We start from the raw sequence: 115,343 nt of genomic DNA on the forward strand, positions 1-115,343 counted from the left end.
TTGCCGATGGCTGTGGTGTCGGAGGTTCCGATCAGCAGCAGGGTCGGCATTTTCAGGTCCTTGAACTCGTAGTACACCGGCTGGGTGAAGATCATGTCGTAGATCAGCGCCGAGTTCCAGGCGACCTGAGTCTTGCCCGGACCGTTGCTCAGGCCGGCGAGCATGTCCACCCAACGGTCGAATTCGGGTTTCCAGCGACCGTCGTAATAAGTGCTGCGCTCGTAGTCGCGAATACCCTGGGCGGTGACCTTCAGTTCACGCTGGTACCACTGATCGACGCTGCGCCAAGGTACGCCGAGGGCTTTCCAGTCCTCCAGGCCGATCGGGTTGACCAGCGCCAGTTGCTCGACCTGATCCGGGTATTGCAGCGCATATCGGGTGGCGAGCATGCCGCCTGTGGAATGGCCGAGCAGGGTGGATTTCTGGATGCCCAGCGCCTTCAGCAATTGCTGGGTGTTGGCTGCCAGTTGCTGAAACGTGTACTGGTAATGATCGGGTTTGCTGGAGGTACAGAAACCGATCTGATCCGGGGCGATCACCCGGTAACCGGCCTCGCTCAGGGCCTTGATCGAACTGTCCCAGGTGGCGCCGCAGAAATTCTTGCCGTGCATCAGCACCACCGTGCGCCCGTTGGCCTTGCCGTGGGCGGCGACGTCCATGTAACCCATCTGCAGAGACTGGCCCTGGGACTGAAAGGCAAAGTGCTTGAGGGTGAAGGGATAATCGAAGCCTTGCAGTTCCGGGCCGTATTGCGGGCCTTCGGCATGGGCGAACAGGGGCAGGGCAGCGGTCAGCAGCAGGCCGGGCAGCCAGCGGGTCAGCGACACAGACATGGGGCAACTCCACGGGAAATGGGCCGATGGTGGAACGGCCGGATTAGGGCGAGGTTAAACATGGGCACCGCCCGCGCCTGATGGTTCAACCGAGCCAGCCGAGCGTGAGCATCGCCAGCACCCCATAGCGGGCACCCTTGGCAAACGTCACGATCAACAGAAAGCGCCCGATCGGTTCACGCATGACGCCGGCGAGCAGCGTCAGAGGGTCACCGATCACCGGTAACCAGCTGAGCATCAGCGACCAATGCCCATAACGCTCATAGTGAGCGCGGGCGCGGGCCATATGTTTGGGGGCTACCGGAAACCAGCGCCGGTCTCGAAACCGTTCCAGTCCGCGCCCCAGCCACCAGTTCACCAGCGAGCCGAGGACATTGCCCAGCGTCGCCACGGCCAGCAGGCCCCAAAGCCAATAGTGATCACTGACCAGCAGCCCGACCAGCACGGCTTCCGATTGCAGCGGCAACAGCGTTGCCGCACCAAACGCGGCAAGGAACAGCCCGAGATAACCCACCGTCATCAATGGGCCGGGTAGTCCGCCACCACCACATCGGCACCGTCCTTCTTCAGCCCGATCACTTGATAGGCATCGCTCATGCCATCCATTTCCATGCCCGGCGAGCCCATCGGCATTCCGGGAGCCGCCACGCCGAGCAGGTCATCACGCTTGCTCAGGGCCAGCACCTGTTCCGCCGGCACGTGACCCTCGACGAATTTGCCGTTGATGATCGCCGTGTGACAGGACGCCAGGCGCGGCGGCACACCGTGTTGTCGCTTGAAGCTGCTCATATCGGCTTCGACATGATCCTCGACCTTGAAGCCGTTGGCCTCCAGGTGGCTGATCCATTTTTTGCAGCAGCCGCAGTTGGCGTCGCGGTGGACTTCGATCGGAATGAGGTCGGCGGCTTGCGCCAGGGATGAGATGAACAGCACGCTCAGGGCAGTCAGACGCAGAGACGTTTTCATGAAGGGTTCTCGACTCGGATGACAGTCAAAAAGAACGCATTTTGACCGGTTTTTCCTGCCGGGCATCAACGGAGTGTTTCCAGTTGATACAAGACAGGCCGTCAGCATGATCGTAGATCAAGGCTGACGGCATCCTGAGCGCAAGATGACAATGCTGTCAGCTGACTTTGAAGCGCCCCATGATCGCACTCACCCGACTGTTGGCTTCCAGCAGCTGACGGGTATTGGTTTCACTGGCCTGGCCGCTTTGCACCAGCTCATCGACCATGTGGCGGATCTGCACCATGCTGCGGTTGATTTCTTCGGTGACGGCGCTCTGCTGCTCGGCGGCGGTGGCAATCTGGGCACTGAGGCTGTTGATGTGGCTGACGGAACCGGCCATTTCATCGAGCCCGCTGGTGACCCGTGCAGTGGCATCGGCGGCCGACTGGCAACTGGCCTGGGTGTTTTCCATGGCGCTGACCGATGAACTCACACCCTGAGTCAGACGGGTCAGCATTTCATTGATCTCCGACGTGCTGGCCTGGGTCCGGGCGGCGAGGGCGCGGACCTCGTCGGCCACCACGGCGAACCCGCGTCCCTGCTCGCCGGCACGGGCGGCTTCGATGGCGGCGTTGAGTGCCAGCAGGTTGGTCTGGCCGGCAATCGCCCCGATCACGCCCAGGATCTCGGTAATGCGCTGGGCGTCCTGTTGCATGTTTTCGACTTTGTGCGTGGCACTGGCCACTTCGTCGATCAATGCCACGACGCTGCTCGTCGCTTCACCGACCACGACGCGTGAACGGTCGGCGTTCTCGTTGGCCCGCTGGGTGAACGCGGCGGTTTCGGCGGCGTTCTGCGCAACGCTTTCGGCGGTGGAGCTCATCTCGTTGATGGCGGTGACGGTCTGGTCGGTTTCCGAGGCGTGGCGCAACAGGATCTGGCTGGTGTGTGCCGATGTGCGTTGCAGGTTGTCGAGACTGGAGGCCATGGCGCCGGTGGCCTGGGTGACCTCGCCGATCATGTTTTGCAGATACGCGATGAAGGTGTTGACTGAATGGCCAATGGCTCCAAGCTCGTCTTCGGCGCGGATGGTGATGCGGCGGGTCAGGTCGGCATCGCCGCTGGACAGCGAATCGATGTTGGCCTTCAGCGCCTTCATGCGCGCAACCAGTTGGCGAATCGCATAGACCTGCAACAGGACCAGCAGGATCACCAGCGGAATCTGCAACAGGCTCAGGCTGCTGAGCACATCGTCACGCTGGGCCGTGAGCATTCGGGTCGGCAGGGCAGTGGCGAGAAACCATGGCGTCCCTTCGATCGGACGCATGAAAAAGGTGCTGGCTTCACCGTTGTTGTCGAACTCGACGCGCTGTGCCTGATCGGGCTTCTGCAGACCGGCCTTGACCTGGCTGGCGAAGGTGGAGCTGGAGGTCAGTTCGCTGATGTTCTTCAACACAATCGGACCGCTGATGCGCGTGCTGTTGCTGATGATCTTGCCGTCGGCCTCGACGATCAGCATTTCGGCGTTGAGGTCTTTTTCCTTGCGTGCCACCAGCTCGTTGAAGAATCCCAGCGTGACGTCGATGGTCGATACGCCCCACGCGGCGCCGTTTTTCTGAATGGCCATGGCGCAGTTGGTGCGCGGCTCGGCGCTGGCGTCGTCCTTGTAGGCGGCGGCCCAGGCGCACTGGCCGCGTGGCGTCTGCATGCCGCCCTTGTACCAGCTCTGGTCGTAATAGTTGGGTGCCGCGTCGCTGTTCCAGAAAGTGTTCACGGCGAGTTTGCCGGAGCTGTCACGATGCCAGAAAGTGCTGAACTTGTTGCGACCGGCCTCACGCTGACCGGGCAGCGGCCAGATGCCACCGCCAAAGACTTTCAACTCTCCGTACTGGTCCACCAGACCCGGCAGTACGGTGTCGATGGCGGCGCTGTCGAGCAGAGGTATGGTCTGGGTGATGCTGCGTTGCTGCGACTGAACCTTGTTCAGTTCACCCTGAATCTGTTCCGCAACCTCGGCAATGCGGTTCAGCACCACCTGCTCTTCGGTGTGGCGCAATTTCGGGGCAACCAGTTGACTGATGCCGACCACCGTCAGGATCGACAGCAGCAATATGAAAAGAACCAGAAACAGTGTGTAACGAGCCTGAATGGTACGGAGTGCGGGCATGTAAACCGGTCCTTGAGCAGTGTTTCTTATTAGGGGCGAAGAGCAGCGCAGTAGGGGTATCCCTTAGATATCGTCGCGGTGCAGGGAAGCTTTAGGTACTTGCGTGCTAAAAAAACACGACCGGCAAGTATCAGAATCGACACATTCAAACTAACCAGCTCGTTCGTCAGAGTAAAAAATCGGTTTTATCGAGGCTCTGGAGAAGTCTCTGGATCAGTGAATTCGGGGTGGGCGTGGATATGTATCGGAAATGTACATAAATTGTAAAAATGTGAAAAATTCGTTGGTGACATCAGTTACGCGACCGATACTCCGGGCAATTCAAGACGTTTCACAAGGATATTTTTCATGTTCTTTTCGCAAGGAGCACGCTCATGACCGTTGGCTATACCGGAGCCTGGCAATCCAAGGCGGGTTTGCTGGTTCGAGATACCGCCAGTTCGAGCAAGCCGGTTTCTCAAAGCGTTAAGGTCAAGCAGATGCTGGCCCTGGTCGGCAACGACCCCACCGTTCTCAACACGGCGGAAATGGACAAGCAGCGTTTGCACAAAAGCATCAAGGGCTTCGACCCGGAGAACGTGTCGGCCAAGCAATTGGGCAAGCTGAGCGAGTTCTTGCGCAGTCGCGGCCTTATTTCCGAAGTGACGTCGATGACGCTGCTCAATGCCGGTGACAAGTTCGATCGTTTCGGCATCCAGAAAGACCCGGATGCCAAGTTCAACGCGCTGGAGTATTTCGCCACGCAACTGGACACCATCAACAACAACAGCCTCAAGGGCAACAAGTACGCCAATGGGTTGATCCCGGAGTACAAGAAAGCCATTTATGTGCTGCAAAGCCTGAAAACCTATGGGCAGGGCGGTGAGCGTGCGCTACCGACCGACAAAGGCGTCAGTGCCAAGGCGTAAAAGGCAGGGCCCGCTCCGGTAACGGCGCGGGCCCTTGCATTCATGGACCGGTGCCGCAGGCCTGGAGCGTCGCCGGCGAGGCGATCTGTCGCTGCATGTCGTCGTGCAACAACTGCATTCGCGGGCAATGCAGTGTCAGGGATCCGGGCTGGAATCCGCGATGAAACAACGCCAGCCATCCCTCACTTCTGTCATCGGGCGCCAGTCCGGTGAACACGAACCCGGTCTTCGATAACCGGCGCCAGGCATTGTCGAAGCCCTGTGCAAGTCTCAACCTTATCGATATCAGCCAATGAGCGGGCAATTGCTGTAATTGTTTGAGCAGACCGTCGTCGATTTCGCTGAATATCCCGTCATATCGTCCCCATCGCTGTTCCAGCTGCGCGGGCGAGCGGAGCCAGGGCGGAACGTCCGATCGCGTTCCGAATATGTCACACATCCGCTGCATGAACTCACGACACCCGTCCGGCCAGGCCAATGCTGGCAGTGGGCGACGACAACCTGCCACAGGGGCATAACCCAGAACGAGTGATTCCGCCACGCCATCGCCAAAGGGCGACGGTGCATGCTCGGGCAATAATCCGGTGTTGTGAAAACCAAGTCTGGCGGCCATTTTCTGTGTGTACGTGTGATGGGTCATTTGCTTGATCGTGACCCCCTGATAGCCGAGCGCCTGGGCATGGATCAGCAGGCGTCGGCCAAGACGTGTGGCGACATTCCGGCCACGGAACCGTGGATCCACCACGCTCAGCGCCAGTTCGGCGACCGACGCGCCGTGCTCAAGCATCAACGCGGCATGTCCCGCAATCTCGTTGTTCGTCGCCGCCACCCACGAGTGCCAGCGTCCATCGGCATGGTTCTGGCTGATCATGAGCGGCAGGTAAACATGCGGCTGAGCGTAATGGTCGCCATAGATCCTCCTGAACAGCCGACTCACGGCAACGGCGTCACCGCTGCGGTAACCACGCAGGATGATCGACTCCATCAACGATCCTCCAGACGGGAGCCGTTGTAGACACGTCGATCCACCACTCGCTGACGTTTGCCGGAGCGAGGATCACGTGTCAGCTCCTGAACGTTGCAGCAAAGAACCTGCAATGCCAGCAATTGTTCGGCGCACAGTTGTTCGATCAACGGATAGTCCTCGATCAGTGCACGGTAAAGCGCTCGATCGCTTTCAGTCGTCGCCGCTGCCATGGTGTCCGGCGCCCAGAGCAGGCGCAGGATATCCATGACCCCCTCCTGCTCGATCACCAGTTGCCAATCGTCGCTCCCGGTGACGCGCCGCACGGTCTCGCCGATCGATTGCGGCAACAAGGTCAGAATGCCCACTCGTATCCGCTGGCTGTCAGCGCAGCGGCCCATCAGCGCGAACTTGCGTCGGGACGTCCCGCTCGGCTCGCGCCAGCAGGCACGGTCGCCGACCGGGTAACGGATCAACGGCATCAACCGGCGCGTGAGGTTGGTCGTCACCAGGCGTCCGACACGGTCACATGCTTCGATCACTTCACCGGTCTGTTCATCGAGGATCTCCAGCACGGCGTGCCCCTCTGGAACCCGGTGTTCACCCAGGTCGCAGTCACGATGGCTGGCGCCGATGAATCCGGCGTCCACGCTGGCATAGCCGATGGACGCCACTCGGGCATTGGGGAGCACTCGTGCCAGCCGTTGCAACTGTGCGTCGAACAGGCTTTCACCGGCGTAGAGCAGGGTGGTGACCTCCCCAAGGACACGGTCATGCCGTTCGAGCCACGCCGCGAAGGACAGCAGATTGGCGGGCACACCGGCCAGCACGTTGATCCGGTGCCGGACAATTGCATCAGCCAGAGTGTTCGAGTCGACATGACCGGTGAAGGGAAACTCCACGACTTCGGTTTGTACATGCGCCAGCGCATCATGGGTGAAGATGAAACTGGCATACAGGTCCCCGACAAAAAACAGGTTGGCGATCCGGTCCCCGTCGCTCAACTGCGCATCGAGACCGCGCCCGAAGTCGGCCACCAGGGTCTGCCACTCTTCGCGCCTGAACAGTGAAAACCTGCCGGCACTGGTGGTTCCTCCCGTCTTGAAGATCAGGGCGTCATTCAGCGGTGCTGTCAGAACAGGCCATTGGTCAAGGTCCGGGCTGTCTTTCCAGTATTGCGCGGGGTCAATCACCGGCAGTTGTTCCAGTGAGGGCAACTGAAAGGGCAGTCCGGCGAAGTGATTCGCATAAAAGTGCGAATGCTGTCGCGCAAACGTCACCAGTTCTGCCAGTTCAAACCGTGCGTTCATGTTCGGCTCCTTGCTGGTCTGCACAGGGGCGAACCCTACGATTGTCGATCAGCAGCGGCGTCTTGCCGCTGTGTCGGTTGCGGGTGAATCGCTCGCTGCCGCAGGTCTCCGCCTCCAGGCTCAGCAGGCTTGTCTGGATGAGTACCGCCAGCGTCGGATAACCCGACAAGCGATGCCGGACGTCGTCGGCTTGCCGCGGGCTGAGAACTCGCATGCGCTCCAGGCCGTCCGGGGCATGGTCGAGGATCAGCTGGAATTCGCTCTGCAGACGCTCGGCCAGTTGCGTCAGGCAAATGAAGTCCGTGCCGATGCGCACCAGTCTGCCGTGGCGCTGCAACAGTTCGAAGCGTGGAGTGGGCAGGCCGCATTCACACACGCCGGGAATCCAGCGGCCGCTGTCGCCGACGTCGTAGCGCTGGACGTCCTGACCTTCTCGTTCGATGGAGGTGAATACCAGCCGTCCGATTTCACTGCCGGTCACCGGTCGATCGGCGTCGAAATCGACAATTTCCAGATGCTGGATATCGCTCATCAGATGGAACACGCCATCGTCGGTGGCCGGGCAGGCATGGCCGAGCGGCCCCGCATCGACACTGCCGTAGACCGCCGAGCGGATCAGCCGGACGCCGCATTCACGCATCAGCGCGCGGCTTTGCTCACCGGGATGTTCGCCGCCGAGAAAGACCTTTTCGATCCCGCCATAGTCACGCAGCCGTGTCTGTTCGCTGAGGAACAGACGATGCAGGGTGCTCGGCATGCCGACCAGCACGTTGACGCGCTGATCGATGATCAATTGCGCGATTTCGCGATAGTCGTCATCGGCCGGTGCGCCCATCGGCAGGTGTGTGGCACCCAGCAGCTCCAGCACTTTGGAAAAGCTGAAAAAGCCGCCATACAGGCCGCCGCTGAAGAACAGGTTCATCACCCGGTCCCGTTCAGGATCGAGACCTGCTGCAAACAGCCCGTCGGCGGTGGCGCGCATCTGCCGATCGAAGTCGCGATAGCTGAAACCGGACAGCGCCGGAATACCGCTGCTGCCACCGGAGCGGAAGTACAGCCTGGCGGCTGGATGGATCGGGCGAGCAACGAAGGCGTCTTTGCTCATGATCGGCAGGTCGGCCACGTCGAGAGGCTTTGGCACCGGGTCGAGCGTGGCACGGGCTGCCAGAGTGGTGGCCGGCAGGCTGACCGACACGCGACGGCTCAAGCGCTGCAAGGCATAAACGCCGTCGTGGGGTTCACCTTCGTAACCCTCGTGAATCGCCTGCACCGGAGTGATCCGGGTGACACCGGCGGCAATCAGGGTCCGGGCCAGCTCGGCCATGTCGTGTTCAGTACAGATCAACCCGGCGCTTTGCAGCACGTTTCGCCAAGGTAGCAGCGCGTCTGTGAGCTGCCTGCGTGGCAGTGGCTTGAGCAGCAGGCTGCGAAACAGGGGCGAGGGGGCGAGTTGCGGGTCGTGGGACCAGATGATCCGCCAGTCGGCTGCCTGCCAGACCTGACCACGGGCCCCGGCAAAACTGTAAGCCAGGCGTGCCATCGCCATGCGGGTGGTGATTTCCGAAGCTTCCTGGATCGAAGGCAACAAGGCCGGCCAGTGTCGGGAGCGGCGCTCGAACGCCTCGGCGAGGCCCTGGCCGATGGAGTGCAGCGTGCTCTCGTCGTCACTGTCCACCAGCAACCATTGCGGGCTGGAGCAGGCCTGCTGGTCGAGGCGACAGACTTCGTCGGCCACGGCGTCCAGCGCTTGCGGCGAGACGGCCGTCGGTGTCAGGTAGATGAAGCTGATCCGGTGGCCCCAATCGATCCAGCGACATCCCGGTGCCAGTTGTTGACGTATGGCTTGCAGCGCCGCTTCTCCTCCCCACGCCGACACGCCGTTGGCCCATTGGCAGAGTTGGCCGATCTGCGCAGTGGTGGTCGGTATGACGGCGACATGCCCGGCGATCTGGCCAGTCGTGTCACACTGCATCAAGGCGTGGAGCAATCGCGCCGTCAATCCCTGATCGCTGCTGCTGGGGCGCAGCCAGTTGACGTTGCCGGCCAGCAGGCTTTCGATCACGGCGCAAAACGCCAGCAGCGGCGCATTGCCCGGGGTGATGTGAACCACCAGACCCAACGGGCTCCAGCGCTCGAAGCGCGACTGATGATAATCAATGCGGCGAAGGGAGCCTGGTTGTTCACCGAGTTCGCGCTCAAGCTTGCGCCGCAGCGCATCGGGCTGGCAGAACTCGATCAGCGCCTGGCGTTGTCCGGGATCCAGTGGCAATGCCGGATCCGCGATTTGCAAGCGCCTGGCAAAGGTGGCTACGGCACCAAGGACGGTCGATGTGTCCAGCGCCTCGGCCAACCGATGCGGCAAATCCAGGTGAAGCTGTTCCAGTGCGAAGTCGAGGGTGCATTCGTCGTGAAGCTGTCCATTGATCAGGTACATGTCAGAGGGCCCCCAGCAGTTCAGAGGCGGCCATGGCACAGCTTCTGCCGGCGGTGGTCGCGGCGCGGCCATGCAGTTCGAACCAGTCGGCGGACAGACCACAGCCGCAGCTGGCGCCAGGGTGCAGGGTGGCGAGATCGCTCATGACCACCGCGTGGGCGGGGCTTGAGGAAATGTAGGGCGAGACGAAACTCAGCAAGCCCTGGTGACCGTAAGGCAACACCGTGAAGTCGGATGGATGGCGCACGAAGACCTTCGAATAGACCGGAACATGGAAATGATGGTGAGCACACTCGAGATACGGCACCGGGTGTTCGACCGCACCGTAACCGTCGCGGCAGCGGGACGTCTCGATGCCTAACTGCTGATGGATACGCGCGTACAGCTGCTGACGGGGGATCTCTTGTGCCGCATGGGTCTTCCAGCCACCGCCAAACAGTGCCAGTGAGCCCTCGGCCAGTTGCAGGTCAGGCACCCCGGTGGCCCGCATGCGTTGCAGGGTCTGCCAGAGAAAGGCAGGGAAGCCGAAGATCCGCACCGGCAAGCCCTCTTCGGCGAAGGACTGCAAGGCCGCGATCACGCCAAAACCGTCGAACTCATGATTGCCACCCGTGCGACGCAGTGCGTGGACCACGCGATTGACGGGCGCGAACCGGCACAGAAACTGATCGGTGAAAGAGGTTCCCAGGCGCAGGCTGGCCTCGGGCTCGTAGCTCAGCAGCAGGTAATTACACGGTGTCTGCGGGTTGTCCCAGCCGTAGTGGTGGAAAATCCGTTCGACCATGAATTGGGCGGCCCCAAGACTGCGCTTGTCATAGCGCATGCGGCTTTTCTGGCCGCTGGTGCCTGACGACGTCAGCTCCAAAGCGTCTGTACCGGTCGGGCTGAGCAGTTGTTGCTGTTTGAAAAAACTGGCGAAGACCGGAGGCAATTTCGACCAGTCGGCGAGGCTGTCCAGGTCCGCCGCGGTGAGGCCGTTGGCGTTCAACCAATGTTCGTAGCCGGGCGTGTGTTCACAGTGGAACCGGCTGATTTCGGCCATGGCCTGGTCGAATAACGCCGCTGGCATGGACTCCGAACAATAGGGTCGCATCATTGAACAGAGCGCGTCGCTGTGAGGGAAATGGAACATTGGATGTCCTTATGGCTGGGTCGAGGAGAAGGCTTGCGGCGTTGAAGTCCGAAGAAACCGGTACAGCAATGGCAGGCTCAGCAGACCGCCCAGTGCCGCCCACAAGGCGAAGGATTCAAGGCGGGAACCTGCGCCGATCGCGGCGATGATCGAGCCGCCGGCGCCCATTACTGCAATCGAGATCATGCCGATCGCCGCTGAAACCAGGCCTTTGCTGTCATCGCTGGAAAACAGTGCCAGTCGATAGAGCGCGGCATTACTGATGCCCAGACCCACGGCGTACAGCACCAGCCCGCTGATCAACAGGCCGAGGGAGGCACCGGTCAGCGCGCCGGCCAGCAGGATCAGCAGCCCCAGGCAAAACGGCCAGAGCGCCAGGCGGATCAATTGCGGCAGCTCACGCAATGCCAGCAAACGATCAAGGATCAGATTGCCGACGATGACCGCCGCGAATATCGGGACCTGCCACCAGGCGTACTCTCGAGTCGACAGGCCCAGCAACTGAATCAACAACAGCGGTGAGAGGCCGATCCAGACGATCAGTGGCAGCCCCATGAGCCCGAGCGCGAGGCTTGCAGCGAGAAAGCTCCGGTTGCGCAACAGGGCCGCGTACCGAAGACGGGTCTGGCGCCAGGACAGTGGGACCGCAGCCAGCCGGCCGCCATCGCGACGAACGGTCCCGACGGTTTCGGGCATGCAGGCATAGAGCCCGAGCCACGCGATCGCGGCTGTCAGACCCAGGCCCAGAAACAGTTCGCGCCAGCTCAGCCATTCCAGCAGCAGACTGCCCAGTAACGGGCCGAGCAAAGGAGACAGCAATGCGATGTTGCCGAGCAAGGCCATGAGCCGCACGGCATCCGCCTCACAAAATACTTCCGAAAGTGCGGGGTAGCTGACGGCCACCACGAACCCCAGGCCCATGCCTTGCAGAAGCCTTAATGCGTTGAAGATTTCGATATCGGGTGTGGCGACCGCTGCTGCGCAGGTGACGCCGAAGAGGGCGCAGCCGCTTAACAGCAGCGTGCGGCGGCCGAACCGGTCGGACAGGGGCCCGATCAGCCACTGCAGGCAGACGCCTCCGATCAGATACAGATTGAATGCGTTGGGGATATGGCGCGGATGGGCTCCAAGATCGTCGGTGACGGCAAGCATGGCCGGCATGACCATGTCGCTGGCCATATAGGTCAGCCATTCGAACAGCGAGATGGCCAGACAGAAGCCTGATGTTTTCAGTGGAGACAGGTGAATGAGCGTTCGTTGCATGCGTGCTGACAGCCTTCGATTGGAAAGACGAAGGCTAGGAGCGAGCAGGGCGCATTCCTACGATGTTGATGTGGCCAGATGTGTCGGGAATTTACCGAATATTGCGAAGTCCTGTTCTCATACAGTCAGTAGCGAAACGTCCGTCGTCTGATGATAAGGAAACAATAGAAAATGCCCACATCCTCGTGGGCATTTTTCATGTGCATTCAATCAAATGTTGCATTTGAAACGAGCATTTTCGGTGTTCTTCAAATGTCGGATTTACCGATGCTGGTAGTAACCAGGGCCTGCGCCATAGTAGCGATGATCGCCATGCCAGCCGCCGTGGGGGATGATGATGCAGCCGCTCAGTGTGAGCAGTGCCAGAACTGGAATCAGCCAGGTGATTCGACGCAGCATTTCAAAAGTCCTCATGGTTAACGCCGTAAGGAGTCAAAACTCTTCATCGGCTGTAACATGTGACCTCGTTTATGGCGGCGCATCCCCGCGAATGGGTATGCGCATGGCATCAACGCCGATACAAACCCGATACATTTCCAGGTTTCAGGAACCCGCAATGACCCAGTCGCAACGTTTGAAATATTCGATTCTGATCGCCGTCGCCGTGCTGGCGATCATGCTCGGCCTGTCCTGGCTGCAGAACGCCGGGATGCTCAGCGAAAAAATGTTCCAGTACATCGCCATGGGGGTGGCGGTGGTCGTGGTGGTGATCAACGGCGTGATGCGCCGCAAGGTCAAACCCTGACGGCGCTCGGGAAGGGATTCAGTGGCTATTGAGGACAGCGGCGGCCTGTGGATGCAGGCTGTAGCTCTTGTCGGCGTTGAAGGTGATGACACCTTCGGCGCACAGACGCTTCAACACTTCGCGCACACTGAGAAACGACAGCGGAATGCCCAGCTCCAGCAATTGGCTGTGAACACCGCGCACGCCAAGGCTACGGTCGCTCTCGGCGGCGATCAGCAGGGCGTCGATGACTTTCAGGCGAATCAGGCTGGTGCGCAGGCCGAAGCTCTTGAGCAGCAGGCGAATACGTTCATTGCCGTGGCGTTCGGTGCGTTGTCCGAATACGCCGGCGTGCGAACCCATGGAAGCTCCTTGATGTGCCTGGCTACCGTCCGATGGTAGTTGCGGGTTGTACATGGGATTACTCCTTTTCAGAGCCTGATCAGGAAGGATTTCGGGTGCTCTCTTTAAACAAGACGTATCAGCCCGACAAATCATGAAGCGAAAAATGTAGAAAATTTGTCGTTGATTCGTCTTTTTCCCGTGATCAGGGCCTGAATCGCCCGGGTATTTCCCTAAATTTTTTTTCATCGGTTTCGTTTTCCGATCAGGCTCATTGCGCGTGGACGCAAGGGTGTTTTCCGGAGCGGATCCGCTGCAATCTCAAACGGTTCGGTACGACGTGGATCCGCTCCTCGGCATTTCGATCAGGAGCGAGCGTGATTATTTCCAGGCGGTTAACCGGGCTGACCCTTGCCGGCATGTTTCTCGGGCTGAGTCTGTCGGCGCATGCCTTCAGCCCTTCCTCCCAGGCCGAGGCCGACATCCGTCGTACGCAGTTCGGCGTCCCGCACATCCGTGCGCAGAACGAACGCGGTCTCGGCTTCGGCATCGGTTACGCCTATGCGCAGGACAATCTGTGCCTGCTGGCCAACGAGATCGTGACCGTCAACGGCGAGCGTTCACGTTATTTCGGTCCGGAGCAGATGACGGTCGAAGAGCGCGAGAATCGCGTCAGTGATGTGTTCTTCCAGTGGCTCAACACCCCGCAGGCGGTCAGTGGGTTCTGGCAGGCTCAGCCGGTCGAGGTGCGTGATCGGCTGCAAGGTTATGCCGCCGGCTACAACCGCTACCTGGCCGAGCGTCGCCAGCAGGGGCTGCCACAGCAGTGTCAGGGCGAGTGGGTGCGGGAAATTACCGCCGAAGACCTGGTGAAGCTGACGCGCCGGTTGCTGGTAGAGGGCGGCGTCGGCCAGTTCGCCGAGGCGCTGGCGGGGGCCACGCCACCTCAGGCCAGCGCTCGGGTCGAACAGGGTGCCCGGGCCTATCAGTTGGCGGCCACTCGTCTGCAACGCTTTGCACTGGACCGCGGCAGCAACGCGGTGGCAGTGGGCAGCGAACGTTCCTTCAACGGTCGCGGCATGTTGTTGGCAAATCCGCATTTCCCGTGGGTTGGCGGCATGCGTTTCTACCAGATGCACCTGACCATTCCGGGCAAGCTGGATGTGATGGGCGCTGCGTTGCCGGGCCTGCCGATGATCAACATCGGCTTCAACCCGCATCTGGCCTGGACCCATACCGTCGACGCGTCCAAACATTTCACCCTGTATCGCCTGCAACTCGATCCGAAGGATCCGACCCGCTACCTGCTGGACGGAAAATCCCTGCCATTGAACAAACAGACCGTCACCGTTCAGGCCAGACAGGCAGATGGCCAGATCGTGCCGGTGACTCAGGACATCTACAGCTCGCAGTTCGGTCCGATCGTGCAATGGCCCGGTAAGCTGGACTGGGACAACCAGTACGCCTACAGCCTGCGCGACGCCAATCTCGACAACGACCGTGTGCTGACGCAGTGGTACGCCATGAACCAGGCGGCCAGCCTCAAGCAATTGCAGGACTCGGTACACAGGATTCAGGGCATCCCCTGGGTCAATACACTGGCTGTGGATGACAAGGGGCAGACGCTGTACATGAACCTGTCGGTGGTGCCGAACGTCAGCGTCGACAAGCTGGCCAAATGCAGCGATCCACGCATGGGGTTGCAGATGATCGTGCTCGATGGCTCCAACAGTGACTGCGCCTGGGATATCGATCCGAAAGCGGCACAGCAGGGCATTTTCGCTTCCAGCCAGTTGCCGCAACTGTTGCGCAAGGATTTCGTCCAGCACTCCAACGATTCGGCCTGGCTGGCCAACCCTGCGCAACCGCTGACCGGATTTTCGCCGTTGATCAGCCAGCAGGATCAGCCACTGGGCCTGCGCTCGCGCTTTGCACTGGATCGCCTGGCAAGCCTGAGCAAAAGGGGGACGATTTCGGTGCAGGACCTGCAACACATGGTGATGGACGATCAGGTGTATCTGGCCAGTCAGGTACTGCCGGACCTGTTGCAGTTCTGTGGTACACAGGCCGCTGGCGAAGCGGCATTGAAGCCTGTGTGCGCCAGTCTCAAGGCGTGGGATGGTCGAGCCAATCTGGATTCGGGAATCGGCCTGGTGCATTTCCAGACCATCATGCAGGCCCTGCAGGCGTCGCCGGATGCCTGGCGCGTGGCATTCGACCCGAAGGACGCCCAGCACACCCCGCGCGGACTGGCGACTGAAAACCCCGAAGTGATGAAGGCGCTGCGTGAGGCGATGCTGGCGTCAGCGGAATCGGCCGGCAAGATGGGGCTGACCGCGCAAACTCGTTGGGGCGATGTCCAGGTGGCCAGCAGCGGCGGTCAGCAGACGCCGATTCATGGCGGTCCCGGTACCTTGGGCATCTACAACGCGATCCAGAGCGTGCCCCGTGAAGACGGCAGACTGGAAGTGATCAGCGGTACCAGCTATCTGCAAGTGGTGACGTTCGATGAAAACGGGCCGCACGCTCAGGGGCTGCTTGCGTTTTCGCTGTCCAGCGATCCGGCGTCGAAGTACTCGCGGGATCAGACCGAAGCCTTTTCGAAGAAACAGTGGAGCGCATTGCCATTCACCGAACAGCAGATCAAGGCCGATCCCCAGTATCAGGTGCAGAGCGTCAGTGAAGCATTGGATAAATCGGGAAGCGTGGCGGCGCAGTAATCAGTCGTCACACTGTCGCAACACACATTGAAGGCCGCCTCCGTAAAGAGGCGGCCTTCAGCTTTTTGGCGGTTGCTGCGGCATCGGATTGATCACCGGGTTGCCGTCTTTGTTGCGGGTGATGAACACCGGCAGGACTTTGGGCATCGAGCCGGCGAAGCTGTTGAGCTCTTTGATGTTGTAGATACCGCCGACCCGGATCGACCCTGTGGCGCTATCGGCCAGCATCAGCGGTTTGTCCAGATAACGGTTGATCAGAGGCAGGGCTTCGTTCAACGCCAGGTTATCGAGAATCAACTTTCCGCTGCGCCAGGCCAGCGAGGTGTCGCCGGCGTAGGTCTGGCTGATTTGCGGTATGTAATCGCCGTGTCTGTAGCGCGCCTGCATCGAAGGCCCCAGACGCAGCCCATCACCGGACAACCGAGTGTTGCTGGTGACCAGCACGGAACCTTCGACCAGGTTGACCTTCACCTGATCTTCATACATCCAGACATTGAAACGGGTGCCGGTAACGCGAATCCTGCCTTCGGCTGCCTTGACGATGAACGGGTGGCTCAGGTCGTGGCTGACTTCAAAGAACGCTTCGCCCTTTTTCAGGGTGACACGCCGCTCGTCCTTGTAGTTGCTGAAGGTCAGTTCTGAATTGAGGTTCAGCTCGACCTGACTGCCATCGCCCAGGGTGACATGGCGAACGTTGTCAGTGGCTGCAAAGTGCTGATAGCTGTCGGGCAGCCAGCCCAGATTCCAGCCGGTCCAGGCCGCCAGTGGCAGCGCCAGCGCGCAGACCGACGCTGCTACCGCGTATTGACGCCAGGTCCGGGCCGGCCGGCGGATTGGTGCGACCACCGCAGGCACCGGGGGCGGCAAGTGTTCGGCGACCTCCCAGATTTCCAGCATGGCCTCGTACTCGAAGGCATGTAGCGGGTGCGCATTGCGCCATTGCTCGAACGCGAGCCGTTCCTCGGCCGTGCAATCGACGGCATGCAGGCGCATGCACCAGTGCGCGGCGGCATCGGTGATCGCATCGTATTCGGCTTCGGAGAGGGTGTTCTGGGTCATTGACTCGTCCTGATTTGCTGCATTCTAACCTTGACGGGAAGGTGACGAGAACTGCGGTCATGGCTATTTCCCATCAAGGGCGGCATTTTTCCCTCGATAGCTGCAAATCAGGATGCACGGGAACCGGGCTTGGGAACGTTTACGTTCAAGTGGGCTGGACCGGATCCAGCTGGCGGCCGATTTCGCAGATCAGACGGGCGATGGAATCGGCATTGCGCAGAATGACGTCAATCCGTGCGTCGGGCGATTGCGGATCGAGAAAAGCGTTGCGGGCCTCCCGGATGGTCTGGCTTTTCGTCAGTTTGAGAACCTCGGCACTGATGAGCTGAAACTCCGGAATGTTGTCGATGCTGACCCAGGACTTGATTGTCGTGTTCCATTCCGCGAACAGCTGCGCCCTCGGAGTGCTCAATGACAATGCGGATTTCTGATCGAACTCGAGCTCCTGAAACATTGACGCTCCGCGAGCCGTGATGGTCGAAATCAGGTCGCTGAACGGCTCCCGTGCCCTCAACGAGGCAATATCCAGCGCTTTGCTGAACTGGTGGGCAAATTCATGAATCAGTGTCGCGGCCTGCGCATGGCCATCGACATCGAACGGCTCCAGCAAATGGATTTTGAACTGATCCAGCTGCTGGTCGAAGAAGTGCTCAGTGAAATGCACCTGTTTTTTTGCGTCGCCGTCCAGCACGAAGGCAATGACATCGGGCAGGAACCGGTTTGATCCAACAACGAAGCGATCGGTGTCCAGCAGTTCATCGGTCGGGTCCACCAGCGCCTGGCAGATCGGGATAATCGTGGTGTTGATCTTGACCAGCATTGCAGTGGTGATGCGGGGCACATCAAAAAAATCTTCCAGGAAGCGGGATACCCGGGGGTTGTCGGTTCCGCTGCTCAGTGGTGTGAGGTTATGCAGGCAATAGAATGCATAGCGTCGCGCGAGATCGATGGCGTTCACCAGCACCCGGGCTTTTTCCGGGTATTTGAGGCGGATTTCATCCATGCCGCGGGCCTCGATGTTCAACATGATCCGGCGTAGACGGGAGATGGTGTTGCGCTCGGCCAGCTTCCTGAAGGCCTGGCCGTAGTGAACGGTCTGCCAGGCCGGTACCTGAACCATCGCCAGACCGCTTTTTTGAAAGAGCGGGCCGTGTTTTCCCGTGTTTGCCAGTTGCCAGGCCGAGTCACTTTGTTTGATCTGGTAGACCTTGCCATTGATGGCTGTGTAATGGCGATTGGAGTCTGGTTGCCGGTAAGTACCGGTTACCGAGCCATAGATGAGATCCCTCAACGTAACGTCAGTGGCCTCCGAGGATTGCATCCGGGTACGCATCGACGAGGTCGGCTCGATTTCACTGATGTCGAGAGTCGTGGCCTCCTCGGCAACGGTGACGTCGGTCGATATTTCCGGCAGCAGAGCCATTTGAAGTATTTGCACGCCGCCGTCGACAAAGGACTGTAATGCCCGTTTCCAGTGATGGTTCTGCAAGGCGTCGGCCGAGTCCTTGACACCGTCATAAGCACGCCAGAGAAATGGCACAAAGGCCAGTTTGCCCGGCAGGATGGCCGAGACCTGCCTGATGCCCCGGCTGAACAGGGTCTTGGCGACTTCCCAATCGGACTGTGCTTCGCGGTCGGTCTGCGACTCAAGCTGTCGTTGCAATAACTCCAGATTATCTTCGTACAACTGGTCCAGCAGGTTGCCTTCGACAGGACGGCTGGCCAGGGTCATTTCGCTGCTCTCATCCACGGTAGCTGCCAGCAGGCTGCGAAAGACCGCCTGCCTTCCGGGGGGCAAGCGCCGAATCAACAGGTTTTGCAGAGTACCCGGCGTATTCATTGCCGCGATCAACGCCTTTTCGTCCCCGAACTCGTGGAACACGTGTTCGGTGTAGGGCGCGTAAAGCACCAGCGGTCCTTCGTGCCTCTGACCCGGAGAAAAGACGTAAAGGCCTGGTACGGTCTCTGGATTGGCGCCGGGTGTCTTGACCAGCGTCAGCGGGCTGACGACTGCATGAGCGCCGGGCACCGTGGCTCGGGCATAGCCATCGGGCATGTCCAGTCCCTGAATGATTTGCTCGTAAGCCTTCGCAGACAGATGCTGCTGCAGTTTCAATGCATGGGCGTGCTGCATCAGTTGCCAGGGCATCTGTCGGAAAAAACGCTGTTTGCGTTCACGACCTTCAACCGTGGTCGTGGACAGTGCCGCAGCCACCTTTTGGCCATAGGTATCCGGGAGCTCCAGCGACAGCAACAATTGATCGACGGTTGCGCGGTCCAGTCCGGCAGGCAAGGGGCTGGAGGTCTTCGATGAAACTCTGTAACCCGTGCCCTGAAGTACATTGACGTGATTCAGGGCGAAGTCCACGAGGTCGCGAGACGGTCCGGCCAACGCCAGATCGGGAATGATCTCGATCTGGCGGGGATCGGGTCGTTCGTTCGGAAAACGGAGGGCGAGCGAAGTTTTCAATGCTTGTTCGACATGCTCGGCCAGCGGTGTCACGCCAGTCAGGTAATCCTGATCGTCGATGACACTCTGATTCCACCGCTCAAGCAGTTCGATGTGCCTTTTCTGATCCTTGACCGGAGCCATGCTCAGCCAGGCAGGGTACGTCTGCTGGTTTTCGATGGCCCTGGCGTGCTCGCATGCCAGGCGCAGATTGGTCTGGAGCGGCGTCTTGCGCAGCATTGACAATGCCTGGTCCCGCCTTGTCAGTTCAGTCACACGCTGACGCACCTGTTCACAACCTGCCAGATAGTGCTCGATGCAAGATTGCATGCGCTCGTGGAGCACGTTGCGAAGGATGATGCGAAACCGTCCGAGGGTGTAGCGCTGGTGGGGGCGGTACTGATCGGGAACGATATTTTCCAGCAGCGACAGACATTGAACATTGTCGAGCAAGCGTCGGTCCAGCGCGCGGCGGGCGATGGCGATGTTTTCGAAAACCTCCAGACCCAGCGCGGGCGTCCATAACACAGTGCGCCCCGAGTGTTGGCTGTCGAGCCCTCCGCGCTCGGTCATGAGCACGCAATGGGCCAGCGGCCAGACTGTCCTGCCGTCGGGAGAGTCAAGGGAGAGGGCATAGGCGTCGGGTCGGAAACCGTTGAGGCTGCGGCGTTCCAGAGGGCCAGGCCGATCGGCATCGATGACGGTTTCGACGAGCGCCCGGGCCCAGTCGGGCAGGCTGCCGCTCGATACCCTGAGCCTGGCTTCGCCGTTTATGCCGACAAACCAGGCGTGGGCCAGATCCGCTTTCATGTTTTCAAGCCATTCGCGCTGGGTGTCGCGGGTTGTCATGGGCTGCCTGTGGAGATTCTCCCGAAGCGAAAACTCGACGGCCCGGAAGGTCTTGATGGCCGCGCGGGCCTTGTCGGCCAGAAGGATTGAGGGTTGCTGGCTGCCGGACCAGGCCGGTTGTGTGCTCCAGCGTCCTTGTGCATCAAGTTGTTGCAATCGCTCGTGAATCATCGAGCGGATGTCCAGGCTCTTGTCGAACAACGCGTGGAGGTTCACCGCTCCGTCGCTGAGGCGGAACACCTGCAGGGCGTATTCGATGTTCTGGCGCTGCTTGGTGATGATCGATTCGCCGAGGAACCGGAAGACCTCGCCGGCTACCCGCTCTCCCGAAACCCGGGGCTGATCGAAACCCAGGAAGCGGTTGCGCTCATCCAGACTCAGGTGCCCATAGAGCTCGTCTTCGTGACCTTCGGCGAGAAATTTTTCCTGCAGGGTGGCGTTCAGGTCCTGATAATCCTTGAGCTGCTGCAGACCCTGAGAGGGCGTGTAAAGAAACGAGCCGGCACCGCTGATCATCAGCGATCCGGCCAGCTCCACATAATTGGCCGGGTTTTCCCAGAGGCGTACGGTCTCGGCGATGGGGGCGGGGGGCCCCTCGGCAGCGGGGCGAATCAACTGAAGCAACTTGCTGAACTGGTTGGCATCGAGTATTCCCGCCTCGCGCTTGAGCAGCCAGTCGACGCGGGCCTGGTCTTCCAGGACCCGGGCGAGCAATGTGCGACGGGTCGATCCCAGGGCCGCCGCACCGTTCCAGTAATGTTCCAGTTGGCGGAACAGCAGGGCCGGCAACATGCCGGATGCCTGGGTGACGGCATTTTTCCACTGTTCCTGATCGTGCGTGCCCGGTGGCCTGTCGGGGTGGGAAAACCCGGGCAGACGATTACCTGGCCAGCGCTGGTGGCGATAGTGCGTCAACACCGCCTCGCTCAGACTCATGGAACCCGTTTCGCTGGCATACCCGTTGGAAGCCTGATGGCTTTCACCGTCGCGGGCCGCATGAATGCTGACACGGGTATGACGTTGTTGCAGCGCTCCGAAATGAGGTTTGAGCAGTTCATCCAGTGCGCTGTCCAGCCATTGCGTCAGGGTCGGCAGCTTCTTGAGTTCGTCCAGCATGGTCTGGGCGTTGAGTATGGGACCTTGCCTGAGGCTGGAATCACGCTCCTCGAATACATCCCCCTCAATGATCGAAAACGTCACTGAAATGCGCTCGGCATCCTGTAGTCGTCGCTGCTGGGTCAAGGGTAGAAATGCCAGCAAGGTGTCCTGACCGTCGGTTGTTTCGAGGCGTGATTCGAGCTGAGCCTCCAGGTCCGCGCGACTGTGGTATTTGCGGATGCCTTCGTACGGGGTGTAGAGGATCTGGCCCTTGTCATAAGGCGTGTCACTCAGAACAAATGCACCCGGCAGTGGAACGGGATTCTGACTGTCGGCGTTGAGCAGAACACGTTCGGCGTACATGGGCGGCCTTTGCTGGCGCCGCAGGGTATCGGACGCCAGCCTGACATCGGCCAGCCATCTGAAATCCTTTTCTTCCAGGCCGTGGGGCTTGCCCGGTTCGGGCCGCCGGCCCGGGGCGTCGAGTGCTTCGGGAAACAGTAATGCAGAAGTGGGGGTGGACATCGTCAAGCCTCGTCAGTGTGCGTCTGCACGTGAGTAGAGGGGCTCGAGACTGGGGGACGCACGCAATGCAAGGGTGGTATATCAATATCGCGCAGGGTTGACAGGCCACCGGCTGCCCGTGGTTAATCCGGATGCGTCAGTTCGTACGCTGTTGTTCCCTCCAATAATTATTCTGGAGCTTCAGATGTCTGCGCCACACGATCATGCGGTCTCGTCCACGGTCTCTCTGGACGAGCTGACCCAACTGCTGGAAAAAATCTTCATCCGTCACGGCACCTCCCGTGAGGTCGCCAGGACCCTGGCGCACAACTGTGCCAACGCTGAGCGCGACGGTGCCCATAGCCATGGCGTGTTCCGGATTCCGGGTTATGTCTCGACCCTCGACAGTGGCTGGGTCAACGGCCAGGCCGTGCCGAAAGTCGAGGACGTGGCTTCGGGCTTTGTCAGCGTCGATGCCGGTAACGGTTTTGCCCAGCCTGCGCTGGCGGCGGCGCGTTCGCTGTTGGTGGAAAAGGCTCGCCGTGCCGGGATCGCGATACTGGCGATCCGCAATTCCCATCACTTTGCCGCACTGTGGCCGGACGTCGAGCCTTTCGCCGACGAAGGTCTGGTGGCGCTGAGCGTGGTCAACAGCATGACTTGCGTGGTGCCCCACGGCGCTGACCGCCCGTTGTTCGGCACCAACCCGATCGCCTTTGCCGCGCCGCGTGCCGACGGTGCGCCGATCGTGTTCGATCTGGCCACCAGTGCCATCGCCCACGGAGATGTACAGATTGCCGCGCGCAAGGGCGAGAAGCTGCCGGCGGGCATGGGGGTGGACAGCCTCGGACAGCCGACCTGCGATCCGAAAGCGATTCTCGAGGGCGGGGCATTGCTCCCCTTTGGCGGGCACAAAGGTTCGGCGCTGTCGATGATGGTGGAGCTATTGGCCGCCGCGCTGACGGGCGGCAACTTCTCGTTCGAATTCGACTGGAAGAACCATCCAGGGGCCAAAACCCCCTGGACCGGCCAATTGCTGATCGTGATCGACCCGAGCAAGACCGCCGGGCATCGCTTCGCCGAGCGCAGTCAGGAACTGGTCAGGCAGATGCACGGGGCAGGGCTCAAGCGCTTGCCGGGCGATCGGCGGCATTTACAGCGGGCCAGATCATTGGCCGAGGGCATCGTGCTGGATGAGCAAACCCTGGCGCAGTTGCGTGAACTGGCGGGCGAGTGACGTTTTGCCGGACATGAAAAAGGCGGGCCCGATGGCTCGCCTTTTTTGTTCTCGCTCAGCGGCGGCCAAGCAACAGACCGACCACCAGACCGAAACCGGCCGAGATCGCCACGGTCTGCCACGGATGGCCGCCGATGTAGCTTTCGGTGGCTTCCACCGCCGGCTTGGTGCGGTCACGCACGCTTGAGACCGAATCCAGCGCCTGCTGCAACTTCAAGGCGATTTGCCCGCGCAGGGTCTCGGCTTCCTCGCCGACCAGTGAAGCACTGCTTTTGAGCAGCTTGTCCGACTCTTCGATCAGAGCCTGAAGTTCGCTGAATGCTTGATCCTTGATTTGGTCTTCAGCGGCTTGAACGGCGCTTTTGCGGGCCATTGGGTGACTCCTTGCAAGTGAATGGACAGTGTTCAATGGAGTATGGCGCCGCTTGAAAAGTTGCAGTGAATTTCTCTCGCAAAGAAAAACCAGCGCCGGAGATTTGCGTCCAGCGTGTAAGATATCGCCATTTCACGCAGCAGGTAATTCCACATGAGTTTCAATCTGGCCAACAAATCCCTCGCAGAGCGCGCGGCGGTGGAAGACGAGAAATCCCGACTGTTCGAACTCTGGCAGAACAATCTGGGCAAAGCCAAGGGCGAAGCCGCACGATTGTTCGGCGAGCGCTCCAAGCGCAAGGGCAAATGGGCCGAATTCGTGCGCGCCGAGCTGGACGGCATGTCGCCGCCGGAGTTCGCCAACATGGTGCGCAGTGAAGTCAACCGGTTGATGGCGACCAACAAGTAATCATTCGGTCTTGAAACTGGCGGCAATCGCTTCGCGCACTTTCAGCACCACCGGGTCGATCTGGGTATTGGTGCGCCAGCCCAGTTCGACCGGATAACGCGGCAATGCCAGCGGGCAGGGCAGCAGGGCCAACCCGCTTAGCGATGCAATGGCCTGCGCCGCATGGGTCGGGATGGTCGCCACGGCCGTACTGCCTTTGAGCAGGTGCGGCAACGCCGCGAAATGCGTGGTCGAGGCGCATACCCGGCGACTCAACCCCAATGCCGCCAGCCCTTCATCGGTAATTCCGATAAAACCTCCGGACGACACCAGAATGTGCTCCCGGGCGACGAATTCCTCCAGACCTATGTGCTGCTGGCCGGGCGCAAGGCTCGCCGGGTCCACCAGGCACGCGTAACCGCCTTCGCCCAGCACCTGACGACTGAGCAGTCGCTCGGCGAACCCGCCGGCGGTGATCGCCAGGTCGATGCTGCGCTCCATCAGGGCCCGGGCGACGATCTGGCTGTGGGTCTGGCGGAAGATCACACGCAGCTTCGGCGCCCGTCGCCCGATTTCTTCGATCAGACGCCGCCCGTAGGCAATCTCGAAGTCATCCGACAGCCCGATGCTGACCGAGCGCCCGTCGTACTGATTGGCCGCCGGGTCGACCATTGCCAGGCTTTGCCGGCATTTGTTCAACGCATCGCTGACTACCGGTTTCAACTGATTGGCCTTGAGGGTTGGCGCCAATCCTCGGCCGGTGCGCACGAACAATTGATCGCCGTACACCTCGCGTAACCGCCGCAACGCCGCGCTGACCGCCGATTGCGTCACGCCCAGACGCAACGCCGCACGGCTGGCGCTGGACTCTTCATGCAGCGCTTCAAAGACTTTCAGCAGGTTCAGGTCGACGGTGGCGATATTCATTTGGCTCATATCATTCAGCAGTGAGTCGGGCTTTATTCATGATCCCGTGGCGCCGGAGAATGAGCAACACCTGAACCTCACGGAGTGACCAGCATGCCCAAATCAATCGTTGCCGCCCTGCAAATCGGTGCCTTGCCCGGTGGCAAGGGAGAAACCCTGGAGCAGATCCTGAGCTGGGAAGACGCCATCCTCGAATCCCGCGCCTCATTGGTGGTGATGCCCGAAGCCTTGCTCGGTGGTTACCCCAAAGGCGAGGGCTTCGGCACGCAGTTGGGTTACCGCCTGCCGGAAGGACGCGAGGCCTACGCCCGTTACTTCGCCAACGCCATCGATGTGCCGGGCGTGGAAACCGAAGCGTTGGCCGGGCTGTCGGCGCGCACCGGGGCCAATCTGGTGATCGGTGTGATCGAACGGGCCGGCAGCACCCTGCATTGCACCGCCCTGTATTTCGACCCGCAGGCGGGCCTGGTGGCCAAACACCGCAAACTCATGCCCACCGGCACCGAACGGCTGATCTGGGGCAAGGGCGACGGTTCGACCTTGCCGGTGCTCGACACCCAGGTCGGCAAGCTCGGCGCGGTGATCTGCTGGGAAAACATGATGCCGCTGCTGCGTACGGCGATGTACGCCAAGGGTATCGAGGTCTGGTGCGCGCCGACCGTGGACGAGCGCGAGATGTGGCAGGTCAGCATGCGCCACATCGCCCATGAAGGGCGCTGCTTTGTGGTCAGCGCCTGTCAGGTCCAGGCCTCGCCGAACGAATTGGGCGTGGAGATCGCCAACTGGCCGGGGGATCGACCACTGATTGCCGGTGGCAGCGTGATCGTCGGGCCGATGGGCGATGTGCTGGCAGGGCCGTTGCGCGGCGAGGCCGGATTGCTCACCGCCGAGATCGACACCGATGAACTGGTGCGGGCCCGCTATGACTACGATGTGGTCGGCCACTATGCACGGCCGGATGTGTTCGAGTTGAGCGTGGATGAGCGCGCCAAACCGGGTGTTCGTTTCACTGCTTGAGGCGCTGCCGCCACTCCTCACGGGTGATTTCCCAGATTTCCCGTGGGAAGCGGCCACTGACGAAGTCATCCTCGTCGGTGCGGATCAAGCGCATGCCGGTGCGCTGCGAGAGCTTGCGCGAGCCAATGTTCGGAGCAGCTTTCGGCACGCGCATCAGCGGTTGATCGAGGGTTTCGAACCAGTAGCGGGTCACGGCTTCGCTGGCTTCCGTCATCAGGCCCTGGCCCTGCCAGGCCGGGGCGAGCCAGAACCCGCGATGGTTATCCGGCTCGTCCATCAGGCTGATGTTGCCGATCAATTGCTCAGGTGCCGACTTGAGACGAATCGTCCAGTGCCACTCTTTGCCCGCCGCAATCGCCGGCAGCGCAATGTCACGCAGGTAGGTGAGGGCGCCATCGTCCGGATAAGGCCAGGGCACCAAAGCGTTCAGGTAACGCACCACGTCCCAGTGTGCAAATTGCTGCTGGATGGCCTCGGCGTCGGCCAGTTCCAGTGGGCGCAGGATTAGCCGTTCGGTGTACAGGGTGGGTGTGTCTTCCATAAACCTGCGACTTCCATTTTTCTGTCAGTGAGCGTCGCAGGCTACCGCATCTTTACCAGGTTGCGGCACTGGCTCGTGGCAGGCTGAGCTTGCCGCTGTCGACAAAACGCAGGGTGCCAAAGACGCCGCCCGCCAGTTTGCCGCGCAGTACGTATGGCAGGTTGTCGAGGGACTGCGTCTGGCTCAGGCCCAGGGTCTGGCGCAACACCGAGAACGCGGAAATGCTCACCGGGACGCTGACGATGGCTTCGGAAAACCGTGGAATGGAGCCGCTCTGATCGCTGACACCGGACGCGAGAGAGTGCCCGTTCACGTCCAGATCCAGCGCAATGCCGTTGTAGTCGATGGCGGTTTCGTTGGGGTTCTGCACGCGCAGCTTGATGGCGAAGCGCACTTCCAGATCCTGGCTCGGCAGCGGTTCGACGCCGACCACGTTGATGTTCACCGGGTCGCGGTCGGGAAACAACGCGCAGGCGCTGAGGGAGAGCAGAAGCAGGGACAGGATGACGGCTTGGATACGACGCATTGATGCTCTCTCATTGAAAAAGGGCTGAACCGTTGCCGGTATCAGCCCTTTTTTCATCGAGCGGACACCCTCAACGGTTCAACTGTGCGACAGCGGCCTTTGATGCGGGTTCACCCTTGGCCGGGGTCTCGGGGTTTTCCATGACCTGAAGAATAGAGGCTTCCGGGTCGAAGTCGTCTTCTTCCAGTTCAATGAATTCTTCCGGCAGGAAGAGATTCAGTACGATCGCACACAGTGCACCGACGGTGATCGGCGACTCGAAAATATTACGCAGCGCCTGCGGCAGTTCACGCAGCACCTCCGGCACGGCGGCGATGCCCAGGCCCATGCCGACTGAAATCGCCACGATCAGCATGTTGCGTCGATGCAGGCCGGCTTCGGCGAGGATCTTGATCCCGGCCACGGCCACGGTGCCAAACATCACCAGTTCGGCGCCGCCGAGCACCGGTTTCGGCATCAGTTGCAGCACCGCGCCGATCATCGGGAACAGCCCCAGCAACACCAGCAGACCGGCAATGAAGAACGCCACGTAACGGCTGGCGACGCCGGTGAGCTGGATCACCCCGTTGTTCTGGGCGAACGTCACCATCGGCATGCTGTTGAACACCGCAGCCATTGCAGAATTGAGGCCGTCGGCGAGCAGCCCGGACTTGATCCGGCGGATGTACAGCGGGCCCTTGACCGGCTGCCGGGAAATCATCGAGTTGGCGGTCAGGTCACCGGCAGCTTCCAGCGGCGACACCAGGAAAATCACCGCCACCGGCACGAAAGCCACCCAGTCGAAGTTGAAACCGTACTTGAACGGTACCGGCACGCTGACCACCGGCACTTCGGGCAGATTGGCGAAATCCACGGTGCCCATCAGCCACGCCACCACATAACCGAGGGTCAGACCAATGACGATGGCGCCCAGACGCAGGAACGGCACGTCGACCCGGTTCAACACCACGATGGTGGCAAGTACCAGTGCCGCCAGGAACACATGGCTGCCCGCGCCCAGATCCGCTGCGCCGAAGCCGCCGGCAATGTCGGTCATCGCCACCTTGATCAGCGACAGGCCCATCAGGGTGATGATGGTGCCGGTCACCACCGGGGTGATCAGCATGCGCAGCTTGCCGATGAACTGGCTCAGCACCACTTCGATGAACGCGGCGAAGAAACACACGCCGAAGATGGTCGACAGGATCTCATCGGTGCCACCGCCCCGGGCCTTGACCATGAAACCGGCGCTGAGGATCACGCTGATGAAGGAAAAACTGGTGCCTTGCAGGCACAGCAATCCGGAGCCGACCGGGCCAAAACGCCTGGCCTGAACGAAAGTACCGAGGCCGGACACGAACAGCGCCATGCTGATCAGGTACGGGATTTCGCTCTGCAGACCAAGGGCGCCGCCCATGATCAAGGTCGGAGTGATGATGCCGACGAAGCTGGCCAGGACGTGTTGCAGCGCGGCAAACACCGTCGCGGTGAAGTGCGGACGGTCGTTGAGACCGTAGATCAGGTCGTTGTTGCGCGGGGCTTTCTCAGAGACGGTCATGGTGGTTTGCGTGCCGCAATGCGGGGCCGGGTCGGAAAATGGGTGCGCAGGATGCCGCAAGCGAGGGGCGAGGGCAACGCATGATCGCTCCCACTCTCTGCGCGGGAATGCAGCCGGGGACGCTCCGCGTTCCAAAAAATGCTCAGGTTCGACCAAAGGCGGACAGCAGATCTTCCTCGAACGCCTTCTGCGCATCCCCCGGCACCTGCGCCCGATGGCGGGCCAGGTGGAACGCCACTTCAAAGCTCAACTCGCCTTCGAGTACCGGGCGCAGCAGGCCTTTGTCCTGCCATTGCCGGGCGTAATGGCTGGGCAGATAGCCGAGATGTTTACCCGACAGAATAAAGGCGAGGGTGCCTTCGACCTGTTCCGAACGTGCCGAACAGACCTTGCCTTGAAACGGCTCGTCACTGCGGAGAAACCGATAGGGATGATCGACCCGGTCACAGGCCTGTAACGCTGCGTCATCAGGCGCCTCATCGGTGAACAGCGGATGCCCGAGGGCGCAATACAGGTGCTGGGTTTCGCTGAACAGTTCACGGTAATCGAAGGCGCGTTGCACCTGGGAGAAGTAACCGATGGCCAGATCCAGCCGCTGTTGCAGCAGCAGACGTTCCATTTCACCGGGCATGGCACTGATCAGCTCGATGCGCACCGATTCATCCCGTTCGCGAAAGCGCCGGATCGCTTCGGCCACCCGTTGCAGCACCGATTGATCGACGGCTTCGGACAGTCCCAGGCGCACTTCGCCGATCAGGCGCCCGGCAACGCCATTGGATTGATGGCGGAAGGTTTCGATGGAATCGAACAGGCTGCGCGCCGCAATCAGCAGTTGTTCGCCTTTGGGGGTGAGGCTGAAACCACCCTTGCCACGGTTGCACACCCGATAGCCCAGACGGGTCTCAAGCCTGGCCATTTGCTGGCTGATGCTCGACTGGCTCAGGCCCAATTCACCCTGAGCGGCGCTGAAGCCATTGGACTCGACCACTCCGAGAAACAGGCGCAGCAGCTGCAAATCGACATCGTGGAGCTGACCGAGCATTACATTACTCCGGCATAAAGTCAGGTTAACAAACTTGATATTTTTGCAATGTAATGGACGGCGCATCCTGCCACCACTTCCTTCGGTCAGGTGCTCGTCATGGCTCCCTTGTTCAAGCTGTGTTTCCCCGCGCTGTTGCTTACCGTCTCCATCGCCGTTCAGGCCGAAGACAAGACCCTCAACCTCTACAGCTGGGCCGATTACGTGGCGCCTGAAACCTTGCAGCGCTTTGAAAGGGAAACCGGCATTCACGTGCGCTACGACACGTTCGACACCTCGGAGGTGCTGGAGACCAAGTTGCTTACCGGCGGCAGCGGCTACGACGTGGTGGTGCCGTCATCCAGCGTACTGGCCCGAGGCTTGGCCGCCGGTGCCTTGAAGGAGATCCCTCACGACGGACTCAAGGGCTACGCCAATCTCGATCCGGACTTGCTGGAAAAACTGGCGGCGGTCGATCCCGGCAACCGTTACGGTGTGCCTTATACCTGGGGCACGCTCGGCCTGGGCATGAACGTCGAGGCGGTCAAACAGCGGCTGCCGGACGCGCCGCTCAACAGCCTCGACCTGCTGTTCAAACCCGAATACGCCAGCAAGCTCAAGGATTGCGGGATCGCCATTCTCGATTCACCGCAAGAGGTGATCGGTCTGGCGCTGCACTACCTCGGCAAGGATCCCTACAGCACCGACAAGACCGATCTGGCCGCCGCCGAAGCCTTGTTGCAGACGTTGCAACCTTCGGTGCTCTACGTCGCCACGGGCCGACAGATCAGTGACCTGGCCAACGGCAGCGTGTGCCTGGCGCTGACCTACAACGGTGACGCGAGCATGGCGGCTGATCAGGCGCGCAAGGCCAACAAGTCGTTCGAGGTTGCGTACCGGATTCCGAAAGAAGGCACGCTGGTGTGGCAGGACAATCTGGCCATCCCCAAGGACGCACCGCACCCGGAGGCGGCGCGGGCCTTCATCGAGTTCATGTTGCGCCCCGAATCCGTCGCAGCGCTGACCAACACGCTGTTCTTCGCCACTGCCAACCAGGCCGCCACGCCGCTGGTGGACGAAGCGGTGCGCAACGACCCGGACATTTACCCGAAACCCGAAGTGCGAGAGCGGCTGTACGCCGACCGCAGCATGAGCCTCAAGGACATGCGTCAGCGCACACGCCTGTGGACCACTTTCCGTAGCCATCAATAACACTGGAAAAACCAAGGAGCACACCGATGGACGTGCCAATGCAGAACGATCAGGCCCTGACCCGTGACAGCCTTTACGGCACCGCTGCCGAAAGCACCTACGCCGGGATCACCAGTTTCATGCGCCGGCGCTACAGCCGCGACTTGCGGGGCGTGGACGTGGCGGTCAGCGGTGTGCCGTTCGACACCGCCACCAGCAACCGTCCGGGCGCCCGGTTCGGACCTCGGGGAATTCGTGCGGCGTCCACCGGGATCGCCTGGGAGCGGCACTGGCCCTGGGCGTTCGACCCGTTCGATCATCTGGCGGTGATCGATTACGGCGATTGCGACTTTGATTACGGCTCGCCACATACCATCCCGGAAAGCATCGAAGCCCACGCCGATCACATCCTCGGCTCCGGCAGCGCGATGCTCACCTTCGGCGGCGACCACTTCATCAGCTACCCGCTGCTCAAGGCCCATGCGCGCAAGCACGGCACGCTGTCGCTGATCCACTTCGACGCCCACAGTGACACCTGGCCGGACGAGGGCGGCAAGCGGGTCGATCACGGCACCATGTTCTGGCACGCGGCGCGGGAAGGGCTGGTGGATCCGGCGCGCTCGGTGCAGATCGGCCTGCGCACCACCAATGACGATCATCAAGGCTTCCAGGTACTGGATGCGCGGCAGGTGCATCGCCGTGGTTGTGAAGCGATTGTCGAGGCCATTCGTGCGCGGGTCGGCGACAACCCGGTGTACCTGACGTTCGACATCGACTGTCTCGATCCGGCCTTCGCACCGGGCACCGGGACGCCGGTCTGCGGCGGGTTGAGCACGGTGCAGGCGCTGGAAATCCTCGGCGGTCTGCGCGGGATCAATCTGGTGGGCATGGACGTGGTGGAAGTGGCTCCGGCCTACGACCATGCGGACGTGACATCGCTGGCCGCGGCGACGCTGGCCATGGAGATGCTCTGCCTCTACGCGGCAAGGCACAAAGTCGACGCGTGATCAGCTCTGAGCCTGGTGAAAGCTCCTGACAATTTCTGACACCAGGCTCTGCTAAGCTCCGGCAAATTTCCGTCCAGAGCCCCGCATCGTGTCGCGAACCACACGTCTACTGACCTTGCTGCAAGTACTGCGCGGCAAGAAGCGCCCGGTCACCGCGGCGACGCTGGCGTCGGAGCTGGAAATCTCCGAACGCACCCTTTATCGCGACATCGCCGAACTGACGGCGCTCGGCGCGCCGATCCATGGTGAGGCGGGCATCGGTTATGTGTTGCGCAGCGGTTTGTTTCTGCCACCGCTGATGCTCAACGCCGATGAAACCGAAGCCATCGTTCTCGGCCTGCGCTACGTCGATCAGCGCGGCGACGAAGTCCTGAGCAAAGCCGCAGCGGACGCCCTGGCGAAAATTGCGGCGGTACTCGATCCCCAGGCCCAGGAAGCCTTGCGCAATCCGACAGTCATGCCCGGGCCACCCGGTTACGGCTTTCCGCAGAACGTGGTGCCGCTGAATATGTTTCGTCAGGCGATCCGCGACCAGGCCAAGCTGCACATCGATTACGCCGATGCGCAGCAGGTGCCGAGCCAGCGCTTGATCTGGCCGTTGGCGCTTGGCTTTCTCAACGAGGTGCGGATCATCGTGGCATGGTGTGAGTTGCGCGGTGCGTATCGCACGTTTCGCACCGACCGGATTTCCGCTGTCAGCCTGCAGGGCGAGCGGTATCCGGGGCGTCGCAGCGACCTGCTGCGCACCTGGCAGCGGCAGATGCAACCGGATGACAGCGGGCGTTTCACTCCTGACAAAAACTGACGCAGGGCTGTTCTAGGATGGCGACAGAACCGAAAACAAGGAGTTGCACTCATGTTCCATCCCACCTCGATACTCGCCCCGGCCATCGTCGAGTACATCAACGCCGCCAATGCTCGTGATACGTCCCGGGTCGGCAGTTTTTTTGCCGAGGATGCCCATGTGTTTGATGAAGGCCATCATCAGGTCGGCCCGCAGGCCATCGCCGACTGGATGCAAGACACTGCCAGGCGCTACCAGCCTCGGGTCGAGGTACTGGGCGTCCAGCAGCGTACCGGCAAGGTGTTGGTACAAGGGTTGATTTCCGGGTCGTTTCCCGGCAGTCCGCTGGAACTGCGGTACACCTTTCGCCTCAATGAACAGGGCAAAATCGCACGGCTGGATATTTCCGCGTAGCCATCGTGGCATACTGCCGCGCATGACTTTCGACTCTCCATTAAGCGCCTGGCAACACGCCGTCGAGCACCGGGGCTTCATCCAGGATGAAGCCCAGGAACACGCGGTCTGGGCGCTGCAAAAATGCCATGAAGCCTTGCATGCCGGTGCCCGTTCGGTCACCGGCGTTTATCTGTGGGGCCCGGTCGGGCGCGGCAAGACCTGGCTGATGGACCAGTTTCATCAGAGCCTGCGCGTGCCGGCCCGGCGTCAGCACTTTCATCATTTCATGGGCTGGGTTCATCAGCGCTCGTTTCAACTGACCGGCATCGCCGACCCTCTGCGGGCACTGGCCCGGGAGCTGGCGGCTGAAGTGCGGGTGCTATGCTTCGATGAACTGTTCGTCAATGACATTGGCGACGCGATCATCCTCGGCCGCCTGTTCCAGGTGATGTTCGATGAAGGCATGGTGGTGGTCTGCACCTCCAACCTGCCACCGGATCAGTTGTATGCCGACGGATTCAACCGCGACCGCTTCCTGCCGGCGATCACTGCGATCAAGCAGCATATGCAGGTGGTTGCGGTGAACGGTGCGGAGGATCATCGCCTGCACCCGGGGGCGATCGAGCAGCGCTACTGGGTGGCGGTGCCGGAGCAGGATTGCGCGCTGTCGAAGGTGTTCGATGCGTTGGCGACCGGGCAGCGCGTCAGTGTCGAACCGGTGCCGGTCGGCTATCGGGCCTTGAATGTCGTGAAGGCTGGCGAGTCAGTGCTGTGGTGCCGTTATGCCGACCTGTGCGAGCAACCCTTCGCGGCGATGGACTTCATCACGTTGTGCGACACCTACCGGGCTATTCTGTTGAGCGAGGTGCCGAACCTGAGTGCGAAACAGCGCGAAGGGCGGATTGCCCGAGGCACCGAAGATGGTGCGCAGCGCGTGGCGGCGGGTGATCGGGAGCTGCCGCAACTGTCGGTGCACGATGACGGTGTGCGGCGCTTCATCGCCCTGGTCGACGAATGCTACGACCGCAAGGTACCGCTGTACATCGAGGCGCAGGTGCCGATGGAGGCGCTGTATACCGAGGGGTATCTGGAATTCCCGTTCCGCCGGACCCTCAGCCGTTTGCAGGAGATGCAGCTGCAACGCTTCGTCGAGACCTGATGCACGGAGGGCGTCACATGATTCAGCCACTGTCCCATCACTTGCTCACCATGGCCTATCAGAACGCCTGGGCCAATCATCGACTGGCCAAGGCCTGGCTGAAGCTCGATGACACGGAGCTGACGGCACCCAGGGTGAGTTTCTTCCCCGGCATTCGCCTGACCCTCAATCACATCCTCACGTGCGACTGGTTCTACGTCGATGCGCTGGAACGCGAGTTGCGTGGTGACGAGCCGCATCCTGATTGCTACGTGTTCTTCAGCGCAGACGAGCCCTTCACCGAGGCCCAGGCCTTGCGCCGTGAACAGGCCCATGTCGACCGCCGCCTGATCGCTTATTGCGAGCAACTGCGCGATGACGATCTGGGACGCCTGGTCACCATCGCCCGGGACACGCCGCAGCATGACAGTCGCCTGCGTATGATTTCGCACCTGTTCGAACATCAGATCCACCATCGTGGCCAGGTCCACGCCATGCTCAGCGGCACACCGGTAAAACCGCCGCAACTGGACGAGTTTTTCTGTGCCGGCGAATCCGGATTGCGGGCGGAGGACTTTGCCGAGCTGGGCTGGACGGAGGCGCTCATCTGGGGGCACTGAGTCGACATCGTGCAGGCATAAAAAAGGCGCCCCGAAGGACGCCCAACTGTCTTCTGCGAAGCCAGAGCGGAGCCATCGCAGATCCATCGGTAAACCGTTACATCACGGACGGTAATGCTCGGTGACCTGTGCGGTCTGGTCGTCCGGAACGCGAAGTTCGTTGGCTTTGGTGTCAGCCTGTTGGCTTTGGGCGGTGTGAACAGGGAAGTTTTCCCAGTGATGCCTCATCCGTTCGGCGCCGCCCTCGGCGAAAGCGCTGGCGCAAGCCAAGGTGATCAGACCGGCAAGCAGTGCAGTCGTGGTTTTCATGGTTGTCTCCTACGAAAAAATGTCGGAGCCGTTCGTCCATGAATCAGTGCTTCGGCGCGCAGTGTCCGTCGAGGGCATTAACCAGCGGTTAACGCGCCTCCTGTGCAGGTTTTACTGATTGTTTCCGAGGGAGTGGAGGCGTGCAGCACGCACCGATGGGGCGTGCAGGTCGCGGGAAAGACGTCAGAGTTTCCAGTCAAGGCTCAGCGTCACCGTGCGTGGATCACCCCAGTACACGCCGTTGTAAAAGCCGACGTTGTCGAAATATTTCTTGTCGAACAGATTGTCGACGTTCAGCGATGCCGACAGATGGCTGTCGAATTCATAGCGCGACATCAGCTTGATCACGGTGTAGGCGCCCTGGCTGATCCGCGCCCGTTCGGTGATGAGCCGGCCATCGGTGCCACGACCGACCGGTCGGTTCGAGCTGCCATAGACATCGCTCTGCCAGTTCACCGCGCCGCCCACGGTCAGCGCGTGCCAGTCACCGGGCAGGCGATACGCGGTGGACAGACGTAACATGTTGAGCGGCTGGTTGGTGTTGGCGCGGTGTTTTTCGCCGTTCACCGCATGGGTGTAGGTGTAGCCGGCGGTCATGTTCCAGCCGTCGAGGATCTCGCCCGAGACCTCGGCTTCGAAACCGTTGACCTTGTTGCCCTTGCCGCCGGACTTGTAGAACGCTTCACCGGTCACAGGATCCGGTGGCACCGAATCGTCCAGCTCGGCCACGTTGTCCTGTTTGCTCCAGAACACCGCCGTGGCGATGTTCAGACGCTCGTCGAGCAGGCTGCCCTTGAGACCCGCTTCATAGTTGCTGCCGACCACCGGCTCGATGAATTTGCGATTGGCGTCGCGGTATTCCTGAGGATTGAAAATATCGGTGTAGCTGACATACACGGTGTATTCGGGCGTCAGGTCATAGAGCAGGCCGGCGTAAGGGGTCCACATGTCGTTGTGTTGCTGGCTGCTGGCATCGATACCGTTGACTTGCAGGTTGTCATCGAACGAAGTGGAGGCGGTCGAAGACTTCCAGCTGCCGTAGCGGCTGCCCAGTACTGCATGCAGATCATCGGTGAGGCTCAGGCGCGTGGCCAGGTAACCGGCTTTCTGCCGGGTGCTGGAGGTGGAACCGGTCAGGCCGGTGACGGTGTCGGGAAATGTCCTGATGTCGCCCATGTATTTCCAGTCACGAATGGTTTCGTAACCTGGCGGCACCGCACCTGCGATCGTGTAGGGGCTGCGTTCGCTACGCTCGGACTCTCCATAGCCGAACATCATCTCGTGCTCGCGACCGAACAAGGCATAGGGCCCGGAGACATTGACGTCATACACCTTCATTTTCTGCGTGCCGATCATGTGCGAGGTGTACGCCGTCATCCCGCTGCGATCGTCGGCAGGGAACCCCGCACCCCCGTAGTAGACCTTGCCGTCGGTATCGCTCTGGCGATGGGTATAGGCCGCTTTCAGATGCCAGCCCCCGGACAGTGCCTGGTCGAGGCTGGCGAAGGCGGTCTTGTCCTTGATCGGCCACGAGCTCCAGGATGTCGCCATGTTGGTCGAACGACCCAGACCGGCCTTGCCGCCGTTGGCGTTCCAGTAGGGCACGGTGCCCCAGGAACTGCCTTGAACCTGCTTGTCCTGATAGTCATAACCGATTGCCACCACCGTCGATTCCGTCAGGTCGGCCTCGAGAATGCCGTACCCGACTTCCCGTTGCAGGGCGTATTTGTCGCGAAACGACTGGCTGTCGCGATAGGCCAGCACGCTGCGCCCGCGCACACGGCCATCGAAGGCAAGCGGGCCGCCCACGTCCACGTAGCTGTAATAATCGTCGTAACTGCCGCCGCTGACCCCGGCCAGGGCCTGCAATTGTGCGGTAGGGCGCTTGCGCACCATGTTGATGGTCGCCGAAGGATCGCCGGCACCGGTGGTCAGGCCGGTGGCGCCGCGTACGACTTCGATGCGGTCGTAGATGATCGTGTCGGAGTCGGATTTCATCCGGCTGAAGGTGTTGAGCATCCCGTCGATCTGGAAGTTGTTGATCGGGTAGCCCCGTGACGAATAGCTGACCCGGTCCGAATCGTTGTGCTGCACCACCACACCGGTGGTCTGGCTCATGGCCTCGGACAATGTGCCGAGCTTGAAATCATCCATTTGCTGACGGGTGACCACGGATACCGATTGCGGGGTTTCCTTGATCGACAGGTTCAACCGCGTCGCCGTGCTCATGGCGCCCGTGGTGTACGAACCCGTGTCTTGCGTGGTGGAACCCAGGCCTTCGGCCGTGACGCTGGTGGACGCCAGCTCCAGTGTCGGAGCGAGAGGCTCTGACTGTTTTTCGAGTTCGGTTTCAGCCAGCAGATCGGGGCTCAATGCAGCGCTGCACAGGCCCAGGGTGAGGGTCATGGAACGGGTGATGGGCGCGAACATCGCAGCCGACTCCTTGTCTTCGAGGGAAAATTTCCTTTGGTTCAAAGACGAAGCGGGAGAGGGCGATTTAGTGACAAACGAGAAATATTGTCATTTCCGGGTGTTGCGAAGGCATGAAAAAAGGGCCGTCTCCGGCCCTTTCCAGGTTACTGCTTGACCACTTCCTTCACGACGGTCTCGGGCTTTTTCGGCTTCATCAGGCTGAAGTCGATCAAGGCGCGCTGTTCACGTTCATAGGGGTTGCCGATCAACAGCGGGCGTTGCTTGAAGCTCGCGCTGACGATGCTTTTGCTGCGGTCCAGTTCATCGAAACTCAGACCGGCCATATCCGCCCAGGTGTGGATCAAGTGAGCACTGCTGTAAGGCCGGCTGAGGTCGGCAGCGAAACTCCAGTCGTGGTTTTCGCGCCACTTCGGCGAGGCCCAGGCCATGAACGGAATGGTGTACATCGGTGCGGTCGGTTTGTTCTCGTTACGACCCAGGTTGGTGTGGCCCGCCGAATCGAACACGTCTTCACCGTGGTCGGAGAGGTACAGCAGGAAGCCGTTCGGATCGGACTTGGCGTAGTCCTTGATCAGGCTCGACACCACGAAGTCGTTGTACAACACCGCGTTGTCGTAGCTGTTGTAGGTCGGCACCTGATCGTCACGCACGCCGGCCGGGACGCCATCGCGATCCTGGAACTTGTCGAAGCTCGGCGGATAACGGTACTGGTAGCTCATGTGGGTGCCGAGCAGATGCACGACGATCAGCTTGCGCGGGGCCGGATCGGTCAGGGCCTTGTTGAACGGCTCGATGACGTCGCCGTCGTACTGCGCGGCGTTCTGGTTGCGGTTGTTGTTCAGGTACACCTGCTCGTCGGCCTGTTCGGAAAAGGTCGTGAGCATGGTGTTGCGCTTGGTCATGGTCTGCTGGTTGGTGATCCAGAAGGTCTTGTAGCCTGCCTGTTTCATCATGCTGACCAGCGATGGCGTGGACAGGTACAGATCAGGATTCTCTTCGTCGGCGAAGGTCAACACCTGCTGCAGCGCTTCGATGGTGTACGGACGCGGGGTGACGACGTTATCGAAGACCGACAGTTGATCCTTGAGCTTGTCCAGCTCCGGTGTGGTCTTGCGCTGATAGCCGTAGAGGCTCATGCGCTGACGGTTGGTGGACTCGCCGATCACCAGCACCAGAGTCGCCGGCTGATTGGCACCGGCGTCCTTGAGGTTATGCAGCGGCGGGATCTTGCTTGCGCTGTGCAGCATGCCCTGCATTTCGCCCAGGGTTTCGAGGTAGCGGTGGTAGGCCACGGCCATCTGCCACGGCACGGCCGGCTCGATGCGGGTTTCGAATTTCTCGAAACCGCCGGCGAAGCTGCCGGTGCGCTGGGTCTGCTTGATCAGCGGATATCCGACCACCGCGATCAGAATCGCCATGGCCGCCACGAAGGCCTGGCCGCGAGGCAGGTAGACCGGACGCAGGCGGGTCCACAGGAAGTAGGCGAATGCGGTATGCGCGAGAAACGCCGGAATCATCCACCAGGCAAAGTACTGGGTGATGTACTCGCCGGCTTCCGACACGTTCGACTCGAACATGATGAAGATGACGCTCTGGGAGAACTCCTGCTGATAAATGAAGAAGTAGCCCAGGCTGGCCATCGAGCAGACCCACAGCACCACGCCGATCACGGCGGCGAGCATGCGGGTGCGTCTGGGGAACAACAGCATCGGCGCCAGCCAGACTGCGCTCATCACGAAGGCTTGACGGAACCCGGTGAAGCCCGAGGTGCCGGTCAGCTGAATCAGCAGTTGAGTGATACCGGAGAAGTACCAGAAGAACACGAACAGCCAGATTAAACCGGCCCAGTCAAAACCTGCCGCAGCAGACTTGCTGCGTTTGAACAATGCCATTCAGCACTCCAACTCGATCACCATTGCCACCGTCGGGGCACTTCATGAAACGAACGCATGAAAACCGACGAACGGAAGCCGCGCACGGGCGCGCGCGGCAGAATGGGCCGGAGTATCAACAAGCGAGTGTGAAAACTTCGTGAGTTGTCGCAAGTGGCAAAAGGCGGATCATGCGGGAACGGCCACGCAGCCGTTCCCGGGGCAGGCGGGCAATCAGGCGTGCGGCGAACGCTGGACGCGCGGCAGAGGCTTTGGCTCGGTGCCTTGGGTCATCAGACGCAGTTGCGCCAACTCTTGTTTGAGCTGGTCGCGTTCATCCTGCAACTGACGCAATTCATCGCGGCGGATCGTGACGTACAGGGTTTGTGGCGGCATTGCTGTGTGTACTGTTCCCATTGCTCACCTCGCAAATGGCGTGTCTCAACTGCAGGTCAAGCCCCGGTTTCGGGACCCTGATCTGCTATCGGCGCCGATTCTGGTTTCTTTTGCTCGTGAATGGAACTTTTTTATTTTTCATGGTCGTTGTGTCTTCGCCACGTTTCCCGACGTTATCAGTCTGGATCGGGCACAATACCCGGAAACTTCACACCGACGCTCTGGACTAACCTCCATGAGCGCGTTGGGCTATAACCTTTGACACACTTTTATTTGTAGTAAGGAGCATCAGCACATGCAACTCGGGATTATTGGACTGGGCCGCATGGGCGGCAATATTGCGCGGCGCCTGATGCTCAACGGTCACACCACCGTTGTTTACGACCGCAATACCGCCTTTGTCGACACCCTGGCCGCCGAGGGCGCTACCGGCGTCGCCGACCTGCCTGCGCTGGTCGCGGGCCTGGCCAAGCCACGTGCCGTATGGGTCATGCTGCCGGCCGGCGCACCGACCGAAGACACCATTGAAACCCTGAGCACTCTGCTTGAAGCGGGCGACACCATCATTGATGGTGGCAACACCAACTACAAGGACGACATCCGCCGGGCAAAGACCCTGGCCGAGAAGGGCCTGCACTACATCGATGTCGGCACCTCCGGCGGCGTCTGGGGCCTGGAGCGCGGTTACTGCATGATGATCGGCGGCGATGCCGACACCGTTAAACGCCTGGATCCGCTGTTCGCCGCACTGGCCCCGGGCATGGGCGACATCCCGCGCACCAAGGACCGCAAGTCCGATGATCACCGCGCCGAACACGGCTACATCCACGCAGGCCCCGCCGGTGCCGGCCACTTTGTGAAGATGATCCACAACGGGATCGAGTACGGCATGATGGCGGCCTTCGCCGAAGGCTTCGACATCCTCAAGACCAAGTCCAGCGAACTCCTGCCCGAAGATCAGCGTTTCGACCTGAACGTGGCCGACATCGCCGAAGTCTGGCGTCGAGGCAGCGTGGTGTCGTCGTGGCTGCTCGACCTGACCGCCGATGCCCTGGCGGTCGACCCGAAACTCGACGGTTTCTCCGGCTCCGTGGCCGACAGCGGCGAAGGTCAATGGACCATCGAAGCGGCCATGGAACAAAAGGTGCCGGTACCGGTGCTGTCCAACTCGCTGTTCTCGCGCTACCGCTCCCGTGGCCAGGGCACGTTCGGCGACAAGATTCTCTCGGCCCAGCGCTTCGGCTTCGGCGGCCATGTGGAGACACCGAAGAAATGACCCATACGATCCGCAGAAAATCCAAGGCAGAACCCGCACCACCGACCACGCTGTTTCTGTTCGGTGCCCACGGCGACCTGGTCAAGCGCTTGCTGATGCCGGCGCTGTACAACCTCAGTCGCGACGGCTTGCTTGACGACAATCTGCGGATCGTGGGCGTTGACCACAACGCCATCACGGATGAAGCCTTCGCGCAAAAGCTCGAAGACTTCATCCGTACCGAAGTGGCGGCGAAGGTCGGCAAGGGCGATCAGATGCTTGATCCGGCCTTGTGGGCCAAGCTCGCCAAAGGTATCAGCTATGTTCAGGGCGATTTCCTGGACGACAGCACTTATTCCGCGCTGGCGGCGAAAATCGCCGACAGCGGCACCGGCAATGCGGTGTTCTACCTGGCCACCGCGCCGCGTTTCTTCAGCGAAGTGGTGCGCCGTCTCGGCAGCGCCGGGTTGCTTGAAGAAACGCCGGAAGCCTTCAGAAGGGTGGTGATCGAAAAACCGTTCGGTTCCGACCTGAAAACCGCCGAGGCGTTGAACGCCTGCCTGCTCAAGGTCATGTCGGAAAAGCAGATCTACCGGATCGATCATTATCTGGGCAAGGAAACCGTGCAGAACATCCTGGTCAGCCGGTTTTCCAACAGCCTGTTCGAAGCGTTCTGGAACAACCACTACATCGACCACGTGCAGATCACCGCCGCCGAAACCGTCGGCGTCGAAACCCGTGGCAGTTTCTACGAACACACCGGCGCCCTGCGGGACATGGTGCCCAATCATCTGTTCCAGTTGCTGGCCATGGTGGCGATGGAGCCGCCGGCCGCGTTCGGCGCCGACGCGGTGCGGGGCGAGAAGGCCAAGGTGGTGGGCGCGATCCGTCCATGGACCACTGAAGAAGCGCGGGCCAACTCGGTGCGCGGTCAGTACGGCGCCGGTGAAATCGACGGCAAGCCGCTGGCCGGCTATCGCGAAGAAGCCAACGTGTCGCCCGACAGCACCACCGAAACCTATGTGGCGCTCAAGGTGATGATCGACAACTGGCGCTGGGTCGGCGTGCCGTTCTACCTGCGCACCGGCAAACGCATGAGCGTGCGCGACACCGAGACCGTCATCTGTTTCAAACCGGCGCCGTATGCGCAGTTCCGCGACACCGAAGTCGACGAATTGCAGCCGACCTATCTGCGTATCCAGATCCAGCCCAACGAAGGCATGTGGTTCGACCTGCTGGCCAAACGGCCCGGGCCGGCGCTGAACATGGCCAACATCGAACTGGGTTTCGCCTACAAGGACTTCTTCGAGATGCAGCCGTCCACCGGCTACGAAACCCTGATCTACGATTGCCTGACCGGCGACCAGACGCTGTTCCAGCGTGCCGACAACATCGAGAACGGCTGGCGCGCGGTGCAGCCGTTTCTTGATGCCTGGCAGCAGGACGCGAGCGTACAGCGTTATGCCGCCGGCGAAGACGGGCCGAAGGCCGCCGATGATCTGCTGACTCGCGATGGTCGCGTCTGGCACGGTCTCGGATGAGTGAGCCGATCCGTTTTCTGTTGAGCGACATGGACGGCACGCTGTTGCTGCCCGATCACAGTCTCAGTCAGCGCACCATTGATGCCATTCGTTCGTTGCGCGAATCGGGCGTGCTGTTCAGCCTCGCCACCGGGCGCCCGCCCAAGGCCATGTTGCAGCAGATCGAAGCCCTGGGCGTCGATCTGCCGACCGCCGCGTTCAACGGCGGGACGATCGTCAACCCGGACGGCAGCATTCTGGTCGCTCACTACCTGCCGGCCACGGCGGCGCTGACGGCACTGGCGCTGTTTGTCGATCAGCCGGAGGTCGAAATCTGGGTGTTCAGTGGCGGCGACTGGCTGCTCAAGGACCCTCACGGGCCGATGGTCCCGCGTGAGCAGCATGGCCTGGGTTATCCGCCGGTGGTGGTGGACAGCTTTGAGCCGTACCTGGAGCGTATCGACAAGATCGTCGCCACCAGCCACAACACCGAACTGTTGATCGAGCTGGAGGCGCGCTTGCTGCCGAAGGTCAATGGAATGGCACAGGTTTCGCGCTCGCAGCCGGTGTATCTCGATGTGACGGCGCTGGAAGCCAACAAGGGCACCGCACTGACGACGCTGGCCGAGCATCTGGGCGTGCCACTGGCGCAGACGGCAGCGATTGGCGATGGCGGCAACGACCCGGCGATGTTTCATGTCGCCGGACTGTCGATCGCCATGGGGCAGGCAGAGGATGCCGTGAAGCGTCAGGCCGACGTGGTGACCGGGCCAAACACCGAGGACGGTGTGGCGCAGGCCATTGACCGGTACATTTTGCCGCGTTGATCGACCCATGAAAAAACGGGAGCCCCAGGGCTCCCGTTGTTGTTTCTACAGCCAGTAGCTCACGGCATACCAGCCGAGCAAGCCCATCACGAGGGTGTAGGGCAACGCCATCCACACCATCCGCCCGTAGGACAACCGCACCAGCGGCGCAATCGCGGACGTCAGCAGAAACAGAAACGCAGCCTGACCATTGGGCGTCGCCACGCTCGGCAGGTTGGTGCCGGTGTTGATGGCGATGGCCAATGTCTCGAAGTGTTCACGGCTCATGTGCCCGGACAGGAACGCCTGCTTCACTTCGGTGATGTAGATCGTCGCGACGAACACGTTGTCACTGATCGCCGACAACAGGCCATTGGCGATGAACAGCATTCCCGGCTGTTGCTCGGCGGGCAATGCCAGCACCCACTGGATCAACGGCGCGAACAACTGCTGGTCATGGATCACCGCCACCACGGCGAAGAACACCACCAGCAATGCGGTGAACGGCATGGCGTCCTTGAATGCGCTGCCGAGGCGGTGCTCGTCGGTGATGCCGGTCAATGCGGTGATCAGGACGATGACCATCAGACCGATCAGGCCCACCTCAGCGATATGGAAGGCCAGCCCGGCGATCAGGATCAATGCGGCACCAGCCTGTACCAGCAGCGCGGCACGCTGGCGTGGTGTGCGTTCGGCGTTGTCCTCGGCCGCGTAATTGGCGAGCACGGCGCGCACGTTGTCCGGCAGCAGAGTGCCGTAGCCGAACCAACGCAGTTTTTCCAGCAACAGGCAGGTCAGCAGGCCGGCGACCAGCACTGGCAGGGAAACCGGTGCAACCTTGAGGAAAAACTCGGCGAAGTGCCAACCCATCTCATGGCCGATCAGCAGGTTCTGCGGTTCGCCGACCAGCGTGCAGACGCCGCCCAGCGCAGTCCCGACAGCGCCATGCATCAGCAAGCTGCGCAGGAAGGCACGGAACTGCTCCAGATCCTCGTGATGCAGCTTCGGCAACTGCTGATCGTCGTTGAATTCGCTGTCCTGGCGCGGATCGTTGCCCGAGGCGACACGGTGATAGACCGAATAGAAGCCGACGGCGGCGCTGATGATCACGGCGGTCACGGTCAGCGCGTCGAGAAAAGCCGAAAGAAACGCCGACAAAAAGCAGAACATCAGCGCCAGCAGCATTTTCGAACGCACGCCCAGCAGCAGGCGCGAGAACAGGAACAGCAGCAGGTCTTTCATGAAGTAGATGCCGGCGACCATGAACATCAGCAGCAGGATCACCGGAAAGTTGTGCTGTAACTCTTCGTACAGCGCCTGTGGGGTGGTCATCTTCAACAACAGCGCTTCGATCAGCAGCAAGCCGCCGGGCATCAGCGGATAGCACTTGAGCGCCATGGCCAGGGTGAAAATGAATTCGATCACCAACAGCCAGCCTGCAGCGACAGGACCTGCCGACCACAGCACCACTGCGTTGAGAATCAGGAACCCGACGATGCACGCCTTGTACCAGCGGGGCGAATGCCCGAGAAAGTTGTGCGCGAACGCCTGGACCATTGAACCGGACATCGGTTGCTCCTTGCTTTAAGAAGCGCGCAAGGTGCCGCAAGCGTTGAGCAAGATCAAGTGTGGGAAGTTTCTGATCATGGGTTCAGATAGCGCGCCACCACGGCGCGGTAGTTGCCGTCCAGCGAATAGCCGCCGACCAGAATGCCTCCTTTCGGTTGCAGCGCCAGGGATGTGGCGGTGTCGAGACTGCGGCCCAGGCGCGTACGCAACCAGCCCTGGCCGGCGCCAAAGCTGTTATCGAGCCGGCCGTCAGCCAGGTAGCGGGCGACGATGAAGTCCGCTTCGACGCCTCCGATGGTGGCGCCGGCAGCGATGATCCGACCGTCCGGCATGGGTTGCGCGGCGCTCCACTGGCAACCGCTGGGACCGATGTCCAGCAGACTGGGTTGACCGTTGTTGCAATGCAGTTCGGGGCGACCGTTAGGGTGCACCGTCAGCGCCATGCAGCGAATCGGGTCGCGGCTGCTGCCGAAACAATGCAGGTGCTGGCCCGATTCAATGACCCGGGTCGCCAGGGCGCTGTGTCCCTGAGCCTTGAACGAGAGGAAACCGTCCACCGCAAACCGGTCATCGAGCTGTCCGTCCGGCAGGTAGCGAGCAAGCAGCCCTTGCTGGGGAAAGTCGATCGCACCCGCCACCACGATTCGCCCGTCCGCCTGCAGCGACAAGCCGCCGAGCCAGGTATTGAGCAGCAAGTGCCGGACCATCACAAATCCGTGACCATTGAAGGTTTCGTCCAGATTACCGTCAGGCTTGACGCGGATCAGCATGCCGACATGGTCGGCCAGCGAGCAGTGATGATTGGCGATCAGCACAATGTGTCCATCGTTCTGGACAGCAAAATCACAGGCTTCTGCTCCCGGAACACCTGGCGGCAGCCACGTATCGCGGGTCCCCAGGGACAGATCGCCAGGCAGACGCACGATCTTGACGCCGTTATCACCGAAGTCCGCCGAGGGCCGGCCATGCTCATCGAACACTGCCAGAGCGGGCAAGGTACGGTGTTCGGACTCGTAATGCAGGCCTGCCAGCAGAATTCGCCCGTCGGGCAAGACCTGGACCTTACTGCCGGTGGCTTCGAAGCCGATGGCGAACCAGCCGATCACACTGCCTTGAAAGCCGAAGCTCAGATCCGCCGAGCCGTCTTCGAGCAATCGGGCCAGGCCGAATCGATAGCCCAGGGGGGTACCGACTTTGGCTGCCACCAGGATGCGTCCCTGCGGATCGAGAGCCACGTGCTGAGTCAGACTGCAAAGGCTGCCGGCAAAATAAACCTGAGCCACACCATTGCTGGCAAACGTCTTGTCGAGTTGCCCGGCGTTATTCCTGAGTGTCGGCAGCGCAATAGCGGTATGAGTTGACATGCATGCTTCTCCTTGCGCGGAGACCCGGATCCGTGAGAGAGGTCGTGACGGCATGGCGAAACATTCAATCTCTGAACAGTTGCAAGTACAACTGACAGAACTAACAGGTGGAGGGTCGCACTGTGCCAGAACAGTGACTTTTTGAACCAGTCGCAAGCCTGACAAGCATTCAGACGCGAAAGTATCGAAGAGCGTTATACAAAGAAGCTGAAGTTAGTAAGGATTTGGCAACTAACGGAAGAGGGCGGATGACTTGAAAGTCATCCGCGTAGCCCTCGAATCAATGTGGCATCGACCAGGACTGCAGGGTGTAACCCTCATCGCTCAGTTCGGCGCGGGCCTGTTGCAACAAATGCTCGAGTTGGGCCGGGTCGGAATAGGCGCTGCTTGGAATGCGGGTGCGGCCAATCTGCGAGTTGGTGCGGTCGATGACGGTCAGGCTCAGCTCGCCATTGCCGTCTTGTGGGGCCCAGGCCACGCATTGGAAAGGTTTAAATGCGCGGTTGGCAATCAAAAGAGCTTCGTTGATACGGAGCGGGGCGGTCATGGGTTCTTCTCTCTGTAGTGCCCAATCAAGTGATGTGCCGTCGGTTGGGCTTACCGTTCGGCGAGTTACTTGTACTGATGCACGCAACCTGCCGGCAGGTCACACAGGATTTGAAGAAATTTCGACTTTCTTTCATACAATCCTGATAACGACGCTTTTTGAAAGCTGGCTGAAAGAATCGAGTCGATAGCCAACTAACAAAACAGGTTCTTATAACTGCTTCGCTTGTACGCCTATAAGCAATCGATACAAGGCGCCGTCAAATTCTTGCTAACGTTACAGCCAGGTGTGCCAAATGACTGTTTTTACAATCATTTCCCATAATTTGGCGCCAAGGAACAGTCATGAGCGAAGCGCCTGCGTTACGACGTTTATTGGTAGTCGACCCTTGCGACGACTGTCACCGATTGCTGCCCGGTTTACGGGCGGTCGGCTGGGATGTCGACAGTTGCAGTCTGGAAAATGCCGCTGACCGCAGTTGCGATGTCGGCCTGCTTCGTTTGCAGCCCTTTCATCTTGAACGACCGGAAGCCGTCAAGGAATTGATCAGTCGCAGCGGCACCGAATGGATCGCCGTTCTGAATCAGGAAGTATTGCGGCTGCAGAATGTCGGCGACTTCGTCTGCGAGTGGTTCTTCGACTTTCATACCCTGCCGTTCGACGTGTCGCGGGTGCAAGTCACCCTTGGACGGGCGTTCGGCATGGCGCGTTTGCGCGGCCAGGGCACGATTCATGTGGACCAGCCGGAACACGAATTGCTGGGCGACAGCAAGCCGATTCGCGAGCTGCGCAAGCTGCTGAGCAAACTGGCGCCCACCGAGTCGCCGGTGCTCATTCGCGGTGAAAGCGGTACCGGCAAGGAGCTGGTCGCCCGTACTCTGCACCGGCAATCGCAGCGACACAGCAAACCGTTCGTGGCGATCAACTGCGGAGCGATTCCCGAGCATCTGATCCAGTCCGAACTGTTCGGTCATGAAAAGGGCGCGTTCACCGGCGCCCATCAGCGCAAGGTCGGACGCATTGAAGCGGCAAACGGCGGCACATTGTTTCTCGACGAAATCGGAGATCTGCCTCTTGAACTGCAGGCCAATCTGCTGCGTTTTCTCCAGGAAAAACACATCGAACGAGTGGGCGGCAGCCAGCCGATCCCGGTGGACGTGCGTGTACTGGCGGCAACCCACGTGGACCTTGAAGCTGCCATCGAGAAAAAGCGTTTCCGTGAGGATCTGTATTACCGGCTCAACGTGCTCCAGGTGGTGACGGCACCGCTGCGCGAACGACATGGTGATCTGTCGATGCTGGCCAACCACTTTTCCCATTTCTACAGCCACGAGACCGGTCGCCGGCCGCGCAGTTTCAGTGAAGATGCGCTGATTGCCATGGGCAAACACGACTGGCCGGGCAATGTGCGGGAACTGGCCAACCGCGTGCGCCGCGGCCTGGTACTGGCCGAAGGTCGGCAGATCGAGGCCCGCGACCTGGGGTTGATCAGTCAGCAGTCGTTTGCCACGCCGATGGGCACCCTTGAAGACTACAAGACCCGGGCCGAACGCCAGGCGCTTTGCGATGTGCTGAACCGCCACAGCGACAACCTCAGTGTGGCCGCCAAGGTGCTGGGGGTTTCCCGGCCGACTTTCTATCGGTTGCTGCACAAACACCAGATCCGCTAGGGCGCGGTGCTTCTTCGGAAGGAAGAAGCTGAAAAGGCCCGCTGCGATGCACTCGCAGCGGGCCTTTTCATTGTGTGGCGGTCAGAAGTAGTACGGGAATTTCAGGCTGAAGGAGAAGTCCGGGGCATCGTCGGTCATGCCGATGGACAGGTTGGGCACGATGGTCAGGTTGTCGGTGGCCGCGATGGTCATGCCGACGTTGAAGTAACCGGCGTTGGCGTCACTGGACACCACCGATTCCCAGTCCCCGCCATCCTGTTTCAGCTTGCTCTTGCGTTGTACAAGGTCGGAGACCGAGAACGACATACTCATTTTTTCATTGAGTGCGAAGGCGATGCCTGCGCCAATCTGGAAGCTGTCGCCGATGCGGACCTTGCCCGGCGTTTTCTGGTTGACGGTAGAGCTGATGTCGTCGAACGACTCCTCCAGGTTATGGGTATAAGAGAGGCTACCGAACAGCACCGCAGGGTCGTATGTCTTGACCAGCGAGATGCCCGGTGTAATCGACCAGACGCCGTTGCCGGTGGGCAGGGTGTCAGGCACGAACAGGTTGCTGTTGGCGTCGGTCTTGCGCAGCTTGATACCGAACGGGTCCTTGCCCGTAGGCGCCTTGACCCGCAGGGATACCACGGCGTCCGGCGTATTGACCGATTCGTCGAGGAACTTGTACGCAATACCGAAGTTGACGTCGCCAATGGTTGGATCGCGAGTGACGTCCTGCTCGGTAGTGACGTTGGATGCGCCACCGTTGCCGCCGCCGGACTGGTAAGTCGATTCGCGGTACACCACCGGCACGTTCAGGTCGAATTGCCAGCGGTTGTCGAAGTTGTAGCGGCCCGTCAGGTCGAGGGTCCAGGTGTCGGCCTTGATCCGGTCAAGGTTGATGTTGCCCAGGAAGATCGAGTCCAGTGCCAGGAAGCCGTTGAGAATCAACTGGCGCGTGTCGTAACGCGAATAGGTGATACCGGTTTCAAAGCTGAACTTGCCACCGCCGAAGAAGCCGCTGGCCTCGTCGTACAGGTTGGACACACTCTGCGCCGGTTGCGAGTCATCGGCCAGCGACTGCCCGTAAGAAGCCCCGCTGCCCCCCGCTGCGCCCCCCGACGCTGCTGCGGCCCCGGTACCGGCGGCCACTTTGGGATTGCCTTTCATGTCGGCTGGCGACTTGGCCAGACGCTTGGGTGGAGGGGAAGCCGGTTGATCCTCGACCTGGCGCACCCGTTGTTCGAGCACCGCCAGGGCTTTCTGTTGCACTTCGTATCGTTGCTTGAGCTCCAGAAGCTCCCGTTTCAAGGTTTCAACATCCGCATCGGGTGCTGCTTGCAGCATCGCCGCGGGTAGAAGAGTACTCAAACATACAGCGGCACGCAGTGATACTGATCGATACATGAATAAGCCGTCCCTTTAAGCCCAATGGATCGAGACTCAGCGTAGTTCAATATCCGATATTGCGTAGTGCTCTTAGTTGAGAGAGATTGCAGTCCAGAGCGCCGGCACTCATGCCGTTGTTGCTCAGAACTACGTTGAGTGTTGTCAGGTTGTTGACGACGTTCGCGTTACCGAGCAAACGAGTGTTCTGCAGCAGCCCGCCCTGGGCCACTTGTTGCAGGGCGGTGCCCTGATTGCCGGCGGCCTGGATGGCCATCTGTACGCCGCCGCCTGTGGCCGATACGGCGACGCTGCCGGCCGCATTGCTGCCGGTAATCGTTTGTCCGGCAACCAGGGCCTGGCCCTGAGCCGGCACCAGTGCCGGTGCCTGATTGGCCTCGGAAACATTGATGGCGACGTTGTTGTAGGCCGAGTTGCCGTCGCCGGCGGCGCGAACGCTTTGGGTCACGCCCTGGGAACTGTTGAGTCCCGCTCCGCCAGTCACGGTACCGGTGCCCGTTTGCGGGGTGCTGCCGTTGCCGGTTTCCTTGATGGTCGAGACGTAGAATTCGGGTTTTATCGTTGCAGCCTGCAGTTGCATCGAGGACGTAGCCCCGATCAAATCGCCACTGGCATTGCGCCAGGTGCTGTTCATGACAATACCGAAGCTGATGATCCGCCCCGGCATGACGTAACGACCGCGAAGCTGAGACAGCTCCGAGTCCTGGATTTCTATGGGTTTGAATCCTGCATTGGCGTAGCCTGACGCACTCGCTGCCAGGCAGGCGGCGGCCAGCCAGTATGAGGTTTTCATCTGCTGCTCCCGGGACATCCAGCCCCACTCTTTATAATCGGCGATTAAAAGAAGTCGCTCTGTATGAACCCGAAGTCCATCAATTCAGCATCTTTGACAGGGTTGAAAGCATCGAGCTTGTTCTTGGCGGTCAGCGGTACCGGAGGACTGCGCAATGCATTGCTCTTGTCGTATCCGGGGCCGACTATCGCAAAGACGATACCGTTCCAGCCTTTGACAAAGTCATCATGGTTGTAGCGTTTGTGCCCTAAGACCGGGTCTGCGATGTAGACCCAATCCTTGTCCGCCCGCTGCAACACCACGAAATGCTTGTAGCCGCGAATTTCCATCAGTACCACCACCGGGATAGTGACCGCGTCGAGTTTTTCCGGTGGGATCTTGTAGCCCCTGGCGCGCATGCCGATGCTTTCTATGTAGCGCTTCATGTCCAGCATGGAGAAGCCCTGTGTACGGACCAGCTCCTGGTCGGAATTGACCAGCATGCCTTTGATGATGTGCTCTTCATCGACGTCGAGCCAATAAGCCTGGCGCAGTACCGTTGCCAGAGCGGCGGCGCCGCAGCTGAAATCGGTTTTTTGTTCGACGATGTCGGAAAACTTGCGCTCGCGGATGCTTTGCACGTGTTTGTAGACGAGCGTGCCACCGGGCAGGGCAGCCACGGGCATCTGGGCCGCCTGGGCGAGGCCGGAAAGGCAAAGCAGAGCGAGGAGGGTTGTCTTGCGCATGATCGATACGCCTGTGCGGACTGAGGAAAAGCCCCGTTTCCGGGGCTTTCGTTTCGATCGCGATTACATGCAGGCTTTGCAACCTGCAGCGATGGACAGCGAGTTGCTTTGTTGGTTGCCGACACCTGCCGATACGTTGGCTCCACCGTTGCCGGAGAAGTTGTTCATCGAACCGGTCATGGTTGCGGTGTTGGTCACAGGGTTTTTCCAGCCATCTTTGGTCAGCACTTGTTGAGTGGTGACGCCAGCCAGACCGAAGACACCAACGGCTTCGAATTTGGCTTTTTGATCGTCATCACGACCGCCGCCGCGGTTGTCGTTGCCGTAGCCGCCGTGGCCGCCACCGTGGTGATCATCGTTTTCGATGGTTGCAGTACCTTTGGCGGCGAAGACGCCAGCGGCTGCGAAGGTGCCGGTAAGGGTGTCTTTTTTGTAGGTCTGCACGCCTTTGTTTTCTACGACCAGGCCAGTGGAAGACTGGTTGGCAGCAGCAGCTGCAGTGGCTACACGACCACCCGATACGGCGATTGCCAGGTTGTTTTTCTGTTGGTTGAAGTTGCCGGAAGTCACGTTGATGCCAATGTTCCCGGAACCGTTGTTGCCAGCGTTGTTAAGAGTCGCAGTGTTGGTGGTCGACGAGTTTTTTACATAGTTGTTGTTGTTGACTTGAGTAGCACTCGAGGCAGCAACAGCAGTACCGAAGATGAAGCTTTCGTCGGCGGTGGCCAGCGCAGCGGCGTTGTCTTGTTGGTTGCCGTCGCCGGCTGCAACGTTGGCGCCCATGTTGCCGTTGGAGCCGTTCAGCGAGTTGTCAGCCTTCGCATCGTTTTTGGTGCCCTGATTTTTCACCACGTTGCCATCGCTGTTCTGTGCATCGAGCACTGCAGCGCCGGCGCCGGCGGTGATTTGCAGAAGTTGTTCCAGGGTCGGGCCTTTTGGTTCATGGTTGCCATGACCATTGCCGTGCCCATTACCATGACCGTGATTATCATCACGACCGCCTGCCTGTGCTGCGATTGCCATCACTGCTGCGAGTGCGAAAACCAGTGGTTTGAGGGCCATTGTAGGTTTCATGGTGTTTCTCCGTCGTGCTTATTAGTTGGTTAAGTGTTGGTACTTTCTAATTGCACTGCTTTTTATTTGGGTCAGTCAGCGACCCGGATGCTCAGGGTGTTAGCCATTCGGTTGCCCACCCCGGCACTCTGGTTCACCTGGATAACCCCGCGACTGCCGGTGAAGGCCTGGTCACTTGTCGTAACCTGGCGACTGCCGGGGGTGCCAGTTGCTCCTGAGTTCGGTAACAGCGCCACGTTCTGTTGAGAAAGTGCGCTGTCGTCCATGCTCTGCGGAGCAGCACTGATGCTGATCCGCATGGCGTTGGCCATCTGGTTGTTGGCACCGGAACCCTGGTTCACACCCAGTGCGCCGTTGCCGTTACTGAAAGCGTTGCCGCCAATGGTGGAGCTCGCGTTGATCGAGCGGTCGGCGGGCGTGTCGAGTTTCTGGTGAATGCTGGTGGTGGCGCTGGCCGACGTGCCGATGGCAATCGACTTGACGTTGGTCTGTTGCTGCTGGTCGCCGGCGGCCTGGTTGACGTTGAAATTGCCGTTGTACTGCACGCCCGAGTTCTGAATGTTGGCGCTGTCCACGGCGCTTGGGTCGGCCATTGCACTGGTGCAGCCAAGCAGTGCCAGAAGGAGCAGGGAACGATTCATCTCATTGGCCTCCGGCCATGCGGGTCAGCGGAGCCAGACCACTGCTGAGGGAACGGTTGATGGTGTTGGAAATCGTGCCGCCACCGCCGCCGCCATGGCCGGCGCTCATGCCGGGCAGGCCGTTCGGATTGGTCAGGACGTTGGTGCCGGGGAGGCTGGGGCCTATCGCCATGTTGCCGCGGATCGATGAGCCACTGGCTACACTGGCAAAGTCACCGTCATTGAGTTCGGTGCTGGTCATTGCCTGGTCAATGCGGCCGGACGGGTTGGCATTGACTGTGGTCGGGTAAGGGTCTTTGCCCGGGGCGCTGCGTCCGATCGGAATCGGCTGGACGTCGCGATTGAGCACGATCACGCCATTGCCTTCGGCCTGAACGTTGAAACTGAGGAAAGTGCTGGCTGCAGATCCGATCAGCAGAAGGCAGGTGAAGGCTTTGTTGATGTTTCCCACGGCGGCAATTCCTTCTTCAGTGGGCTGGCCCTAGTCAGCGTTGTGAAGGAGAGAGCGAAAGCTGTGCCGGTTTTTAAATGTTCATGGGTTTCAACGACTTGGCGAATGGGTGTGCAGCCTTGAAACAAAAGCTGTTTCACGATTGAAACAAAGCCCGGGCGAAACATGTGCCCGTAGCCACTGCAAAGCTCTGGAACAAGGGTTCATGGGCAGGTGTTTCATGAGCGTAACAAGTTGGGTGACAAAACAATGAAGGCCGTTGAAACGGGCGCTTTGCCTTAAAGGGAGTGTTTCAGGATCGGACACTTTCACCCGCAACAGAGTCGAAAGCCCGCTGAAGCGGATCAGCGTCCCAGCAGCGTCCGGACGGCGTCGAAAGCCTGGGTCTGACGTTCTGCCCAATTGCCCTGAATCAGTCTGAACGGTTGGTGATGTCGCTCCAGCCAGTCCCTGGTAGCCTCATGGAACGCCATCCGTTCACCGAGTTGCGGCTGGCAGCGTTGACCGTCGTCCGTCCACTCGATCTGTTCCGGTGACAGCAGCAGGTGCAGGTCGTACCGGCGCGCCAGCAGTTCCCGCTCCAGCCAGGCAGGGCAGTCCCCGAACAGGGTCTGGCTCCAGAGCATGTTGCTCAGCAGATGGGTGTCCAGAATCAACAGAGCAGGCTGTTGCGCTCGCGCCTCGTCCTCCCATTGCAACTGGCCGCGAGCGATTTCGGGAATGTCGGCAAGGCAGGTATCGCGAGGATTCTGCTCGATGAACCAACGCACGTACTCGTCGACCCGCAGACCGCCGAACCGTTGCTGGAGTTCGCTCGCCAGCCAGCTCTTGCCGGTGGATTCCGGCCCGGTCAGAACAACGACTTTCATGCGCGCAGCGCCGGGTCGGCGCGCCATTCCCGCCAGCCCTGCACCGCGATCAGGGTGAACAGGGCATACAGTGCTGCGGTGAGATACAGCGCCTTATAGAGAAACAGGCCGACGAAGATGACATCCAATACGAACCACAACGCCCAGCATTGCAGGCGTTTATGGGCCATCCAGAATTGCGCCACCAGACTGAACGCGGTGAGTGCCGCATCGAGCCAGGGCTGCGCCGCATCCGTCCAGTGGGCCATGGCCGCGCCCAGCAACAGGCTGCCGGCAGCGCCGATGGCCAATCCTTTGAGCACCGAAGGCATGCCGAGCCGGCTGACTTCACGCCCGTCATGCATCGTTCCGGCACGGGTCCATTGCCACCAGCCATAGACTTGCAGCGCGGCGTAGACCACCTGCAGCAGCATGTCCGAATACAGCTTCACGTCGAAGAAAACCCAGCTGTAGAGCAACACCATGACCAGCCCGATCGGCCAGCACCACGGGTTCTGTTTGACCGTCAGCCAGACGGCGATCACACCGAGGGCGGCGGCAAACAGTTCGAGCCCGGACATGCAAGATCCTTGGAGGGAGTAGAAGAGGGAGCGGATTGTACCCAAAAACCGGTGGGCGTGAGCTCCCACCGGTGACCGGGATCAGACGCGGAACTGGCGCAGCAATCCGTTCAATTGCTCGCTCAATTGGCCCAGCCGCACGCTCGCTGCACTGGATTGCTCGGCCGCCAGCGCGGTGCTGTGGGACAGGCCGGCAGCCTGAGTAACGTTCTGATTGATGTCCTCGACCACGTGCGCCTGTTGCAGGGTCGCGCTGGCGATGGAGGCGTTCAGGCCATTGAGGTTACGCAGCGCCTGGCCGATGGCATTGAGGCTGGCACCGGCCAGTCCGGCTTGCTCGATGGTCAGCTGTGAAGCCTTGCTGCTGTCGCCGATCACCTTCACGGCGGCTTCGGAATGGTTTTGCAGGCGCTCGATCATCGACTGGATTTCCGCCGTGGATTTCTGCGTGCGTTGTGCCAGCAGGCGGACTTCATCGGCCACCACGGCAAAACCGCGACCCTGTTCGCCGGCGCGGGCCGCTTCGATGGCGGCGTTGAGCGCCAGCAGGTTGGTCTGCTCGGCAATCGAACGGATCACTTCAAGGACGCTGCCGATCTGCGTGCTTTCCGCCGCCAGGGTGCGGATGACTTCAACCGCTTGATCGATGGTGCCGGACAGGGTGTCGATCTGCTGCAGACTGCCATCGATGTTGATCTGGCCCTGTTGTGCCTGAGCCTCGGCATCGCGCATTTCGCTGGCGGCATGCTCGGCGTTTTTCGCCACATCCTGCACGCCGTAGGTGACTTCGTTGATGGCCGTCGCCACCAGCTCCATCTGCTGTGACTGCTGCTGGCTGCGCTGCTGGGCCTGGGTGGCGTCGTTGCCCAGTTCCCGCGAGGCATCGCCCAGCGCGCTGGCGGACGCCTGCAATTCACCGATGACCCGGCGCAGCTTGGCGGTGAAGGCATTGAAGTGATGCGCCAGTTGCGTGACTTCGTCCTGACCGTGGGTGTCGAGGCTGCGGGTCAGGTCGCTTTCGCCGCTGGCAATGTTGGCCATGGCATTCACGGTTTCCTGCAAGGGGCGGACGATGCTGCGGGCAATCAGGATCACCAGCACGCCCATGATCAGCGCAATCGCCAGCCCGACAACCGATGCCTTGACCACCTGGCCCTGAAACTCGGCCTGCACATCGTCGACGTACACGCCGGAGCCCAGCACCCAGCCCCAGGGCTCGAACAGTTTCACGTAGGACGTCTTGGCCACCGGCTCGCTGGCTCCGGGTTTGGGCCAACGGTAATCGACCATGCCGGCACCCTTGGTCTTGGCGATGGCGACCATTTCGTTGAACACCGCAAAGCCGTCCGGGTCACGAATCGCCGAAAGATTCTGGCCTTCAAGCTTGGGGTTGGTCGGGTGCATGACCATCACAGGCGTGAGGTCGTTGATCCAGAAGTAGTCGTTCTGGTCGTAGCGCAGGCCGCGAATCGCGGTCAGCGCCTGTTTCTGTGCCGCGTCGCGGGTCAGGGTTCCAGCCGCTTCCAGGCCCTGGTAATAGGTCAACACACCGCTGGCGGTCTGCACCACATGCTGGGTTTTCTGGGCCTTGGCGTGATACAGGTCGTCGTGGATCTGCTTGAGCATCAACAGACCCAGGGTCAACAGCATGACCACCGCCACAATCAAGATGAGCCACAAGCGTCGGCTGATCGACACACTGCGCAAGCTGTTCATAACGCTGTCACTCCGGTTTCTTTTTCTTGTAATAAATCAACGCCAGCATCCAACCACGTTTCGCCGGCCGGGCATACGCGACCCAAGTCGTAGAGCGCGACAGCGCGATTACGGCTTGTCTGTTAGGATTTCGGCCCCGCGCGTGAAAACCTGAACCCAAGTTGCCGTTTCACGAAATTTTGACCGTTTCGTGTGGATCCTTTGCGCGCGGAATCGGTACAGCAACAAACCGCTACGCTGAACGCAGTGAACGTAAAAAAAATACTATCGGGGCATGCCGCCGTGCATCGCTCTCTGGGGGATTGATGGATTTTTGGACCGCCTTGCAGGCATTGATTCTTGGAGTTGTAGAAGGGCTGACGGAGTTTTTGCCCATTTCCAGTACCGGACACCAGATCATCGTCGCCGACCTGCTGAATTTCGGTGGCGAGCGCGCCATGGCGTTCAACATCATCATTCAGCTCGGCGCGATTCTCGCGGTGGTCTGGGAGTTTCGCCGCAAGATTCTCGACGTGGTCATCGGCTTGCCGACCCAGCCGGGTGCACGGCGTTTTACCGTCAACCTGCTGATCGCCTTCCTGCCGGCGGTGGTGTTGGGTGTGATTTTTGCCGATCTGATTCACAAGTACCTGTTCAACCCGATCACCGTGGCGACGGCGCTGGTGGTGGGCGGCCTCATCATGCTCTGGGCCGAGCGTCGGCAGCATGAGGTGCGCGCCGAGACGGTCGACGAGATCACCTGGAAAGATGCGCTGAAGGTCGGTTTCGCCCAGTGCCTGGCGATGATCCCCGGCACCTCGCGTTCCGGCTCGACCATCATTGGTGGCCTGTTGTTCGGTCTGTCGCGCAAGACGGCCACCGAGTTTTCGTTTTTCCTGGCCATGCCGACCATGGTGGGGGCGGCGGTCTATTCGGGCTACAAGTATCGCGCCCTGTTCGTTCCGGCGGACTTTCCGGTGTTTGCCATCGGGTTTGTCACGGCGTTCGTGTTCGCCATGATCGCCGTGCGCGGCTTGCTGAAATTCATTGCCAGCCACAGTTATGCGGCATTTGCCTGGTACCGGATCGTGTTCGGTCTGTTGATTCTGGCGACCTGGCAGTTCGGTTGGGTGGACTGGGCGGCGGCCAGGGCATGAGTGACGCCCGCGCACGCCGCCCGGATCGTGGCTCTTCCGGTGGCCGCTTCCAGCATTTGAAATTGAAGCTGTTCGTGTGGCTGATCGTCTGTGCGTTGCCGCTGTCCGGCTCGCTGTCGATGTGGCTGCGAGGGATCTCTCTTTTGCCGTTGGCGGCCTACGGCATCGTCAGCGTGCTGGCGTTTTTCCTGTACTGGGCTGACAAGCGCAAGGCCCGCGCCGAGGCCTGGCGCACGCCGGAAAACGTCCTGCACGCCGTGGAACTGGCGGGCGGCTGGCCGGGGGCGTTGATCGCCCAGCAGGTCTTCCGGCACAAGACGCGCAAGGTGTCGTTTCAGGTGCTGTTCTGGGTGATCGTGTTGTTGCACCAGGTGTTCTGGATCGATCAGCTGTTCCTGGGTTCGAACCTGTTGGCGTTGGGGTAGGGCGCTACAGCAGCAAACCCGCCTGGGTTTTCTTCGGTAATTTGCTCACCACCAACTGGTGAGAGCGTTGCAGCAACCCTCGCAGTTCCTCGGCACCCAAAGGGTAGGGCGGGTGCATCATGATCCACTGCGCCCGCGCCAGATACGGCGCCGGGTGAATGCCTGGTCGGTCGCAATGACCGAGAAAGAGATCCTTGTCGACCTTGAATGCCAGCGATTCACCGCGCAATCCCTGCAAGGCAAACATCTTGTTGCCGGCAATCGAGAACACCCGCACACCACCCCACTTGTAGTCGTCACGGGCGCCGGGCAATGCCAGGCAGAAGTCTGCGACATCCGTTTCGCTCATCTTTCCTTGTTTCATAACAACCGCTCTCCACAGGCATTGAAGGACTCCACCAGATGGTCGATCCAGGCACGCACCGCCGGCATCACCCCGCGTCGGTGCGGGTAGACGGCCTGCAGCCAGCCGCCGGGCAATGACCAGTCAGGCAACAACTGCACCAGCGTGCCGTTGTTCAGCTCCGCTTCGCAATACATCATCGGCAGCAGGGTGAAACCCTGGCCGGCCAGCACACACGCCTTGCGTACGATGAAATCGTCGATGCCCAGCCGGGCTTCCAGCGCCAGATCGCAACTTTTGCCGTTCTGGTCGAGCAGGCGCACATGCACCATCCGATCGGCCTCCAGCGCGCCGAGCACCGGCAGGGTTTTCAAGTCTTGCGGATGATTGATTTCCACGCCCTGTATAAAAGAAGGGCTCGCGACCACCACCATTTGCGCCTGGCGCAAGCGACGGGTCACCAGCATCGGTTCTTCGTCGCCGTGCTCGCGAACGCGCAGGGCCACGTCAATGCCTTCGGTGATCAGATCCACGCGACGGTTGAGCAGGGTGACTTCCAGTTGCACCTGCGGGTATTTGCCGAGGAAGTTGCTGATCACCACCGGCAGCATCTCGTGGGCCAGTCCGGTCGGGCTCGAAACCCGCAAGCGTCCCCGTGGCTCGCTGGACATGCTGGCCACCGTTTCGTCGGCCATTTCCGCTTCCAGCAACATCGCCTGGCAGTGGCGCAAATAGCGTTCGCCGACCGCTGTCAGCTTCAACTGGCGGGTGGTGCGTTGCAGCAGGCGCGCACCGAGCCGTTCTTCCAGTTCGGCAATCCGTCGCGACAACCGCGACTTGGGAATGCCCAGCAAACGGCCGGCAGCGGCGAATCCGCCGGCCTCGACCACTTTGGCGAAATAGTAGAGATCGTTGAGGTCTTGCATGTGGGACATCCAACTGTTCTATCAGTGGGACAAACTATCGCATTATTGCCGTCTAATCAGCTATTGGTTTCGTCGGTAGGATTGTCTCCATTCCGTCGCCGCCGGCGATTCTTTCCAGGAGATTCCACAATGAAACTGCTGCACATCGATTCGAGCATTCTGGGCGACAACTCCGCTTCCCGTCAGCTGAGCACCGAAGTCGTCAAAGCCTGGCAGGCTGCCGAGCCAAGCGCTGTGGTGACCTACCGCGACCTGGCCGCCGACGCCATCAGCCACTTTTCGTCGACCACTCTGGTTGCCGCTGGCACCACCGCTGAACTGCGCGATGCCGCACAACAGCACGAAGCCGAACTGAGCGCCGATACCCTGGCCGAGTTCATCGCCGCCGATGCCATCGTTGTCGCCGCGCCGATGTACAACTTCACCGTGCCGACCCAGCTCAAGGCCTGGATCGACCGCATCGCCGTCGCCGGCAAGACTTTCCGCTACACCGAAGCCGGCCCTGAAGGCCTGTGCGGTGGCAAGAAAGTCGTGATCGTTTCCACCTCGGGCGGCATCCACGCCGGTCAGCCTTCGGGCGTGGCTCACGAAGACTACCTGAAACTGGTATTCGGCTTCCTGGGCATCACCGACATCGAAATCGTCCGGGCCGAAGGTCTGGCCTACGGTGAAGACGTCCGCAACAACGCCATGAGCGCGGCTCAGACCCGCATCAGCGAGCAACTGTTCGCCGCTGCGTAAGGCTTTCGTAAAGAACAGCTCTCGTTCAGGCAACACCCAAAAAACTCTGTATTCTGGTTCTGCAAGGGCCAGGTACGGAGTTTTTTGTGTCTGACTGTTACATAATCTGGCCCGGGTTATGCAGTCTGATGATCAACGTCTGAGTGCAACGCCGCGCCGGATCACCGAACCACGGAGTTTCGGGCGTCGAACACAACGGATCTTTCGATTGAGTAACAACAGGGTGGGGCATCCCATGATGCGTCTTTGTGCAACGTTACTGATTTGCCTGCTCGGCAGCCTGAATTCAGTGCACGCAGCCCCCGGCCAGCACCCACGCTGGAGCGTCGGTTATCACGAGATGACGTTCCTCGATCCGCTCGACCTGCAACCGATGCGTGCCATCGCGTTCTACCCCTCAAGCGACCGCGAGCACATGAGCCTGCTCGAAGGCTATTCGGTCGAAGCCGGCGAAGACACCAAAATCGCCCTCGGCCGTTTTCCGATGCTGATGCTGTCTCACGGCAACACCGGCACGCCGCTGGCGCTGCACGACCTCGCCACGTCGCTGGCACGCAAGGGGTTTGTGGTGGTGGCGGTCATTCATCCCGGCGACAACTCCAGGGATCACAGTCGCCTCGGCACTTTGAGCAATCTGTATGGCCGCCCGATCCAGATTTCCGAAGCCATCACCGCCACCCTCGGCGATCGCATGCTCGCACCGTTCGTCAACGCCGATCAGGTTGGCGTGATCGGCTATTCGGCGGGTGGCGAGACCGCGCTGATCCTTTCGGGTGCGCAACCTGACCTCGATCGCCTGCGTCGTTATTGCCAGGAGCGTCCGGACGATCGTGACGCCTGCAATACAAACGGTGAACTGATCGTCGATCGCGACGACCTGCAACCGGTGGCCGACCCTCGGGTGCATGCCTTGTTATTGATGGCGCCCTTGAGCTTGAAATTCGGCCGGCACACCCTCGCTGACGTGCATGTGCCGGTGCTGCTATATAGCGGGGACGGAGACAAACTGGTGGCGTTCGACAAGAACGCCGCCGCCCTGGCGCGCAAACTGCCGACCGCACCGGACTTCAAATTGCTGGCCGGAGCCGGGCACTTTGTGTTCATGGCACCGTGCAATGAAGAACAGATCCGTGCGATGCCGGCGCTGTGCACCGACGCTGACGGGGTGGATCGTGAAGACATTCACCGCAACCTGATTTCCGAAGCCGGGCGGTTTTTCTCCAATGCGCTGGGCAAGCCTTCCCGGGCGGGGATGCAGACGGCGGATCAGTAAGCGTCAGGCCATCGCCCGACGCTTGAGCCACAAGGTCAGCGCCAGTCCGGTCACGGACAACAGCGCCGCGCCGAGGAAAATCCACGAATACCCCAGATTCAACGCCACCGCGCCCATCAAGGGGCCGGCAATCGCCAGTGCCAGATCGAAAAACACCGCGTAAGCACTCAACCCGGCACCACGGCTGGAGTTGGGCACCTGCTTGATGGCTTCAACCCCCAGCGCCGGATACACCAGTGACAACCCGAATCCGGCCAGCCCGGCGCCGATCAGTGCGTAACTGGTGGACGGTGCGAGCCACAGCAACAACAGCCCGACGGTTTCGATGCTCATGCAGGCGATGGCCGACGCAAAACCGCCGAATCGGGCAATGGCGGAAATGAACAGCAGTCGCGACAGGATGAAACACACGCCGAACACCGTCAGGCAGTACGCCGCGCCGGTCCAGCCGCGATTGAGGTAATAAAGAGTGATAAAGGTGGTCAGGGTGCCGTAACCGATGGAGGCCAGACTCAGACTGGCACCGAACGGCGCAATTCGCCCGAAAACCCTCCAGAACGGCAGACGTTCGCCGCGCACCACCGGCACCGACGGCTTGTTGCGGATCAGCAGCAAGGCACCGGCAGCCAATGTCGACAGAGCAATACCGAGGCTGGTAAAGCCGTAATCGGCCACCATCCACACGCCCAGCGGTGCACCGATGGCAATGGCGCCGTAGGAGGCGATGCCGTTCCAGCCGATGGAGCGGGCGGTGTGCTCGGCACCGACCTGGCCCATGCACCAACTGATGGTGCCGACGCCGATCAGTCCCTGCGCAATCCCCAGCAGCAGACGTCCGGCAATCAGGATGACCAGGCTCATTGACGGGACGTCCTGCAGCAACGTGGAAACCAGGGTCAACAGGCCACTGAGTACGATCCCCAGCAAGCCATAAACAATCGCGCGCTTTGTCCCGATGGTGTCCGACAGGCGTCCGGCCATCGGCCGGCTGAGCAGGGTGGCCAGGTATTGCGAACCGATCACCAGTCCCGCAACGACGGCGCTGAAGCCCAGCTGTTCATGCACATAACCGGGCAACACCGCAATCGGCAGACCAATACAGAGAAAAGCGATAAAGGTGTAAAAAACGATGGAGACGATTTGCAGGGTGATCGCCATGGAGCTTTGCGGTGGCTGTTGCTGCACAGACATGAGGACTCGTTCGCGGGCGGCGGTGGGAGAGGTCGCATCATGGCTTGGCGTTGGATTAAAAGAAAGCAGGCTAACTATCTTTTCCTCGAAGCAAAAAAAGCCCCGTCGCAAGGACAGGGCTTTTCACTTGAAGCGTGCAGCTGCTCTTAGAACACAACGCCCTGACTGCGCAGGTAATCGTCGTAGGTGCCGCTGAAGTCGGTCACGCCGTTCGGGCTCAGCTCGATGATGCGCGTGGCCAGGGACGATACGAACTCCCGGTCGTGGCTGACGAAAATCAGCGTGCCCGGGTAGTTTTCCAGCGCCAGGTTCAGCGCCTCGATCGATTCCATGTCCAGGTGGTTGGTCGGTTCGTCCATCACCAGGACGTTCGGCTTTTGCAGGATCAGTTTGCCGAACAGCATGCGACCTTGCTCACCACCGGAGATGACCTTCACCGACTTGAGGATCTCGTCGTTGGAAAACAGCATGCGGCCCAGGGTGCCGCGAATCATCTGTTCGCCCTGAGTCCACTGGCCCATCCAGTCGAACAGACTGACATCGTCTTCGAAGTCATGGGCGTGGTCCTGCGCGTAGTAGCCCAGCTCGGCGCTTTCGGTCCACTTCACGGTACCGGCGTCCGGGGTCAGTTCACCCATCAGGGTGCGCAGCAGGGTGGTCTTGCCGATACCGTTCGGGCCGATGATCGCCACGCGCTCGCCGGCTTCGACGGTAAAACTGAAGTTCTTGAACAGGGTCTTGCCGTCGAAACCCTTGGAGATTTTTTCCAGGGTCACGGCCTGGCGGTGCAGTTTCTTGTTCTGCTCGAAGCGGATGAACGGGCTCACGCGGCTCGATGGCTTGACCTCGGCCAACTGAATCTTGTCGATCTGCTTGGCACGGGAGGTGGCCTGCTTGGCTTTCGAGGCGTTGGCCGAGAAGCGGCTGACGAACGTCTGCAGTTCGGCAATCTGGGCTTTCTTCTTGGCGTTGTCCGCCAGCAGTTGCTCACGGGACTGGGTCGCGGCGGTCATGTACTCGTCGTAGTTGCCCGGGAACAGACGCAGCTCGCCGTAATCCAGGTCGGCCATGTGAGTGCAGACACTGTTGAGGAAGTGACGGTCGTGGGAAATGATGACCATGGTGCTGTTACGCGCCGTCAGGATCGATTCCAGCCAACGAATGGTGTTGATGTCCAGGTGGTTGGTCGGTTCGTCGAGCAGCAGCACTTCCGGATCGGAGAACAGGGCTTGCGCCAGCAGCACGCGCAGTTTCCAGCCCGGTGCGACTTCGGTCATCGGGCCGAAATGCTGTTCCAGCGGAATGCCCAGACCCAGCAGCAGTTCACCGGCGCGGGACTCGGCGGTGTAGCCGTCCATCTCGGCGAATTCGGTTTCCAGCTCGGCCACGGCCATGCCGTCTTCTTCGCTCATCTCCGGCAGCGAGTAGATGCGGTCGCGCTCGGCCTTGACCTTCCACAGCTCTTCGTGACCCATGATCACGGTGTCGATCACGGTGAATTCTTCGTAGGCGAACTGATCCTGACGCAGTTTACCCAGACGCACGTTCGGCTCGAGCATCACCTGGCCCGCAGACGGCTCAAGGTCGCCGCCGAGGATTTTCATGAACGTCGACTTGCCGCAACCGTTGGCACCGATCAGGCCATAACGGTTGCCGTTGTTGAATTTCACCGAAACGTTTTCGAACAGCGGCTTTGCGCCGAACTGCATCGTGATGTTAGCTGTGGAGATCAATTGCTTTACCTATCAATGGGTTGCGAGCCGCACATCGGGCGCTTGGGCCGTTTCTGGGGCATTTTGGAGCTTTTTCTTCCCGGGCCCGGTCACCGTCTGCATGGTGCCAGCGGGCGTGGGGCGAGAGCAGCATCCGGACTCATCGTCCAGAGCTGTTGGGCAATAAAGGCGGGATTCATGCCAGACATGGCGCGCATTGTCGCATAAGTCATGCGGCAGTCATATGGCAGTCGATAAGGAAACCTGACCGACATCCGCAAGCTCGGCTACATTTCAACAAGCAGTTTCTTCTCATAAGGAATGGTCATGTTCAAGGCACGGTTGGTTGTGGCATCGGTTACTTGCCTGGCGTTGATTGCGGGCTCCGCAACGGCGTTGGCAGACCCCGGAAACGGCAATGGCAAAGGGCATGGAAAGGGCGGGCCCGAGAACAGTCAGGGGCATGGAAATCAGGGTGGCAAGAACAAGGGGTTCAATTCAGGCCGCGCCTCTGCGCCCGTTATCGATCGAGGCAGTGTGCTGGGCGTGCTCAACGGTTACAGAGACTACTGGAGTCCCGGACCTGCGTTGCCACCCGGAATCCAGAAAAACCTGGCACGTGGAAAACCTCTTCCGCCGGGCATTGCCAAAAAACTGGATGGCCGGCTGGTGGGGCGGCTGCCTCATTACGACGGATATGAATGGCAACAGGCAGGTACCGATCTGATTCTGGTGGCCATCGCAAGCGGGCTCATTTACGAAGTTCTGAATGGCGCGTTCGACTGATCGGGTTGGCTGGGATACGGGCTGTAAAAGCAAGGCGTTCTCACTCACTTTATATATGGGGTCAAACCGATTCCGCCGGTCGTTTGTCGCTGAACTAGATCTCACCGTGTGCGTCTGAGAGGGCAGTAAAACCAACCCTTGTGGATGCCATCATGCGTTTTGAAAAGAAAAAAATCGTTGCTGTCATGTCGTGCGTCATGATGTTTGCGGCTGCGCCGTTGTTGCCTTCCGGACTTTCGATCATGGCTTCAGCCTATGCCAAGGATGGGGGCGGTCATGGCGGGAATGGCGGGAATGGCGGAGGCGGTGCGGGCGGCGGTGGAAGCCACGGAGGCGGGGCCGGCAATGCAGGGCATGGCGGCGATAACGCCGGGCATTCAGGCAGTGCCTCCAACAATGGCCGCGCAGAAGGCCAGGAAGCGGATCATGCAGGCAGGGCCGTTCGGGATCACGGTGTGAGCGGACGTCATGCGGGGCGCGATAACGGCGCTGAACGTGGACACGGGGCAACCACCTCGGGCGTCGCGCATTCCAAGGCGACACGCGGCTTGTCGAAGGCCACGGCGATTTCGGCTACAACGCCGGGCGATCACAATACCAAAGGCCTGAGCAAGGCAGGCGTTTCAACCTCCAAGTAAACCCGAACCCCGCCAGCCGCACCCTTTACACGTCAGGGTGCGGTTCTATTCACCCGGTACGAAAGTGCCGGGTCAAGCGCCTGAATGCTCCGAGCCTGAGCTCCGCGGCGTTTCCCCATCTCATCATGCTCCCCCCAGGTCAGACACCTGACTCCGGTCCGCTGTCGCGCTGTTTTCTCATTCACTCGATGAGCTGCTGTATCGCTGAGGTGACAGACAGGGCTCACTCGGGAGCCGCGTTTGGCCGATTCGGCGGACAGTTTTTCACAGATGAGGTTCACCATTGGTTACAAAGTATGGCTAAAATGCCATCCGATCACCCAATAGCCGCTGACGGCGAGCGCTCAGGGAAGTGCCCTCGGGACCGTATTTTGTATTCATGCCACTGCATCATGTCCTGAGCCCCTGGCCGGCAGGCGCGCAGTTTGTTCACTTTTGACGTGTGACCATTTCCGTGAAACTCATCATTGCCGCTATTTATGTCATTTCCATTGCATACGTTCACCTGCGTGGTCGTGTACGCCACAAGCTGGGCCGCCAGTTAAGCGACCACTCGACCTTCCTGGCGCCGGTCAACTGCTTCCTGTACCTGTTCTCGAAGATCCCCAACAAGCCTTACCTCGATACGAAAGACTTTCCCGATCTGAGCCCGTTGCAGGCCCATTGGGAAGAAATCCGCGAGGAAGGTCAGAATCTTCTGCGTGCCGGTGCGATCAAGCGCTCCAATCAGTACGACGACGTCGGTTTCAACTCGTTCTTCAAGACGGGCTGGAAACGCTTCTACCTGAAATGGTACGGCGACAGCCACCCGTCGGCATTGCAAATGTGCCCGCGCACCACTGAACTGGTGCAGAGCATCGGTTCGATCAAGGCCGCGATGTTCGCCGAGTTGCCGCCGGGCTCGAAACTGGTGCGGCACCGTGACCCGTATGCCGGTTCCTACCGTTATCACCTGGGCCTGGAAACGCCGAACGACGCCGGTTGCTACATCAACGTCGATGGCGAGAGCTATCACTGGCGTGACGGTGAAGCGGTGATGTTCGACGAGACCTACATTCACTACGCGGAAAACACCACCGACCAGAACCGCATCATTCTGTTCTGCGACGTCGAACGCCCGATGAAATATCGCTGGGCGGCTGCATTCAACGGCTGGTTCAGTCGCACTGTAATGTCGGCGGCGGGTGCTCCGAACGATGCCGGCGACCGCACGGGTGGCATCAACCGCTTGTTCACCAGAATCTACAAGATCCGCCTGCGCGGCAAAGAACTGAAAAAACGCAATCGCACGCGCTACTACCTGGAAAAGTGGGCGATCTTCGGTGGTCTACTGGCCATCTTCATTCTGATCTGATAACTCGGGCGACTGTTGCAAGACAGTCGCCCGATTCATTTCACGAGGCCTTTTTGGTTTTCTTGGCTGTTTTCTTGACCGGTTTGGCAGCGGCTTTTCCTCCCAGACTGCGTTTGAGCAGTTCCGTCAGGTCGATCACGTCAGCAGACTTGCGTTCTTCTTCGCCCTCTGCGGTCTCAACGTCTTCGATCTTGCCTTCATGGGCCTTTTTGTCCACCAGAGCCATGATCTTGTCTTCGAATTCGTCGTGGTAATCCTCGGGTTTCCAGTCTGCGCTCATGTCTTCAACCAGCCGTTTGGCCATGTCCAGCTCGGCTTTGGCCAGTTGTGGTTTGGTCACATCGCTGCCCAGTGCCAGTTCATCGAGGCTGCGCACTTCCTGCGGCCAGCGCAATTTCACCAGCACCAGCGCTGACTCCAGCGGCATCAACGCCGCCAGATATTGGCGCGTGTGTAAAACCACACGGGCAAGCGCGACCTTGTCGGTCTTGCTCAGGGTTTCACGCAGCAAGGCGTAGACCTTGCCGCCGCGCTTGTCAGGGGCGAGGTAGTAGGGCGTATCGATGTTCTGCAACGGGATCTGCGCGCTGTCGACGAAGGAAAAAATATCGATGGTCTGGGTCGAAACCGGGTGCGCCGAACGGATCTCCTCTTCGCTGAGCACCACATACCGGCCTTTCTCGAACTGCACACCTTTGACGATGTGCTCCTTGGTGACTTCCTTGCCGGTGACCTTGTTGACCCGTTTATAGCCCACCGGGTCCATGCTGCGGCTGTCCAGCCAGTCGAAGTCCACGCCCTGCGACGAGGTGGCCGAGACCAGTGCCACAGGGATATGCACGAGTCCGAAACTGATTGCGCCTTTCCAGATTGCCCGAGCCATGGTGCCGTTCTCCGCGTGATGTTCGGCTGACCTGTCCGGCTGCGCAAAAGTTTCTGCGGGTTGCCGGCGGGCTGCAGGTCAAACCGTGTTACATCTTGTTTAACGAGGACGGGGTTAACAAATCCGAACCCTCGGCGTAGCGTGGACTCGAAGGTTCTGAATCCAGCGCATCGAAAGAGGTCGTCCATGAACCGTTTTCTGTCAGGCATCGCATTGCTCGCCCTCAGTGGCGGGCTGGTTCACGCTGATGCCTTGCTGCTGGCACAGAGTCCGACCGGCAACAGCAGCAATCCCTACAACAGCCCGATCCACCGGGCCAATCCCAACAGCATGCAGGGCACGCAGCCCGCCAATCCGGTGATTCGCGGGCCGAACACCGTGCCTGTACCTCGACAGCCCACCCTCGAAAACGGCGGCATCGGCAATGGTCAGCCGGCGCGTTCGGTGCCGGGCACACCACCGAAATTCATTCCCAATCCACCCGCCCGTGACGGCGACAGCAACCGTTGAATGGCAGAACCGCTTCTGTCAGCCCTTCAATCGAACAAAAGGAATCGTGCATGTTGCGTAAAACCCTATTGGCCGGTCTGTGTGCCGGCGCAGTCGTCTGCGGTCCGGCGTTTGCCGTCGCCTCCAAAGAGCTGCAAAGCGAGCAGGGCACCCTTGAAGTCACCACCATCGCCCGGGGCCTGGCGCATCCTTGGGCGCTGGCGTTTTTGCCGGATCGACAGGGCATGCTGGTGACCGAACGTCCGGGCAACCTGCGGGTGGTGGGGGCTGACGGCCAGTTGTCGGCACCGATCGATGGCGTTCCCAAGGTCTGGGCCAAGGGGCAGGGCGGCTTGCTCGATGTGGTGCTGTCGCCGGACTTCAAACAGGACCGGCTGGTGTATTTGTCCTACGCCGAAGGCGGTGGCGCCGGTGACAAGGCCGGGACAGCCGTGGGGCGCGGGCGACTGTCGGACGACCTGAAAACCCTCAAGGACTTCAGCGTGATCTTTCGTCAGGAGCCAAAGCAGTCGGTCGGCAATCACTTTGGCTCGCGATTGGTGTTCGACCGTGACGGTTATCTGTTCATCACCCTCGGCGAGAACAACGATCGCCCCACTGCACAGGATCTGGACAAGTTGCAAGGCAAGGTCGTGCGCATCTACCCGGACGGCAAGGTTCCGGACGACAACCCGTTTGTCGGCCAGTCCGGTGTCCGTCCGGAAATCTGGTCCTACGGCCATCGCAACCCGCAGGGCGCAGCGCTCAACCCGTGGAACGGCACGCTCTGGGAGAACGAACACGGCCCCCGTGGCGGCGACGAGGTGAACATCATCGAGCGCGGCAAGAACTACGGTTGGCCGCTCGCAACCCACGGCATCAACTACTCGATGCAGCCGATACCGGAAGCCCAAGGCAAAACCGTCGAAGGCACGGTTGCACCGCACCATGTCTGGGAAAAATCACCGGGCGTCACCGGCATGGCGTTCTATGATGCTGATCGCTTCAAAACCTGGCAGCACAATGCGTTCATCGGCGCACTGGCCACTCAGGAACTGATTCGCCTGCAGTTCGACGGCGACAAGGTGGTGCACGAAGAGCGCTTGTTGGGCGATTTGAAGCAACGGATACGCGATGTCCGGCAGGGCCCGGACGGTTATCTGTACGTGCTGACGGATGAGTCCGACGGTGCGTTGTACAAGGTCGGACTCAAATGAACGCTTCATGCGGGTGAGCGGGCGTAGAGGATCACCGCCGCCCGCAGCTTGCCCCGGCCGAACCGGCACATTTTTTCGAACTCCCCATGGCTGACCGGCACATGCTGGCAGTCCATGGGCTGACGATGCTGGCTGTGATCGACATCCGGGTCATGCAGGTAGACGAAATCTTCGTCGCAATCGGTGACGATAACCCAGTGCGGGGATTTGGCGCGGGTCAGGCGATAGCTGCTGATCAGCACCAACGGTTGTCCGCCGGCACCGAGCAGTCGCGGCAAATCCAGTGACGTGCCGATGGTCTGTTCCACATCGGTGTCGTTCAGTTGTGCCATGAATTCGTCATGCACCAGGCGCATGACGTCTTTTTTATGCGCGTCGCGCACTCCGTCGAGAAACAACGGCCCCGCCATGCTCAGTTGCAAGCGAACCCGAAACCCACGGCGCCAAGCCGCCAGCGCCAGGCCTTGAGGGCTGCAACCACCGTGGCCGGCGGTCATGAACACCGTGGTCGCTTCGCGCCAGAGTTGCAATTCTTCGCGACGCTCCAGCAAACGATCAGTCTGCAAGGCGCCCATGGCCATCAGCAAGCAGGCCGGCCCGCAGGTGAAATCGGTGGTTTGTCGGTAGTAGGGCACCTTGATGCTGTGCGAATCGCGGTGTTGCAGGATTCGTTTCTCCAGACGCAAGGCGTCCGCATGGTCTTCGTAATAATCGTGAATCACTGCGAAACGCCGATAGCCGCTGCGTTCGTACAACGCGATGGCGGCGGGATTGTCGGTGCGCACTTCAAGCCGCAGATAAGCGCAGTCGTGCTCAAGAGCGCAGGCTTCGATGCGTTGCAACAATTGCTTGCCCAGGCCGGCACCCCGTGCCTCGGGAGAAATGGCGATGGAATACAGCCGCGCAAGCGAAGTCCCCCGATGGAACAATACCAGCGCATAGCCCGAAAGCTGATCCTCACGCTCGGCCACCAGTAATCGGCCGTGGGCGCGGGTGATCATCCACTGAAAGCTGCGGCGGGTGAGCCGGTCAGTGGTGAAACAGTGCATTTCCAGCGCCAGCAGCGCCGCTAAATCATCAACTGTCGCCAAGCGAAAAACAGTGTTCATATGACCGCCGTAAAAGTTGCGTAACGAAACGGGACTTTCGAAAAAGTTCGTGCTTAATAGAAATGGTCTTGTTCTCCAACGGATCAATTTCTATGTCAGCGGTACAGGGTCATTGGCGCGAAGTATCCAGTCAAAGTTTGCCACCGGCAACTTATTTAAAACCGAAAATCAGAACTTCCAGTCAAGTGTTGATCATTGTCGAACGCAAGGAAGACTGGGCCTCGTACTTCCCCAGCGAAGACATCCTGACGGCCCAGGAATACCTGGAGCAACCGCCCGACAGCGAGCCGGGCAAACGGGTGCAGGTGATCAACCTGTGCCGCAGCTACAAATATCTTGGCCACGGCTATTACTGCTCATTGCTGGCTGAGGCCCGGGGTCACAAGGTGATTCCGTCGGTGCGCACCATCAGCGAACTGACGCGCAAATCTCTTTACGGTCTTGCGCTGGATGATCTGGATAAAACTCTGGAAAAGGCTCTCAGTCATCACCTTTACAACGACACCGAAGGTTTTACGCTGACGCTTTATTTCGGCAGAACCCATATCGAGCCGTTGCAGGATCTGGCTCGACAATTGTTTGAAGTGTTTCCGTGTCCGATTCTGTTAGTTGAGTTTCGTCGAACCAACGGCTGGCACATCGAAGGCATAAAGTCCGGTGCTCTGCACAAGTTGCGCGATGATCAGGAAGATCAGTTCGCCAATGCGCTGGATGGCTTCAGCCGCAAGATCTGGCGTGTACCGCGTTCACCGCAAGTGGCGCGTTATGACCTGGCAATCCTGCACGATCCCCAGGAAGCCTTGCCGCCCTCCAACGCGCGGGCACTGGAAAATTTCGTCAGGGTCGGCAAGGGTATGGGCATCGACGTCGAACTGATCGAGCGCAAGGACTACGCAAGGTTGGCTGAATACGACGGCTTGCTGATCCGCGAGACCACCAGCGTCGACAACCACACCTACCGCTTTGCCAAGAAAGCCGAAAGCGAAGGGCTGGTGGTGATGGATGATCCGGCGTCGATCCTGCGCTGCACCAACAAGGTTTATCTCACCGATCTGCTCAACAGCCATCAACTGGGCATGCCCGCCACGGAAATTCTCTACAAGGAACGACCGGAGGACTTCGAGCGGGTCGGCGAACGCCTCGGTTTTCCGTTGGTACTGAAGATTCCGGACGGCTGTTTCTCCCGTGGCGTGATCAAGGTCGAGAGCCAGCAGGCCTTGCTCGAAGCCACCGCCGAACTGTTTGAACACTCAGTGCTGTTGCTGGCCCAGGAATTTTTCTACACCGAGTACGACTGGCGCATCGGCGTGCTGAACCGCAAACCGATCTTCGCCTGTCAGTACTTCATGTCCAAGGGCCATTGGCAGATCTACAACCACAAGGCCAAGGGCCAGGACGTCAATGGCGAGTGCCGCACACTGGCCGTCCACGAGGCACCGCGTGCCGTGGTGGAACTGGCGGTGAAGACCGCGAACCTGATCGGCGACGGCTTGTACGGCGTCGACCTCAAGCAGGCCGGTGACAAGGTGGTGGTGATCGAGGTCAACGACAACCCGAACCTCGACGCCGGTATCGAGGACGCTTACCTGCAAGATGATCTGTATTCACTGGTGCTGGAAGAGTTCGTCAGGCGCCTGGAGCTCAAACGTCGCGGCCAGGCCTGGTGACCGGCCGATGATCAACAGCTTTGCACTGAGTCACGGCGCGCTGCAGCGGGTCGAGCGACTGGACGCCGAGGTGATGTTGTTCAGCGACCCCGACGCTGCCGAGCGGGACTTGCTGCACAGTCACTTCAAACTCGATGAGCACGCGCTGGCCTCGGCGCTGGACCCGGACGAGGTGTCGCGGATTGAATTCCATCCCGATCATCTGTTTCTGATCTGGAAGCGGCCCGAGAACTATTCCGGCGGCGGCAGCCTGGCGTTCGAGGTGTCTTCCTGCGGTTTACTGTTTTCGCCGGGCCAGTTGCTGGTGATCGCCACCGACGATACGCCGCTGCACGGTCTCGGCACGGGCCGGCCGCTCAATACGCCGCTGGATGTGTTGCTGGACCTGCTGTTCAACAACATCCATCACTACCTCGGGCACCTGAAGGTGATCAAACTGGTTGCCCGGGAGTTGCAACAGAAATTCAACGCCTCGATGCAGAACCAGCATCTGGTGCAGATGTTCAACCTCAGCGAAAGCCTGATCTATTACATCAACGCGCTGCACAGCAACGGCGCGGTGCTGACGCGGCTGCGCAACCACGCCGAGAAACAACATTTCGGCAGCGAAGCCATTGGCCTGATCGACGACCTGATCATCGAAAACAATCAGTGCTACAAACAGGCGGAAATCTACTCGACTGTGTTCTCCGGGCTGATCGACGCTCGAGGCAACCTGATGAACAACAGCATGAACAACCTGCTGCGCAAACTGACGCTGATCAACGTGGTGTTCCTGCCGCTCAACCTGATTGCGAGCATCGGTGGCATGTCGGAATTCAGCATGATGACCGCCGGGACGCCCTGGTGGGTGTCGTACCCGTTGTTCCTGGCGGCTATGCTGCTGGGGGCCGGCGGGATGTTGTTCGGGCTCAGGCGTCTGGCGAAATGAAAAAATCGCCATTGACTTGCCAGCAACGCCCGGGCTAATTTCGAGCCCATGACTTCCACCGTATTGCGCTGCCAGCCAAGCATTATTGCCGCCATTCCTCATTTGGCGGGCTAGCTCACGACTGCAGCACCCAACCCGCCCTAGAGGCGGGTTTTTACTTTCTGTCTCCGGGGTTTTGAATAAAAAGTCAGGAGACGATCATGCGCTACAGCCCCGCCCAGCAAGCCCTGCTTGAGCAGTATGTGAAAAAGATCCTCGCCGCACCGGTGTATGAACTGGCAGTGCGCACGCCGCTGCAACCCGCGCCGGCGCTGTCCGAAACACTGGGCAACCGGATTCTGCTCAAGCGCGAAGATCTGCAACCGACGTTCTCCTTCAAGATTCGCGGCGCCTGTAACAGGCTGGTGCAGTTGAGCGACGAGCAGAAGGCGCGCGGAGTGATCACAGCATCGGCGGGCAATCATGCCCAAGGCGTAGCATTGGCGGCCCGTGAGTTGGGCATTGCGGCGACGATCGTGATGCCGGCGACCACTCCGGAATTGAAAGTGCTGGGCGTCAGCAGTCGCGGCGCCGAGGCGGTACTGCATGGCGACAGTTTTCCGTTTGCCCTGGCTCACGCGCTGCAACTGGCCGAACAGACCGGCCGGACATTCGTCCCGCCGTTCGATGATCCCGATGTCATCGCCGGTCAAGGCACGGTGGCGATGGAGATCCTGCGCCAGCATCAGGGGCCTCTCGATGCGATCTTCGTCCCGGTGGGCGGTGGCGGGTTGATTGCCGGCATCGCGGCCTACGTCAAATACCTGCGGCCAGAGGTGCGCATCGTTGGCGTTGAATCGGAGCACTCGGCCTGTCTGAAGGCTGCATTGCAAGCAGGTGAGCGAGTGGTGCTGCCCAGCGTCGGCACCTTTGCCGACGGCGTGGCGGTGGCGCAGATCGGTGCCTATGGTTTCGAGGTGTGTCGCTTCTGCGTGGATGAAGTGATCACCGTCAGCAACGACGAGCTCTGCGCGGCGATCAAGAATATCTACGACGATACCCGCTCGATCACCGAGCCTTCCGGCGCATTGGCGGTCGCGGGCATCAAACAGTACGTGGCGCGAACCGGCGCGCGGAATCAGACGCTGATCGCCATCGACTCCGGCGCCAATATCAACTTCGACAGCTTGCGCCACGTTGCCGAGCGTGTGGCGGCCGGCGGGATTGTGGCGTAAGGGTTATCAGGGCAACAACGGGCGCAGAAAGCTGCGCTCGTAGCTGACGATGAACTTCTTTTCGACCAGATCGGCCACCAATGCCATGCTTTCCGGGTCAGTCAGTGCAATGTGGCGATAACTTTCGTAATCCGCCAGGGACGGAAAACTGAACAGGCAGTAGGCGATGTTGCTCGCGCCTTCCGAGGGCAGAAAATAGCCGTGATGCGTTCCGCCCAGCCGCTCGACGATGCCTAGCCATGTCTTGGCGTAGGCTTCGAAGGCGTCGAGCTGGTAGGGATCAATCATGTATCTGACATGGCAGGTAATCAATGCCGCTGCTCCTTGGCAAGTTACTCGGGAATGGCCACGCCGACCTTGTCCGAAGCCGACCAGATGCGATAACGCACCTCGACGTCCTTCGGTGCGTAGACCACGATCGGCAGCTTGCTGTTGTAGCGCACGGTGAAGCCTTCACCGAACACCGGTACGAAGGCGCGCTTTTTCTGGGCGCCAGGCGGGCAGGCCATCAGCGTGCTCACAGGGCCGCTGACTTGTTCCAGGCGGTAGAACGGATAGCCCCAGCCTTCGAGGTTTTTCTCTACCAGAGTGCCGCCCAGGCGCTGGCGGTTGCAGTCCACCTCGAGGGTTTTGCCGGCGAGTATTTCGACTTTGAAGTTGTCTTCCTGGGTTTGTTGCGGCAGGTGAATGACCTGACGGGTAAAGCCCGCTTCGGCTTTGGGGTAGGGCGCCGTGTCTTCGAGTTTGGCGGCGTGAGTAAGGGTGGAGACGCTCGCGAGCATCAGGCCGGCGGTCGCGTAGACAGTGAATTTTCCCATGGAAGCCTCCTGGCGGGTGTAGGGTGGTTGGGGGCATTTTCACTGCCGTGCGCCATGAATGCAAACCACCGGTGGATTGCAAAATGCGTGGCGCAAATGGGGTGATCTTGCATTCTGCAACGGACCAGAGACTGATGCTTTCGCCAAGCCATTGATTTTCAACGGCCTTGATACGACCCGATGGAAGGCACGTTTTATGCGTTGATTGAGTGCGGCGTACCGAGTCCGGGCGCCTACACTCCAATGGGCATTTCGCAGTACAGCCGCTTGCCACACCCAGGGATTCAGCGGGGACACACCTGCCGGGAACAGTGGTAACGGACATGTGAATACTTGATTGGCAGTCTCACAGAAAGGAGAGGGTTCGCCATGTTTTTGTCTGCCTTGGAACTGCGCAACATCATTGAAAGCAGCTTTCTGCCGAAACGCTGTCAATGCACGCTGTCTTCGGATCTGTCGATGACCGTCAAGGTATTCGGCGACCATCAGACCGACCAGGTCGATCTGCTGGTCAGTGGCATCGATGCCACTCACTTGAACAGTTGTCGAGAAATCAACGGCCTGATTGCCGGGTTGCGCTCCGACCTTGCGCAACACACCGCTAATCATCAGCCTGCACAGCGTATGAAAGTGGGTTAGCCCACGGTTTCACCCAGTTCGACCGTCACGCGCCGGGCCTGCACGAAACCAAGGCCCAGCGCGAACTCGACCAGCACCGCGAGCAGAATCCCGGGGCCGGCATGGCCGTTGAGCCATTCGGCAAAACCCAGCACCGCCAGACCAAAGCAGCCGACGATAAAACCGTTGTTCATTGCATTGCGCGCGATCGACACCGGCGCGTTGCGCACCAGATAAAACATCACCCCCAACGCCGCGAACAGCACCGCCATGCGTCGTGCGACAAATCCTGCTGCCTCGGAGTATTCAATGCTCCAGATCGAAAGCAGTATTTGCGGCACGAGGCCCCAGGCCAGCGCCAGCAGGAAACACAGGGAAAAGGTGATGGTCGACAACGTGCGAAACGACAACTGCATGGCGAATCCTTGCGGCAGTGAGGAGGGGGCCCCCGAGGATAACCTTCGAAACCCTTGCTCGCCTACCGCAAAGCCGCAAATCAGAGCTTTCTGTCAGTTCTGGAAGTCACAGGCGTCAGACACTTTCCGGTAAGTGATTTCCTCGGGTTTGCCATTGGTGTCGATGTACTTCATGTCGGCATCGATCACTTTGCAAGCCTTGGTTGGCTGCTCGGTCATCGAGACCACTTTGGCCACATTCAACGGCATGCCATAGGCGTACGGCACCGCTTTCGTCGTCGTGGTGTCATTGGCCTGGGCCAGCCCGACAAACGCGGTACAGGCGAGGGCGGTGGTGAGCAGGAACGGACGAATGTTCATGGAGAAACTCCCGTGCGACGGAAAGAGAGCCCGGCGTGAGACACGCCAGACCTGCCGCACTGGGCGTCAGCATCGGCTGAGAGCGTGCGGATGACTAGAGTCTTTGACCACGGCGTTAAGCGAGGGTTAACCGGGCTGAATGCCGGCTGTCTGACGGGGGATTGTTTCTCGGGGGAGTCTCGGCGCCTTCCTACAGGAACCGCTGCCTTGTCTGCTTCCGGTGGCTGGAGCGGGGCGGTTATGGTTTTGGTGGCGCTGCAAAATCAGCGACTTAGGTTTGGTCACCTAACGTAATCACCTGTGCATGTGTGCCATTATTCGCCCCGGCGGACATTCGTGTCTGTGGAGTGCATTGCTGTGGCGGCTGTGTGCAGGGTCGCCTTCGGGCGAGCCGAGTCGGGTGGTTCTCGGTTGACCAAGCCTGTACACAGTCCGCCTCCCCATCGTTTGGTCACGGTGCTGGCGGTTACATTCAAGCTGCCTTGAGTCATTCCAATGCCAATACTGAAACTAAGCTCCGCCCGCTATCTCCCGCTCAACAGCGGCGTCACCGACAGTGCACCGCTGGTCATCGACACCGAAGCCAACCCCCAAGACATCTTCGAAGCCGCCGTCCAGCGCGTACGCGCCGCCGCCGACCTGCTCGAAACCCTGCATTGCCTGTGCTTCAAACACGCCGATGTCCAGGACATTCCCCACATTACTCATGCGTTGTACCTGCTGGCGCAGGATGGCAATGATTTGCTGCAGGTTGCGCAGCAACGGATGTTGAACTGGCAGGCGCCGGTTTGACGGAACGCAAAAGCAAAAGGGGAGTCCGTCTGGACTCCCCTTGGTCATTGGGCTGGATGAAGCCGGTGAGATCGGATGTTCATACCGAATCACGCAGTCCTTAGCAGAGCACTGCCCGCCTGAGGAATCATCGCGAGTCGAACCTCCACATTGTTTTCTTTCTTCGCCAGCCATCGTTCAACGTTCTGATCATGTTCTGATGCCTGAGTGGCAGAACCGTAGATGTCCTCAGGTGTGAGCTTGAGATAGTTCAGGGTATGAAGGCGCTGGCGAGAGGTGTCCAGTCTACCGATTTCCGCTCTCAATACGCTTGCCTGTTGCATGGCGGCTCGGCGATCGGATTGGAAAGGACTGTTCAACTCCGCCTCTTTGGCTTTCAAGCGATCCTGCATTTCCTGCAATTGGTAGTAGATCTGGTCGTATTCAGTCTTTGTAACCACCGTGCCGCCGCTTTCCTGGGTCTGTTGCCAGCGGCGCAACGTTGCCCATGCATTTGGAATGTAAGATGCCAGCATGAAGTGGTCAGACATCTTGAACAACTGGCGGATAAACATGGCGCGATCAGGCAAGTCGCCGAACTTTTTCACCGCCCGGGTGCACGCGGCTTCTTCGATGGACTCGCATCCAGGGTTCCACAGTACGGAAGATTGCTCACGCCCTTTGAAGTGCACAGGCATAAAGTGGTGCAGATCGCCCTGATGCTCGTAAGGTGAACCTCCTGTTCGACTCAGACCCAAGGCAAAAATCAGCGCGCCAAATGGCGCCGTGATAAAGCTAAGGACGGCACCAGGCATCCAGATTCTTTTGCGAGTGTTCATCCACGGCGCTGGCACGCTTGGAATCGGGTCGTTATCGTTGACCATGCGGTGGTGTGCCAAGGCCGCTGCGCCTTGAACAAAATCTGCATCGCCTGCGCGGGGTGAGCCGTATGTATAAAGCAAAATGTCATAATTTTTAGCGTTACGTCTAAGCGCCTCTGCGAGCAACGTTGCAATGGCGCCTCCAAGGCTGTGGCCACAGATAATGACTTTTTGATTAACATGGAATCGGGTGAGGTAGGCTTGTACAAAAGTGTTGATCGCTTCATAGGCTTGGTAAAACCCTTGGTGAGCCTTACCTACACCAATTTTTACGGGTATTTGCTCGGCATCAGTATCTCGGAGAAAATCGACAAACTCTAAAGTTCCACGTATGGAAACGAGTACGATTTCATCGTGATGCGTTATAAAACCCTGAGTGTTTGTTCCATCATCAAATTTACTGTCGTCAAAGAAATGCAACTTTGCCGGGTGCTCTTGGTTGGCGCCTGACTCTGGCTTGTTCTGGTCATATAGGGTTGGATCGTACGGCAGAATTTCGAAACGTTTTGAGTATGGGACGTCTTCATAAAGCGGGTAGTAAGGGGATGATTGTTTCGCGTCTACCTTCCAAGACTCTTCAAAACAAGCCATACCTTCACCGAACATGTTTCCTACGCTCGGTTCGAGAGGGAAACTCACGGTGTCAGTTGGCTGTTCTGCAGGTGCCTGCCCGAAATCGCAGTAGCTTAATGCGGCGAATAATGAGAGTTGGTACAAGTTCAATGCGCTAAATTTATTGTCTGTCGAAAGCATGGGGCGGAAAGCGCGAAGCGGACGAACTTCTAGAACAGTGAGTTTATTTGGCACCAGCGCAACGCCCCAGAGGTTTGATTGCTCCGGGCCGAAGCCGATGTCTCCCATGACTTTCAGCAGATTCTGATTGGGAGGATATTTGGCCTTTGACTCACGAGGCAGGTGCGCGTTTTTTTTAACGAGGTGGCGTACTTCGACATGAAAAAAATGGTCCGCTTCGGCTTTTGCAGGATTGTTGTCAACCCGCTGTCCATCGTCACGGACAAAGCGCGTTTTTTCGGCCCGTACTTGTAGCTCGCTGATTTTTAGCGGGTAGCTTGGTCGGGTCATCAACCAGTTATATGCTTCTTCCCCTCCGGCGTAAGGCTGATCTACTGTGAGAACAACAGGGCCTTCGTAGTGGTTCAGAACCTCCCCAAAGCCCGCCGCATCCAGCGTACCCTCATAGCGCTGTTCGACGCTGTCGGTTACAACATACTTCAGCCCAGCGTAGGGCTTACCATCACCGGTTTCATCGACCAGTCGAAATCGGACTTTTGTGCCTCTTAGAGGGCACGGTTCCTTGGCATCCCCGAGTAGTGGTTGGGCTGTTTTTTTGACCGTCATTGATGAATGTCCTTATTCGGTACACGTTGGGTAGATTGTGCAATCGCGCCCGTCCGGCATTTTGAAGGGTTTGAAATCAGTGGTGTTACCGCGGCAGAACGCATAAGGGTCTTCCAGACTCTTGCCCATGCATCGCTTCCATCCGTTGGGGAATTTTACCCAGTTATCCCCTACGGCTGGTTTTTCCTCGTGGGACAACGAGAAAGTAACTTTCAATGTCTTACCTGCCAATTGCGAGCGTTGCAGGGGCCCCTTCGCAACAGAGCCACTTGCCTGTTCCGGCGTTGCAACTGGTGCACACTTCAGGATTTTTGCAATAATTCGGTTAGGCCCCATTGTTCGGAACAACCACTCGCACTCGCGTTGCAAAGTAGTTGGCGTAGGAAGTTTGTTGTCAGTTGCACTCTCCTGAAACGTAATGCCGGTGTAGTCCCTTCCAACATCATCAAATCCAGCAGCATATTTAGCATCAACTTCATAGTCGAAACTATTCAGAACCAATGGGCAGCCCCCCTCAACGCTGCTCAACGGAACCTGAAACTGCGCAGTCTGGGCCTTCTCGCTGAGCTCCTGCCTGAAAAACTTGAAGCCAGGATGTTCCCGGCCTTTCTTCACCGGAACGGTGCAGGTTTCTCCGGGACGAGGCACGTACTGCGCCTCACCGCTAATTCGAAACCCTGGCGGAAGCTCAGTCACCAACGTAAAGCTGTCCTGCTGAGCAACCGAACAACCAGTAGCCCCAATTGCACCCAGCCCAATCATCAAACTACGAAAAAAACCATTGAAAACGTTGCGATGACGCATTTGATTGTCCTTTGTCCCGTGGCGGTCGTTTCGAGCGAGTGACGCCCAAGGTCTTGATTTCAATTCAGTGCGACGTCATCGCTGTGAACAGCGAAAAACCGTTCGCACCGCTCGAAATGCTTTTTCGGTGTTTCCCCCGGCAAGGGCTGCCAGGCCACATCCCCGGCATTTTTGGGGGCAAGGCGCTGGGTCAACATAAATTCTCGTTGCTCTGGTCCGTTCCATTGCCAGGCTTCGAGCAGATCCATCTGTTCTTCCAGCCATTCGAGGATTGGGCGGGTTTCGGAAAGTTTCGCGGCGGTTTCGGCGTGATACACCAACAGCCAGCGTTTCAGGTTGGCTCGCAGGATTTCGCGGGTTCGTTCCGGCGGAGTAGGGACTTGCAACCAAGGCGCCGGATTCGGCACCGCATACATGCCCGGCCTGCTGTTGTCGGCACTCTTCCACTGATCTTCATCCCAATACAGCACGCTGCTGATTGGGCCGAGCAGCAGTGGCCATTCGGTGTCTTTCATGTTGGCCAGGCAGCGGGCGAGTACGCGGTTGTCCTGGAAGCGGAACAGTGAGCGGTCGCCGTCCTCGTCGATGACCATACGGGCGATCCAGTGCTGGGTCAGGCTGTCGAGATCAGCCTTGTCCATGCTGCCGATCCAGCCCCAGTTACGCTGCGGGTCATCCAGCAATTGGGTGACCGCTTCGCCGCCCGGGTTTTCGAGTTCGGTCAGCCATGGGCTGATGGCGGCGAACTGGGCGAACTCGGTACGTCGGTAGAGCTGCACCGAGCGCTGCATTACGCCGGCGCTGTACAACGGCGTGACCGGGTTCGGTTCGGCGAGGCAGTCGAGCACGAGGATCAGTACGCGATTGAGGCGCGATTGTTCACCCAGCCAGTTGTTGAGCGCGTCACTCATGCCACGGCTCCCAAATCACACTTGCCTTCACGGCAGGCCTCGCAGATCGGGCAGCGGGTGTCACCGGCCTTGCGCGCAGCTTTGGCCAGGGCCATTTGCGCGGCAGCAGGGACGAGCAGGGTGCCTGCCTTGTCTTTGGCGGCGGCCCACGGGATGACCGGCTCCAGAATCTGGATACCGGAACCCACCCCCGGCGCACCTCCTGTATTGGCCTTCACTTCCGCACCACTGATGGTCACGCCACCCGCATCCACCTTGACGAAGCTGCCGCCAGCCTTGGCCGTCAGCTCCATCCCGCCTTCAATCACGACTTTTTCGCCAGCGTGGTAGTGAATCTCCGTCCCCGCCTCGATAAACTGCCCGGTGCCGACCTTCACATGCTGGGTCACGCCCACGGTCAGGTGATCGTTGGCGCGCATTTCGCTCTTGCGGTCCAGGTGGGTGATGCGGTGTTCCTCGACCTTGAATTCGCTGAGCGTGTTGGCCTCAACGGTGTCGTGGCGCTCATTGCCGACACGGATCTTCTGGTCGTGCTCGATGTTCTCGTCCCAGTCGCGCTGGGCATGGATGTAGATCTGTTCCGCGCCTTTCTTGTCTTCGATGCGGAACTCGTTGTAGCCCTTGCCGCCCGGGGAGCTGAGGGTCTTGAAGGTGCTGCGGGTCTTGTTCGCCGGCAGGTCGTAGGGGACGACGTTTTCCTTGTGGTACAGGCAACCGGTCACCAGCGGCTGGTCGGGGTCGCCTTCGAGGAAGGTCACCAGCACTTCCATGCCGATGCGCGGGATGGCGATGCCGCCGTAGGCGGCGCCGGCCCAGCCGCTGGCGACGCGCAGCCAGCAGGTGGTCTTGTCGTCGGCCTGACCTTCGCGGTCCCAATGGAATTGCACTTTCACGCGGCCGTACTGGTCGCAGTGGATTTCTTCGCCGGCAGGGCCGGTGACGATGGCGGTCTGGCTGCCGAGCACTTTCGGTTTCGGGTGTTCGAGGGCAGGGCGGTAGTGGGCGTCCCATGGGGTGGCCACGAAGCTGTTGCGGTAGCCCTGGTGGAAATCGCTCTTGTTGTCGGTGACGTCGCTGGTGACGTTTTCCCCCAGCACCTGCGGCTGTTTGCCTTCGTGGAAAATCTCCAGCAGCAGCCACAGGTCGTTCCATTCGGCGCGGGGGTGTTCGGCCAGCGTGAGGAAGTGGCCGGTGGTCAGGGTCGGTTCGTCACCCTGGCCTTCGGCGAGTTTGTAGTCGCTGCGATGGCGCTCCAGGGCACGGGTCGAGAGGAACTTGCCGCGCTCGCGGGTGGTGAAGCGGCCGGGGTAGTCGTAGTCTTCCAGGTCCGGGGCGAATGTGGATTTGGCTGCGCCTTCGGGCAGGATCTTCGGTTTCTCGAAATCGTAATCGCGGCGGCTGACGCGGCTGGTGCGGGTTTCCAGGCGCAGGTTGAAGCGCTTGATCACCGGTTTGTCGGCACTCATGCCGGAGTCTTGCTGGTAGTTCACCGGTTTCAGTTTGCGGAACACGGTCTGGTCGTCGCCGAACACCAGTTTGTGGCCGTTGCTGCTGTGCTGGAAGTGGAAGTGAATGCCTTCCTCTTCGCACAGGCGCTGGATGAAATGCAGGTCGGATTCGTCGTACTGCACGCAGTACTCGCGTTCCGGGTACTCGGCGTTGAGCTGAAAGCTGTAGGCATCGGCCAGAATGCCGCGGTCTTCGAGCACCTGGGCGATGATCTTCGGCACGCTGAGGTTCTGGAAAATCTGCTGGTCATGGTTATGCCGCAGGTAGGCCAGTTGCGGCACCAGACTGATACTGTAACGGGTCAGGGTCTTGCCGGAATCGCCTTGCTCGATGCGATACACCAGACCGTGGATCTTGCCCTCGCCGGTGGCGCCGAAGGTCAGGCAGCCGGGTTTGTGCAGGAGTTCTTCGAGCTTGAGGTCAGGACGGGCGCTGACCAGTTCGAGGTCGAAACGGAACGGTTCGTTGAGGGCTTCGCGACCGGTGAAGCTGAGGACTTGCAGGTCGGCGGAAGCGCCTTCGAGCGTGAGGGTAATGTGCGTAGCATTGGCGTCCAGCATGCCTTGATTTCCGTCCATTGAATAAGCAAGGGGCGGATGGTGCAGGATTAGTCCCGCTCGTACAACCCGCAATTGCCCGTCAGGGGCGTAGGGTTTTCCCTTAGGACGGGCGATTTCGCCAATGGATACGAGGCTTTACGACTACGCGGTCATTTCAGTTCGATGATTTCGAAGCCTTTCTTGTCAGGCATCGCATTCATCCCTTTGGGTTCTTCCGGTTGGCCCTTTGGACTGGTGTAGTCGTAGACGATGAATTTTTCCGGGATCTCATAACCGTCGTTGGGGATGACCAGGCGCATCTGCTGCGCATTCAGGTACAGAGAAACCGGGAGGGCCTTTTCGGCAAAATCGATGCGTTCCAGGACTTTGCTGCCCGGATGCCTGCGAATAAAGGCACCTTTCAAATACGGAGAGCCATAGTTCATGGCGTAGATCAGCCCGGAACCCGTGCATTTGGCCATGGCGACTTCACCAACAAAGTCTGAATCGGGCATGTCGGTGAAAGCCGTTTCGGTCTGATTGTTGTTTTTGACGAAGAGCTGCTGTCCGTCCTCACTTGAAGTGGACAACAGTGAAGCGGTAGTTCCATCCGACAGCGGGCATTCCAATAGCGTTTTCTTCGTTTCAGCGAAAGCGGGAAGACACGCAAGTGCAAGGATGAGAGGGGGCCATAGTTTTTTTATTTTCTGATTACCAAGAGCCATACGGCACGCCAAATTTTTCAACATAGGCTTTCGACACTGCGGAAAGTGGGCGATGTTTTCCTCCGGACTCTCCTTCGTAAGGGCCACGCGGATCAATTTCAGCTTGAACGCGAGTGATTTCAACGGGTGTCAGACATGGTCCGAGGGCCCAGAGTTTGGCAACGCCACCTGGAGCAAGTCCGATGACCAAAGCTTCTCGATAACCTGTAATCCATTTTCCATCGGCAGCGCAGTAGGCTTTCTCCTCTTTTCGCATGACTTCTCTGGCCGACTCAGGGATGTCTATGCCCATTTGATAGGTTTGAGGTTCAACCAAGGACTGCCATCGAACGTAGATTTTTTTTGGGAGATCTGCTCCTGTTACGTACTTTCCCTTGCCCCAGCCCGGTTTCTTCGGCCAGCCTTTTGGATCACCAGAGTTATGAGGAGGAGTCTGAATTGCAGCAACACCACTCATGGCCCGACGGTAGACCTGTCCTTGAATATCGATCACATCGGCTGTTTCGATCCACACTTCCATATAGTTGGGTGCAGAGAATCCCACTTGCCAAGCCTCATAAGGCACAGAAGCTCCATGAGTAGTCGAGCACGCCACAAGGAAGGAAGCAAAGATTTGTAGACGCAGGTGTTTCAAAGAAAATTCACCACGCTTTTCGCTGGTCAGTGCATATGCCTATTTCACTGAATTGCTTTTATAACAGGATCTTTATAGTTCTCATCGATTTCTATCCCTGCAGCACGGGCATTGTTTTCAGCAGCGATGCGCGCCTCTTGGTCACGCTTCAATTGAGCAGGCAGCAGCTCTTTCCATCTTGCCTTTTCTTCATCTTTGGTAAAACCTGAAGACCAGAAGTCGCGCTCGCTAAGGAACTCCATCGATAATAAATAGGTACCCGTCTTGTCCGGGGTGTCTTTGGAATCGCGGCGCCAAGCCTTAAAAGTCAGATAGACGCCGTCATTGTAGAAATACCAATTGTAGAATGACTCAATTTTCAGCCAACGATCAATGTCCAGCTCGTAATCCGGATCCAGCCAGGGATGACTGGAAGTCAAGTGCCCCAATACGTTGTCTGGTGACGGAATTTTTCCGATCTGAGACCCGGAAATCCTAGGGTCCCCTGGATAGTAATAGTGACTCCAGCCAGCTGATTGTATTTTTTTTAGCAAGTCATAAATAAAGTCTTTTTGTTTTTCGTGCGGGCTGTTGTCAGGGAGGCCTCTCACTGTGATGTCAAGGTTCTCAATGGTATTGCCTATCTTTTTGTCTATCACCATTGTGATACTTGTTACTTTTTCGATTGAAAGTGAACTTCTTGCGTTTTTTACGGTGATGGAGGGTAATTCTTTTTCATTTGCCGATTTTTTAAATTTGTACCAGCAGAGGTCTAGCTCGCTCATGCATTCTTGAGAGAACTCTAAGGGGCTGTTTTGTACAGTTTTTTCTATTTCGCCGTACAGCTCTATTTCAATGTTGTTTGGCGTGTTTGTCATATTGGATTCACCGTTGTTGCAAGCCGCCAGTAGTAAACCAGAGAAAAATATCCATAAATACTTCATTTGGCATTTGACCAAGTGGCGATTGTCTTGATTTGGCCTTCCATGTAGCTTTCTCGCTCCCCCATGAGCTTATGGTATTGCTTGGCAATGGCTCCAATAAACTCCATTCGATCTGTTTCGTCGTAAAGATCGCCTTCCGACATTTGCACTCTGAGATCAGGACTTTCAACGTCGCAAGCAGTACTCAACGCAGCTACCCGCACTGGTACGAATGGTGCCCATTCGAAACCTGCTTGCATTTTCAGCGTTGCTCTAAATGGTGTACTTTCATAAATCAAAGGTTGAAGGATGCGACGTTGCTCATGGTCGGCGATAGCAAGTAAAGAGGTAAACTGGGCGTTTCTTCTTGCTGGTCCCGAAGAAAGTTCTTCGGTTGCTTTGATGGCTTTAAAACCTTTAACGATGTCACTGGTTATAGCCAGATTTTTCAATATTGGCAGTGCGTCATCTGCCCAAGGCAAACTGTCGATATTGGTTTTTATCTGACCTTCGCAACTCCGAGCGTTGCGTTCTGGAGCGCACTCATCAAATTGGTCTTTGTATTTTGCGTAAAACCAATGCCAAACAAAAATATCCTGAAATAACCAGAAATTTCCTTTCCCCAGCGAATTTTTACCAATTCGTAAGGGCGGCTGTACGATTGGTGGGGTAAGCGCGAGATAAGGATCGTTGGGAATGAAGTCCAACCCGCACTTAACTTGCTTGCTTGCAAATGCAGCCAAACCCATCCAATAGAATCGGCCTTTTAATTCTGGCTTGCCATCTTCGCCAGACTCGAGATAGAAGCCAGCATACGCAGCTGCAATTCTTGCGGCCCGCGCACTGAAGTCAGATATCAGCTCGTATTTTCCTGAGTTAGAGGAGCGTTGTTTGCTCAGGCGTCGTATAGCTTCTTCTTGGCCCATGGCCCACAGCTTATCGCAACCAAGGACAACTTCATGTATCGAACATTTTTTATCGTTGGTAGTGAATGTAGTTATCGGTGGCGTGCTCATTTGTTGCGGCTCGCTTCATAATCATCGGCGCCAGACGGAACAGACAGTTCATCCCATACAAGGTGAGCCTTCACAGGCTCCTTGGAATCTGTTTGCACTCGTGGGTGAAGCCCGTCTGCATCGCTCTTTGATATTTGCGGCGCTGTTTCTGAAGGGATAATCAGTGCTGTCTTGACGGATTTGACGGGCTTACCGAGTTTTGTCACAAATTTTAGTTGCTCGTCAAAACGCTCTTCTATCACTTTCGCTTTAAGCACGCTTCCAGCTCTAGCCTGATCTGCAATGAGTGGCATCAACGGAGGCAGAATCCCGATCCCGGTGCCGGCACCCGGCGCACCCCCGGTATTGGCCTTCACCTCCGCACCGCTGATGGTCACGCCACCCGCATCCACCTTGACGAAGCTGCCGCCAGCCTTGGCCGTCAGCTCCATCCCGCCTTCAATCACCACTTTTTCGCCAGCGTGGTAGTGAATCTCCGTGCCTGCTTCCACGAACTGCCCGGTGCCGACCTTTACATGCTGGCTCACGCCCACGGTCAGGTGATCGTTGGCGCGCATTTCGCTCTTGCGGTCCAGGTGGGTGATGCGGTGTTCCTCGACCTTGAATTCGCTGAGGGTGTTGGCCTCAACGGTGTCATGGCGCTCATTGCCGACACGGATCTTCTGGTCGTGCTCGATGTTCTCGTCCCAGTCGCGCTGGGCATGGATGTAGATCTGTTCCGCGCCTTTCTTGTCTTCGATGCGGAACTCGTTGTAGCCCTTGCCGCCCGGGGAGCTGAGGGTCTTGAAGGTGCTGCGGGTCTTGTTGGCCGGCAGGTCGTAGGGGACGACGTTTTCCTTGTGGTACAGGCAACCGGTCACCAGCGGCTGGTCGGGGTCGCCTTCGAGGAAGGTCACCAGCACTTCCATGCCGATGCGCGGGATGGCGATGCCGCCGTAGGCCGCGCCGGCCCAGCCGCTGGCGACGCGCAGCCAGCAGGTGGTCTTGTCGTCGGCCTGACCTTCGCGGTCCCAATGGAATTGCACTTTCACGCGGCCATACTGGTCGCAGTGGATCTCTTCGCCGGCGGGGCCGGTGACGATGGCGGTCTGGCTGCCGAGCACTTTCGGTTTCGGGTGTTCGAGGGCAGGGCGGTAGTGGGCGTCCCACGGTGTCGCGACAAACGAGTTGCGGTAGCCCTGATGGAAATCGTTTTTGCTGTCGGTGACGTCGCTGGTGACGTTTTCTCCCAGCACCTGCGGCTGTTTGCCTTCGTGGAAAATCTCCAGCAGCAGCCACAGGTCGTTCCATTCGGCGCGGGGATGTTCGGCCAGCGTGAGGAAGTGGCCGGTGGTCAGGGTCGGTTCGTCACCCTGGCCTTCGGCGAGTTTGTAGTCGCTGCGATGGCGCTCCAGGGCACGGGTCGAGAGGAACTTGCCGCGCTCGCGGGTGGTGAAGCGGCCGGGGTAGTCGTAGTCTTCCAGGTCCGGGGCGAATGTGGATTTGGCTGCGCCTTCGGGCAGGATCTTCGGTTTCTCGAAATCGTAATCGCGGCGGCTGACGCGGCTGGTGCGGGTTTCCAGGCGCAGGTTGAAGCGCTTGATCACCGGTTTGTCGGCACTCATGCCGGAGTCTTGCTGGTAGTTCACCGGTTTCAGTTTGCGGAACACGGTCTGATCGTCGCCGAACACCAGTTTGTGGCCGCTGCTGCTGTGCTGGAAGTGGAAATGAATGCCTTCCTCTTCGCACAGGCGCTGGATGAAATGCAGGTCGGATTCGTCGTACTGCACGCAGTACTCGCGTTCCGGGTACTCGGCGTTGAGCTGGAAGCTGTAGGCGTCGGCCAGAATGCCGCGATCTTCCAGTACCTGAGCGATGATCTTCGGCACGCTGAGGTTCTGGAAAATCTGCTGGTCGTGGTTATGCCGCAGGTAGGCCAGTTGCGGCACCAGACTGATACTGTAACGGGTCAGGGTCTTGCCGGAATCGCCTTGCTCGATGCGATACACCAGACCGTGGATCTTGCCCTCGCCGGTGGCGCCGAAGGTCAGGCAACCGGGCTTGTGCAGGAGTTCTTCGAGCTTGAGGTCAGGACGGGCGCTGACCAGTTCGAGGTCGAAACGGAACGGTTCGTTGAGGGCTTCGCGACCGGTGAAGCTGAGGACTTGCAGATCGGCGGAAGCGCCTTCAATGGAGAAGCTGATGTGAATGGCATTAGCGTCCAGCATGCTTTGAATTCCGTCCGTGAATAAGCAGGAGGCAAATGTAGCGGGATTCACCGGCTTCGCACAATCGTAAAGTTCTGAAGACCGGACGCTGATCTGAACTGCCGGTCAATTTCAGACTAAAGTCGCCTGTAGCACGTCAAAGCCATCTGCCATCATGGGCGCTCACCCCCGCGTATTCACTTCCTCCCGACACTTCACTGTGCCGGGACGGGAGCTGTTTCTGTTTTGTTTGCGCTTCTGCGCAATCGTTGTTTTGTCGGAGTTTTCAATGCGTCCCCCATTTCCCCTCATCACCCCGCGCCAGTCGCTTGGCTTCGGAGCCTTGGTGCTGTGCGCCGGTTTTACCGCGCAGACCCAGGCCGGCGGTTTTTTCGAAGACACCACAGCAAAGATCGAATCGCGCACGGTGTATTTCAACCGCGATTTCCGCGACGGGCACACCTCCAGTGATCAGGGCGCTTCCAAGCGCGAAGAGTCGGCGCAGGGTTTCATTCTCAATCTGCAATCGGGATACACCGAAGGCACCGTCGGTTTGGGTATCGATGCGCTGGGCATGGCGGGCTTCCAGCTCGATTCCAGCCCCGACCGCAGCAACAGCGGCCTGCTGCCTTCCAGCGGCGACAACCCGCGCGGTTCAAAAGGTCAGTACGCGAAAATGGGCCTGACCGCCAAGGTGAAAGTCTCGGACACGGTGCTGAAGTACGGCGCGCTGCTGCCGGATCTGCCGTTGCTCAAGTACAACGATGGTCGCCTGCTGCCGACCATGTTCAACGGCGCGATGCTGACTTCAAAGGAAGTGAAGGACCTGACCTTCATGGCCGCACGCCTGGACAAGTACACCGCCCGGGACTCGACCGACTCCCAGGACATTCGCGTGCACTGCAAGAACAAGCGCTATGCGTGCAACACCACCGCCGATCATTTCGACATGTACGGCTTCGACTACAAGATCAACGACCGTCTGACCGCTCAGTATCACTACGCCGAGCTGGAAGATATCTATCGCCAGCACTTCGTCGGCCTGTTGGCCAATCAGCCGCTGGGTGATGGTGTGCTGAAAGCCGATCTGCGGTTGCTGAAAAGCGCCGACAGCGGCGACGCGAAAGCCGGTTCCATCGACAACCGGGCCTTGAGCGGCATGCTGTCCTACGGCATCAGCGGCCACACCTTCAGCGCCGGCTGGCAGCGCATGAACGGCGACAACTCGATGCCGTACCTCGATGGCAGCAACCCGTACCTGGTGAACTATGTGCAGGTCAACGACTTCGCCGCCGCGCAGGAACGCTCCTGGCAGCTGCGTTACGACTATGACTTCAAGGCCATCGGCATCAACGGCCTGAGCTTCCTGACCCGTTACGTGAATGGCGATCACATCAAGGTGCCGGGCAGCGATCAGGAGGGCAAAGAGTGGGAACGCGACAGCGAGCTGAAGTACGTGATCCAGAGCGGTACGTTCAAGGACGTCAGCCTGCGGTTGCGTAATGCGACCTATCGCACCAACTACGAGAAGTTCGCCCGGGACGTGGATGAGACCCGGTTGATCGTGAGTTACAACTTTTCGGTGTTGTAATCGTTAGAGCTGTAGAGCCTGTTCAATTGCTTTCGCGAGCAGGCTCGCTCCCACGGGGGATCTTCAGCGGCCCCAGGATATGGGTCCGACGCAAGATCTCAATGTGGGAGCGAGCCTGCTCGCGAAGGCGTCTTTGCCGTCTACGCTATAGCCAATGCCAGAACCGGCTCCAGAACCCGCGATTCAGATCATCCTTGCACGCCGCGTATTGCTGACCGTACATGTCCGAGCGGTTCTGCACCTTGCGCGCCACAGGCGGCAGCCACGCCTTGCCGGCGTAGGTCTTCTGGCGAAAACCGCCCCAGCCTTCGTGGTAGTTGAGGTACTGGTTGTAGGCGTCGTACTTGTACACCCCGTTGATCGAGGTGGTCTTGTCCATGTACCAGCCGACGAAGTCGATGGCGTCATCAAAATCTTCGCGGTCGGCGCCATGTCGGCCGGTGCTTTTCTGGTAGTCGGCCCAGACTTCATCCTTGGCCTGGGCGTAACCGGCGGCGGTCGAGACCCGGCCCCACGGGATCACCCACAGCAGGTATTTGCGCGGGGTCTTGGCGTCGTAGCGGTAGCCGGACTCCTGATACATGATCGCGAACGGCACCTGGATCGGCACGCCCCAGCGCTTTTGCGTGACTTGCGCGGCGTCGTACCAATCACTTTTCTCGCGGAAAATCTCGCAGAGGTTTTCCGGGGAACGCGGCGGCGATGTTCCGCAACCGCTCAACAGTGCCGCCAATACCAACAGTCCAGCCGTGCGCCCCGAATTCAAAAGCCGTCATCCCGTCGTGCAAAAAAGGGCGCCAGTCTACGCGGTCAGGTCAACTGATGGCGATAAGGCAAATCCGGACCTGTCTTGCTGCACGTCAGGGCGGCCGCCTGTACGGCAAACCTGAGCATGGCGTCGATCTGTTCGCGTTGCAGATGCTGTAAGCCGTCCACCGAATCCAGCTCATGCTCGGTCAGCCAGGTGATCAATGCGGCCTGGAAGGTATCACCGGCGCCGACGGTATCGGCGATCTTCACCGAAGACGCCGGCACCGACCATGAGCCGTGAGCACGGCTGAATACGGTCGCGCCTTCACCCCCTCGGGTCAGGAACACCACCTGGCAGCGATGCTGCAGCCAGCCTTCGATCACGCGCTGCGGGTCCTGCTCCGGATACAGCAGGCTCAAATCTTCGTCGCTGACCTTGATCAGGTCGGCCAGCTCTACCAGTGTGGCGATCCGCTCGCGCCACAGGTCGATGTTCGGCTCGGGATTGAGGCGCACGTTCGGGTCGAGGCTGATCAGGCGTTTGCCGCTTTCGCGCTGGATCAGGGCGAGCAGGGTATCGGCCACCGGTTGCACCACCAGCGAAAAAGAGCCGAAGTGCAGGCCGCGTACTTCAGGCCCGAGCGTCGGCAGATGCGCCTGGCTCAGTTGCCGGTCGGCACAACCTTCGCCCCGAAAGCTGTAATGCGGCGAGCCATTGGCGCCCACCGCGACCATGGCCAGCGTGGTCGGGGCGGCGAAATCCACCAGATAATCCGGGCGTACGCCTTCGTCCTGCAGCACCTGCTGCAAGCGCCGGCCGAGGTAGTCGGTGGACAGCCCGGCGAACAGCGCCGAGTCCACGCCCAGGCGACGCAAACCCACCGCCACGTTGAACGGTGAGCCACCGGCAATCGCCTTGAAATTGACTTTCGATGCCTGCCCGCCGGCATCGTCTTGGCTGAAGAAATCGAACAGCGCTTCGCCACACACCAGGTACATAGTTGTTTGCTCTTTATAAGGTTGCGACATGCTGTCGATAGCGTTCATAGGCCTGCTGGAAGGCCGCGACATTGGCGGCAACCGGCAGGGTTTCACTGTTCAGGTCGAGCTTCACGCAGCGCTCGCACAAGTCGGCCAGGCTGTCTTCGTGGCCATTCGACCACGACTTGCACCATGCCGCCTGAATCGCCGCGCCGAGGGCGGCGGCTTCGCTTTGCTCGGTGCAGATCACCGGGGTGTTCATGATGTCGGCGACGATCTGCCGCCACACCGCACTTTTCGAGCCGCCGCCGATCAGGCAAATGCTGCGGCTTTGTAAACCATTCTGGCGCAGCAGATCCAGTCCGTATCGCAAGCCGAAGGTCGTGCCCTCGACGGCCGCGCGGCACAGATTGGCACGGGTCAGGTTATCGATGGTCAGGCCATGCAGGCTGCCGGTGGCGTGGGGCAGGGGAGGCACGCGTTCGCCGTTGAGGAACGGCAGCATGCTCACGCCTTCGGCGCCGATCGGCGCCTGGGCCACCAAGGCGTTGAAGGTGTCGAGATCCAGCTCGAACAGCTCGCGGATCGCCCCCGTGGCGTTGGTCAGGTTCATGGTGCAGATCAACGGCAGCCAACCGCCGCTGGACGAGCAAAAGGTCGCGACCGAAGCGTCCGGGCTGACCTTCGGCGCCTCGGCGTAGGCGTACACCGTGCCGGAAGAACCGAGGCTCATGGTGATCGCCCCCGGCTGAATATTGCCGGTGCCGATGGCGCCCATCATGTTGTCGCCGCCACCGCTGGACACCCGCGCATTGGGGTTGATGCCCAGTTGCTCGGCAATCGCCGGCAGGATCGTGCCCACGGCTTGATGGGCGTCGATCAACTCCGGCAGCGCCGCTTGCAGACGGCCACTGGCGTCGATGTCGCGCAACAGCTGCAAATCCCATTGCCGGGTGCGTACGTTGAAATAGCCGGTGCCGGACGCATCGCCATATTCGCTGCATGCACGGCCGGTCAGCCAGAAATTCAGGTAGTCGTGGGGCAGCAGGATTTTTGCGATCCGTGAGAATACGGCCGGATGTTGTTCCTTGGTCCACAGCAGTTTGGACACGGTGTAGCCCGGCGCGATGACCACGCCGAGGCGTTCCAGCGCGCCTTTTTCGCCGCCGAGGTAAGTCAGCAGACGATCGTTTTCTGCCGTGGTTTCGGTGTCGCACCAAAGCTTGGCCGGGCGCAGGACCTGGCCCTGGTCGTCGAGCAGCACCAGACCGTGTTGCTGGCCGGAAACACCGATGCCGAGGATCGACTGGCCGTCGACATTGGCCGCCAATAAAGCTCGGCGGGTAACGAGGGCGAAGGCCTCCAGCCACTGCGCGGTGTCCTGTTCGCGGCGGCCGTTGGCGCCGCTGATCATCGTGTGGGCCGCGGCACCCTGGCCCAGGACCTGACCGCTGGTGGCGTCGAGGATGATGGCTTTGGTGCCTTGGGTGCCGCAGTCAATGCCGAGGAAGAGTTGTTGGGTTGTCATGAGTGCTTCACCCGTCAGGACAGAATGCGTTCCAGCGTCCGCGTTACGCCTTCTTCACGCAAGCTGTTCAGGCACCACTCAAACGCTGCGACAAACTCCGCCGAACGCGCAATTGCCACCCCGAAAATCTCCTCAACCCCCAACAGCCGTTCAGTGATCAACGCGTCATCCGCCACCAATCCCTGGCAGAACGCCGCCCGAGGGTCCGGAATCGAGTAGGTGTCGCCATTCTCGTCAACACCTTTCAAGTAAAGCGCCCACGCCGCCACGACCAGTGCCGCCCGTTTGGTCTCGCGCCCGTCAGCGATCAACCGATTGATCGTCGGAATGGTGAACTTGGGAAACTTCGACGAACCGTCCGAACACACCCGCTCCAGTTGATCGGCAATCGCCTGGTTGGAGAATCGCGCCACCAGCGTGTTTTTGTATTCGGTCAGGTCGATGCCTGGCACCGGCGCCAGTTGCGGGGTCACGTCCAGGTCCATGTAGGCGCGCATGTAGCGAACGAACAACGCGTCATTCATGGTTTCGTGGACGAAACGGTAACCCTTCAAAAAACCCAGATAGGTCAGCGCCAGATGGCTGCCGTTGAGCAGTTTGATCTTCATCTCTTCGTAGGGCGAAACATCGTCGGTGAACTGCACACCGACCTTTTCCCAGGCCGGGCGGCCATTGACGAATTTGTCTTCCAGCACCCATTGCACGAACGGCTCGCAGACCACCGGCCAGGCGTCGTCGACGGCGTGCTTGTCTGCCAGTTGCAGGCGATGCGCAGTGCTGGTCATGGGCGTGATGCGGTCGACCATGGCATTGGGGAAGCTGACGTTGGCGTCGATCCAGTCACGTAAATCCGGATCCAGCAGCGCGGTGAAGGCCAGCAGCGCCTTGCGGGTGACGGCGCCGTTGTGCGGCAGGTTATCGCAGGACATCACGGTAAACGCCGGAATGCCCGCTGCACGTCGTTTGGCCAGGGCTGCGCAGAGGAAACCGAACACGGTTTGCGGCTGGTGCGGGTAGGTCAGGTCGTGCTGAATCTGCGGCAGGTGCGCCATGAACTCGCCGTTGCTGTCATCGATGCAATAACCGCCCTCGGTGATGGTCAGCGAGACGATACGGATCTGCGGATCGGCGAGTTTGTCGATCAGCACCTGAGGGCCGTCCTCGGCCAGCAACATGTCGCGGATCGCACCGATGACCCGCACTTCGGTGTCGTCGCTGTCACCCAGTTCGAACAGGGTGAACAGGTAATCCTGTTCCTTGAGGTCGTCCCGGGCGCGGCGGTCTTCGGTGCGCAGGCCGACACCGCAAATGGCCCAGTCCGTTGCTTCGCCGGTGTTCATCAGCGCATCGGTGTAATACGCCTGATGCGCACGGTGGAAACCGCCGACGCCGATGTGGGCGATGCCCTGACGGGTTTCGCTGAGGTTGTAGGCCGGGAGTTTCACTTCGGCGGCGAGGCGATTGAGGTTCTGTTGGTTCAGTTTCATCGGTCGGTCTCGAAATCAGGCGGCGGCGCGCAACGGGCGGGTCAGCGCCACGCCGTCGGCATCGAACAGATGGCAGTGGGCGGCGTCCAGGTGCAGGTTCAGTTGTTCGCCGTAACGGCTCGCCAGATCACCGCGTACGCGCATGGTCAGGGCTTCGCCGGCGTTGGTCGTGACGTGGCAAAAGGTGTCGCTGCCCAGTCGTTCGCTGACGTCGGCGGTGACTTGCAGGGTGCAGTCGCCTGATTGCGCCAGTTCCAAATGTTCCGGGCGAATGCCCAGGGTCACGGCGCTGCCGACACTGAGGTGCGAGGCGTTGAACGGCAGGGTGATGCGGGTGCCGGCGTCCAGCGAGACTTCGCAGCTCGGGCCATCGATTCGGGCAATCTTGCCCTTGAGGAAGCCCATTTTCGGCGTGCCGAGAAACCCGGCGACGAACAGGTTGGCGGGGTGGTGATACAGCTCCAGCGGCGAGCCGACCTGTTCGATCCTGCCGCCATTGAGCACCACGACCTTGTCGGCCATGGTCATGGCTTCGACCTGATCGTGGGTCACGTAGATCATTGTGGCCTTGAGGTCTTTGTGCAGGCGCAGCAGCTCCAGGCGCATTTGCACCCGTAGCGCCGCGTCGAGGTTGGACAGCGGTTCGTCGAACAGGAAGATTTTCGGGTTGCGCACGATCGCCCGGCCGATGGCCACGCGCTGACGCTGACCGCCGGACAGCTGTTTCGGTTTGCGTTCCAGCATCGGGCCCAGTTCGAGAATGCGTGCCGCTTCGCCGACTTTTTTCTCGACTTCGGCTTTCGGCACACCGGCCAGATCGAGGGCGAACGACATGTTTTTCTTCACGGTCATGTGCGGGTACAGCGCATAGGTCTGGAACACCATCGCCAGGTCACGCTTGGCCGGGCTGACTTCGGTGATGTCGCGCCCGTCCAGCTCGATGGTGCCGCCGCTGACTTCTTCGAGCCCGGCGATCAGCCGCAGCAGGGTGGATTTGCCGCAGCCCGACGGGCCGACGAACACCACGAACTCCTTGTCGTTCACTTCAAGGTCGATGCCCTTGATGATGGAAAAACCTTCGAAGCCTTTTTGCAGATGCTTGATTTTCAGGTTGGCCATGTTGGCGCTCCTCTTGCGAATTCTTATTTGACGGCGCCGAACGACAGGCCGCGAACCAATTGTTTCTGGCTGATCCAGCCGAAGATCAGGATCGGCGCGCAGGCCAGGGTCGAGACGGCCGACAACTTGGCCCAGAACAGGCCTTCGGGGCTTGAGTAGGAAGCGATCAACGCGGTCAGCGGAGCGGCTTTGGACGAGGTCAGGTTCAGCGACCAGAACGCTTCGTTCCAGCACAGGATCAGCGACAGCAGTACGGTCGACGCGAGGCCGCCCTTGGCGATCGGCAGCAGTACGCGGAGCATTTCCTGGGCGAGGGTGGCGCCGTCGAGGCGGGCGGCTTCGAGGATGTCCTTGGGGATGTCCTTGAAGTAGGTGTAAACCATCCAGACCACGATCGGCAGGTTGATCAGCGTGTAGATCACAATCAGCGCGATGCGCGTATCCAGCAGGCCGAAGCTCTTGGCCAGCAGGTAGATCGGCATCAGCACGCCCACCGGCGGCAGCATCTTGGTGGAGAGCATCCACAGCAGCGTGCCCTTGGTGCGCTGGGTTTCGTAGAACGCCATCGAGTAGGCCGCCGGCACCGCGATCAGCAGGCACAGAGCCGTGGCGCTGAAGGAAATCACGACGGAGTTCCAGGCGAAACTGAAGTAGTCGCTGCGCTCGTTGATGTGCAGGTAATTCTCCAGCGTCGGCGTGAAGAACAACTGCGGCGGCGTGGCGAAGGCGTCGATTTCGGTCTTGAAACTGGTCAGTACCATCCAGAAGATCGGGAAGAAAATGATGATCGCGATGGCCCATGCCAGCGTGCCGAGCAGCAGGCTTTGCAGCCGGCGGGATTGTTGAAGAGTCATGGCAGGCCTCAGGCTTTGTCAGTCAGGTTTTTGCCGATCATCCGCACCAGAATGATCGCGGCGATGTTGGCGATGACCACGGCGATCAGGCCACCGGCCGAGGCCATTCCGACGTCGAACTGCACCAGCGCCTGGTTGTAGATCAGGTAGGCGAGGTTGGTCGACGCATAGCCGGGGCCGCCGTTGGTGGTGGTGAAGATCTCGGCGAACACCGACAGCAGGAAGATGGTTTCGATCATCACCACCACGGCAATCGGTCGCGCCAGATGTGGCAGGGTCAGGTGCCAGAAAATCGCGACGGGACCGGCGCCATCGAGGCGGGCGGCTTCCTTCTGTTCCTGGTCGAGGGACTGCATGGCCGTCATCAGGATCAGGATCGCGAAGGGCAGCCATTGCCACGACACAATGATGATGATCGACAGCAGCGGGTAATGGGCCAGCCAGTCCACCGGTTGCGCGCCGAACAGCTTCCAGATGTACGCCAGGATTCCGGACACCGGGTGGAAGATCAGGTTCTTCCAGATCAGCGCCCCGACCGTGGGCATGATGAAGAACGGCGAAATCAGCATCACCCGCACGATGCCGCGACCAAGGAATTCACTGGCTTCCAGCAGCGCACTGATCAACACGCCGAACACCACGCTGATCAGCAGCACGCTGCCCACCAGCAACAACGTGTTGGTGGCACCGGGCAGGAAGCCGGAGTCGGTCAGAAAGAACGTGAAGTTATCCAGCCCGACGAACTCGTTGATGCCCGGGTCGAGCAGGTTGTAGCGAATCATCGAGAAATAGACGGTCATGCCCAGCGGCACGATCATCCACAGCAGCAACAGGGCCACCGACGGGCTGACCAGAAACCAGCCGGGGTTGGCCACGCGGTTTTTGCGCCGGGGTTGCGACAGGTCGATGTGGGCTTTGGCAGTTGAAGTATTCATGGCGGTGGTCACTTACTCGGAAACAGCGAGATATCTGTGGCGAGGGAGCTTGCTCCCGCCCGGCTGCGAAGCAGTCGTTAACCGGTCAACACGGTATGTCTGATAAACCGCATGCTGGTTTTTCGGGGCCGCTTCGCAGCCGGCGGGAGCAAGCTCCCTCGCCACAATTGAAATGAGGAGCGGCTACTTCGGATAACCCGCGCGCTTCATCTCGCGTTCGGTGGTTTGCTGTGCAGCGGTCAGCGCCTGGTCGACCGTGGTCTGGCCGATCAGTGCGGCCGAGAACAGCTTGCCGACCTGGGTGCCGATGCCCTGGAACTCGGGGATGGTCACCAGTTGAATGCCAATGTAAGGCACCGGTTTGAGGGTCGGTTTGCTCGGGTCGGCCGCTTTGAGCGATTCCAGCGTCACTTTGGCAAACGGCGCGGCGCTCATGTACGTCTCACTGTAGGTCGAGGCACGAGTGCCCGGCGGTACGTTGGCGATGCCGTCGGTCTTGGCGACCAGTTCGCCGTACTCTTTGGAGGTGGCCCACGCGCTGAACGTTTTGGCAGCGTCCTTGGCTTTGGAGCTGGTGGGAATCGCCAGCGCCCACGAGTACAGCCAGGCCGAGCCTTTGTCGGTGACCTGATGCGGCGCATAGGTGAAACCGACATGATCGGCGACCTTGCTTTGGGTCTTGTCGGTGACGAACGAGCCCGCAACGCTGGCATCGACCCAGATTGCGCACTTGCCGCTGTTGAACAGCGCGAGGTTTTCGTTGAAACCGTTGCTGGATGCGCCGGGTGGGCCGGACTTCTTCATGGTGTCGACGTAGAAGTTCAGCGCGTTTTTCCATTCCGGGCCGCTGAATTCGGGTTTCCACTGCTCATCGAACCAGCGCGCGCCATAGGCGTTGGCCACGGTGGTGATCAGCGCCATGTTCTCGCCCCAGCCGGCCTTGCCGCGCAGGCAGATGCCGTATTGTTCCTTGTCCTTGTTGGTCAGCTTTTCGGCGAAGCCGGCGATCTGCTCCCAGGTCGGACGCTCGGGCATGGTCAGGCCGGCGTCCTTGAACAGGTCGGTGCGGTAATAGGTGATCGAGCTTTCGGCGTAGAACGGCAGGGCGTACAGCGAGCCCTTGACCGACAGGCCTTCACGCACCGACGGGAACACATCGTCGAGGGCATAACTGGCCGGCAGGTCCTTCATTGGCTCCAGCCAGCCTTTGGCGCCCCAGAGTGCGGCTTCGTACATGCCGATGGTCAACACGTCGAACTGGCCACCCTGGGTGGCAATGTCGGTGGTCAGGCGCTGGCGCAGGACGTTTTCTTCCAGTACGACCCAGTTCAACTTGATGTCCGGGTGCTCGGTCTCGAAGGTTTTCGAGAGCTTTTGCATGCGGATCATGTCGCTGTTGTTGACGGTGGCGATGGTCAGGGTCTGGGCGCCAAGGCTGACGCTGCTGAGGGTCATGCAGGTGAGGGCCAGCAGAGCTTTTGCAGTGGGTTGCATCGTGCACTCCTTTTCTGCACCCGGCGGGGGACAGAAGGACAGTTATTGTTTTTGTGTTCTTCCGGCGGGGGAAGAATGTGCACTGATTACAGCCTTCTGACGCCGGGCTGACAAATCATCCCTAACACTTGAATCGATACTTTTTTGCACTCGAGATCGAGGCGCCCAGCACAGGGAAGGGCATTTCAGAAGGGCGAGGATAATGAAACCGTACAGGTTTTCGGCGTTCAGCCGTGGTTCTGCTCGGTCAGACGCTGCACCACCAGACGCCGGTAGTGCGAGGGTGTCATGCCTTTGAGTTGCTGAAAGCGCCGGTTGAAATTGGAAATGTTGTTGAAGCCCGACTCGAAGCACACCTCGGTCACCGGTTTGTCGCCGTCCGCCAGCAGTTCGCAGGATTTGCTGATGCGCAGACGATTGACGAATTCGATGAAGTTGCGCCCCGTCGCCTGTTTGAACACACGGCTGAAGTAGGTCGGCTTCATGCCCAGATGCTCGGCGACTTCCTCCAGCGGCAGTTCGCGGGCGTAGTGGGCGAAGATGTAATCCACTGCGCGGTTGGTGCGGTCGATATTGTGTTCATCGGCCAATTGCGGGGTGGTCACGCCCGACAGCAGTTGGTAGTCGTCAGTGGCGGCGAGCAGCTCCATCAAAATGAAAAAGTGCCCCAGACGGGTGATGCCCCGGGTGTCGGCAATCTTCTGCATCAGAGTTGTGGCCTGGCGGATCGTGTGCGGGCAACGGAACTCGATGCCGTACTGGGCACGCTCCAGCAACGGCGCCAGGGTTTTCAGCTCGGCAAATACTTGATGGCCGCTTTCGAACAGCTCATCGGTGAAGTTGACCAGCATGTCGCGTTTGTCGACCACTTCGTCTTCGGCCACCTGGCTGATCCAGTTATGCGGCAGGTTGGGGCCGGTCAGAAACAGCGTCTGCGGGTGAAAATTGCCGATGTAGTCGCCGATGAACACCTTGCCCGAGCTGGCGACGATCAAATGCAACTCGTATTCCTTGTGAAAGTGCCAGCGCACCAGCGGACAGGGGAAACCGTGCTGGCGATAAATGATGGACAACCCGTTGTGGTCATCCATCAATTCGTAAGAGGGGTCGGTCACGCGGGCTGAGCGGGTCATGGCTGGACACTTTTTTGTTATCGCCCGGCGATCATGCCTCTTTGCAAGCGGGTTGCGCCAGCCTGCAGGCGGGCCATCAAGTACGTTGTCGGGCTTTCATCAAACTGGCTATCCGGCAGAACTCCACCAGGTCCGATTCTTCCATGAAGTCGACGTTGATGATGTTGCACTTCAAGGCCCAGTAACTTTTGTCCAGGTCGAACCACTCGTTCAACTCGTCGTGTATGTCGACGGGCCCACCAAGGGCTGTGTAACTGGTGGCGGACAATGACCAGGGACGCCAGCTCCCCGGCGGGTTTTCCATGACACTGCCAATGTACTGTCTCAATTCATCCGGACTGGTAATGCCATTGCCGGACCATCGATGACTGATCGATTCGTGAAATACCGTGTGATCCAGTTGCCAATGGGATCTGGCGGCCGCGAACACACGTTGTTGTGTGTGAAGCCGCTTGAGTTCTCGAAGACTCAAAGACAAGTTTCGGCGAGGCACAAGACGGTGACCCAGAAAGTTCATCATCATTTTATTGAAGTAGTCGTAGTCGAAGTCGCCCCCGTCGAGACTGTGGAAGTCCAGAACAATGAATTCGTCCGGGTTGTCATCCAAAAACTTATTCACGTCGTTGAACAGTCGTCCAAGGGTTCGAGAGTTTCGGTGGCCGTTATGATGCATGACGAACCTCTCCGGGCCTTCTGCCTGGGCGTCGTAGGTCAGGCGAATGTCGAGCGCTCTGGAGCCACGGTTCAGTTGGGTGATGAAAGTATCGTGCTGACAGGCCAGCCAATGTCGCGGCGGGCCGAAAAACGGATACGAGGCGCGCCAGTCACTGCCGGCGTTATGGGTCCCCGGCAAAGTCAGCTCGGAAATGGACAATACATCAATGGCGGGTGTTGAACCCATCCAGTTATTGGTGCTCATGTGTGCATCCTGCGTAAGTTTCGATTAATGCGCTGCGCATATAAAACATGCAGGCAGCGCGGGCAGGATGTTTATAAAGTCCGTTAGCTGAATTGACGATGCCGGGATTGATGCAAGTTGTTGGCTATTGTTTTTGCAGGTTTCAAGAAAGTTATTTGTGCTGGTTCTTGGCTTCAATCCATTGGGCCATGTATTGCGTGCTCTTGTGAGCGTGGTGACGCAACATGCTGCCGATAAAGTTGTCACGTCTTAGTTGAACAATATTGTTGCGACACTCTTGCAGCTTGTTGATCAATGCCGGTCCATGGACGGACTGCGGGTAGACCTGACTGAGCAGCGCCTGCCCCTGAGACCGGGCTGTCTGCCATCGGGCCTCGTCGCGATACAGCTCGACGGCAGCATTGGCCAGCTCCTGCGCCGTACGACAAATGGCGCCCGGCCAGGGCTGATCGGTGTGCATGCCTTCAGCGCCGATCGGCGTGGTGACACTCGGCGTTCCGCAGAGCATGGCATCGATCAGTTTGCCCTTGATTCCCGCGCCGAAGCGCAAGGGCGCGAGGCAGACACGCGCGTCGGACATGACCTGCAATGCATCCTCGGCCCAGTTCATGATGTGAAAACCCTGCGCGGCATTGTGCAGCGCAGCGGCCTTGGGCGGCGTGTAGGCGCCGTAGATGTGCAGTTGCGCTTTCGGCAGCTGTTCGCGGATCAGCGGCCAGACGGTCGACTTCAACCATAGAACCGCGTCCCAGTTGGGGGCGTGGCGGAAGTTGCCGATGCTCAGAAAGTGCGCGCGATCTTCATAGGCTTTCGCCGGCGTGGTTGGTGGTTCGACCATCAACGGACACCAGTGCAATAAATGGCGCGGCAAGTTGAACTGCTGCACCAGCAACTCGATTTCCACCGGTGAAATCATCAGGTTCAGATCGCAGCGGTAAAGGGCGGCAATCTCGCGTTTGGCCAGATCGGTGTCTGCCATCCGTTCGAATTCTTCGCGCAGTGCAGGCGCGAACAGTGGGTGGAAGTCATCTGCGTCGTCGCTGGCCTTCAGCCGATCTTTCAAGCGCTGATGACGTGCGTGGCGCAGGCTCTGCAAGTCCGAAGTTTCCAGAACGCGCAGGGCATCGGGACAGTGCTTTTCCACGCGCCAGCCGAACTGTTCTTCGATCATGAACTGGTCGAACAGCACGATATCCGGCGCCAGCTCGCTGACGAAGACATCGAAACTGCTGTTGTTCAATTCGATCGGAACCGTGCGGATGCCCAGTTCGGCAAGATCGGCCGGATGTTCGCCGACGCCCGCAGGGCTGGCAAACGTAATGTCCCAGCCCTGCTGCAAAAAGGTATCGAGAATCTGCATGACGTGCCCGCTCGCCGCGGACGAACGGGGTTCCGGCCAGACGTAACCAATGACGAGGACTTTGGTTGCGGGCTGACTCATGAAAAGGTGTTTCCTGAAGAACGAGAGAGAAGAGAAAAAACGCGCGGATTAAAACATATCCCGAGGATGAATCCGCGCTGAGACGCGGTGTGTCACTGTTGATTCAGAATGCTTTTCACCTTGTCGCGCAATTGATCGATCGAGAACGGTTTGCCGATCACGTGCATATCCGCCGGCACTTCAATGGTCTCGGCATAGCCGCTGGCGAACAGAATCGGCAGGGCCGGACGCACGTTGCGCGCTTCGCTGGCCAGTTGACGACCATCCATGATCGGCAACCCGACGTCGGTCATCATCAGATCGATGTGCTGATTCACATCCTGAATGATCGCCAGGGCCTGTTCGCTGCCATCAGCTTCCAGCACCTTGAAGTCCAGTTCCTCCAGCACGTCGACGATCAGCATGCGCACTATGGTGTCGTCTTCTACTACAAGGATGGTGGGTGTGGCGGTGGACATAGTGGCGGCTCTCAAGAAAGGGGGGGCGATGGCGCCGGTCGAAGGATTTTGCCGGGCTCTTGCATGAGTAAGTGGCGCATGGCCACAAGTTCCCGAATGGATACAAAAAAGAACAGCGGCAGACGGGCAGGCAGGATAACCGTTGGCTGGCGATTCGGTGCAGGCAAATATGAGAAAACAGTGCTAACACTGTGAGAAAAATGGATCCATGCCGCCGTTTTGGGGCAAACTCCCTGGTTTTCGACAGTTCGACAAGGCTGCCACATGTCCACTCCGTCTTCGGTTGATGAGCAACGCTTTCGCAAACTCCTGAGCCGTAACGTCAGTCTGCCTTTGGGCGTCGGCGTCATCAGCGCCGTATTTTTTGTTTCATTGATCAGTTATCTGTTGTCGACGATCCAGTGGGTGGAGCACACCGACCGGGTCATCAATAACGCCAACGAAGCGGTGAAACTCACGGTCGATCTGGAAACCGGCATGCGCGGTTTCCTGCTCAGTGGCGATGAACATTTCCTCGATCCCTATGAAACCGCCAAACCGCGTATCGCCGTGGCACTCGACACCTTGCTGGAACTGACGGCCGACAACCCGGTTCAGACCGACCGCCTGCGTCGCCTGCAAGCGCTGCAGACCGAGTGGGCGACCTACGCACAATCGATGATTGACCTGCAGCGCGCCAGCGGTGACTACAAGGGTGCAGTCAAGGCCGGTCGCGGCAAGCGCCTGACCGATGAAATCCGCAAGCAATTCGAAGACGTGATCGACACCGAGCAGACGTTACGCACCACCCGTAACGAAGATGTGCGCCGGACCACGATCTGGAGCATCAGTCTGTACCTGTTGTTCATTGCCGGCATCAGCGGTTTGCTGGCCTATATCGGCCGTCGCGATCTGCTCAGTCTTTCCAGCAGCTACGGCGCCAATCTGGCTGCACAGCAGGCCAGCGCCGAACGCCTGGAGCAGCAGGCCTGGTTACGCACCGGCCAGACGGAGTTGGCCGAGCAGGTGCTGGGGCAACTGACGCTCAATCTGTTGGGGCGCAATATTCTGCAATTTTGTGCGCAATACCTGGGCACTGCCGTGGCGGCGTTGTACGTGCGCGAAGAACATGGCGGCCTGAAGCGTGTGGCGACTTACGGTTTCTCCCGTGAGCAGGAACAGCAGGAACAATCCCTCTATAGCGACGAAGGCATTGTCGGGCAGGCGGCGCAGCAGGCGCGGCTGATTCGTCTGGATTCGGTGCCGGCCGATTATTTCAAGGTCAGTTCCGGCCTGGGCGAAGGCTTGCCGCACAGTGTGCTGGTGGTGCCGACCAGCGATGACGACCGGGTCAACGGTGTGATCGAACTGGGCTTCCTGCGTCCGCTGACCGAACGTGATGTGGCGCTGCTGGAACTGATTGCCGGCAACATCGGCACGTCCATCGAGGCTGCGCGTTATCGCCAGCGTCTGCAGGAAGTGCTGGCCGAAACCCAGCAGTTGAACGAAGAGTTGCAGGTACAGCAGGAAGAGCTGAAAACCGCCAACGAAGAGCTGGAAGAACAGTCGCGGATTCTCAAGGAGTCCCAGGCGCATCTGGAAACCCAGCAAGTGGAGCTGGAGCAGACCAACGAGCAACTGGCTGAACAGGCGCTGACCCTGGCTGAGCAACGTGATGCCATGGACCGCAAGAACACTGAGCTCAATCAGGCCCAGGTGCAGCTGGAAGAGCGCGCCGAAGAATTGCAGCGTTCGAGCAAATACAAGTCTGAATTCCTGGCCAACATGTCCCACGAACTGCGCACGCCGCTGAACAGTTCGCTGATCCTGGCCAAGCTGCTGGCGGAAAACCCGCAGGAAAATCTCAGCGCCGAACAGGTGAAGTTCGCCGAATCGATCTACTCCGCCGGCAACGATCTGCTCAACCTGATCAACGACATTCTCGATATTTCCAAGGTCGAAGCCGGCAAACTGGAAGTGGTTCCGGAAAACACCAGCGTGGCACGTCTGGCCGACAGCCTGCGCAGCGTGTTCGAACCGTTGGCGGCAGACAAGCAACTGGCGTTCGACGTTGAATTGCAGCCCGATGCGCCGATGACGCTGTTCACCGACCGTCAGCGCCTGGAGCAGGTGATCAAGAATCTGCTGTCCAACGCCGTGAAATTCACCGAGCACGGCAAAGTCAGCCTGACCATCGCCGGCCAGCCGGACGAGCGCATTGCCTTTATCGTGCGCGATTCGGGGATCGGCATCGCGGCGGATCAGCAGGAAAGCATTTTCGAGGCGTTCCGTCAGGCCGACGGCACCACCAACCGCAAGTACGGCGGGACCGGATTGGGACTGTCGATTTCCCGGGACCTGGCGACGTTGCTGGGTGGTTCGATCAGTGTCAGCAGCGCACCGGGGCAGGGCAGCGTGTTTACCCTGGTATTGCCGCAGCACTACAGCGAAGGGGCCGAAAAGGCGCTCGCACCGTTGACGCTGGCACCGCCCGCGCCGGTGGCCGCACCGAATTCGGAAGTCTCGCCGCTGGCGTCCGTTGAAATCCCGCGTTTCAACGACGACCGTAACAAGGCGCCATTCGATACGCGCTGCATTCTGGTGGTGGAAGACGAGCCGAACTTCGCTCATATCCTGTACGACCTGGCCCATGAGCTGGGTTACCAGTGCCTGGTGGCCCACGGCGCCGATGAAGGTTACGACCTGGCGAAAGACTTCGCCCCGGATGCGATTCTGCTGGACATGCGTCTGCCGGATCACTCCGGTCTGACCGTCCTGCAGCGTTTGAAAGAACACGCCGAAACCCGGCACATTCCGGTGCACGTGATTTCCGTGGAAGACCGCGTCGAAGCGGCCATGCACATGGGGGCCATCGGTTACGCGGTGAAACCGACCACCCGCGAAGAGCTCAAGGATGTGTTTGCGCGTCTTGAAGCCAAGCTGACCCAGAAGGTCAAGCGCGTGTTGTTGGTCGAAGACGACGACCTGCAGCGGGAAAGCATCGCCCGGCTGATCGGCGACGACGACATCGAAATCACCGCTGTCGGCCTGGCCCAGGACGCGCTGGAGCTGCTGCGCACGACGATCTTCGATTGCATGGTCATCGACCTGAAGCTGCCGGACATGCTTGGCAACGAACTGCTCAAGCGCATGTCTACCGAGGACATCTGCTCGTTCCCGCCGGTGATCGTCTATACCGGGCGCAACCTGACCCGCGACGAAGAGGCCGATCTGCGCAAGTATTCGCGTTCGATCATCATCAAGGGCGCGCGCTCGCCGGAGCGCTTGCTGGACGAGGTGACACTGTTTCTGCACAAAGTCGAATCGCAGTTGTCCCATGAACGGCAGAAGATGCTCAAGACCGCCCGCAGCCGCGACAAGGTCTTCGAAGGCCGTAAGGTGCTGCTGGTGGACGACGATGTACGTAACATCTTCGCCCTGACCAGTGCGCTGGAAACCAAGGGCGCAGTCGTGGTGATCGGTCGTAACGGCCGTGAAGCGATTGAAAAACTCAATGAAGTCGAGGACATCGATCTGGTGCTGATGGACGTGATGATGCCGGAAATGGATGGTTTTGAAGCCACCATGGAAATCCGCAAGGATCCGCGCTGGCGCAAGCTGCCGATCATCGCGGTGACGGCCAAGGCCATGAAGGACGACCAGGAGCGCTGTCTGCAGGCGGGCGCCAATGATTACCTGGCCAAGCCCATCGACCTGGATCGCCTGTTCTCGCTGATTCGCGTGTGGTTGCCGAAGATGGAACGCATTTAGTGGAACGCAGTTATCCAGCCGAACGAAACAGTGAAATCGAATTGCGCTTGCTGATCGAGGCCATCTACCTCAAATACAGCTATGACTTTCGTGACTATTCCGGCGCGTCCATCAAGCGCCGGGTGCAACATGCGCTGAGCCAGTTCGAATGCGCGACCATTTCGGCGTTGCAGGAGAAAGTCCTGCATGATCCGACCGCCTTCATGCAACTGCTGCAACTGCTGACGATTCCGGTCAGTGAGATGTTCCGAGATCCGTCGCACTTTCTGGCGATCCGCCAGGAGGTGGTGCCGCTGCTCAAGACCTATCCGTCGATCAAGATCTGGATTGCCGGCTGCAGCACTGGCGAGGAAGTCTATTCGATGGCGATCCTGTTGCGCGAAGAAGGTCTGCTCGATCGCACGATCATCTACGCCACCGACATCAATCCGCGCTCGCTGGAGAAGGCCAAGCAGGGCATCTTCTCGATGGAGAACGTGCGTGCCTATACCGCCAACTACCAACAGTCCGGCGGCTTGCGTTCGTTCGCGGACTACTACACGGCGGCCTATGGTTACGCGATTTTCGACAAGAGCCTGTGCGAGAACGTGACGTTTGCCGATCACAGCCTGGCGACGGATAGCGTATTCTCCGAAACTCAATTAATTTCATGTCGTAACGTATTGATTTATTTCAACAAAAAACTTCAGGATCGTGCGTTCGGGTTGTTCCATGAATCGTTGTGTCACCGTGGTTTTCTGGTACTGGGCAGCAAGGAAACGCTGGATTTCTCCGGCTATTCCAACCAGTTCGAACCTCTGGTGAAACAAGAACGGATCTACCGCAAATCATGAACCGTGCAGTGGATCTGCCCAAGGTGGAGGCGATTGTGGTCGGAGCCTCGGCCGGTGGTGTCGAAGCCTTGATGACGATGCTCGGTGAACTGCGGGCAGGCTTCTGTCTGCCGATCATTATCGTGCTGCACCTGCCGGAAGAACGACGCAGCCAGCTGGCCGAGGTGTTTGCCCGGCGGTTGGCGCTGCCAGTCACTGAGGCCATGGACAAGCAGGACATCAAGCCCGGCACGGTGTATTTCGCCGCACCCGGTTACCACTTGTCCGTGGAACTGGATCGCAGCCTGTCGCTGAGTCTGGAAGACCGACTGCATCATTCGCGGCCGTCGATCGATTTCCTGTTCGAGTCCGCCGCCGATGCCTACGGCGAGGCGCTGGCTGCCGTGCTGCTGACCGGGGCCAATCAAGACGGTGCGCAAGGCTTGGCGCAGGTCAAGCGCCACGGCGGGCTGACCATCGTTCAGGATCCGCAAGACGCCCTGGTGGCGACCATGCCCGAGGCTGCACTGAAAATTCATCAACCGGATCACATACTTCCCATCCACGGCATCGGCCGTCTGCTTGTCGAGCTGGAACGAATCGCATGCTGAGTAATATCCAGGCAAAACTGCTGATCGTCGACGATCTGCCCGAGAACCTGCTGGCGCTCGAGGCCCTGATCAAACGAGAAGATCGCACCGTGTACAAAGCGCTGTCGGCGGACGAGGCGCTGTCGCTGCTGCTACAACATGAGTTCGCCATGGCCATCCTCGATGTCCAGATGCCCGGCATGAACGGCTTCGAGCTGGCCGAACTGATGCGCGGCACCGAGAAAACCAAGAACATCCCGATCATCTTCGTCAGTGCCGCCGGTCGTGAGCTGAACTACGCGTTCAAGGGCTATGAAAGCGGGGCGGTGGACTTCCTGCACAAACCGCTCGATATCCATGCGGTGAAGAGCAAGGTCAATGTCTTTGTCGACCTCTATCGCCACAGCAAGGCGATGAAACAACAAGTGGAAGCGCTGGAGCAGAGTCGCCGCGAACAGGAGGCGTTGCTTCAACAGTTGCAGAGCACCCAGGGCGAACTGGAGCAGGCGGTGCGGATGCGGGACGATTTCATGTCGATCGTCGCCCATGAAGTGCGCACGCCGCTCAACGGCCTTATTCTCGAGACTCAGTTGCGAAAAATGCATTTGGCCCGTAATAACGCCGCCGCGTTCACCCTCGACAAGATGCACGCCATGGTCGACCGCGACGAGCGGCAGATCAAGAGCCTGATCCGTCTGATCGAGGACATGCTCGACGTGTCGCGAATCCGTACCGGCAAACTGTCGATCCGCCCGACCCGGTTCGATCTCGTGCAACTGGTGGACAATCTGCTGCAAAACTTCGCCCAGCAGATCGAAGCGGCCGAAACCGAGGTCAGCTTCACTGCAGACGGCCCGGTAGAAGGGCACTGGGACGAGTTTCGTATCGAGCAGGTGGTCACGAATCTGCTGACCAACGCCTTGCGTTATGGCGGCAAGAGTCCGATCAAGGTCCGGGTTTATCGTGAAGGCAATGAGGCTCGGGTGGAAGTCGCGGATCGGGGCATCGGCATCAGCGAAGAGAACCAGAAACGCATTTTTCAACAGTTCGAACGGGTCTCCGCCAAGACGGTGGTCGCCGGTCTCGGGCTGGGTCTGTTCATTTCCGAGCAGATCGTCGCCGCCCATGGCGGCTCCATCGTCGTCGAAAGCAAGATCAACGAAGGCGCCCTGTTTCGCGTTTGTCTGCCGCTCCAGGAAAACGGCGAAACAAACGCAACCTCTGAGTGACCACACGGTCGTATCAGCAGCTATTGACCGAACAAAGGCTTCCCATGAGCGTAGATGCACAAGATGTAGTACTCGTCGTCGAGGACGAACCGGTGATCCTGATGGTGCTGACAGACTATCTGTCGGGACAGGGCTATCGCGTATTGCAGGCCGAAAACGGCGAGCAGGCGTTCGAGATTCTGGCGAGCAAGCCGCATCTGGACATGTTGATTACCGACTTTCGCTTGCCGGGCGGAATATCCGGCGTGCAGATCGCCGAACCTGCCGTCAAATTGCGCCCTGACCTGAAGGTGATCTTCATCAGCGGCTATCCGCAGGAAATCCGCGAGACCGGCAGCCCGATCACCCGTCGGGCGCCAATTCTGGAGAAACCGTTCGACCTGGACGTGTTGCAGGAAAAGATTCAGGAATTGCTGGCCTGAGGCGTCAAACGCCTCAGTTCTTGATCATTTCCCGCACCTTCGACGTCAACAGATCGAAGGTGAACGGCTTGGTGATCATCTGCATGCCAGGGTCGAGAAACCCGCCGCGAACCGCGGCGTGCTCGGCGTAGCCGGTGATGAACAGCACTTTCAATTCAGGCCGGTATTGCCGGCCGATTTCCGCCAGTTGCCGACCGTTCATGCCTGGCAGGCCGACATCGCTGATCAGCAGGTCGATGCGTTGCGCGGAATCGAGGATAGGCACGGCGCCGTCGGCGTCGCTGGCTTCGACAAATCCATAACCCAACTCGCTCAATACGGCGCTGACCAGTACACGCACGGCCGGGTCGTCTTCGACGATCAGCACGGTTTCGCCTTCCTGCGCTTCGGGCATCTGTTCCGTATCTACAGGCGTGTGGGGCAGGGATTCACCCTTGAAGCGCGGCAGATAGAGTCTGACCGTCGTGCCCCGGTCGATTTCGCTGTCGATCGAAACGTGGCCGCCGGACTGCTTGCTGAAACCGTAGATCATCGACAGGCCCAGCCCGGTGCCCTGACCGATGGGCTTGGTGGTGAAAAACGGATCGAACGCGCGATTGATGACGCTCTCCGGCATGCCGCAACCGTCGTCGCTCACGCTGAGCACCACATAATCGCCAGGGTTCAAATTGCTGTAAGCGTCGGTGAAGTCGCTGTCCAGCACCTGATTGCCCGTCTCAACCACCAGATTGCCGCCGTCGGGCATCGCATCACGGGCATTGATCACCAGGTTGAGCAGGGCGCTTTCCAGTTGATTGGGATCCGCCTCGGCCACCCACAATTGATCGTGCAGGCGCATGTCCAGCTGGATGCTCTCGTTGAGGCTGCGTTGCAACAGCTCACCCATCGATTGCACCAGATCATTCATCTGCACGGCTTTGGAATCCAGCGACTGCCGGCGGGAGAATGCCAGCAGGCGGTGCGTCAGGCCGGCGGCGCGGTTGGCGGAAGTCACACCCAGGTCGATCAGACTGTCCAGGTCTTCCAGACGCCCGCGAGCCAGACGCCGGCGCAACAGTTCAAGGCTGCCGATGATGCCGGTCAGCATATTGTTGAAATCGTGGGCGATACCGCCGGTGAGCTGGCCGACCGCTTCCATTTTCTGCGACTGACGCAGGGCTTCTTCGTTATGGCGCAGTTGTGCGGTGCGTTCTTCGACCTGCTGCTCAAGGGTTTCCAGGATCGATTGCAGGCGCAGCTCACTGTTGCTCAGGTCGATCAGGCGGTCGCGAGCCTCGTACTGTCGTCGTCGCCCGCGCAATGCGGTGGAAACGAGGCTGATCAACGTCGCAGGATGGAAGGGACGCTCCAGAAATGTCACGTTGCCGAGCAGTTCACTGAGCTGCGAGGAAGGGCTTCGATCGGAACCTCCATGATGGGTCAGTAAAACGATCGGCAGGTCCGACCACGCCGGTTGCTGTTCCAGATACAGCAACAATCCCTCCAGACCTGCGTCACGAAGGGCCTCGGTTGCGATCAGCAGCAGACCCGCTCCGGCTTCGAGCTCGTGGCAGAGCTTGGTGAAATCGGGGGTGATCGTGCCGCCATAGCCAGCCTCGTTGAGAATCATCAACGCGATCTGACTGTCCCGACCCTGTGGCGTCAGAATCAATGTCCGTTCGGTCAGCGGCATTGCAAGGGTCACAAGTCGGCATCCTTGAGCAACGGTTTGCTTTCGCCGAGGTAGGTCGGCACACCTCGCAGTACGCCCTGAAAGGCGTCCAGAGGCTCACCGATGGTCAGCCCTTCGGAGGAAATACGGTATTCGCGAATGGTGGATTCGTGGCTGCCGGTGCGCTTTTTGATGATTGAAATGGCCCGACGGACCTTGCCCAAGGCTTCGAAGTAGCGCAGCAGGATGACCGTGTCGGCCAGATAGGTGATGTCCACGGGCGCCTGCATCTCTCCGACCAGGCCATGCTGGGCCACCGTGATGAACGTGGCGGCGCCCTGACGGTTCAGATACAGCAACAGTTCGTGCATATGCAGAACGAGCGCGTTCTCTTCCGGCATGGCAGCCTGATAACCATTGAGGCTGTCGATAATGACGGTCTTGATCTCGCCTTCGTCGACACAACGTCGCACGCGATGGGAGAACTCGCCGGGGGACAGTTCCGCGGCGTCCACCTGTTCAATCAGCAGATTGCCGGTGGCCTGCAGGGCATTGAGATCGATGCCCAGGCCCTTCATGCGTTTGAACAGCAGACCCAGTTCTTCATCGAAGATGAACAGCGCCGCTTTCTCTCCACGGGCCACCGCCGCCGTGGCATAGACCATGGCCACCAGTGACTTGCCGGTACCTGCCGGGCCGAGGATCAAGGTGCTGGAGCCCGCTTCGACGCCGCCGCCCAGCAGATCGTCCATCTCGCTGATGCCGCTGCTCATCGATCTTCGCGAGTAGTCGGTTTTGTGTTCCGCCGCCACCAGACGCGGGAAGACGTGTACGCCATCGCTCAGAATGGTGAAGTCATGAAAGCCGCCACGATATTTCTGGCCACGGTATTTCACCACCCGTGCGCGCCGACGCTCCGCCCCATAGTTGGGGGTCAGTTCTTCCAGGCGAATCACGCCGTGGGCGACGCTGTGAACGGTTTTGTCGAGGGACTCGGCGGTCAGGTCGTCCAGCAGCAGAACGGTGGCGTCGTAGCGGACGAAATAGTGTTTGATCGCCAGAATCTGTCGACGGTAACGAAGCGAGCTCTGTGCCAACAGACGGATTTCCGAAAGGCTGTCGAGCACCACGCGAGTCGGCTTGAAACGTTCGACCACTTCGAAAATCTGCCGGGTGGCTTCGCCCAGCTCCAGGTCCGAAGAATAGAGCAGGCTCTGTTGATGCTCGGCGTTGAGCAGGTTTTCCGACGGCGTCAGCTCGAAAATCTCGATATTTTCGTCCAGCGCCCAGCCGTGGGAGGCCGCGCCCTGGCGCAACTCCCGCTCGGTTTCCGACAGCGTGATGTACAACGAGCGTTCACCGGCACGGGCACCGGCCAGCAGAAAGTGCAACGCAATCGTCGTCTTGCCGGTCCCGGGTTCGCCCTCCAACAGAAAAACGTGACCACGAGACAAGCCACCGGCCAGGATATCGTCCAGTCCTTCGATGCCGGTGGCGGCCTTGGCACTGATCAACTCGTTCGATGTAGACAAGAAATGTCCTCTCATAAACAGGGAAACGAGGCAGCGGCGGTGCACGCCGTTCAGGGCTGCCTGATTAACTTGACCTTTTGACGGGGTGACGGTTCCGATTTTATTGCCAGAGATGTCCGGAGGCTGTCAATTATCGCTCACAGACCCTGCTGCAGGGCCGGGTCGTCCGGGTTCATCTGTTCGAGCTGGGCCAGCAGAATCTGCACATTCTGCAACTGACCGCTTTCCTTCCAGTAATTGATCAGCAGGACCCGGGCCTTGCGGTCGGCGGGGTGGCGCTGGACGATCTCCTGCAATTGTTTCTGCGCAGCCTCCAGTTCCTCGGCGCTGTGCAGTGTGGTGGCGAGGTCGTAGCGATAATCCTTGTTGTCGGGCTCCAGCTCCACGGCCTTGGACAGGCCGAGCAGGGCGAACTCGCGTTGGTCGTGATGCAGCAGCCATAGGCCCAGAGCATGTTGCAGATAGGCGGAGTCGGGCTGGGCCTTCAGTTGCCTGGCCAGCAGTTGGCGGGCGGCATCGCTCTGGCCCTGGCGGTCGAGTACCTCGATTTGCATCACCAGCGCCGGCAGGTTGCCGGGGTCCAGGCGCAAGGTCTGGTCGAGATCCTCCTGGGCCTGTTTGAGCTCGGCGTTGTGCAGATGCAGGCGCGCCAGCTGGACGAAGTTGTCGGCGCTTTCCGGCTGACTTTGCAGGGCCAGCTCCCAACCGTCGATGCCTTGTTGCAACGGCGCGAAATACAGCCCCAGTTGATCCGGCGACAGGCCAAGCAGCGCATTGATCGCCGCAAATCGCACGGCCTGATCCTCATCGTCCAGCAACGGACCCAGCAGAAGGCTGCGTTGTCCGCCTGGCACCAGACCGGTCACGCTCCTGATCGCCGCCATTCGCACTTCGGGTGACGGGTTCTGCAGATCGGCATCGGCCAGCTTCAGGGCCTGAGGACTCGGGTAATTGGGCAGTTCGGCATGCAGCCAGACACGCCGTTTGACGGTCAGGTCGGGGCGTCCCAGTTGCTGATACAACATCCTGGCGGCTCCCGGATGCCCGGAGCGGGCAGCAGACAGCGCTTCGCTGTAACCATGCCTGATCGCTTCCGGCACTACCGGAGCGGTGCTGCGCAGGGACAGCCAGGCAATCAGGAGGATGACCACGAGGCCAAGACTGATGAGCAAGTAGCGGCGGGACTGAGGCATGCAGGTATCCGAAGCATTCCATTGACGCAGAGGGAGCAAGCTTCGGTCAGGCGACGCCGTGAGTCAAACACTGTGCCCGACACGACCCACCGCGTTTGGTGAATAGGCCTACAGGATTTGTCGCCTGCCGAAACCCTCCAGCGCTTGAAGCAGTGACTACGCTTGGTGAACCTCCTTCGATGAGCGTGTCCATGCAAGCCCTGTTCAGTTACTTCAAGGCAGTGATCCATCCAGGTCAGGCGGTATTGCTATTCGCCCTGCGCACAATCGCGGCCGGACTGCTCACGTTGTACCTGGCGTTTCTGTTCGATCTGGATCAGCCCAAGTGGTCGATCATGGCGGTGGTCATCATCAGCCAGCCACTGGCCGGAATGGCACTGGCACGCAGTTTCGGGCAGGTCATCGGCACCACCCTCGGCGCGGCGGTCGCCGTATTGATCATGGCGATCTTTCCCCAGGCGCCGTTGCCCTTCATTGCGACCCTGGCGCTGTGGCTGGCCCTTTGCACCGCCGGTGGCACCCTGTTGCGCTACACCAGTTCTCAGGCCTTCGTGCTGAGCGGCTACACCGCCGTGGTGGTGGCGCTGCTGGCGATTCCGGATCAGGACGGCACCTTTTTGCTGGCG

105 protein-coding genes and 1 pseudogene (2 of these 106 cut by a window edge) are annotated in these 115,343 nt (G+C 59.6%); 37 read left to right on the plus strand and 69 right to left on the minus strand.

Features of this window, described 5'->3' with window-relative positions:
• The 4 genes from NWV16_RS13195 to NWV16_RS13210 form a co-directional block, all read right to left on the minus strand.
• A protein-coding gene (locus tag NWV16_RS13195; protein WP_260523392.1) for an alpha/beta fold hydrolase crosses the window boundary here: on the minus strand, positions 1-833 show its 5' portion. It extends 193 nt beyond the left edge of the window; only the first 833 of its 1,026 coding nucleotides appear in the window; it begins with the start codon at positions 831-833; its stop codon lies off the left edge, out of view.
• Positions 834-918: 85 nt separating this feature from the next.
• A complete protein-coding gene (locus tag NWV16_RS13200) occupies positions 919-1,353 on the minus strand; it encodes a YqaA family protein (RefSeq protein ID WP_260523393.1) in 435 nt (144 codons plus the stop codon).
• A complete protein-coding gene (locus tag NWV16_RS13205; protein WP_260523394.1) occupies positions 1,353-1,799 on the minus strand; it encodes a DUF411 domain-containing protein in 447 nt (148 codons plus the stop codon). Before NWV16_RS13205 ends, NWV16_RS13200 begins: the two co-directional genes overlap by 1 nt.
• Positions 1,800-1,956: 157 nt before the next feature.
• Complete coding sequence (locus NWV16_RS13210) at positions 1,957-3,948, minus strand: methyl-accepting chemotaxis protein (RefSeq protein ID WP_260523395.1); 1,992 nt, start codon at positions 3,946-3,948, stop codon at positions 1,957-1,959.
• Between the two features lie 374 nt (positions 3,949-4,322).
• Here NWV16_RS13210 and NWV16_RS13215 point away from each other — a divergent pair, with 374 nt between their 5' ends.
• Entirely contained in the window at positions 4,323-4,856 is a 534-nt protein-coding gene (locus tag NWV16_RS13215) for a hypothetical protein (RefSeq protein ID WP_260523396.1), read from the plus strand.
• A gap of 40 nt (positions 4,857-4,896) precedes the next feature.
• Here NWV16_RS13215 and NWV16_RS13220 read toward each other — a convergent pair whose 3' ends face one another.
• The 6 genes from NWV16_RS13220 to NWV16_RS13245 all read right to left on the minus strand — a co-directional run bounded on the left by NWV16_RS13220 (position 4,897) and on the right by NWV16_RS13245 (position 12,358).
• A complete protein-coding gene (locus tag NWV16_RS13220; RefSeq protein WP_260523397.1) occupies positions 4,897-5,841 on the minus strand; it encodes a GNAT family N-acetyltransferase in 945 nt (314 codons plus the stop codon).
• Complete coding sequence (locus tag NWV16_RS13225) at positions 5,841-7,130, minus strand: phenylacetate--CoA ligase family protein (protein ID WP_260523398.1); 1,290 nt, start codon at positions 7,128-7,130, stop codon at positions 5,841-5,843. Before NWV16_RS13225 ends, NWV16_RS13220 begins: the two co-directional genes overlap by 1 nt.
• Positions 7,114-9,564, minus strand: a complete 2,451-nt coding sequence (locus NWV16_RS13230; protein WP_260523399.1) for an aldehyde dehydrogenase family protein — start codon at positions 9,562-9,564, stop codon at positions 7,114-7,116. Before NWV16_RS13230 ends, NWV16_RS13225 begins: the two co-directional genes overlap by 17 nt.
• A 1-nt stretch (position 9,565) precedes the next feature.
• A complete protein-coding gene (locus tag NWV16_RS13235; protein WP_260523400.1) occupies positions 9,566-10,696 on the minus strand; it encodes an acyl-protein synthase in 1,131 nt (376 codons plus the stop codon).
• A gap of 9 nt (positions 10,697-10,705) precedes the next feature.
• Positions 10,706-11,959, minus strand: a complete 1,254-nt coding sequence (locus NWV16_RS13240; RefSeq protein WP_260523401.1) for an MFS transporter — start codon at positions 11,957-11,959, stop codon at positions 10,706-10,708.
• A 261-nt stretch (positions 11,960-12,220) separates the two neighbouring features.
• The gene (locus NWV16_RS13245) at positions 12,221-12,358 is read right to left on the minus strand and encodes a hypothetical protein (RefSeq protein WP_176704417.1); all 138 of its coding nucleotides are present in this window, start codon (positions 12,356-12,358) and stop codon (positions 12,221-12,223) included.
• Positions 12,359-12,515: 157 nt separating this feature from the next.
• Here NWV16_RS13245 and NWV16_RS13250 point away from each other — a divergent pair, with 157 nt between their 5' ends.
• Positions 12,516-12,704 (plus strand): hypothetical protein, encoded by a 189-nt coding sequence (locus NWV16_RS13250; protein WP_065257985.1) that lies wholly within the window; start codon positions 12,516-12,518, stop codon positions 12,702-12,704.
• 18 nt (positions 12,705-12,722) lie between these two features.
• Here NWV16_RS13250 and NWV16_RS13255 read toward each other — a convergent pair whose 3' ends face one another.
• On the minus strand, positions 12,723-13,100 hold the full coding sequence (locus tag NWV16_RS13255) for a fe2+ zn2+ uptake regulation protein (RefSeq protein WP_260523402.1): 378 nt from the start codon (positions 13,098-13,100) through the stop codon (positions 12,723-12,725).
• A gap of 302 nt (positions 13,101-13,402) precedes the next feature.
• Here NWV16_RS13255 and NWV16_RS13260 point away from each other — a divergent pair, with 302 nt between their 5' ends.
• Complete coding sequence (locus NWV16_RS13260; protein WP_260523403.1) at positions 13,403-15,745, plus strand: acylase; 2,343 nt, start codon at positions 13,403-13,405, stop codon at positions 15,743-15,745.
• 57 nt (positions 15,746-15,802) lie between these two features.
• Here NWV16_RS13260 and NWV16_RS13265 read toward each other — a convergent pair whose 3' ends face one another.
• Together NWV16_RS13265 and NWV16_RS13270 are read right to left on the minus strand one after the other, a co-directional pair.
• Positions 15,803-16,804: a FecR family protein gene (locus tag NWV16_RS13265; protein WP_260523404.1), complete on the minus strand. Its 1,002-nt coding sequence runs from the start codon at positions 16,802-16,804 to the stop codon at positions 15,803-15,805.
• A gap of 145 nt (positions 16,805-16,949) precedes the next feature.
• Complete coding sequence (locus tag NWV16_RS13270) at positions 16,950-21,725, minus strand: dermonecrotic toxin domain-containing protein (protein ID WP_260523405.1); 4,776 nt, start codon at positions 21,723-21,725, stop codon at positions 16,950-16,952.
• A 184-nt stretch (positions 21,726-21,909) separates the two neighbouring features.
• Between NWV16_RS13270 and NWV16_RS13275 the strand changes: the two genes are divergently transcribed.
• Entirely contained in the window at positions 21,910-22,941 is a 1,032-nt protein-coding gene (locus NWV16_RS13275; RefSeq protein WP_260523406.1) for an Ldh family oxidoreductase, read from the plus strand.
• A gap of 55 nt (positions 22,942-22,996) precedes the next feature.
• Here NWV16_RS13275 and NWV16_RS13280 read toward each other — a convergent pair whose 3' ends face one another.
• Positions 22,997-23,314, minus strand: coding sequence for a YqjD family protein (locus NWV16_RS13280; protein WP_095189014.1), 318 nt, complete (start codon positions 23,312-23,314; stop codon positions 22,997-22,999).
• A gap of 153 nt (positions 23,315-23,467) precedes the next feature.
• On the opposite strand from NWV16_RS13280, the gene NWV16_RS13285 reads away from it, so the two are divergent.
• Positions 23,468-23,722 carry a hypothetical protein gene (locus NWV16_RS13285; protein ID WP_260523407.1) on the plus strand — a complete coding sequence of 85 codons (255 nt, stop codon included), beginning with the start codon at positions 23,468-23,470 and terminating at the stop codon, positions 23,720-23,722.
• On the opposite strand, the gene NWV16_RS13290 is transcribed toward NWV16_RS13285, so the two are convergent.
• Positions 23,723-24,637 (minus strand): LysR family transcriptional regulator, encoded by a 915-nt coding sequence (locus NWV16_RS13290; protein WP_260523408.1) that lies wholly within the window; start codon positions 24,635-24,637, stop codon positions 23,723-23,725.
• A gap of 84 nt (positions 24,638-24,721) precedes the next feature.
• Between NWV16_RS13290 and NWV16_RS13295 the strand changes: the two genes are divergently transcribed.
• Positions 24,722-25,645, plus strand: a complete 924-nt coding sequence (locus NWV16_RS13295) for a carbon-nitrogen hydrolase family protein (RefSeq protein ID WP_260523409.1) — start codon at positions 24,722-24,724, stop codon at positions 25,643-25,645.
• On the opposite strand, the gene NWV16_RS13300 is transcribed toward NWV16_RS13295, so the two are convergent.
• From NWV16_RS13300 to NWV16_RS13315, 4 genes are all read right to left on the minus strand, one after another.
• Positions 25,635-26,186 carry a GNAT family N-acetyltransferase gene (locus tag NWV16_RS13300; RefSeq protein ID WP_260523410.1) on the minus strand — a complete coding sequence of 184 codons (552 nt, stop codon included), beginning with the start codon at positions 26,184-26,186 and terminating at the stop codon, positions 25,635-25,637. The two genes, NWV16_RS13295 and NWV16_RS13300, sit on opposite strands and share 11 nt — an antisense overlap.
• Before the next feature lie 52 nt (positions 26,187-26,238).
• Positions 26,239-26,712, minus strand: a complete 474-nt coding sequence (locus tag NWV16_RS13305; RefSeq protein WP_260523411.1) for an LEA type 2 family protein — start codon at positions 26,710-26,712, stop codon at positions 26,239-26,241.
• A 70-nt stretch (positions 26,713-26,782) separates the two neighbouring features.
• Positions 26,783-28,249 (minus strand): nucleobase:cation symporter-2 family protein, encoded by a 1,467-nt coding sequence (locus NWV16_RS13310; protein ID WP_065257973.1) that lies wholly within the window; start codon positions 28,247-28,249, stop codon positions 26,783-26,785.
• A gap of 142 nt (positions 28,250-28,391) precedes the next feature.
• Entirely contained in the window at positions 28,392-29,291 is a 900-nt protein-coding gene (locus NWV16_RS13315) for a LysR family transcriptional regulator (RefSeq protein ID WP_260523412.1), read from the minus strand.
• A 99-nt stretch (positions 29,292-29,390) separates the two neighbouring features.
• On the opposite strand from NWV16_RS13315, the gene NWV16_RS13320 reads away from it, so the two are divergent.
• From NWV16_RS13320 to NWV16_RS13345, 6 genes are all read left to right on the plus strand, one after another.
• Positions 29,391-30,482 (plus strand): polyamine ABC transporter substrate-binding protein, encoded by a 1,092-nt coding sequence (locus NWV16_RS13320; RefSeq protein ID WP_260523413.1) that lies wholly within the window; start codon positions 29,391-29,393, stop codon positions 30,480-30,482.
• Between the two features lie 26 nt (positions 30,483-30,508).
• Positions 30,509-31,468, plus strand: a complete 960-nt coding sequence (gene speB / locus NWV16_RS13325; RefSeq protein WP_260523414.1) for an agmatinase — start codon at positions 30,509-30,511, stop codon at positions 31,466-31,468.
• A gap of 88 nt (positions 31,469-31,556) precedes the next feature.
• On the plus strand, positions 31,557-32,273 hold the full coding sequence (locus NWV16_RS13330; RefSeq protein ID WP_065257969.1) for a helix-turn-helix transcriptional regulator: 717 nt from the start codon (positions 31,557-31,559) through the stop codon (positions 32,271-32,273).
• Between the two features lie 51 nt (positions 32,274-32,324).
• A complete protein-coding gene (locus NWV16_RS13335) occupies positions 32,325-32,666 on the plus strand; it encodes a nuclear transport factor 2 family protein (protein WP_065257968.1) in 342 nt (113 codons plus the stop codon).
• Positions 32,667-32,688: 22 nt separating this feature from the next.
• Entirely contained in the window at positions 32,689-33,807 is a 1,119-nt protein-coding gene (gene zapE / locus NWV16_RS13340) for a cell division protein ZapE (protein ID WP_260523415.1), read from the plus strand.
• A 17-nt stretch (positions 33,808-33,824) separates the two neighbouring features.
• Positions 33,825-34,406: a DinB family protein gene (locus tag NWV16_RS13345; protein WP_260523416.1), complete on the plus strand. Its 582-nt coding sequence runs from the start codon at positions 33,825-33,827 to the stop codon at positions 34,404-34,406.
• A 102-nt stretch (positions 34,407-34,508) separates the two neighbouring features.
• On the opposite strand, the gene NWV16_RS13350 is transcribed toward NWV16_RS13345, so the two are convergent.
• From NWV16_RS13350 to NWV16_RS13365, 4 genes are all read right to left on the minus strand, one after another.
• A complete protein-coding gene (locus NWV16_RS13350; RefSeq protein WP_260523417.1) occupies positions 34,509-34,715 on the minus strand; it encodes a hypothetical protein in 207 nt (68 codons plus the stop codon).
• A gap of 183 nt (positions 34,716-34,898) precedes the next feature.
• Positions 34,899-37,145: a TonB-dependent siderophore receptor gene (locus NWV16_RS13355; RefSeq protein ID WP_260523418.1), complete on the minus strand. Its 2,247-nt coding sequence runs from the start codon at positions 37,143-37,145 to the stop codon at positions 34,899-34,901.
• Positions 37,146-37,291: 146 nt separating this feature from the next.
• The gene (locus tag NWV16_RS13360) at positions 37,292-39,040 is read right to left on the minus strand and encodes a phosphoethanolamine transferase CptA (protein ID WP_260523419.1); all 1,749 of its coding nucleotides are present in this window, start codon (positions 39,038-39,040) and stop codon (positions 37,292-37,294) included.
• A 213-nt stretch (positions 39,041-39,253) separates the two neighbouring features.
• Positions 39,254-39,436 (minus strand): DUF6026 family protein, encoded by a 183-nt coding sequence (locus NWV16_RS13365; protein WP_065257962.1) that lies wholly within the window; start codon positions 39,434-39,436, stop codon positions 39,254-39,256.
• Positions 39,437-39,710: 274 nt separating this feature from the next.
• On the opposite strand from NWV16_RS13365, the gene gnd reads away from it, so the two are divergent.
• The 3 genes from gnd to NWV16_RS13380 are packed head-to-tail and all read left to right on the plus strand — an operon-like array spanning position 39,711 to position 43,017.
• On the plus strand, positions 39,711-40,691 hold the full coding sequence (gnd, locus tag NWV16_RS13370; RefSeq protein WP_260523420.1) for a phosphogluconate dehydrogenase (NAD(+)-dependent, decarboxylating): 981 nt from the start codon (positions 39,711-39,713) through the stop codon (positions 40,689-40,691).
• Positions 40,688-42,211 carry a glucose-6-phosphate dehydrogenase gene (zwf, locus tag NWV16_RS13375; RefSeq protein WP_260523421.1) on the plus strand — a complete coding sequence of 508 codons (1,524 nt, stop codon included), beginning with the start codon at positions 40,688-40,690 and terminating at the stop codon, positions 42,209-42,211. The genes gnd and zwf overlap by 4 nt, the downstream gene beginning before the upstream one ends.
• A complete protein-coding gene (locus NWV16_RS13380; protein WP_260523422.1) occupies positions 42,208-43,017 on the plus strand; it encodes an HAD family hydrolase in 810 nt (269 codons plus the stop codon). Before zwf ends, NWV16_RS13380 begins: the two co-directional genes overlap by 4 nt.
• 45 nt (positions 43,018-43,062) lie before the next feature.
• Here the strand turns inward: NWV16_RS13380 and nhaB are convergent, their stop codons facing one another.
• The 3 genes from nhaB to NWV16_RS13395 form a co-directional block, all read right to left on the minus strand.
• Complete coding sequence (nhaB, locus tag NWV16_RS13385; RefSeq protein ID WP_260523423.1) at positions 43,063-44,565, minus strand: sodium/proton antiporter NhaB; 1,503 nt, start codon at positions 44,563-44,565, stop codon at positions 43,063-43,065.
• Between the two features lie 74 nt (positions 44,566-44,639).
• Complete coding sequence (locus tag NWV16_RS13390) at positions 44,640-45,929, minus strand: hypothetical protein (protein ID WP_260523424.1); 1,290 nt, start codon at positions 45,927-45,929, stop codon at positions 44,640-44,642.
• A gap of 280 nt (positions 45,930-46,209) precedes the next feature.
• Positions 46,210-46,476: a hypothetical protein gene (locus NWV16_RS13395; RefSeq protein WP_065257957.1), complete on the minus strand. Its 267-nt coding sequence runs from the start codon at positions 46,474-46,476 to the stop codon at positions 46,210-46,212.
• 344 nt (positions 46,477-46,820) lie between these two features.
• Between NWV16_RS13395 and NWV16_RS13400 the strand changes: the two genes are divergently transcribed.
• A complete protein-coding gene (locus NWV16_RS13400; RefSeq protein ID WP_065257956.1) occupies positions 46,821-48,146 on the plus strand; it encodes a sigma-54 dependent transcriptional regulator in 1,326 nt (441 codons plus the stop codon).
• Positions 48,147-48,227: 81 nt separating this feature from the next.
• Here NWV16_RS13400 and NWV16_RS13405 read toward each other — a convergent pair whose 3' ends face one another.
• The 9 genes from NWV16_RS13405 to NWV16_RS13445 all read right to left on the minus strand — a co-directional run bounded on the left by NWV16_RS13405 (position 48,228) and on the right by NWV16_RS13445 (position 56,364).
• A complete protein-coding gene (locus NWV16_RS13405) occupies positions 48,228-49,535 on the minus strand; it encodes a hypothetical protein (protein WP_260523425.1) in 1,308 nt (435 codons plus the stop codon).
• Between the two features lie 46 nt (positions 49,536-49,581).
• Positions 49,582-50,328, minus strand: a complete 747-nt coding sequence (locus NWV16_RS13410; RefSeq protein WP_260523426.1) for a hypothetical protein — start codon at positions 50,326-50,328, stop codon at positions 49,582-49,584.
• Between the two features lie 44 nt (positions 50,329-50,372).
• Positions 50,373-51,053: a C39 family peptidase gene (locus NWV16_RS13415; RefSeq protein ID WP_260523427.1), complete on the minus strand. Its 681-nt coding sequence runs from the start codon at positions 51,051-51,053 to the stop codon at positions 50,373-50,375.
• 63 nt (positions 51,054-51,116) lie between these two features.
• Positions 51,117-52,127, minus strand: coding sequence for a heme utilization protein (locus NWV16_RS13420; protein ID WP_260523428.1), 1,011 nt, complete (start codon positions 52,125-52,127; stop codon positions 51,117-51,119).
• Between the two features lie 71 nt (positions 52,128-52,198).
• A complete protein-coding gene (locus NWV16_RS13425; protein WP_260523429.1) occupies positions 52,199-52,768 on the minus strand; it encodes an adhesin in 570 nt (189 codons plus the stop codon).
• A gap of 1 nt (position 52,769) precedes the next feature.
• The gene (locus NWV16_RS13430) at positions 52,770-53,219 is read right to left on the minus strand and encodes a hypothetical protein (protein ID WP_260523430.1); all 450 of its coding nucleotides are present in this window, start codon (positions 53,217-53,219) and stop codon (positions 52,770-52,772) included.
• 344 nt (positions 53,220-53,563) lie between these two features.
• Positions 53,564-54,088, minus strand: coding sequence for an AAA family ATPase (locus tag NWV16_RS13435; RefSeq protein WP_260523431.1), 525 nt, complete (start codon positions 54,086-54,088; stop codon positions 53,564-53,566).
• Positions 54,085-54,648: a nicotinamide riboside transporter PnuC gene (gene pnuC / locus NWV16_RS13440; protein ID WP_260523432.1), complete on the minus strand. Its 564-nt coding sequence runs from the start codon at positions 54,646-54,648 to the stop codon at positions 54,085-54,087. The genes NWV16_RS13435 and pnuC overlap by 4 nt, the downstream gene beginning before the upstream one ends.
• Before the next feature lie 81 nt (positions 54,649-54,729).
• Positions 54,730-56,364, minus strand: a complete 1,635-nt coding sequence (locus NWV16_RS13445) for a methyl-accepting chemotaxis protein (RefSeq protein WP_260523433.1) — start codon at positions 56,362-56,364, stop codon at positions 54,730-54,732.
• A 305-nt stretch (positions 56,365-56,669) separates the two neighbouring features.
• On the opposite strand from NWV16_RS13445, the gene NWV16_RS13450 reads away from it, so the two are divergent.
• Both NWV16_RS13450 and NWV16_RS13455 read left to right on the plus strand, forming a co-directional pair.
• Entirely contained in the window at positions 56,670-57,500 is an 831-nt protein-coding gene (locus NWV16_RS13450) for an undecaprenyl-diphosphate phosphatase (protein ID WP_260523434.1), read from the plus strand.
• The gene (locus NWV16_RS13455; protein WP_260523435.1) at positions 57,497-57,925 is read left to right on the plus strand and encodes a DUF1294 domain-containing protein; all 429 of its coding nucleotides are present in this window, start codon (positions 57,497-57,499) and stop codon (positions 57,923-57,925) included. Before NWV16_RS13450 ends, NWV16_RS13455 begins: the two co-directional genes overlap by 4 nt.
• A gap of 4 nt (positions 57,926-57,929) precedes the next feature.
• On the opposite strand, the gene NWV16_RS13460 is transcribed toward NWV16_RS13455, so the two are convergent.
• Together NWV16_RS13460 and NWV16_RS13465 are read right to left on the minus strand one after the other, a co-directional pair.
• Positions 57,930-58,289: an MmcQ/YjbR family DNA-binding protein gene (locus tag NWV16_RS13460; protein ID WP_260523436.1), complete on the minus strand. Its 360-nt coding sequence runs from the start codon at positions 58,287-58,289 to the stop codon at positions 57,930-57,932.
• Positions 58,286-59,194, minus strand: a complete 909-nt coding sequence (locus NWV16_RS13465) for a LysR substrate-binding domain-containing protein (RefSeq protein ID WP_260523521.1) — start codon at positions 59,192-59,194, stop codon at positions 58,286-58,288. The genes NWV16_RS13460 and NWV16_RS13465 overlap by 4 nt, the downstream gene beginning before the upstream one ends.
• Before the next feature lie 129 nt (positions 59,195-59,323).
• On the opposite strand from NWV16_RS13465, the gene NWV16_RS13470 reads away from it, so the two are divergent.
• Together NWV16_RS13470 and NWV16_RS13475 are read left to right on the plus strand one after the other, a co-directional pair.
• Positions 59,324-59,935: an FMN-dependent NADH-azoreductase gene (locus tag NWV16_RS13470; RefSeq protein WP_260523437.1), complete on the plus strand. Its 612-nt coding sequence runs from the start codon at positions 59,324-59,326 to the stop codon at positions 59,933-59,935.
• Between the two features lie 235 nt (positions 59,936-60,170).
• Positions 60,171-61,208: an alpha/beta hydrolase family protein gene (locus tag NWV16_RS13475; protein ID WP_260523438.1), complete on the plus strand. Its 1,038-nt coding sequence runs from the start codon at positions 60,171-60,173 to the stop codon at positions 61,206-61,208.
• 3 nt (positions 61,209-61,211) lie between these two features.
• Here NWV16_RS13475 and NWV16_RS13480 read toward each other — a convergent pair whose 3' ends face one another.
• Both NWV16_RS13480 and NWV16_RS13485 read right to left on the minus strand, forming a co-directional pair.
• A complete protein-coding gene (locus NWV16_RS13480) occupies positions 61,212-62,399 on the minus strand; it encodes an MFS transporter (protein WP_260523439.1) in 1,188 nt (395 codons plus the stop codon).
• Between the two features lie 146 nt (positions 62,400-62,545).
• On the minus strand, positions 62,546-64,132 hold the full coding sequence (locus NWV16_RS13485) for an ABC-F family ATPase (RefSeq protein ID WP_065257941.1): 1,587 nt from the start codon (positions 64,130-64,132) through the stop codon (positions 62,546-62,548).
• Positions 64,133-64,438: 306 nt separating this feature from the next.
• Here NWV16_RS13485 and NWV16_RS13495 point away from each other — a divergent pair, with 306 nt between their 5' ends.
• The 3 genes from NWV16_RS13495 (at position 64,439) to lpxO (ending at position 66,889) form a co-directional block, all read left to right on the plus strand.
• Positions 64,439-64,897 (plus strand): RcnB family protein, encoded by a 459-nt coding sequence (locus NWV16_RS13495; RefSeq protein WP_260523440.1) that lies wholly within the window; start codon positions 64,439-64,441, stop codon positions 64,895-64,897.
• A gap of 152 nt (positions 64,898-65,049) precedes the next feature.
• On the plus strand, positions 65,050-65,535 hold the full coding sequence (locus NWV16_RS13500; protein WP_260523441.1) for a hypothetical protein: 486 nt from the start codon (positions 65,050-65,052) through the stop codon (positions 65,533-65,535).
• Positions 65,536-65,989: 454 nt separating this feature from the next.
• Positions 65,990-66,889 (plus strand): lipid A hydroxylase LpxO, encoded by a 900-nt coding sequence (gene lpxO / locus NWV16_RS13505; protein ID WP_065258020.1) that lies wholly within the window; start codon positions 65,990-65,992, stop codon positions 66,887-66,889.
• A gap of 40 nt (positions 66,890-66,929) precedes the next feature.
• Here lpxO and NWV16_RS13510 read toward each other — a convergent pair whose 3' ends face one another.
• Positions 66,930-67,772, minus strand: coding sequence for a Ku protein (locus tag NWV16_RS13510; protein ID WP_260523442.1), 843 nt, complete (start codon positions 67,770-67,772; stop codon positions 66,930-66,932).
• A 186-nt stretch (positions 67,773-67,958) separates the two neighbouring features.
• Between NWV16_RS13510 and NWV16_RS13515 the strand changes: the two genes are divergently transcribed.
• Both NWV16_RS13515 and NWV16_RS13520 read left to right on the plus strand, forming a co-directional pair.
• Complete coding sequence (locus NWV16_RS13515) at positions 67,959-68,282, plus strand: hypothetical protein (RefSeq protein WP_260523443.1); 324 nt, start codon at positions 67,959-67,961, stop codon at positions 68,280-68,282.
• Positions 68,283-68,332: 50 nt separating this feature from the next.
• Complete coding sequence (locus tag NWV16_RS13520) at positions 68,333-69,478, plus strand: PQQ-dependent sugar dehydrogenase (RefSeq protein WP_260523444.1); 1,146 nt, start codon at positions 68,333-68,335, stop codon at positions 69,476-69,478.
• Positions 69,479-69,483: 5 nt separating this feature from the next.
• Here NWV16_RS13520 and rimI read toward each other — a convergent pair whose 3' ends face one another.
• Positions 69,484-70,587, minus strand: a complete 1,104-nt coding sequence (gene rimI, locus NWV16_RS13525) for a ribosomal protein S18-alanine N-acetyltransferase (protein ID WP_260523445.1) — start codon at positions 70,585-70,587, stop codon at positions 69,484-69,486.
• Positions 70,588-70,679: 92 nt separating this feature from the next.
• On the opposite strand from rimI, the gene NWV16_RS13530 reads away from it, so the two are divergent.
• From NWV16_RS13530 to ilvA, 3 genes and pseudogenes are all read left to right on the plus strand, one after another.
• Entirely contained in the window at positions 70,680-72,254 is a 1,575-nt protein-coding gene (locus NWV16_RS13530) for a RimK family protein (protein ID WP_260523446.1), read from the plus strand.
• Between the two features lie 7 nt (positions 72,255-72,261).
• A complete protein-coding gene (locus NWV16_RS13535; RefSeq protein WP_119426398.1) occupies positions 72,262-73,185 on the plus strand; it encodes a magnesium transporter CorA family protein in 924 nt (307 codons plus the stop codon).
• A gap of 200 nt (positions 73,186-73,385) precedes the next feature.
• Positions 73,386-74,384 (plus strand): annotated as a pseudogene (ilvA, locus tag NWV16_RS13540) (threonine ammonia-lyase, biosynthetic); the annotation flags it as partial.
• A gap of 21 nt (positions 74,385-74,405) precedes the next feature.
• Here ilvA and NWV16_RS13545 read toward each other — a convergent pair.
• Positions 74,406-74,711, minus strand: coding sequence for an NIPSNAP family protein (locus tag NWV16_RS13545; RefSeq protein WP_260523447.1), 306 nt, complete (start codon positions 74,709-74,711; stop codon positions 74,406-74,408).
• 20 nt (positions 74,712-74,731) lie between these two features.
• Positions 74,732-75,217, minus strand: a complete 486-nt coding sequence (eco, locus tag NWV16_RS13550) for a serine protease inhibitor ecotin (protein ID WP_260523448.1) — start codon at positions 75,215-75,217, stop codon at positions 74,732-74,734.
• A 369-nt stretch (positions 75,218-75,586) separates the two neighbouring features.
• Here eco and NWV16_RS13555 point away from each other — a divergent pair, with 369 nt between their 5' ends.
• Complete coding sequence (locus tag NWV16_RS13555; RefSeq protein WP_260523449.1) at positions 75,587-75,856, plus strand: DUF1652 domain-containing protein; 270 nt, start codon at positions 75,587-75,589, stop codon at positions 75,854-75,856.
• Here NWV16_RS13555 and NWV16_RS13560 read toward each other — a convergent pair.
• The gene (locus NWV16_RS13560) at positions 75,853-76,251 is read right to left on the minus strand and encodes a hypothetical protein (RefSeq protein WP_085709759.1); all 399 of its coding nucleotides are present in this window, start codon (positions 76,249-76,251) and stop codon (positions 75,853-75,855) included. The genes NWV16_RS13555 and NWV16_RS13560 overlap by 4 nt on opposite strands.
• 93 nt (positions 76,252-76,344) lie before the next feature.
• On the minus strand, positions 76,345-76,611 hold the full coding sequence (locus NWV16_RS13565; protein ID WP_260523450.1) for a DUF2790 domain-containing protein: 267 nt from the start codon (positions 76,609-76,611) through the stop codon (positions 76,345-76,347).
• A gap of 495 nt (positions 76,612-77,106) precedes the next feature.
• On the opposite strand from NWV16_RS13565, the gene NWV16_RS13570 reads away from it, so the two are divergent.
• Complete coding sequence (locus NWV16_RS13570; protein ID WP_065257928.1) at positions 77,107-77,403, plus strand: hypothetical protein; 297 nt, start codon at positions 77,107-77,109, stop codon at positions 77,401-77,403.
• 89 nt (positions 77,404-77,492) lie between these two features.
• Here the strand turns inward: NWV16_RS13570 and NWV16_RS13575 are convergent, their stop codons facing one another.
• The 9 genes from NWV16_RS13575 to NWV16_RS13615 all read right to left on the minus strand — a co-directional run bounded on the left by NWV16_RS13575 (position 77,493) and on the right by NWV16_RS13615 (position 88,869).
• Positions 77,493-79,622 (minus strand): lipase family protein, encoded by a 2,130-nt coding sequence (locus NWV16_RS13575; protein ID WP_260523451.1) that lies wholly within the window; start codon positions 79,620-79,622, stop codon positions 77,493-77,495.
• Positions 79,623-79,634: 12 nt separating this feature from the next.
• Positions 79,635-80,426 (minus strand): hypothetical protein, encoded by a 792-nt coding sequence (locus NWV16_RS13580; RefSeq protein WP_260523452.1) that lies wholly within the window; start codon positions 80,424-80,426, stop codon positions 79,635-79,637.
• A 59-nt stretch (positions 80,427-80,485) separates the two neighbouring features.
• Positions 80,486-81,337 (minus strand): DUF4123 domain-containing protein, encoded by an 852-nt coding sequence (locus NWV16_RS13585; RefSeq protein WP_260523453.1) that lies wholly within the window; start codon positions 81,335-81,337, stop codon positions 80,486-80,488.
• Positions 81,334-83,406: a type VI secretion system tip protein VgrG gene (locus tag NWV16_RS13590; protein WP_260523454.1), complete on the minus strand. Its 2,073-nt coding sequence runs from the start codon at positions 83,404-83,406 to the stop codon at positions 81,334-81,336. The genes NWV16_RS13585 and NWV16_RS13590 overlap by 4 nt, the downstream gene beginning before the upstream one ends.
• A gap of 149 nt (positions 83,407-83,555) precedes the next feature.
• Positions 83,556-84,110 carry a hypothetical protein gene (locus tag NWV16_RS13595; RefSeq protein WP_260523455.1) on the minus strand — a complete coding sequence of 185 codons (555 nt, stop codon included), beginning with the start codon at positions 84,108-84,110 and terminating at the stop codon, positions 83,556-83,558.
• Positions 84,097-84,735 (minus strand): DUF2931 family protein, encoded by a 639-nt coding sequence (locus NWV16_RS13600; protein ID WP_409519384.1) that lies wholly within the window; start codon positions 84,733-84,735, stop codon positions 84,097-84,099. Before NWV16_RS13600 ends, NWV16_RS13595 begins: the two co-directional genes overlap by 14 nt.
• A gap of 53 nt (positions 84,736-84,788) precedes the next feature.
• A complete protein-coding gene (locus NWV16_RS13605; protein ID WP_260523456.1) occupies positions 84,789-85,667 on the minus strand; it encodes a hypothetical protein in 879 nt (292 codons plus the stop codon).
• The gene (locus NWV16_RS13610; protein ID WP_260523457.1) at positions 85,664-86,662 is read right to left on the minus strand and encodes a DUF2515 family protein; all 999 of its coding nucleotides are present in this window, start codon (positions 86,660-86,662) and stop codon (positions 85,664-85,666) included. The genes NWV16_RS13605 and NWV16_RS13610 overlap by 4 nt, the downstream gene beginning before the upstream one ends.
• Complete coding sequence (locus NWV16_RS13615) at positions 86,659-88,869, minus strand: type VI secretion system tip protein VgrG (protein WP_260523458.1); 2,211 nt, start codon at positions 88,867-88,869, stop codon at positions 86,659-86,661. The genes NWV16_RS13610 and NWV16_RS13615 overlap by 4 nt, the downstream gene beginning before the upstream one ends.
• Before the next feature lie 268 nt (positions 88,870-89,137).
• Here NWV16_RS13615 and NWV16_RS13620 point away from each other — a divergent pair, with 268 nt between their 5' ends.
• Positions 89,138-90,439, plus strand: a complete 1,302-nt coding sequence (locus NWV16_RS13620; protein ID WP_260523459.1) for an OprD family porin — start codon at positions 89,138-89,140, stop codon at positions 90,437-90,439.
• 145 nt (positions 90,440-90,584) lie between these two features.
• Here the strand turns inward: NWV16_RS13620 and NWV16_RS13625 are convergent, their stop codons facing one another.
• From NWV16_RS13625 to NWV16_RS13680, 12 genes are all read right to left on the minus strand, one after another.
• A complete protein-coding gene (locus NWV16_RS13625) occupies positions 90,585-91,205 on the minus strand; it encodes a hypothetical protein (protein WP_260523460.1) in 621 nt (206 codons plus the stop codon).
• A gap of 44 nt (positions 91,206-91,249) precedes the next feature.
• Positions 91,250-92,188 (minus strand): carbohydrate kinase, encoded by a 939-nt coding sequence (locus NWV16_RS13630; RefSeq protein ID WP_260523461.1) that lies wholly within the window; start codon positions 92,186-92,188, stop codon positions 91,250-91,252.
• A gap of 13 nt (positions 92,189-92,201) precedes the next feature.
• Positions 92,202-93,698, minus strand: a complete 1,497-nt coding sequence (gene xylB, locus NWV16_RS13635) for a xylulokinase (protein ID WP_260523462.1) — start codon at positions 93,696-93,698, stop codon at positions 92,202-92,204.
• Positions 93,699-93,712: 14 nt separating this feature from the next.
• Positions 93,713-95,185 carry a mannitol dehydrogenase family protein gene (locus NWV16_RS13640; RefSeq protein WP_260523463.1) on the minus strand — a complete coding sequence of 491 codons (1,473 nt, stop codon included), beginning with the start codon at positions 95,183-95,185 and terminating at the stop codon, positions 93,713-93,715.
• A gap of 15 nt (positions 95,186-95,200) precedes the next feature.
• A complete protein-coding gene (locus NWV16_RS13645; protein ID WP_065257915.1) occupies positions 95,201-96,304 on the minus strand; it encodes an ABC transporter ATP-binding protein in 1,104 nt (367 codons plus the stop codon).
• Between the two features lie 23 nt (positions 96,305-96,327).
• Entirely contained in the window at positions 96,328-97,158 is an 831-nt protein-coding gene (locus tag NWV16_RS13650) for a carbohydrate ABC transporter permease (RefSeq protein ID WP_085709773.1), read from the minus strand.
• A gap of 8 nt (positions 97,159-97,166) precedes the next feature.
• Complete coding sequence (locus NWV16_RS13655) at positions 97,167-98,093, minus strand: carbohydrate ABC transporter permease (protein ID WP_260523464.1); 927 nt, start codon at positions 98,091-98,093, stop codon at positions 97,167-97,169.
• A 183-nt stretch (positions 98,094-98,276) separates the two neighbouring features.
• On the minus strand, positions 98,277-99,587 hold the full coding sequence (locus NWV16_RS13660; RefSeq protein ID WP_260523465.1) for an ABC transporter substrate-binding protein: 1,311 nt from the start codon (positions 99,585-99,587) through the stop codon (positions 98,277-98,279).
• A gap of 227 nt (positions 99,588-99,814) precedes the next feature.
• Positions 99,815-100,720, minus strand: coding sequence for an AraC family transcriptional regulator (locus NWV16_RS13665; RefSeq protein WP_260523466.1), 906 nt, complete (start codon positions 100,718-100,720; stop codon positions 99,815-99,817).
• Positions 100,721-100,796: 76 nt separating this feature from the next.
• Positions 100,797-101,639, minus strand: coding sequence for a phospholipase (locus tag NWV16_RS13670; protein WP_260523467.1), 843 nt, complete (start codon positions 101,637-101,639; stop codon positions 100,797-100,799).
• Between the two features lie 151 nt (positions 101,640-101,790).
• Complete coding sequence (locus NWV16_RS13675; protein ID WP_260519458.1) at positions 101,791-103,080, minus strand: glycosyltransferase family 4 protein; 1,290 nt, start codon at positions 103,078-103,080, stop codon at positions 101,791-101,793.
• A gap of 92 nt (positions 103,081-103,172) precedes the next feature.
• Positions 103,173-103,538, minus strand: coding sequence for a response regulator (locus NWV16_RS13680; protein WP_260519459.1), 366 nt, complete (start codon positions 103,536-103,538; stop codon positions 103,173-103,175).
• Between the two features lie 264 nt (positions 103,539-103,802).
• On the opposite strand from NWV16_RS13680, the gene NWV16_RS13685 reads away from it, so the two are divergent.
• The 5 genes from NWV16_RS13685 to NWV16_RS13705 are packed head-to-tail and all read left to right on the plus strand — an operon-like array spanning position 103,803 to position 110,341.
• Positions 103,803-107,288 (plus strand): response regulator, encoded by a 3,486-nt coding sequence (locus NWV16_RS13685; protein ID WP_260519460.1) that lies wholly within the window; start codon positions 103,803-103,805, stop codon positions 107,286-107,288.
• Positions 107,288-108,121: a protein-glutamate O-methyltransferase CheR gene (locus tag NWV16_RS13690; protein WP_260519461.1), complete on the plus strand. Its 834-nt coding sequence runs from the start codon at positions 107,288-107,290 to the stop codon at positions 108,119-108,121. Before NWV16_RS13685 ends, NWV16_RS13690 begins: the two co-directional genes overlap by 1 nt.
• Entirely contained in the window at positions 108,118-108,711 is a 594-nt protein-coding gene (locus NWV16_RS13695; protein ID WP_260519462.1) for a chemotaxis protein CheB, read from the plus strand. Before NWV16_RS13690 ends, NWV16_RS13695 begins: the two co-directional genes overlap by 4 nt.
• Positions 108,705-109,919: a hybrid sensor histidine kinase/response regulator gene (locus tag NWV16_RS13700; protein WP_260519463.1), complete on the plus strand. Its 1,215-nt coding sequence runs from the start codon at positions 108,705-108,707 to the stop codon at positions 109,917-109,919. The genes NWV16_RS13695 and NWV16_RS13700 overlap by 7 nt, the downstream gene beginning before the upstream one ends.
• A 44-nt stretch (positions 109,920-109,963) precedes the next feature.
• A complete protein-coding gene (locus NWV16_RS13705) occupies positions 109,964-110,341 on the plus strand; it encodes a response regulator (protein ID WP_007954537.1) in 378 nt (125 codons plus the stop codon).
• Positions 110,342-110,354: 13 nt separating this feature from the next.
• Here the strand turns inward: NWV16_RS13705 and NWV16_RS13710 are convergent, their stop codons facing one another.
• The 3 genes from NWV16_RS13710 to NWV16_RS13720 form a co-directional block, all read right to left on the minus strand.
• Positions 110,355-112,025, minus strand: a complete 1,671-nt coding sequence (locus tag NWV16_RS13710) for an ATP-binding protein (protein WP_260519464.1) — start codon at positions 112,023-112,025, stop codon at positions 110,355-110,357.
• A complete protein-coding gene (locus NWV16_RS13715) occupies positions 112,022-113,524 on the minus strand; it encodes an ATPase domain-containing protein (RefSeq protein ID WP_260519465.1) in 1,503 nt (500 codons plus the stop codon). Before NWV16_RS13715 ends, NWV16_RS13710 begins: the two co-directional genes overlap by 4 nt.
• A gap of 137 nt (positions 113,525-113,661) precedes the next feature.
• The gene (locus NWV16_RS13720; RefSeq protein WP_260519466.1) at positions 113,662-114,717 is read right to left on the minus strand and encodes a tetratricopeptide repeat protein; all 1,056 of its coding nucleotides are present in this window, start codon (positions 114,715-114,717) and stop codon (positions 113,662-113,664) included.
• Positions 114,718-114,908: 191 nt separating this feature from the next.
• Here NWV16_RS13720 and NWV16_RS13725 point away from each other — a divergent pair, with 191 nt between their 5' ends.
• On the plus strand, positions 114,909-115,343 hold the beginning of the coding sequence (locus NWV16_RS13725) for an FUSC family protein (RefSeq protein WP_260519467.1). Its footprint extends 1,701 nt past the window's final position; only the first 435 of its 2,136 coding nucleotides appear in the window; the start codon lies at positions 114,909-114,911; its stop codon lies off the right edge, out of view.

This window comes from Pseudomonas sp. BW7P1 (genome assembly GCF_024981055.1).
GTDB classification, from domain to species: Bacteria; Pseudomonadota; Gammaproteobacteria; order Pseudomonadales; family Pseudomonadaceae; genus Aquipseudomonas; species Aquipseudomonas bananamidigenes.

Coding starts and splice junctions, on each gene's coding strand:
- NWV16_RS13200 (WP_260523393.1), bottom strand. CDS start 1,353: ATGACGGTGGGTTATCTCGGGCTGTTCCTTGCCGCGTTTGGTGCGGCA.
- NWV16_RS13205 (WP_260523394.1), bottom strand. CDS start 1,799: ATGAAAACGTCTCTGCGTCTGACTGCCCTGAGCGTGCTGTTCATCTCA.
- NWV16_RS13210 (WP_260523395.1), bottom strand. CDS start 3,948: ATGCCCGCACTCCGTACCATTCAGGCTCGTTACACACTGTTTCTGGTT.
- NWV16_RS13215 (WP_260523396.1), top strand. CDS start 4,323: ATGACCGTTGGCTATACCGGAGCCTGGCAATCCAAGGCGGGTTTGCTG.
- NWV16_RS13220 (WP_260523397.1), bottom strand. CDS start 5,841: ATGGAGTCGATCATCCTGCGTGGTTACCGCAGCGGTGACGCCGTTGCC.
- NWV16_RS13225 (WP_260523398.1), bottom strand. CDS start 7,130: ATGAACGCACGGTTTGAACTGGCAGAACTGGTGACGTTTGCGCGACAG.
- NWV16_RS13230 (WP_260523399.1), bottom strand. CDS start 9,564: ATGTACCTGATCAATGGACAGCTTCACGACGAATGCACCCTCGACTTC.
- NWV16_RS13235 (WP_260523400.1), bottom strand. CDS start 10,696: ATGTTCCATTTCCCTCACAGCGACGCGCTCTGTTCAATGATGCGACCC.
- NWV16_RS13240 (WP_260523401.1), bottom strand. CDS start 11,959: ATGCAACGAACGCTCATTCACCTGTCTCCACTGAAAACATCAGGCTTC.
- NWV16_RS13245 (WP_176704417.1), bottom strand. CDS start 12,358: ATGCTGCGTCGAATCACCTGGCTGATTCCAGTTCTGGCACTGCTCACA.
- NWV16_RS13250 (WP_065257985.1), top strand. CDS start 12,516: ATGACCCAGTCGCAACGTTTGAAATATTCGATTCTGATCGCCGTCGCC.
- NWV16_RS13255 (WP_260523402.1), bottom strand. CDS start 13,100: ATGTACAACCCGCAACTACCATCGGACGGTAGCCAGGCACATCAAGGA.
- NWV16_RS13265 (WP_260523404.1), bottom strand. CDS start 16,804: ATGACCCAGAACACCCTCTCCGAAGCCGAATACGATGCGATCACCGAT.
- NWV16_RS13270 (WP_260523405.1), bottom strand. CDS start 21,725: ATGTCCACCCCCACTTCTGCATTACTGTTTCCCGAAGCACTCGACGCC.
- NWV16_RS13275 (WP_260523406.1), top strand. CDS start 21,910: ATGTCTGCGCCACACGATCATGCGGTCTCGTCCACGGTCTCTCTGGAC.
- NWV16_RS13280 (WP_095189014.1), bottom strand. CDS start 23,314: ATGGCCCGCAAAAGCGCCGTTCAAGCCGCTGAAGACCAAATCAAGGAT.
- NWV16_RS13285 (WP_260523407.1), top strand. CDS start 23,468: ATGAGTTTCAATCTGGCCAACAAATCCCTCGCAGAGCGCGCGGCGGTG.
- NWV16_RS13290 (WP_260523408.1), bottom strand. CDS start 24,637: ATGAGCCAAATGAATATCGCCACCGTCGACCTGAACCTGCTGAAAGTC.
- NWV16_RS13295 (WP_260523409.1), top strand. CDS start 24,722: ATGCCCAAATCAATCGTTGCCGCCCTGCAAATCGGTGCCTTGCCCGGT.
- NWV16_RS13300 (WP_260523410.1), bottom strand. CDS start 26,186: ATGGAAGACACACCCACCCTGTACACCGAACGGCTAATCCTGCGCCCA.
- NWV16_RS13305 (WP_260523411.1), bottom strand. CDS start 26,712: ATGCGTCGTATCCAAGCCGTCATCCTGTCCCTGCTTCTGCTCTCCCTC.
- NWV16_RS13310 (WP_065257973.1), bottom strand. CDS start 28,249: ATGACCGTCTCTGAGAAAGCCCCGCGCAACAACGACCTGATCTACGGT.
- NWV16_RS13315 (WP_260523412.1), bottom strand. CDS start 29,291: ATGCTCGGTCAGCTCCACGATGTCGATTTGCAGCTGCTGCGCCTGTTT.
- NWV16_RS13320 (WP_260523413.1), top strand. CDS start 29,391: ATGGCTCCCTTGTTCAAGCTGTGTTTCCCCGCGCTGTTGCTTACCGTC.
- speB (WP_260523414.1), top strand. CDS start 30,509: ATGGACGTGCCAATGCAGAACGATCAGGCCCTGACCCGTGACAGCCTT.
- NWV16_RS13335 (WP_065257968.1), top strand. CDS start 32,325: ATGTTCCATCCCACCTCGATACTCGCCCCGGCCATCGTCGAGTACATC.
- zapE (WP_260523415.1), top strand. CDS start 32,689: ATGACTTTCGACTCTCCATTAAGCGCCTGGCAACACGCCGTCGAGCAC.
- NWV16_RS13345 (WP_260523416.1), top strand. CDS start 33,825: ATGATTCAGCCACTGTCCCATCACTTGCTCACCATGGCCTATCAGAAC.
- NWV16_RS13350 (WP_260523417.1), bottom strand. CDS start 34,715: ATGAAAACCACGACTGCACTGCTTGCCGGTCTGATCACCTTGGCTTGC.
- NWV16_RS13355 (WP_260523418.1), bottom strand. CDS start 37,145: ATGTTCGCGCCCATCACCCGTTCCATGACCCTCACCCTGGGCCTGTGC.
- NWV16_RS13360 (WP_260523419.1), bottom strand. CDS start 39,040: ATGGCATTGTTCAAACGCAGCAAGTCTGCTGCGGCAGGTTTTGACTGG.
- NWV16_RS13365 (WP_065257962.1), bottom strand. CDS start 39,436: ATGGGAACAGTACACACAGCAATGCCGCCACAAACCCTGTACGTCACG.
- gnd (WP_260523420.1), top strand. CDS start 39,711: ATGCAACTCGGGATTATTGGACTGGGCCGCATGGGCGGCAATATTGCG.
- zwf (WP_260523421.1), top strand. CDS start 40,688: ATGACCCATACGATCCGCAGAAAATCCAAGGCAGAACCCGCACCACCG.
- NWV16_RS13380 (WP_260523422.1), top strand. CDS start 42,208: ATGAGTGAGCCGATCCGTTTTCTGTTGAGCGACATGGACGGCACGCTG.
- nhaB (WP_260523423.1), bottom strand. CDS start 44,565: ATGTCCGGTTCAATGGTCCAGGCGTTCGCGCACAACTTTCTCGGGCAT.
- NWV16_RS13390 (WP_260523424.1), bottom strand. CDS start 45,929: ATGTCAACTCATACCGCTATTGCGCTGCCGACACTCAGGAATAACGCC.
- NWV16_RS13395 (WP_065257957.1), bottom strand. CDS start 46,476: ATGACCGCCCCGCTCCGTATCAACGAAGCTCTTTTGATTGCCAACCGC.
- NWV16_RS13400 (WP_065257956.1), top strand. CDS start 46,821: ATGAGCGAAGCGCCTGCGTTACGACGTTTATTGGTAGTCGACCCTTGC.
- NWV16_RS13405 (WP_260523425.1), bottom strand. CDS start 49,535: ATGTATCGATCAGTATCACTGCGTGCCGCTGTATGTTTGAGTACTCTT.
- NWV16_RS13410 (WP_260523426.1), bottom strand. CDS start 50,328: ATGAAAACCTCATACTGGCTGGCCGCCGCCTGCCTGGCAGCGAGTGCG.
- NWV16_RS13415 (WP_260523427.1), bottom strand. CDS start 51,053: ATGCGCAAGACAACCCTCCTCGCTCTGCTTTGCCTTTCCGGCCTCGCC.
- NWV16_RS13420 (WP_260523428.1), bottom strand. CDS start 52,127: ATGAAACCTACAATGGCCCTCAAACCACTGGTTTTCGCACTCGCAGCA.
- NWV16_RS13425 (WP_260523429.1), bottom strand. CDS start 52,768: ATGAATCGTTCCCTGCTCCTTCTGGCACTGCTTGGCTGCACCAGTGCA.
- NWV16_RS13435 (WP_260523431.1), bottom strand. CDS start 54,088: ATGAAAGTCGTTGTTCTGACCGGGCCGGAATCCACCGGCAAGAGCTGG.
- pnuC (WP_260523432.1), bottom strand. CDS start 54,648: ATGTCCGGGCTCGAACTGTTTGCCGCCGCCCTCGGTGTGATCGCCGTC.
- NWV16_RS13445 (WP_260523433.1), bottom strand. CDS start 56,364: ATGAACAGCTTGCGCAGTGTGTCGATCAGCCGACGCTTGTGGCTCATC.
- NWV16_RS13450 (WP_260523434.1), top strand. CDS start 56,670: ATGGATTTTTGGACCGCCTTGCAGGCATTGATTCTTGGAGTTGTAGAA.
- NWV16_RS13455 (WP_260523435.1), top strand. CDS start 57,497: ATGAGTGACGCCCGCGCACGCCGCCCGGATCGTGGCTCTTCCGGTGGC.
- NWV16_RS13460 (WP_260523436.1), bottom strand. CDS start 58,289: ATGAAACAAGGAAAGATGAGCGAAACGGATGTCGCAGACTTCTGCCTG.
- NWV16_RS13465 (WP_260523521.1), bottom strand. CDS start 59,194: ATGCAAGACCTCAACGATCTCTACTATTTCGCCAAAGTGGTCGAGGCC.
- NWV16_RS13470 (WP_260523437.1), top strand. CDS start 59,324: ATGAAACTGCTGCACATCGATTCGAGCATTCTGGGCGACAACTCCGCT.
- NWV16_RS13475 (WP_260523438.1), top strand. CDS start 60,171: ATGATGCGTCTTTGTGCAACGTTACTGATTTGCCTGCTCGGCAGCCTG.
- NWV16_RS13480 (WP_260523439.1), bottom strand. CDS start 62,399: ATGTCTGTGCAGCAACAGCCACCGCAAAGCTCCATGGCGATCACCCTG.
- NWV16_RS13495 (WP_260523440.1), top strand. CDS start 64,439: ATGTTCAAGGCACGGTTGGTTGTGGCATCGGTTACTTGCCTGGCGTTG.
- NWV16_RS13500 (WP_260523441.1), top strand. CDS start 65,050: ATGCGTTTTGAAAAGAAAAAAATCGTTGCTGTCATGTCGTGCGTCATG.
- NWV16_RS13510 (WP_260523442.1), bottom strand. CDS start 67,772: ATGGCTCGGGCAATCTGGAAAGGCGCAATCAGTTTCGGACTCGTGCAT.
- NWV16_RS13515 (WP_260523443.1), top strand. CDS start 67,959: ATGAACCGTTTTCTGTCAGGCATCGCATTGCTCGCCCTCAGTGGCGGG.
- NWV16_RS13520 (WP_260523444.1), top strand. CDS start 68,333: ATGTTGCGTAAAACCCTATTGGCCGGTCTGTGTGCCGGCGCAGTCGTC.
- rimI (WP_260523445.1), bottom strand. CDS start 70,587: ATGAACACTGTTTTTCGCTTGGCGACAGTTGATGATTTAGCGGCGCTG.
- NWV16_RS13530 (WP_260523446.1), top strand. CDS start 70,680: ATGTCAGCGGTACAGGGTCATTGGCGCGAAGTATCCAGTCAAAGTTTG.
- NWV16_RS13535 (WP_119426398.1), top strand. CDS start 72,262: ATGATCAACAGCTTTGCACTGAGTCACGGCGCGCTGCAGCGGGTCGAG.
- eco (WP_260523448.1), bottom strand. CDS start 75,217: ATGGGAAAATTCACTGTCTACGCGACCGCCGGCCTGATGCTCGCGAGC.
- NWV16_RS13555 (WP_260523449.1), top strand. CDS start 75,587: ATGTTTTTGTCTGCCTTGGAACTGCGCAACATCATTGAAAGCAGCTTT.
- NWV16_RS13560 (WP_085709759.1), bottom strand. CDS start 76,251: ATGCAGTTGTCGTTTCGCACGTTGTCGACCATCACCTTTTCCCTGTGT.
- NWV16_RS13565 (WP_260523450.1), bottom strand. CDS start 76,611: ATGAACATTCGTCCGTTCCTGCTCACCACCGCCCTCGCCTGTACCGCG.
- NWV16_RS13570 (WP_065257928.1), top strand. CDS start 77,107: ATGCCAATACTGAAACTAAGCTCCGCCCGCTATCTCCCGCTCAACAGC.
- NWV16_RS13575 (WP_260523451.1), bottom strand. CDS start 79,622: ATGACGGTCAAAAAAACAGCCCAACCACTACTCGGGGATGCCAAGGAA.
- NWV16_RS13580 (WP_260523452.1), bottom strand. CDS start 80,426: ATGCGTCATCGCAACGTTTTCAATGGTTTTTTTCGTAGTTTGATGATT.
- NWV16_RS13585 (WP_260523453.1), bottom strand. CDS start 81,337: ATGAGTGACGCGCTCAACAACTGGCTGGGTGAACAATCGCGCCTCAAT.
- NWV16_RS13590 (WP_260523454.1), bottom strand. CDS start 83,406: ATGCTGGACGCCAATGCTACGCACATTACCCTCACGCTCGAAGGCGCT.
- NWV16_RS13595 (WP_260523455.1), bottom strand. CDS start 84,110: ATGGCTCTTGGTAATCAGAAAATAAAAAAACTATGGCCCCCTCTCATC.
- NWV16_RS13605 (WP_260523456.1), bottom strand. CDS start 85,667: ATGAAGTATTTATGGATATTTTTCTCTGGTTTACTACTGGCGGCTTGC.
- NWV16_RS13610 (WP_260523457.1), bottom strand. CDS start 86,662: ATGAGCACGCCACCGATAACTACATTCACTACCAACGATAAAAAATGT.
- NWV16_RS13615 (WP_260523458.1), bottom strand. CDS start 88,869: ATGCTGGACGCTAATGCCATTCACATCAGCTTCTCCATTGAAGGCGCT.
- NWV16_RS13620 (WP_260523459.1), top strand. CDS start 89,138: ATGCGTCCCCCATTTCCCCTCATCACCCCGCGCCAGTCGCTTGGCTTC.
- NWV16_RS13630 (WP_260523461.1), bottom strand. CDS start 92,188: ATGTACCTGGTGTGTGGCGAAGCGCTGTTCGATTTCTTCAGCCAAGAC.
- xylB (WP_260523462.1), bottom strand. CDS start 93,698: ATGACAACCCAACAACTCTTCCTCGGCATTGACTGCGGCACCCAAGGC.
- NWV16_RS13640 (WP_260523463.1), bottom strand. CDS start 95,185: ATGAAACTGAACCAACAGAACCTCAATCGCCTCGCCGCCGAAGTGAAA.
- NWV16_RS13645 (WP_065257915.1), bottom strand. CDS start 96,304: ATGGCCAACCTGAAAATCAAGCATCTGCAAAAAGGCTTCGAAGGTTTT.
- NWV16_RS13650 (WP_085709773.1), bottom strand. CDS start 97,158: ATGACTCTTCAACAATCCCGCCGGCTGCAAAGCCTGCTGCTCGGCACG.
- NWV16_RS13655 (WP_260523464.1), bottom strand. CDS start 98,093: ATGAATACTTCAACTGCCAAAGCCCACATCGACCTGTCGCAACCCCGG.
- NWV16_RS13660 (WP_260523465.1), bottom strand. CDS start 99,587: ATGCAACCCACTGCAAAAGCTCTGCTGGCCCTCACCTGCATGACCCTC.
- NWV16_RS13665 (WP_260523466.1), bottom strand. CDS start 100,720: ATGACCCGCTCAGCCCGCGTGACCGACCCCTCTTACGAATTGATGGAT.
- NWV16_RS13670 (WP_260523467.1), bottom strand. CDS start 101,639: ATGAGCACCAATAACTGGATGGGTTCAACACCCGCCATTGATGTATTG.
- NWV16_RS13675 (WP_260519458.1), bottom strand. CDS start 103,080: ATGAGTCAGCCCGCAACCAAAGTCCTCGTCATTGGTTACGTCTGGCCG.
- NWV16_RS13680 (WP_260519459.1), bottom strand. CDS start 103,538: ATGTCCACCGCCACACCCACCATCCTTGTAGTAGAAGACGACACCATA.
- NWV16_RS13685 (WP_260519460.1), top strand. CDS start 103,803: ATGTCCACTCCGTCTTCGGTTGATGAGCAACGCTTTCGCAAACTCCTG.
- NWV16_RS13695 (WP_260519462.1), top strand. CDS start 108,118: ATGAACCGTGCAGTGGATCTGCCCAAGGTGGAGGCGATTGTGGTCGGA.
- NWV16_RS13700 (WP_260519463.1), top strand. CDS start 108,705: ATGCTGAGTAATATCCAGGCAAAACTGCTGATCGTCGACGATCTGCCC.
- NWV16_RS13705 (WP_007954537.1), top strand. CDS start 109,964: ATGAGCGTAGATGCACAAGATGTAGTACTCGTCGTCGAGGACGAACCG.
- NWV16_RS13720 (WP_260519466.1), bottom strand. CDS start 114,717: ATGCCTCAGTCCCGCCGCTACTTGCTCATCAGTCTTGGCCTCGTGGTC.